Annotated in this window: 112 protein-coding genes and 1 pseudogene (2 of these 113 cut by a window edge); 49 read left to right on the forward strand and 64 right to left on the reverse strand. The window is 67.6% G+C overall.

The window, feature by feature from the left end; all coding sequences use genetic code 11:
* Nucleotides 1–443, forward strand: the 3' portion of a protein-coding gene (locus tag AC0GNO_RS15545) for a response regulator (protein WP_472904594.1). The gene continues 283 nt to the left of window position 1, outside the view; only the last 443 of its 726 coding nucleotides appear in the window; its start codon lies beyond the left edge, outside the window; its stop codon occupies nt 441–443.
* A gap of 16 nt (nt 444–459) precedes the next feature.
* Here AC0GNO_RS15545 and cobA read toward each other — a convergent pair whose 3' ends face one another.
* The 16 genes from cobA to dsrA form a co-directional block, all read right to left on the reverse strand.
* Nucleotides 460–1,311, reverse strand: coding sequence for a uroporphyrinogen-III C-methyltransferase (gene cobA, locus AC0GNO_RS15550; RefSeq protein WP_472886720.1), 852 nt, complete (start codon nt 1,309–1,311; stop codon nt 460–462).
* Nucleotides 1,308–1,700 (reverse strand): hypothetical protein, encoded by a 393-nt coding sequence (locus AC0GNO_RS15555; RefSeq protein ID WP_472886721.1) that lies wholly within the window; start codon nt 1,698–1,700, stop codon nt 1,308–1,310. Before AC0GNO_RS15555 ends, cobA begins: the two co-directional genes overlap by 4 nt.
* 14 nt (nt 1,701–1,714) lie before the next feature.
* Nucleotides 1,715–2,089 (reverse strand): TusE/DsrC/DsvC family sulfur relay protein, encoded by a 375-nt coding sequence (locus AC0GNO_RS15560; RefSeq protein ID WP_472904595.1) that lies wholly within the window; start codon nt 2,087–2,089, stop codon nt 1,715–1,717.
* Nucleotides 2,086–3,498 (reverse strand): cobyrinate a,c-diamide synthase, encoded by a 1,413-nt coding sequence (locus tag AC0GNO_RS15565; RefSeq protein WP_472904596.1) that lies wholly within the window; start codon nt 3,496–3,498, stop codon nt 2,086–2,088. Before AC0GNO_RS15565 ends, AC0GNO_RS15560 begins: the two co-directional genes overlap by 4 nt.
* Nucleotides 3,499–3,509: 11 nt before the next feature.
* Complete coding sequence (gene nrfD, locus AC0GNO_RS15570; RefSeq protein ID WP_472886724.1) at nt 3,510–4,730, reverse strand: NrfD/PsrC family molybdoenzyme membrane anchor subunit; 1,221 nt, start codon at nt 4,728–4,730, stop codon at nt 3,510–3,512.
* Nucleotides 4,731–4,745: 15 nt separating this feature from the next.
* Nucleotides 4,746–5,519, reverse strand: a complete 774-nt coding sequence (gene dsrO, locus AC0GNO_RS15575) for a sulfate reduction electron transfer complex DsrMKJOP subunit DsrO (protein ID WP_472904597.1) — start codon at nt 5,517–5,519, stop codon at nt 4,746–4,748.
* Nucleotides 5,516–6,001, reverse strand: coding sequence for a hypothetical protein (locus tag AC0GNO_RS15580; protein WP_472904598.1), 486 nt, complete (start codon nt 5,999–6,001; stop codon nt 5,516–5,518). The genes dsrO and AC0GNO_RS15580 overlap by 4 nt, the downstream gene beginning before the upstream one ends.
* Before the next feature lie 5 nt (nt 6,002–6,006).
* Nucleotides 6,007–7,959 carry an NAD(P)-binding protein gene (locus AC0GNO_RS15585; RefSeq protein ID WP_472904599.1) on the reverse strand — a complete coding sequence of 651 codons (1,953 nt, stop codon included), beginning with the start codon at nt 7,957–7,959 and terminating at the stop codon, nt 6,007–6,009.
* A gap of 35 nt (nt 7,960–7,994) precedes the next feature.
* A complete protein-coding gene (dsrK, locus tag AC0GNO_RS15590) occupies nt 7,995–9,524 on the reverse strand; it encodes a sulfate reduction electron transfer complex DsrMKJOP subunit DsrK (protein ID WP_472904600.1) in 1,530 nt (509 codons plus the stop codon).
* 18 nt (nt 9,525–9,542) lie between these two features.
* Complete coding sequence (locus AC0GNO_RS15595) at nt 9,543–10,271, reverse strand: respiratory nitrate reductase subunit gamma (RefSeq protein WP_472904601.1); 729 nt, start codon at nt 10,269–10,271, stop codon at nt 9,543–9,545.
* Nucleotides 10,272–10,347: 76 nt separating this feature from the next.
* Nucleotides 10,348–10,680 (reverse strand): TusE/DsrC/DsvC family sulfur relay protein, encoded by a 333-nt coding sequence (locus AC0GNO_RS15600; protein WP_177137169.1) that lies wholly within the window; start codon nt 10,678–10,680, stop codon nt 10,348–10,350.
* 47 nt (nt 10,681–10,727) lie between these two features.
* A complete protein-coding gene (tusB, locus tag AC0GNO_RS15605; RefSeq protein WP_472904602.1) occupies nt 10,728–11,027 on the reverse strand; it encodes a sulfurtransferase complex subunit TusB in 300 nt (99 codons plus the stop codon).
* A gap of 10 nt (nt 11,028–11,037) precedes the next feature.
* Entirely contained in the window at nt 11,038–11,394 is a 357-nt protein-coding gene (gene tusC / locus AC0GNO_RS15610; RefSeq protein ID WP_210825991.1) for a sulfurtransferase complex subunit TusC, read from the reverse strand.
* 12 nt (nt 11,395–11,406) lie between these two features.
* Nucleotides 11,407–11,766, reverse strand: coding sequence for a sulfurtransferase complex subunit TusD (tusD, locus tag AC0GNO_RS15615; protein WP_226464647.1), 360 nt, complete (start codon nt 11,764–11,766; stop codon nt 11,407–11,409).
* Between the two features lie 22 nt (nt 11,767–11,788).
* Nucleotides 11,789–12,859, reverse strand: coding sequence for a dissimilatory-type sulfite reductase subunit beta (gene dsrB, locus AC0GNO_RS15620; RefSeq protein WP_472904603.1), 1,071 nt, complete (start codon nt 12,857–12,859; stop codon nt 11,789–11,791).
* A gap of 63 nt (nt 12,860–12,922) precedes the next feature.
* Nucleotides 12,923–14,221: a dissimilatory-type sulfite reductase subunit alpha gene (gene dsrA, locus AC0GNO_RS15625; protein ID WP_472904604.1), complete on the reverse strand. Its 1,299-nt coding sequence runs from the start codon at nt 14,219–14,221 to the stop codon at nt 12,923–12,925.
* A 271-nt stretch (nt 14,222–14,492) separates the two neighbouring features.
* On the opposite strand from dsrA, the gene AC0GNO_RS15630 reads away from it, so the two are divergent.
* From AC0GNO_RS15630 to AC0GNO_RS15665, 8 genes are all read left to right on the forward strand, one after another.
* Nucleotides 14,493–14,720 (forward strand): DUF6967 family protein, encoded by a 228-nt coding sequence (locus AC0GNO_RS15630; protein WP_472886735.1) that lies wholly within the window; start codon nt 14,493–14,495, stop codon nt 14,718–14,720.
* Nucleotides 14,717–15,343 (forward strand): type I-MYXAN CRISPR-associated protein Cas6/Cmx6, encoded by a 627-nt coding sequence (gene cas6 / locus AC0GNO_RS15635; RefSeq protein ID WP_472904605.1) that lies wholly within the window; start codon nt 14,717–14,719, stop codon nt 15,341–15,343. Before AC0GNO_RS15630 ends, cas6 begins: the two co-directional genes overlap by 4 nt.
* 38 nt (nt 15,344–15,381) lie before the next feature.
* Nucleotides 15,382–15,711, forward strand: a complete 330-nt coding sequence (locus tag AC0GNO_RS15640; protein ID WP_472886737.1) for a TusE/DsrC/DsvC family sulfur relay protein — start codon at nt 15,382–15,384, stop codon at nt 15,709–15,711.
* 11 nt (nt 15,712–15,722) lie between these two features.
* Nucleotides 15,723–16,331 (forward strand): hypothetical protein, encoded by a 609-nt coding sequence (locus AC0GNO_RS15645; RefSeq protein WP_472904606.1) that lies wholly within the window; start codon nt 15,723–15,725, stop codon nt 16,329–16,331.
* Nucleotides 16,332–16,333: 2 nt separating this feature from the next.
* Nucleotides 16,334–17,287, forward strand: a complete 954-nt coding sequence (locus tag AC0GNO_RS15650) for a TauD/TfdA family dioxygenase (RefSeq protein WP_472904607.1) — start codon at nt 16,334–16,336, stop codon at nt 17,285–17,287.
* A 61-nt stretch (nt 17,288–17,348) separates the two neighbouring features.
* Nucleotides 17,349–18,848 (forward strand): 2Fe-2S iron-sulfur cluster-binding protein, encoded by a 1,500-nt coding sequence (locus AC0GNO_RS15655; RefSeq protein ID WP_472904608.1) that lies wholly within the window; start codon nt 17,349–17,351, stop codon nt 18,846–18,848.
* 17 nt (nt 18,849–18,865) lie between these two features.
* Complete coding sequence (locus AC0GNO_RS15660; RefSeq protein WP_472904609.1) at nt 18,866–19,186, forward strand: S24 family peptidase; 321 nt, start codon at nt 18,866–18,868, stop codon at nt 19,184–19,186.
* 25 nt (nt 19,187–19,211) lie between these two features.
* On the forward strand, nt 19,212–19,430 hold the full coding sequence (locus AC0GNO_RS15665; RefSeq protein ID WP_472904610.1) for a hypothetical protein: 219 nt from the start codon (nt 19,212–19,214) through the stop codon (nt 19,428–19,430).
* 33 nt (nt 19,431–19,463) lie between these two features.
* On the opposite strand, the gene AC0GNO_RS15670 is transcribed toward AC0GNO_RS15665, so the two are convergent.
* The 10 genes and pseudogenes from AC0GNO_RS15670 to AC0GNO_RS15715 form a co-directional block, all read right to left on the reverse strand.
* On the reverse strand, nt 19,464–20,567 hold the full coding sequence (locus tag AC0GNO_RS15670) for a YeeE/YedE family protein (RefSeq protein ID WP_472886744.1): 1,104 nt from the start codon (nt 20,565–20,567) through the stop codon (nt 19,464–19,466).
* 16 nt (nt 20,568–20,583) lie between these two features.
* Nucleotides 20,584–21,054, reverse strand: a complete 471-nt coding sequence (gene dsrE2, locus AC0GNO_RS15675) for a sulfur carrier protein DsrE2 (RefSeq protein WP_472886745.1) — start codon at nt 21,052–21,054, stop codon at nt 20,584–20,586.
* 39 nt (nt 21,055–21,093) lie between these two features.
* Nucleotides 21,094–21,321, reverse strand: coding sequence for a sulfurtransferase TusA family protein (locus AC0GNO_RS15680; RefSeq protein WP_305360318.1), 228 nt, complete (start codon nt 21,319–21,321; stop codon nt 21,094–21,096).
* A 163-nt stretch (nt 21,322–21,484) separates the two neighbouring features.
* On the reverse strand, nt 21,485–22,210 hold the full coding sequence (locus AC0GNO_RS15685) for an ABC transporter ATP-binding protein (RefSeq protein ID WP_472886746.1): 726 nt from the start codon (nt 22,208–22,210) through the stop codon (nt 21,485–21,487).
* Entirely contained in the window at nt 22,207–23,397 is a 1,191-nt protein-coding gene (locus tag AC0GNO_RS15690; protein ID WP_472904611.1) for an ABC transporter permease, read from the reverse strand. Before AC0GNO_RS15690 ends, AC0GNO_RS15685 begins: the two co-directional genes overlap by 4 nt.
* Nucleotides 23,394–24,590, reverse strand: a complete 1,197-nt coding sequence (locus tag AC0GNO_RS15695) for an efflux RND transporter periplasmic adaptor subunit (RefSeq protein WP_472886748.1) — start codon at nt 24,588–24,590, stop codon at nt 23,394–23,396. Before AC0GNO_RS15695 ends, AC0GNO_RS15690 begins: the two co-directional genes overlap by 4 nt.
* On the reverse strand, nt 24,587–25,213 hold the full coding sequence (locus AC0GNO_RS15700; protein WP_472904612.1) for a TetR/AcrR family transcriptional regulator: 627 nt from the start codon (nt 25,211–25,213) through the stop codon (nt 24,587–24,589). Before AC0GNO_RS15700 ends, AC0GNO_RS15695 begins: the two co-directional genes overlap by 4 nt.
* Nucleotides 25,214–25,431: 218 nt before the next feature.
* Nucleotides 25,432–25,700, reverse strand: a pseudogene (locus tag AC0GNO_RS15705) (isocitrate/isopropylmalate family dehydrogenase); the annotation flags it as partial.
* A gap of 56 nt (nt 25,701–25,756) precedes the next feature.
* Nucleotides 25,757–26,551 carry a fused MFS/spermidine synthase gene (locus AC0GNO_RS15710; protein ID WP_472904613.1) on the reverse strand — a complete coding sequence of 265 codons (795 nt, stop codon included), beginning with the start codon at nt 26,549–26,551 and terminating at the stop codon, nt 25,757–25,759.
* On the reverse strand, nt 26,541–26,990 hold the full coding sequence (locus tag AC0GNO_RS15715) for a hypothetical protein (protein ID WP_472904614.1): 450 nt from the start codon (nt 26,988–26,990) through the stop codon (nt 26,541–26,543). Before AC0GNO_RS15715 ends, AC0GNO_RS15710 begins: the two co-directional genes overlap by 11 nt.
* 175 nt (nt 26,991–27,165) lie before the next feature.
* On the opposite strand from AC0GNO_RS15715, the gene AC0GNO_RS15720 reads away from it, so the two are divergent.
* Both AC0GNO_RS15720 and AC0GNO_RS15725 read left to right on the forward strand, forming a co-directional pair.
* Nucleotides 27,166–27,510, forward strand: a complete 345-nt coding sequence (locus tag AC0GNO_RS15720; protein WP_472904615.1) for a hypothetical protein — start codon at nt 27,166–27,168, stop codon at nt 27,508–27,510.
* A 47-nt stretch (nt 27,511–27,557) separates the two neighbouring features.
* Nucleotides 27,558–27,764 (forward strand): ribbon-helix-helix protein, CopG family, encoded by a 207-nt coding sequence (locus tag AC0GNO_RS15725; RefSeq protein WP_290967901.1) that lies wholly within the window; start codon nt 27,558–27,560, stop codon nt 27,762–27,764.
* A gap of 4 nt (nt 27,765–27,768) precedes the next feature.
* On the opposite strand, the gene AC0GNO_RS15730 is transcribed toward AC0GNO_RS15725, so the two are convergent.
* On the reverse strand, nt 27,769–27,972 hold the full coding sequence (locus AC0GNO_RS15730; RefSeq protein WP_472904710.1) for a hypothetical protein: 204 nt from the start codon (nt 27,970–27,972) through the stop codon (nt 27,769–27,771).
* 106 nt (nt 27,973–28,078) lie between these two features.
* On the opposite strand from AC0GNO_RS15730, the gene AC0GNO_RS15735 reads away from it, so the two are divergent.
* The gene (locus AC0GNO_RS15735; RefSeq protein WP_472904616.1) at nt 28,079–28,951 is read left to right on the forward strand and encodes an energy transducer TonB; all 873 of its coding nucleotides are present in this window, start codon (nt 28,079–28,081) and stop codon (nt 28,949–28,951) included.
* A gap of 107 nt (nt 28,952–29,058) precedes the next feature.
* Here AC0GNO_RS15735 and AC0GNO_RS15740 read toward each other — a convergent pair whose 3' ends face one another.
* From AC0GNO_RS15740 to AC0GNO_RS15750, 3 genes are all read right to left on the reverse strand, one after another.
* On the reverse strand, nt 29,059–29,493 hold the full coding sequence (locus AC0GNO_RS15740) for a hypothetical protein (RefSeq protein WP_472904617.1): 435 nt from the start codon (nt 29,491–29,493) through the stop codon (nt 29,059–29,061).
* Nucleotides 29,490–30,812, reverse strand: a complete 1,323-nt coding sequence (locus AC0GNO_RS15745) for a hemolysin family protein (protein WP_472904618.1) — start codon at nt 30,810–30,812, stop codon at nt 29,490–29,492. The genes AC0GNO_RS15740 and AC0GNO_RS15745 overlap by 4 nt, the downstream gene beginning before the upstream one ends.
* 93 nt (nt 30,813–30,905) lie before the next feature.
* Nucleotides 30,906–31,217: a hypothetical protein gene (locus tag AC0GNO_RS15750; protein WP_472904619.1), complete on the reverse strand. Its 312-nt coding sequence runs from the start codon at nt 31,215–31,217 to the stop codon at nt 30,906–30,908.
* A 79-nt stretch (nt 31,218–31,296) separates the two neighbouring features.
* On the opposite strand from AC0GNO_RS15750, the gene AC0GNO_RS15755 reads away from it, so the two are divergent.
* From AC0GNO_RS15755 to AC0GNO_RS15770, 4 genes are all read left to right on the forward strand, one after another.
* Nucleotides 31,297–31,692 carry a hypothetical protein gene (locus AC0GNO_RS15755; RefSeq protein WP_472904620.1) on the forward strand — a complete coding sequence of 132 codons (396 nt, stop codon included), beginning with the start codon at nt 31,297–31,299 and terminating at the stop codon, nt 31,690–31,692.
* Between the two features lie 112 nt (nt 31,693–31,804).
* Nucleotides 31,805–32,593 carry a HupE/UreJ family protein gene (locus AC0GNO_RS15760; protein WP_472904621.1) on the forward strand — a complete coding sequence of 263 codons (789 nt, stop codon included), beginning with the start codon at nt 31,805–31,807 and terminating at the stop codon, nt 32,591–32,593.
* A gap of 49 nt (nt 32,594–32,642) precedes the next feature.
* Entirely contained in the window at nt 32,643–32,993 is a 351-nt protein-coding gene (locus AC0GNO_RS15765; protein WP_472904622.1) for a DUF6488 family protein, read from the forward strand.
* Entirely contained in the window at nt 32,993–34,039 is a 1,047-nt protein-coding gene (locus tag AC0GNO_RS15770) for a DMT family transporter (protein ID WP_472904623.1), read from the forward strand. The genes AC0GNO_RS15765 and AC0GNO_RS15770 overlap by 1 nt, the downstream gene beginning before the upstream one ends.
* 12 nt (nt 34,040–34,051) lie before the next feature.
* Here AC0GNO_RS15770 and AC0GNO_RS15775 read toward each other — a convergent pair whose 3' ends face one another.
* Nucleotides 34,052–35,230, reverse strand: coding sequence for an MFS transporter (locus AC0GNO_RS15775; RefSeq protein ID WP_472904624.1), 1,179 nt, complete (start codon nt 35,228–35,230; stop codon nt 34,052–34,054).
* A gap of 129 nt (nt 35,231–35,359) precedes the next feature.
* Between AC0GNO_RS15775 and AC0GNO_RS15780 the strand changes: the two genes are divergently transcribed.
* The 4 genes from AC0GNO_RS15780 (at nt 35,360) to AC0GNO_RS15795 (ending at nt 39,693) form a co-directional block, all read left to right on the forward strand.
* Nucleotides 35,360–35,845: a type IIL restriction-modification enzyme MmeI gene (locus tag AC0GNO_RS15780; protein ID WP_472904625.1), complete on the forward strand. Its 486-nt coding sequence runs from the start codon at nt 35,360–35,362 to the stop codon at nt 35,843–35,845.
* On the forward strand, nt 35,818–39,042 hold the full coding sequence (locus AC0GNO_RS15785; RefSeq protein ID WP_472904626.1) for a class I SAM-dependent DNA methyltransferase: 3,225 nt from the start codon (nt 35,818–35,820) through the stop codon (nt 39,040–39,042). The genes AC0GNO_RS15780 and AC0GNO_RS15785 overlap by 28 nt, the downstream gene beginning before the upstream one ends.
* 104 nt (nt 39,043–39,146) lie before the next feature.
* Nucleotides 39,147–39,440 (forward strand): BrnT family toxin, encoded by a 294-nt coding sequence (locus AC0GNO_RS15790; protein WP_472904627.1) that lies wholly within the window; start codon nt 39,147–39,149, stop codon nt 39,438–39,440.
* Nucleotides 39,427–39,693: a CopG family antitoxin gene (locus tag AC0GNO_RS15795; protein WP_472904628.1), complete on the forward strand. Its 267-nt coding sequence runs from the start codon at nt 39,427–39,429 to the stop codon at nt 39,691–39,693. Before AC0GNO_RS15790 ends, AC0GNO_RS15795 begins: the two co-directional genes overlap by 14 nt.
* A gap of 86 nt (nt 39,694–39,779) precedes the next feature.
* Here AC0GNO_RS15795 and AC0GNO_RS15800 read toward each other — a convergent pair whose 3' ends face one another.
* On the reverse strand, nt 39,780–40,061 hold the full coding sequence (locus tag AC0GNO_RS15800) for a hypothetical protein (RefSeq protein WP_472904629.1): 282 nt from the start codon (nt 40,059–40,061) through the stop codon (nt 39,780–39,782).
* A gap of 543 nt (nt 40,062–40,604) precedes the next feature.
* On the opposite strand from AC0GNO_RS15800, the gene AC0GNO_RS15805 reads away from it, so the two are divergent.
* Nucleotides 40,605–42,134, forward strand: coding sequence for a BCCT family transporter (locus AC0GNO_RS15805; protein WP_472904630.1), 1,530 nt, complete (start codon nt 40,605–40,607; stop codon nt 42,132–42,134).
* Nucleotides 42,135–42,149: 15 nt separating this feature from the next.
* On the forward strand, nt 42,150–42,842 hold the full coding sequence (locus tag AC0GNO_RS15810; protein WP_472886765.1) for a MarC family protein: 693 nt from the start codon (nt 42,150–42,152) through the stop codon (nt 42,840–42,842).
* A 54-nt stretch (nt 42,843–42,896) separates the two neighbouring features.
* Here AC0GNO_RS15810 and AC0GNO_RS15815 read toward each other — a convergent pair whose 3' ends face one another.
* The 3 genes from AC0GNO_RS15815 to AC0GNO_RS15825 form a co-directional block, all read right to left on the reverse strand.
* A complete protein-coding gene (locus tag AC0GNO_RS15815) occupies nt 42,897–43,769 on the reverse strand; it encodes an alpha/beta hydrolase (protein ID WP_472904631.1) in 873 nt (290 codons plus the stop codon).
* Nucleotides 43,769–45,199, reverse strand: coding sequence for a GntP family permease (locus AC0GNO_RS15820; protein WP_472904632.1), 1,431 nt, complete (start codon nt 45,197–45,199; stop codon nt 43,769–43,771). The genes AC0GNO_RS15815 and AC0GNO_RS15820 overlap by 1 nt, the downstream gene beginning before the upstream one ends.
* Before the next feature lie 61 nt (nt 45,200–45,260).
* Nucleotides 45,261–46,361, reverse strand: a complete 1,101-nt coding sequence (locus tag AC0GNO_RS15825) for a patatin-like phospholipase family protein (protein WP_472904633.1) — start codon at nt 46,359–46,361, stop codon at nt 45,261–45,263.
* Nucleotides 46,362–46,471: 110 nt separating this feature from the next.
* Between AC0GNO_RS15825 and dinG the strand changes: the two genes are divergently transcribed.
* From dinG to AC0GNO_RS15845, 4 genes are all read left to right on the forward strand, one after another.
* Nucleotides 46,472–48,814 carry an ATP-dependent DNA helicase DinG gene (gene dinG / locus AC0GNO_RS15830; RefSeq protein ID WP_472904634.1) on the forward strand — a complete coding sequence of 781 codons (2,343 nt, stop codon included), beginning with the start codon at nt 46,472–46,474 and terminating at the stop codon, nt 48,812–48,814.
* An 82-nt stretch (nt 48,815–48,896) separates the two neighbouring features.
* On the forward strand, nt 48,897–49,367 hold the full coding sequence (locus AC0GNO_RS15835; protein ID WP_291187068.1) for a CopD family protein: 471 nt from the start codon (nt 48,897–48,899) through the stop codon (nt 49,365–49,367).
* A gap of 12 nt (nt 49,368–49,379) precedes the next feature.
* Nucleotides 49,380–49,676, forward strand: coding sequence for a YciI family protein (locus AC0GNO_RS15840; protein WP_472904635.1), 297 nt, complete (start codon nt 49,380–49,382; stop codon nt 49,674–49,676).
* A gap of 104 nt (nt 49,677–49,780) precedes the next feature.
* On the forward strand, nt 49,781–50,395 hold the full coding sequence (locus AC0GNO_RS15845) for a LysE family translocator (protein WP_472904636.1): 615 nt from the start codon (nt 49,781–49,783) through the stop codon (nt 50,393–50,395).
* A gap of 12 nt (nt 50,396–50,407) precedes the next feature.
* Here AC0GNO_RS15845 and AC0GNO_RS15850 read toward each other — a convergent pair whose 3' ends face one another.
* Entirely contained in the window at nt 50,408–50,728 is a 321-nt protein-coding gene (locus tag AC0GNO_RS15850) for an EthD family reductase (RefSeq protein ID WP_472904637.1), read from the reverse strand.
* 128 nt (nt 50,729–50,856) lie between these two features.
* On the opposite strand from AC0GNO_RS15850, the gene AC0GNO_RS15855 reads away from it, so the two are divergent.
* A complete protein-coding gene (locus tag AC0GNO_RS15855; protein ID WP_472904638.1) occupies nt 50,857–51,399 on the forward strand; it encodes a cysteine hydrolase family protein in 543 nt (180 codons plus the stop codon).
* 27 nt (nt 51,400–51,426) lie between these two features.
* Here the strand turns inward: AC0GNO_RS15855 and AC0GNO_RS15860 are convergent, their stop codons facing one another.
* The 4 genes from AC0GNO_RS15860 to AC0GNO_RS15875 all read right to left on the reverse strand — a co-directional run bounded on the left by AC0GNO_RS15860 (nt 51,427) and on the right by AC0GNO_RS15875 (nt 56,479).
* Nucleotides 51,427–52,440, reverse strand: coding sequence for a metal-dependent hydrolase (locus AC0GNO_RS15860; RefSeq protein ID WP_472904639.1), 1,014 nt, complete (start codon nt 52,438–52,440; stop codon nt 51,427–51,429).
* A gap of 13 nt (nt 52,441–52,453) precedes the next feature.
* Nucleotides 52,454–53,092, reverse strand: coding sequence for a dioxygenase family protein (locus AC0GNO_RS15865; protein ID WP_472904640.1), 639 nt, complete (start codon nt 53,090–53,092; stop codon nt 52,454–52,456).
* Between the two features lie 79 nt (nt 53,093–53,171).
* Entirely contained in the window at nt 53,172–55,862 is a 2,691-nt protein-coding gene (locus AC0GNO_RS15870; protein ID WP_472904641.1) for a bifunctional acetate--CoA ligase family protein/GNAT family N-acetyltransferase, read from the reverse strand.
* Nucleotides 55,859–56,479, reverse strand: a complete 621-nt coding sequence (locus AC0GNO_RS15875) for a DUF502 domain-containing protein (RefSeq protein WP_472886775.1) — start codon at nt 56,477–56,479, stop codon at nt 55,859–55,861. The genes AC0GNO_RS15870 and AC0GNO_RS15875 overlap by 4 nt, the downstream gene beginning before the upstream one ends.
* Nucleotides 56,480–56,706: 227 nt before the next feature.
* On the opposite strand from AC0GNO_RS15875, the gene AC0GNO_RS15880 reads away from it, so the two are divergent.
* Nucleotides 56,707–57,060 (forward strand): hypothetical protein, encoded by a 354-nt coding sequence (locus AC0GNO_RS15880; RefSeq protein ID WP_472904642.1) that lies wholly within the window; start codon nt 56,707–56,709, stop codon nt 57,058–57,060.
* A 30-nt stretch (nt 57,061–57,090) separates the two neighbouring features.
* Here AC0GNO_RS15880 and rsmI read toward each other — a convergent pair whose 3' ends face one another.
* Entirely contained in the window at nt 57,091–58,026 is a 936-nt protein-coding gene (rsmI, locus tag AC0GNO_RS15885) for a 16S rRNA (cytidine(1402)-2'-O)-methyltransferase (RefSeq protein WP_472904643.1), read from the reverse strand.
* On the opposite strand from rsmI, the gene AC0GNO_RS15890 reads away from it, so the two are divergent.
* From AC0GNO_RS15890 to AC0GNO_RS15900, 3 genes are read left to right on the forward strand one after another with little or no spacing between them, the layout of a single operon-like run.
* The gene (locus AC0GNO_RS15890) at nt 58,026–58,481 is read left to right on the forward strand and encodes a YraN family protein (RefSeq protein ID WP_472904644.1); all 456 of its coding nucleotides are present in this window, start codon (nt 58,026–58,028) and stop codon (nt 58,479–58,481) included. The genes rsmI and AC0GNO_RS15890 overlap by 1 nt on opposite strands.
* 27 nt (nt 58,482–58,508) lie before the next feature.
* The gene (locus tag AC0GNO_RS15895) at nt 58,509–59,129 is read left to right on the forward strand and encodes an SIS domain-containing protein (protein ID WP_472904645.1); all 621 of its coding nucleotides are present in this window, start codon (nt 58,509–58,511) and stop codon (nt 59,127–59,129) included.
* Entirely contained in the window at nt 59,126–59,740 is a 615-nt protein-coding gene (locus tag AC0GNO_RS15900; RefSeq protein WP_472886780.1) for a BON domain-containing protein, read from the forward strand. Before AC0GNO_RS15895 ends, AC0GNO_RS15900 begins: the two co-directional genes overlap by 4 nt.
* A 236-nt stretch (nt 59,741–59,976) precedes the next feature.
* Here the strand turns inward: AC0GNO_RS15900 and AC0GNO_RS15905 are convergent, their stop codons facing one another.
* From AC0GNO_RS15905 to AC0GNO_RS15915, 3 genes are all read right to left on the reverse strand, one after another.
* Complete coding sequence (locus AC0GNO_RS15905) at nt 59,977–60,879, reverse strand: NAD(P)-dependent oxidoreductase (RefSeq protein WP_472886781.1); 903 nt, start codon at nt 60,877–60,879, stop codon at nt 59,977–59,979.
* Nucleotides 60,880–61,049: 170 nt separating this feature from the next.
* Entirely contained in the window at nt 61,050–62,186 is a 1,137-nt protein-coding gene (locus AC0GNO_RS15910) for a PilT/PilU family type 4a pilus ATPase (RefSeq protein WP_472886782.1), read from the reverse strand.
* Nucleotides 62,187–62,372: 186 nt separating this feature from the next.
* A complete protein-coding gene (locus tag AC0GNO_RS15915; protein WP_472886783.1) occupies nt 62,373–63,416 on the reverse strand; it encodes a type IV pilus twitching motility protein PilT in 1,044 nt (347 codons plus the stop codon).
* 37 nt (nt 63,417–63,453) lie between these two features.
* On the opposite strand from AC0GNO_RS15915, the gene AC0GNO_RS15920 reads away from it, so the two are divergent.
* From AC0GNO_RS15920 to AC0GNO_RS15930, 3 genes are all read left to right on the forward strand, one after another.
* A complete protein-coding gene (locus AC0GNO_RS15920; RefSeq protein WP_472904646.1) occupies nt 63,454–64,182 on the forward strand; it encodes a YggS family pyridoxal phosphate-dependent enzyme in 729 nt (242 codons plus the stop codon).
* A 110-nt stretch (nt 64,183–64,292) separates the two neighbouring features.
* Nucleotides 64,293–64,700 (forward strand): hypothetical protein, encoded by a 408-nt coding sequence (locus tag AC0GNO_RS15925; protein WP_472904647.1) that lies wholly within the window; start codon nt 64,293–64,295, stop codon nt 64,698–64,700.
* An 8-nt stretch (nt 64,701–64,708) separates the two neighbouring features.
* Nucleotides 64,709–66,256 carry a phosphatase domain-containing protein gene (locus tag AC0GNO_RS15930; RefSeq protein ID WP_472904648.1) on the forward strand — a complete coding sequence of 516 codons (1,548 nt, stop codon included), beginning with the start codon at nt 64,709–64,711 and terminating at the stop codon, nt 66,254–66,256.
* A 62-nt stretch (nt 66,257–66,318) separates the two neighbouring features.
* Here AC0GNO_RS15930 and AC0GNO_RS15935 read toward each other — a convergent pair whose 3' ends face one another.
* Together AC0GNO_RS15935 and AC0GNO_RS15940 are read right to left on the reverse strand one after the other, a co-directional pair.
* Entirely contained in the window at nt 66,319–66,876 is a 558-nt protein-coding gene (locus AC0GNO_RS15935) for a DUF3617 domain-containing protein (RefSeq protein ID WP_472904649.1), read from the reverse strand.
* Nucleotides 66,877–66,935: 59 nt separating this feature from the next.
* The gene (locus AC0GNO_RS15940; RefSeq protein WP_472904650.1) at nt 66,936–67,409 is read right to left on the reverse strand and encodes an Lrp/AsnC ligand binding domain-containing protein; all 474 of its coding nucleotides are present in this window, start codon (nt 67,407–67,409) and stop codon (nt 66,936–66,938) included.
* 105 nt (nt 67,410–67,514) lie between these two features.
* Between AC0GNO_RS15940 and AC0GNO_RS15945 the strand changes: the two genes are divergently transcribed.
* Together AC0GNO_RS15945 and AC0GNO_RS15950 are read left to right on the forward strand one after the other, a co-directional pair.
* A complete protein-coding gene (locus tag AC0GNO_RS15945; protein ID WP_472904651.1) occupies nt 67,515–70,493 on the forward strand; it encodes an L-glutamate gamma-semialdehyde dehydrogenase in 2,979 nt (992 codons plus the stop codon).
* Between the two features lie 73 nt (nt 70,494–70,566).
* Nucleotides 70,567–72,387, forward strand: a complete 1,821-nt coding sequence (locus AC0GNO_RS15950) for a carboxyl transferase domain-containing protein (protein ID WP_472904708.1) — start codon at nt 70,567–70,569, stop codon at nt 72,385–72,387.
* A 39-nt stretch (nt 72,388–72,426) separates the two neighbouring features.
* On the opposite strand, the gene AC0GNO_RS15955 is transcribed toward AC0GNO_RS15950, so the two are convergent.
* From AC0GNO_RS15955 to AC0GNO_RS15965, 3 genes are read right to left on the reverse strand one after another with little or no spacing between them, the layout of a single operon-like run.
* Entirely contained in the window at nt 72,427–72,912 is a 486-nt protein-coding gene (locus tag AC0GNO_RS15955) for a response regulator (RefSeq protein ID WP_472904652.1), read from the reverse strand.
* Entirely contained in the window at nt 72,909–76,382 is a 3,474-nt protein-coding gene (locus tag AC0GNO_RS15960) for a PAS domain S-box protein (protein WP_472904653.1), read from the reverse strand. The genes AC0GNO_RS15955 and AC0GNO_RS15960 overlap by 4 nt, the downstream gene beginning before the upstream one ends.
* A gap of 56 nt (nt 76,383–76,438) precedes the next feature.
* On the reverse strand, nt 76,439–77,941 hold the full coding sequence (locus tag AC0GNO_RS15965; RefSeq protein WP_472904654.1) for an FAD-linked oxidase C-terminal domain-containing protein: 1,503 nt from the start codon (nt 77,939–77,941) through the stop codon (nt 76,439–76,441).
* A gap of 197 nt (nt 77,942–78,138) precedes the next feature.
* On the opposite strand from AC0GNO_RS15965, the gene AC0GNO_RS15970 reads away from it, so the two are divergent.
* Nucleotides 78,139–78,567 carry an Hsp20/alpha crystallin family protein gene (locus tag AC0GNO_RS15970; RefSeq protein WP_472886792.1) on the forward strand — a complete coding sequence of 143 codons (429 nt, stop codon included), beginning with the start codon at nt 78,139–78,141 and terminating at the stop codon, nt 78,565–78,567.
* Here the strand turns inward: AC0GNO_RS15970 and AC0GNO_RS15975 are convergent, their stop codons facing one another.
* Entirely contained in the window at nt 78,568–79,437 is an 870-nt protein-coding gene (locus tag AC0GNO_RS15975; RefSeq protein ID WP_472904655.1) for a LysR substrate-binding domain-containing protein, read from the reverse strand.
* A gap of 121 nt (nt 79,438–79,558) precedes the next feature.
* A complete protein-coding gene (gene purU, locus AC0GNO_RS15980) occupies nt 79,559–80,407 on the reverse strand; it encodes a formyltetrahydrofolate deformylase (protein WP_472886794.1) in 849 nt (282 codons plus the stop codon).
* A 142-nt stretch (nt 80,408–80,549) separates the two neighbouring features.
* Between purU and aptA the strand changes: the two genes are divergently transcribed.
* Genes aptA through AC0GNO_RS15995 form a run of 3 tightly spaced genes read left to right on the forward strand, consistent with a single transcriptional unit; the run spans nt 80,550 to nt 84,116 of the window.
* The gene (gene aptA, locus AC0GNO_RS15985) at nt 80,550–81,890 is read left to right on the forward strand and encodes an omega-aminotransferase AptA (RefSeq protein ID WP_472904656.1); all 1,341 of its coding nucleotides are present in this window, start codon (nt 80,550–80,552) and stop codon (nt 81,888–81,890) included.
* A 33-nt stretch (nt 81,891–81,923) separates the two neighbouring features.
* A complete protein-coding gene (locus AC0GNO_RS15990) occupies nt 81,924–82,997 on the forward strand; it encodes an SPFH domain-containing protein (RefSeq protein WP_472904657.1) in 1,074 nt (357 codons plus the stop codon).
* 27 nt (nt 82,998–83,024) lie between these two features.
* Nucleotides 83,025–84,116 carry a zinc ribbon domain-containing protein gene (locus tag AC0GNO_RS15995; protein WP_472904658.1) on the forward strand — a complete coding sequence of 364 codons (1,092 nt, stop codon included), beginning with the start codon at nt 83,025–83,027 and terminating at the stop codon, nt 84,114–84,116.
* 8 nt (nt 84,117–84,124) lie between these two features.
* Here the strand turns inward: AC0GNO_RS15995 and AC0GNO_RS16000 are convergent, their stop codons facing one another.
* Nucleotides 84,125–84,985, reverse strand: a complete 861-nt coding sequence (locus AC0GNO_RS16000) for a ChaN family lipoprotein (protein WP_472904659.1) — start codon at nt 84,983–84,985, stop codon at nt 84,125–84,127.
* 76 nt (nt 84,986–85,061) lie between these two features.
* On the opposite strand from AC0GNO_RS16000, the gene AC0GNO_RS16005 reads away from it, so the two are divergent.
* On the forward strand, nt 85,062–86,153 hold the full coding sequence (locus tag AC0GNO_RS16005) for an AbrB family transcriptional regulator (RefSeq protein ID WP_472904660.1): 1,092 nt from the start codon (nt 85,062–85,064) through the stop codon (nt 86,151–86,153).
* Nucleotides 86,154–86,385: 232 nt separating this feature from the next.
* On the opposite strand, the gene AC0GNO_RS16010 is transcribed toward AC0GNO_RS16005, so the two are convergent.
* The 4 genes from AC0GNO_RS16010 to AC0GNO_RS16025 form a co-directional block, all read right to left on the reverse strand.
* Nucleotides 86,386–87,534 (reverse strand): ABC transporter substrate-binding protein, encoded by a 1,149-nt coding sequence (locus AC0GNO_RS16010; RefSeq protein WP_472904661.1) that lies wholly within the window; start codon nt 87,532–87,534, stop codon nt 86,386–86,388.
* A 144-nt stretch (nt 87,535–87,678) separates the two neighbouring features.
* On the reverse strand, nt 87,679–87,963 hold the full coding sequence (locus AC0GNO_RS16015; protein WP_472886801.1) for a BTH_I0359 family protein: 285 nt from the start codon (nt 87,961–87,963) through the stop codon (nt 87,679–87,681).
* A gap of 180 nt (nt 87,964–88,143) precedes the next feature.
* On the reverse strand, nt 88,144–89,364 hold the full coding sequence (locus AC0GNO_RS16020) for a DUF3108 domain-containing protein (RefSeq protein WP_472904662.1): 1,221 nt from the start codon (nt 89,362–89,364) through the stop codon (nt 88,144–88,146).
* A 6-nt stretch (nt 89,365–89,370) separates the two neighbouring features.
* A complete protein-coding gene (locus AC0GNO_RS16025) occupies nt 89,371–90,264 on the reverse strand; it encodes an IclR family transcriptional regulator (RefSeq protein ID WP_472904663.1) in 894 nt (297 codons plus the stop codon).
* A gap of 223 nt (nt 90,265–90,487) precedes the next feature.
* On the opposite strand from AC0GNO_RS16025, the gene AC0GNO_RS16030 reads away from it, so the two are divergent.
* Nucleotides 90,488–91,498 carry a fumarylacetoacetate hydrolase family protein gene (locus AC0GNO_RS16030; protein WP_472904664.1) on the forward strand — a complete coding sequence of 337 codons (1,011 nt, stop codon included), beginning with the start codon at nt 90,488–90,490 and terminating at the stop codon, nt 91,496–91,498.
* A 27-nt stretch (nt 91,499–91,525) separates the two neighbouring features.
* Here AC0GNO_RS16030 and AC0GNO_RS16035 read toward each other — a convergent pair whose 3' ends face one another.
* From AC0GNO_RS16035 to AC0GNO_RS16050, 4 genes are all read right to left on the reverse strand, one after another.
* Nucleotides 91,526–92,683, reverse strand: coding sequence for an ABC transporter substrate-binding protein (locus AC0GNO_RS16035; RefSeq protein WP_472886805.1), 1,158 nt, complete (start codon nt 92,681–92,683; stop codon nt 91,526–91,528).
* Nucleotides 92,684–92,834: 151 nt separating this feature from the next.
* Nucleotides 92,835–93,278 (reverse strand): VOC family protein, encoded by a 444-nt coding sequence (locus tag AC0GNO_RS16040; RefSeq protein ID WP_472886806.1) that lies wholly within the window; start codon nt 93,276–93,278, stop codon nt 92,835–92,837.
* Nucleotides 93,279–93,332: 54 nt separating this feature from the next.
* Entirely contained in the window at nt 93,333–93,782 is a 450-nt protein-coding gene (locus AC0GNO_RS16045; protein ID WP_472904665.1) for a hypothetical protein, read from the reverse strand.
* Nucleotides 93,783–93,836: 54 nt separating this feature from the next.
* Entirely contained in the window at nt 93,837–94,196 is a 360-nt protein-coding gene (locus tag AC0GNO_RS16050; protein WP_472904666.1) for a TraR/DksA family transcriptional regulator, read from the reverse strand.
* 251 nt (nt 94,197–94,447) lie between these two features.
* On the opposite strand from AC0GNO_RS16050, the gene AC0GNO_RS16055 reads away from it, so the two are divergent.
* The 3 genes from AC0GNO_RS16055 to AC0GNO_RS16065 are packed head-to-tail and all read left to right on the forward strand — an operon-like array spanning nt 94,448 to nt 97,857.
* On the forward strand, nt 94,448–95,287 hold the full coding sequence (locus AC0GNO_RS16055; RefSeq protein ID WP_472886809.1) for an enoyl-CoA hydratase/isomerase family protein: 840 nt from the start codon (nt 94,448–94,450) through the stop codon (nt 95,285–95,287).
* A gap of 42 nt (nt 95,288–95,329) precedes the next feature.
* A complete protein-coding gene (locus AC0GNO_RS16060) occupies nt 95,330–96,523 on the forward strand; it encodes a PhaM family polyhydroxyalkanoate granule multifunctional regulatory protein (RefSeq protein ID WP_472904667.1) in 1,194 nt (397 codons plus the stop codon).
* Nucleotides 96,524–96,564: 41 nt separating this feature from the next.
* Nucleotides 96,565–97,857, forward strand: coding sequence for an FIST signal transduction protein (locus AC0GNO_RS16065; protein WP_472904668.1), 1,293 nt, complete (start codon nt 96,565–96,567; stop codon nt 97,855–97,857).
* A gap of 10 nt (nt 97,858–97,867) precedes the next feature.
* Here AC0GNO_RS16065 and AC0GNO_RS16070 read toward each other — a convergent pair whose 3' ends face one another.
* From AC0GNO_RS16070 to AC0GNO_RS16080, 3 genes are all read right to left on the reverse strand, one after another.
* Nucleotides 97,868–99,127, reverse strand: a complete 1,260-nt coding sequence (locus tag AC0GNO_RS16070) for an MFS transporter (RefSeq protein ID WP_472904669.1) — start codon at nt 99,125–99,127, stop codon at nt 97,868–97,870.
* Entirely contained in the window at nt 99,124–99,969 is an 846-nt protein-coding gene (locus AC0GNO_RS16075) for a ProQ/FINO family protein (protein ID WP_472904670.1), read from the reverse strand. Before AC0GNO_RS16075 ends, AC0GNO_RS16070 begins: the two co-directional genes overlap by 4 nt.
* A gap of 238 nt (nt 99,970–100,207) precedes the next feature.
* Nucleotides 100,208–100,939 (reverse strand): helix-turn-helix domain-containing protein, encoded by a 732-nt coding sequence (locus AC0GNO_RS16080; RefSeq protein ID WP_226464719.1) that lies wholly within the window; start codon nt 100,937–100,939, stop codon nt 100,208–100,210.
* Between the two features lie 168 nt (nt 100,940–101,107).
* Between AC0GNO_RS16080 and AC0GNO_RS16085 the strand changes: the two genes are divergently transcribed.
* Nucleotides 101,108–101,992, forward strand: coding sequence for a hypothetical protein (locus AC0GNO_RS16085; RefSeq protein WP_472904671.1), 885 nt, complete (start codon nt 101,108–101,110; stop codon nt 101,990–101,992).
* A 26-nt stretch (nt 101,993–102,018) separates the two neighbouring features.
* On the forward strand, nt 102,019–103,992 hold the full coding sequence (locus AC0GNO_RS16090; protein WP_472904672.1) for an MFS transporter: 1,974 nt from the start codon (nt 102,019–102,021) through the stop codon (nt 103,990–103,992).
* Between the two features lie 38 nt (nt 103,993–104,030).
* On the opposite strand, the gene AC0GNO_RS16095 is transcribed toward AC0GNO_RS16090, so the two are convergent.
* On the reverse strand, nt 104,031–104,945 hold the full coding sequence (locus AC0GNO_RS16095; RefSeq protein ID WP_472904673.1) for a LysR family transcriptional regulator: 915 nt from the start codon (nt 104,943–104,945) through the stop codon (nt 104,031–104,033).
* 124 nt (nt 104,946–105,069) lie between these two features.
* Here AC0GNO_RS16095 and AC0GNO_RS16100 point away from each other — a divergent pair, with 124 nt between their 5' ends.
* Nucleotides 105,070–106,407, forward strand: coding sequence for an MFS transporter (locus AC0GNO_RS16100; protein WP_472904674.1), 1,338 nt, complete (start codon nt 105,070–105,072; stop codon nt 106,405–106,407).
* Between the two features lie 216 nt (nt 106,408–106,623).
* A protein-coding gene (locus tag AC0GNO_RS16105; RefSeq protein ID WP_472904675.1) for a YiaA/YiaB family inner membrane protein crosses the window boundary here: on the forward strand, nt 106,624–106,919 show its 5' portion. It continues 205 nt past the right edge of the window; only the first 296 of its 501 coding nucleotides appear in the window; it begins with the start codon at nt 106,624–106,626; its stop codon lies off the right edge, out of view.

Raw genomic sequence — 106,919 nt, forward strand, 5'->3', positions numbered from 1 at the left:
GCGAAGACGACCTGTCGGCGGCACTGCGTGCCGGCGTGCGGGGCTACCTGCTCAAGGACATGGACCCCGATGACGTGATCGAATCCATCGGCCGTGCCGCACGCGGCGAGCTGGTGGTGGCCCCGGCGATGGCCGCCAAGCTGGCCCAGATGTGGCAGAGCGGACAGAAAGGTTCGGTCAAGCGCGACCTGGTGGACACGCTGACCGAGCGGGAGCGACAGGTGCTGGACCATGTGGCGCGCGGCAAGAGCAACAAGGTGATCGCGCAGGCGCTGGACATCAGCCACAACACCGTCAAGCTGCACGTGCGCCACATCATGGCCAAGCTCGACCTGGGTTCGCGCGTGGAAGCGGCCGTGTTTGCGTTCGAGCACCGCACCTCGGCCGAACATTCGGTCAAGGGCGGCGAGCCGGAGAGCCCCTCGGGGCGCCGGTCTTCCTGAAAGCCTTTGCGCCACTTCAGTTGGCTGCGGCCGCGTTGAGCGCAGGCAACTGCCGTGGCACCTCGTGGTGGGCGGGCGACAGGCTGCTGTCGGCCCCGGTCTGCGGGTCGAACCAGTGCAGGGTGCCGTGCAGCTTGACCACGTCACCCACGATCAGCAGGCTGGGCGAGGTGAAGCCGCTGCCCGCCACCTTGGCCGGCAGGTCGGCCAGTGTGCCGGTGAGCACCTGCTGTGTGGCCAGGGTGCCGTGTTGCACGGCGGCAATGGGCCGTGTGGACGGGGCGCCGTGCGCCATCAGCTGGCGGCAGATGTCGGGCAGGGCGTTCAGCCCCATGTAGATCACCACGGTCTGGTTCGGGCGCACCAGCGCTTCCCAGTCCAGGTTGGCGCTGCCGTCCTTCAGGTGGCCGGTGACGAACATGGCGACCTGGGCGTGGTCGCGGTGCGTGAGCGGAATGCCTGCGTAGCTGGCCACGCCGCAGGCGGCGGTCACGCCGGGGATCACCTCGAAGTCCACGCCGTGCGCGGCCAGCTCCTGCATCTCCTCGCCACCCCGGCCGAAGACGAAGGGGTCGCCCCCCTTGAGGCGCACCACTTGCTTGCCCTCGCGCGCCAGCTGCACCAGCAGCAGATTGATCTGCTCCTGGCGCATGGTGTGTTCGTTGCGCCGCTTGCCGGCAAAGATGCGCTGCGCGCCCGGTGCCGCAAAGTCCAGCACGCCCGAGGACACCAGGTTGTCGTAGACGATGACGTCGGCCTGCTCCAGCAGGCGCACCGCCTTGAGCGTCAGCAGTTCCGGGTCGCCGGGCCCGGCGCCCACCAGGTAGACACAGCCGCGTGATCGCTGGCCAAAAGGTCGGATGTTCATAGGTATCGACTCCCCGTTCCACAACCGCCACCCGTGCCACAGCCACCGCTGCCGCAACCACCACCGCCGGTGCTGCAGCCGCTGGCGGCGGGGGGCTGGGCCACCAGTTGCTGGCTCACGAAAATGAAGTTGAACTGGCCCGGCTCCAGCTCGACGAAATCGAGCACGGTGTCTTCCAGCAGGTCGGCGTGCGCCGCGGCGATCACCACCGCCACATCCTCCAGCATCAGGCGCGTGTCGTTGTCGGCGGCATCGTCAAAGCCCATGCCGTAGCCGATGGAGCCGTCGGGCTCGCGCCGCGCGGCCACGCGCAGGGCCAGTTGCTCGGCGTCGCTCTCGCGGGCCGCCTGTCGTATCTGTTCTGCTGCGGTTGCTGTGAGTGTGAACATGCTGTGGGCCGCTTTCAGTGTTCGCCTTTGGTGCGCAACAGGCCGGCCAGCCGGTTGCCCTGTTTCTGCGGACCCCCACGGGGGAAGAGGTCGTGCAGGTGGTGGTTGCTGCCGCGTTCGGGGCCCCAGACCACCGTGAAGTGTTTGATCATGGCGCGCACCTGGGCCTGCACGCCGTGCTCGGCGTAGTACGCGCGGAGGTAGCGCACCAGCTCCCAGTGTTCATCTGTCAGCGTCAGTTCTTCTTGTGCGGCCAGCGCGCGCACGAAGTCTTCCGACCAGTCGCCCAGATGCCGCAGGTAGCCTTCGGAGTCGGTTTCGACCGGGTGACCGTGGACCATGAGGATGCGGGTGAAAGCATCGGCTGGGGGCGTGAGCGTAGCGTTCATGCGACGAGCCTTTCTGGTTGTTCCACGCGGGCGCAGAGCGAACGCCGGGCACGCACGAAGTCGACAAAATGCCGTGCCCAATCGGTGCCCGCCACGCTGCGCAGGTGGGCGTAAGTGGCCAGCAGGTTGTGCATCACGACGCCGTCGTGCCGCCCATCGATGCCGTGGCCGCGCGTGATCCGCCAGGCGTAAACCGTGTCTGCCGGCAGCCCGTCCAGGCTGGAATAGTGGAATTCGTGGGCGCGCACAGCCTCACCCTGCAGACCGGCCCAGGGCATGTGTTCGGTGGCGGCCAGGTGCACATAGCCGCGTCCCACCGGCTTCTGATGCAGCGTGGCATCGCCCGCCACCGCGCCCACCATCTCGCAGCGTTCGCCGCGCCATTGCAGCGAACGCGCCAGGTACATCAGGCCGCCACATTCGGCGTAGGTGGGCAGGCCGGCTGCTATGGCAGAGGCGATCTGCGTGCGCAGCGAAGCATTGGCCTGCAGCTCGTGCATGAACAGCTCGGGAAATCCGCCGCCGATGAACAGGCCGTCGATGGCATCGGGCAGCGCCGGGTCGCTCAGGGTGTCGAACGGCAGCAGCTCGGCGCCCGCGTCGCGCAGGGCCTGCAGGTCGTCCGGGTAGTAGAAGCCGAAGGCCCGGTCCTGCGCCAGGGCGATGCGAACGGGCTGCGCCGGACTGGCCACGGGCGCCATGGGCATGGCCGAGAGGTTCAGCGCCGGCGCGCTGGTGGCCAGCGCGCGTACCCGCGCGAGGTCGACCTGGGCGGCGATGCGTTCGCCGATCAGGCCGATCTGCCGCGCGGCGTCGGCGTGTTCGTTGCTCGGCATCAGGCCCAGGTGGCGCTCGGCCACCGCCAGGTCGGTGTCTTCGGCGATGGCCCCCAGCACCGGCACATCGGTGTAGTGTTCGATCACGGCGCGCAGCTTGGCCTCGTGCCGGCTGCCGCCCAGGCGGTTCAGGATGACGCCGCCGATGCGGATGCGGCGGTCAAAGGCCTGGTAACCGAGGATCAGCGGCGCGATGCCGCGCGTCATGCCGCGCGCGTCGATCACCAGCAGCACCGGCAGGCCCAGCAGCTGCGCCAGCGCGGCGTTGCTGTTGCTGCCGTCCAGCGCCAGTCCGTCGTACAGCCCCTTGTTGCCCTCGACGATGCTGATGTCGGCACTGCCTGCGTGGCGTGCAAACAAGGCACCGATCTGTTCCGGCGTCATGAGGTAGGGATCGAGGTTGTAGCAGGCGCGACCGCTCGCACGCGCCAGCCACATCGGGTCGATGTAGTCCGGCCCCTTCTTGAAGGGCTGCACCGCCAGCCCGCGCGCGGCGAAGGCCGCGCACAGGCCCAGGCTGACCGTGGTTTTGCCCGAAGACTTGTGTGCGGCAGAGACGAGCAGGCGGTTCATGGCAGCGGGGTTCAGTGGCTGGCAGCCAGGTCGTGCGGGCTGCTGTCGGGCGGGAACTGGTCCAGCCGCGCCGGCACAAAGCCCAGCCATTTGATCGCCAGCACGACGATGACGCCGACCAGGGCAAAGCCACCGAAACCGAGCAGCCACTCCGGCAGACTGGGGGCGTAGGCGTTGACCACGCCGTCGCTGAAGCTGCTGCTGACTTCAAAGCCCGGAAACAGTGGCAGCGGATAGGCCTGGCTGCCGATGATGGTGACGTACATCTGGGCCATGCCGCCAGCCATCACCAGCAGCGCGGCCAGGGCCACGGCTGCGTACGAGCCACGGCTGCGCGGATGCAACAGCAGGGCCAGGGGCAGGATGCTGCCCAGCGCCATCTGGCCGATCCAGAACAGGGCCGGGTAGAGCCCGCCATCGAGCAGCAGGAAGCGCTCCAGCCCGTGCTGTTTGGCGAAGTAGAGGTTGGTCAGGTGGTAGACCAGCACGAAGTAGGCGGCACAGGCGACAAAGATGGCCTGCAGGCGCACCAGACGGGCGAACATGTCCGCGGCCAGCGGCCGGTCGCTCCAGCGGCTGATCGCCAGCAGCACCAGCAGGAAGATGGCGAGCCCATAGGACAGCGAGTAGACGATGAACATCGGCCCCATCAACGCCGAACCGAAGGCCTGGCGACCGATCAGGAAACCGAAGATCGAGCCGGTACCGGTGGTCAGCAGCAGTCGCCAGACGAAGGCGGCCAGGCCGGCCCAGCTCGACCAGACGTTCATGCGACGCTCCATCATGGTCCACAGGTAGGCCACCACCAGGCCCATGAAACCGGAATACAGGATCACGTTCCAGGCAAAGATGGACTTGAAGTTGTAGTAGGTCATGGCCACGATCAGCCGGTCCGGCCGGCCGAGGTCGAGCATGAGAACGGCCAGACCACTGGCCAGCAGCGCGATGGCCAGCAGGCCCGAGAGTGGCGCCAGTGGCTTGAAGGCCGTCTTGCCGAACACCGACGCCATGGACGCCACGTTGAGTGCGCCGGAGGCTGCGACCACCAGAAACACCGCGAACACATGCGGCAGGCCCCAGACGATCTGGTTGTTCATGCCGGTGATGACGTGACCGTGGTGTTCCATGGTCCAGGCGGCAGCCAGACCGATGGCGGTGACCAGCAGCAGACCGGCCAGCAGCAGCCAGTAGGCGGGGCTCCGGCCTTCGATTTGACGCAGGGCGATCTTCATGCTGGGGCCTCGTTTTCAGATGCCGATGTAGCGCACGCCGGTGTCGAGATTCAGGTCCTCACGGATCTGGCGGGTGGCGTACCGGGCCACGCGCTGGGAAATCTCGCTCTCCGGATCGTTGAGGTTGCCGAACACGATGGCGCCATGGCCGGCGGCGCTGCAGGCCTGCACGCAGGCTGGCTGCTCGCCGCGGTCCACCTTGTGCACGCACATCGTGCAGCCTTCGACCGTGCCCATGCCGCGCGGCACGTCGGGTTTCTGACCGGTCACCGGCTCGTGGATGAAGGAGCGCGCCTTGTAGGGGCAGGCCATCACGCAGTAGCGGCAGCCGATGCAGATGTGTTTGTCCACCAGCACGATGCCGTCGGCGCGCTTGAAGGAGGCGCCGGTCGGGCAGACGTCCACGCAGGGTGGCTCGGCGCAGTGCTGGCACATGACGGGCAGCGACTGCGTCCTGCCGGTTCGTATTTCCTTGATCTCGATCTTGCGGATCCACTGCGCGTCGGTCGGTCCCGGGTTCTCGGGCAGGCCGTTCTCGCTGCGGCAGGCGGTCACGCAGTCGGTGCAACCGCTGCTGCACTTGGTGCTGTCGATCAGCATGCCCCAGCGCACCTGGGGGTCGGCACCAGCGGTGGCTGCACCCGCAGCGGGAGCTGCCTGTGCGATCTCGATCAGGCGCACGCCGGGTGCCAGCAGGATGCCGGCCAGGCCCGCAGCGGCCACGCCCAGGAAGCCGCGGCGCTCGGGCTGGGCAGCGTCCTTCGAAGGGGTTGGGGTTTCCGACTTCATGGTCGTGGGGCAGAAGGGGTTTCGGCACCCAGCGCGCGCACCAGCCGGGTGAGCTGGGCGGTGGTGCCGGAGGGATGGACCAGCGGGTGGAAGGCGGAGGTCGCTGCGGGCTGGGTGGCGTGGCACTCGAAGCAGTCGATCTTCACCGCGGCAAAGCTGTGGCAGCTGACGCAGAAGTTGGTCTTGGTGGCCGCCACGCTCTGGGTGGTCTGGCTGGCGTGGCATTCGATGCAGGTCTTCAGGCTGTACTTCGCACCGCGCAGGCCGCCGTGCACGGTCTCGTCGCGCTGGTGCCGGAGGTACTTCATGTGGTCGCGCCGCATGATGGCCGGGTCTTCCACGCACTGGCCACCGCGTGCCGACTCGATCACCGGCTGTGGCACGCGCGTACGGGCCTGCGGCGCATCGGCCGCGAGCACTGCAGCGCCGCCCAGCAGCAGGAGCGCTGCCGCAGCACGAAAAAGGTGGCGAAGCCGGCCCATCGACGTCACTCTCCCAGACCCATCTGGATGTAGCCGGTCGGGCAGACGTCCTGGCAGATGTGGCAGCCGATGCACTTGCTGTAGTCGGTGTCCACATAACGCCCGGTGGTCGATTTCGACTTGGGCACCTTGAACACCGCGGTCTGCGGGCAATAGACCACGCAGTTGTCGCACTCGAAGCACTGGCCACAGCTCATGCAGCGCTTGGCCTCGGCCTGCGCCTGGGCTTCCACCAGCGCCTGCAGGCGCTCGTCGAAGTTGCCCAGCGCCTCCTCGGCCGTGAGGCTGACGATGGTGCGCTTGCTTCGCGGCGTGTACGCGAAGTGGCCAAGGAACAGCTCCTTGTGCGAGATCACGTAGCGGTCGGAGCGGTTGTCGAAGTTGTGGATCGCCACATTGCTCTTGTCGGTGCCGTGGATCGGCTCGTGCACCTCGCTGAAGGTCAGGCCCTTCTCGATCATCTTGCGCTGGAGGTCGAAGACGTGCACGTCGATCTTGGGTCGCTTCTCCAGTGCCTCGCCCTGCAGGAAGCGGTCAATGCCCTCGGCTGCGATGGCTCCATGCCCGATGGCCGTGGTCAGCAGGTGCGGGCGGATGATGTCGCCACCGGCGAACACGCCCGGCTGCACCTGGTAGTTCTTGTCGGCCGGCACCGCGCCCTTGCCGTTGTTGAATTCCTCCAGCCCGGTGAAGTCCACCGCCTGACCGATCGCCGAGACGATCAGGTCGGCGGGAAGATCTTCTTCCGTGCCCTCAATGTTCTTGATTTCCAGCTTGCCGCCCACGATCTTCGCTTCACAGCGGATCACGCGCAGTGCGGTGGCGCGCCCGTCCGGGCCGCGCACGACGCCCACCGGTGCCAGGCCGCCGCGGATGGCGATGCCTTCGGACAAGGCGTGCTCGACCTCGTGGCGCGAGGCCTGCATCTTGTCCACCGAGAAGATGGAGGTCAGCGTCACGTCCGCGCCTTGCTTGGCCGACACCGCGGCCACGTCGTGCGCCACGTGGCCGGCGATCGCGTGCTCGGGGCGGTCGCTCTCGTGGATCTGGTCGATGTGGCCCAGGCGGCGCGCCACCGTGGCGACGTCGATCGAGGTGTCGCCACCACCGACCACCACCACGCGTTTGCCCACATGGCGCAGGCGCCCGTCGTTGAAAGCCTTGAGGAAGGAGGTCGCGGTCACGCAGTTGGGCGCATCCGCGCCCTCGACCGGCAGGCCGCGGCCGGACTGGGCCCCAAGACCGAGGAACACGGCGTCGAAATCGGCGCGGATCTGGTCCATCGTGATGTCGGTGCCGATGCGGCAGTTGGTGCGCGCCACCACACCCAGGTCCAGGATGCGCTGGATCTCGGCGTCGAGCACCTGGCGCGGTGTGCGAAAGCCCGGGATGCCGTAGCGCATCATGCCGCCGAGCTCGGCGCGTTCGTCAAACAGCGTGACGGCATGGCCACGCAGCGCGAGCTGGTAGGCCGTTGACAGGCCGGCCGGGCCACCGCCGATGACGGCCACCTTCTTGCCGCTGGAGAAATCCGGTTTCTTGAAGCCCAGGTTGTTGGCAATGGCGTACTCGCCCAGGAAGTGCTCGACCGAGTTGATGCCGACGAAGTCTTCCACCTGGTTGCGGTTGCAGCCCGACTCGCAGGGCGCCGGGCAGACCCGGCCCATCACCGAGGGGAAGGGGTTGGCTTCGGTCAGGCGGCGGAAGGCGTATTCCTGCCAGGGCATGCCGGCCGGCGGCTTCTCGATGCCACGCACGATGTTCAGGTAACCGCGGATGTCTTCCCCCGATGGGCAACTGCCCTGGCAGGGCGGCGTGCTCTGGATGTAGGTCGGGCACTTGTGCGAATGATCGGCGTTGAAGATCTGTTTCTGCCAGGGCCCCGGCTTGTGGTCGCCATCCTTGTAGCGCCGGAAGTTGAGGGGCTGGACGCTGACGGATTCGGGGTTGGCTGACATGTCTTGTCTCCTGTGATCGTTGTCGGTGCGTGTGCTTACTTGTCACCGAGCCGGATGGCCTTGCTCACGAGCTGGTGCACACCACCGACCATGCTCATGTCAAAACCGTACTGCGGCAGCACCTTGGTGAACTGCGCCTTGCAGATGGCGCAGATGGTGGCCATGAAGTTCACGCCGTGTTCGTCCACCACGTTCTTCAGCGCTTCCATGCGCGGCAAGGCGCCCTTGACGCGCAGCTCCAGCAGGTCGTCGGTCAGCAGGCCGCCGCCGCCGCCGCAGCAGAAGGTGCTTTCATGGATGGTTTCGGGCGCCATGTCGTGGAAGTGGTTGGCCACCGCCTTGATGATGTCGCGCGGGATGGTGAACTGGCCGCCCGCAAAGTCGCCCATGCGCGAGGCGCGCGCCACGTTGCACGAATCGTGGAAGGTGATGATGCGGTTGTCGTTCTTTTCCTTGTCGAACTGCAGCGCACCGCGAACGATCAGGTCGTGCGTGAACTCGCAGATGTGCATGGGCTGCTTGTAGCGGTGGTCCAGCTGGTTCTGCAGCTCGATGGCAAACGGGTCCTTGCCGCCGGCGCCGATGCCCACCAGCGTGTTCCAGAAGCTGTACGCCACGCGCCAGGCGTGGCCGCACTCACCGACCACGATGCGTTTGACGCCCAGTTCCAGCGCGGCTTCGCGGATGCGCAGCGCGATCTTGCGCAGCTGCTCGTAGTTGCCGATGAACATGCCGAAGTTGCCCGCTTCGCTGGCCATGCTGGAGAGCGTCCAGCTGACGCCAGCGGCGTGGAACACCTTCGCGTAGCCGATCAGGCTGTCCACGTGCGGCTCGCTGAAGAAGTCGGCCGACGGCGTGATCAGCAGCACCTCGGCGCCCTTGACGTCGAGCGGGAAGCGCACGTCCAGGCCGGTCTCGTCCTTGGTGTCTTCTTCCAGCCCCAGCAGGGTGTCTTCCAGTGCCGGCCCGGGGATGCCCAGGTTGTTGCCGATGCGGTGCACCTTGCCGATGATTTCGTTGGCGTACTTCTGGCCCATGCCGATCGAGTCCATGATCTCGCGCGCGGCCATGGTGACTTCGGCGGTGTCGATGCCGTAGGGGCAGAACACCGAGCAGCGTCGGCATTCGGAGCACTGGTGGTAGTAGCTGTACCAGTCGTCCAGCACCTCGCGCGTCAGGTCCTTGGCGCCGACCAGTTGGGGGAAGTGTTTGCCGGCAAAGGTGAAGTAGCGGCGGTAGACCTGTCGCATCAGGTCCTGGCGTGCCACCGGCATGTTCTTCGGGTCTTCGGTGCCGAGGAAGTAGTGGCATTTGTCGGAGCAGGCACCGCAGTGCACGCAGGCGTCCATGTAGACGCGCAGCGAGCGGTACTTGCCCAGCAGCTCGCCCATCTTGTCGATGGCTTTGGCTTGCCAGTCCTCAACCAGCTCACCCGGAAAGCCCAGGTTCTTCTGGATCGCCTCCGAGGCCACGAAGGGCTTGAGGTGCGACGTGGCACCCAGCTGCACCAGCGGGATGACCGGGTATTCCTTCAGCTTGGGGGTGGTGAATGCGGCGGTGGCCATGGCGGATGGGTGCTCCGTTTATTTGTCCAGGGCCGCAGCCCAGGTGGCCAGGTGGCGGGCTTCGCGCGGGTTGTCGGTCATGTTGCGCGTCGGGCTGAAGAACAGGCCGGGCGCGTGCAGCAGCTTGCTGATGGGGAAGATGATCATCAGCAGGGCCACCAGCGACAGGTGCACCAGCAGCACCGGGTCGGCGGGCAGCGGCTGCACGCTCAGGCGCATCAGGCCCAGCATGAACACCTTGACCGCCACGATGTCGGTGTGCGCGACGAAGCGCATGGCCAGGCCGGTGAGGCCGATGGCGATCAGCAGCGCCAGCATCAGGTGGTCCGAGGGGGTGGAGATGTAGCGCACGCGGTCCACCAGGAAGCGCCGCGCCCACAGGCCGGCCAGGCCGGCCACCATGGCAAAACCCGCGTAGGTGCCAAAGGGCTGGACCACGGCAATGGGCAGCCAGACCGGTTCCTGGAAATAGCGCACATGGCGCAGCACCACCAGCAGCAGCGCGGCGTGGAACATCCAGCCGAACAGCCAGGTCCATTTGTTGGAGCGAAACAGGCTCTCGAAAAAAACCACCTCACGCGTCAGGCGCCAGCCCACGCCGGTGGTCGTGAGCGGTGCGGGCGTGAGGGCGATCTTCAGCGGCGCGGGCGTGACCGCGTACTGCCGGATCTTCAACGCCACACCGACCACGAAAATGGCGGTGGCCAGGTAGAACAGCGCAGCGAAGAAGATCGAGAGAGCGCTCATCACATGGACCTGGGTCGGGGTGGCGAAGGGGTCAGGAAGGCAGGTCAACCCGGCAGGCCGGGCGGATGCCTCAGCTTCAGACGCAGCCGGTGGGCTTGGGCAGGCCGGCGATCTTGCAGGCCTGCTTGGCGGGGCCGTAGGGGAACAGGTCGTACAGGTACTTGCTGTTGCCCTTTTCCTCGCCGAACTGCTTGCCGATGGCCTTGGTCAGCACGCGCACGGCCGGGGCGATCTGGTACTCGTTGTAGTACTCGCGCAGGAAGTTGATGACTTCCCAGTGGTTGTCGGTCAGCGGGACCTTCTCTTCCTCGGCGATGTGCTCGGCGATCTCCTTGTTCCAGTCGGCCAGGTTGATCAGGTAGCCCTCTTCGTCGGTTTCGTAAGTGGCGCCATTGATTGCGATGCTCATGGTGATGTCCTCAGGTTGTCGGAATGAAAATGCGGCTGGCTCAAGGTTCAGAGCCAGCTGTTCGATGCGCTGTGTTCGGCCACCAGGTCCACGAAGCCGCCGTAGTCCACCAGCGTCACGCCGTCCAGGGCCCGCGAGGCCATGCCGCGCGCGTCCATGTCGGGCTTGAGTGCGTAGAACCTGACCTGTGAACCGGCCTCGCGCAGGCTGGCCTCCAGCGGGCTGCCGGCGGTGGCGGCGTAGACGCCGTCTTCGATCAGCAGCACGGCGTGGCCGGGCAGGGCCATGCGCAGGCAGCTCGCCAGCGAGCCGGTCTGGTGGGGGGATTTGTTGACGATGTGCAGCATGGGGTTCTCCTCAAAAACTCAGGACCACGTCCTGCTGCGCCATCAGCTCGGCCATCTGCGCGGTGTCCAGCACCTCGACCGGCACCAGCAGGTCGGCCTCGCTCAGGCCGCGCTGCGCCAGCGAGGCCTGGTCCACGTAGAGCTTCTCCACGTCGTAGCCTTCCAGCGCGCGGTAGCTGGGCGAGAAGTTCTTGATGCCGATGTCCTTGGTCTGCTGGCCCTTGACCAGCTCGTAGACGCCGTCGTCCATGAACACCAGGCTGACGTCCTGGTCGAGCGTGGCGGTGATCAGCACCACCTCCAGGCTCTCCAGCGCGTAGATCGTGCCGTAGGGGGCCTTGCGGTTGACGAACATGAATTTTTTCATCGTGCTTTCCGATCAATCGCCGAACGTCACGAGGCGGTCGGCCTTGATGCCGCTGTCCACCAGCTGGCCCAGACCCGAGATGCGAAAGCCCGGGGCCAGCACCTCGTCCTTGATGCCGCGCCGCAGCGCAGCGGCCACGCAGACCACCAGGTCGACGTTGTGCTCGGCCTTCAGCGACGACCAGCGGTTGACGATGTGGCGGTCGTCCTGCGGCGGCTCGGTCAGCCGCGTGGCGTTGTTGACACCGTCGTGGTAGAAAAAGACGCGCTGGATCTCATGCCCCTTCGCGATCGCGGCCATGCAGAACTGGTAGGCGCTGTCGGAGGCCTGGTGGGTGTAGGGCCCCTCGCTGACGAGTAGTCCGAATTTCATGGGCTGGGTCCGCCGGCGTTGATCAGAAACGGATGTGGGTCGATGCGTTCAGGCTGGAACGCGAACCGCGCCAGTCGTCGATCAGGTACTTGGTGAAGGGCAGCTCGCACTTCTCGAAGAAGTTCGGCCAGCCGATGCGCTCCACCCAGTCCGACAGGCGCTCCCAGGGGCGGGCGTCGGCCTTGTAGGTGTAGAGGATCTTCTTGACGATCTCCGACACCTCGGGCCAGCGCGGCGGGTTGTTCGGAATGCCCGAGGCGACCATCTTCATGAAGGTCGGTTTGCCACGCGCGTTGGAGTTTTTGCCACCGACCCAGATGGCGAACTTGGAGTGCTCCGGGTCGTTGATCTGCATCGGCGGGCAGGGCGGGAAGCAGGCGCCGCAGCAGATGCATTTCTTCTCGTCCACCTCCAGCGACGGTTTGCCGTTGACCAGCGCCGGGCGGATCGCGGCCACCGGGCAGCGTGCCACGACGGCCGGGCGTTCACAGGCGTTGGCCACCAGGTCGTGGTTGATCTTGGGCGGCTTGGTGTGCTGGATCACGATCGCGATGTCGGCCTGGCCGCCGCAGTTGATCTCGCAGCAGCTGGTGGACAGGTGCACGCGGTTGGGCATGTCCTCGCGGATGAACTCGGTGTAGAGCTCGTCCATCAGGGCCTTCACGGCGCCCGAGGCGTCGGTGCCCGGAATGTCGCAATGCAGCCAGCCCTGGGTGTGCGCGATCATCGACACCGAGTTGCCGGTGCCGCCCACGGGGAAGCCGCTCTCGGTCAAGGCCGAGATCAGCGGTGCCACCTTGTTCGGGTCGGCCACCATGAACTCGATGTTCGAGCGGATGGTGAAGCGCACATGCCCTTCGGCGTAGGTGTCGGCGATGTCGCAGAGCTTGCGGATCGTGTGCACGTCCATCTGGCGCTGGGTGCCGGCACGCACCGACCAGACCTCGTCGCCACTGTGCGAGACGTGGTGCAGCACGCCGGGCCGCGGCCGGTCGTGGTAGCGCCAGTTGCCGTAGTTTTTCAGCAGGGTCGGATGCAGGAACTGCTTGTTGTCCGGCACGCCGCTCTCAATGGGGGATCGCATTTGGGCCATGGGTTGCCTTCCCGGGTTGGACGGTGGAGAAGAAATCGGAGGAGGAGAAGAGCGCTGCGCCGGTCAGGCGGCAGCCTGCTTGCGCGCCATGTACTTGGCGGCTTCTTCGTCCCAGTCGTCGGTGCGCACGTAGGGGTTGGTGCGCGGGGTGGACACCATGTTGGGGTCCACCTCCAGCTCGATGCCTTCGAGGAAATTGACCAGGCCGATGCGCTCGATCATCTCGCCGGTGCGCTCGTGTTCCAGCGCGTTCTCGGCGAAGAAATCGATGATCTTCTGCCCCAGCTTGACCAGGCCCTTGTAGTCCTCGTCGGTCTTGAGCGGCATGAAGGGCACCACCACCGTGCCCATCAGGTCGCCGATCTTGAGCGTGCGTTTTCCGCCGACCAGGATCGTGGCGCCGGTGTCGGTGCCGTGGGCCAGCGCGCCGGTCATGACGTTGATGCAGTGCATGCAGCGCACGCAGTTGCTGTTGTCGATCTCCAGGCACTGCGTGTCGTTGATCTTCACGCTGGAAATCTTCGGACCCTGGGCCACGTCCTTGACCTCCTTGAGCAGGATGGTCTTGGTCGGGCAGCGGTTGATGACGTCGTTCACCAGCTCGTTCATGCCGTGTTTGTCGAACCACTTGCGCGCCAGGGTTTCGTCGGTGCGCATGTTGTCGCGCCAAGTGCCGATGACGGCCATGTCAGAGCGCTGGATCGAGTTCATGCAGTCGTTGGAGCAACCCGAGAACTTGAACTTGAACTTGTAGGGCAGGGCCGGGCGGTGGATGTCGTCCAGGAAGGTGTTGATCACCTGGCGGTGGGCGCGCGCTTCGTCAAAACACGACTGCTCGCAGCGCGCAGCGCCGACGCAGCTCATCGAGGTGCGCACCGCGGGGCCGGCCCCGCCGAGGTCAAAGCCGAGTTCGTTGAGCGCGTCAAAGGCGTCCTGCACCTTGTCGGTCTTGGCGCCCTGGAACATGATGTCGCCCGACTGGCCGTGGAAGGCGATCAGTCCGGAGCCGTGCTCCTCCCAGATGTCGCACATCTTGCGCAGCACATCGGTGTTGTAGTGCATGCCGGCCGGCGGCTGCACGCGCAGCGTGTGGAACTCGGCGGCGTCGGGGAACTGGGGCTTGCCGTCGGCGTCCTTGAGTTCGGTGAAGCGCGGGATCACGCCACCGCCGTAACCGAACACACCCACCGTGCCGCCCTTCCAGTAGCCCTTGCGGGTCCGGTACGAGGTCTCCAGCTGACCCATCAGGTCCACCATGTAGTCCTTCTCGCTGGCCAGCCGCTTGAGGCCGGTCACGAAGCTGGGCCACGGGCCGCTCTCGAGCTCGTCGAGCATCGGGGTCTCGTGCATCTTTTTGGCCATGTCTTGTCTCCTGTCGGGGTACCGTTTTCGACAACGGCGGTCTCGCATCGTGGGCATTGCGGGGGCTCTGTCGGCCCGTGTTCCGGTGTGGGGTGCATCGTAGGAGCCGGGGCGGTCTTCTTGCTATCCCCCTCGTTGGCTAGGCGGGACTACCCAGATGGGTTATGCGGTCCCACCCGTCCCGGCTATAGACTGCCGGCCCCGGAATTGCGCCAATAGCGCAGATGAACAAAGCCCGCCAGCTTGTGCAGGCCAACAGAGTGACGGAGACATGAGCCAGATCACCCCGCTAGACCGATTCCGGGTGCCCCTCGGTGGGCAGGAGATCGAGCTGCAGCAGCACGACCACGACGCCGGTGGCATGAGTCTGCTGCGCACGCGCATCCGTGAAGGGAGCCGCTTCACGATCTTCGACATCGATCCCCAGACCGCCGAGCACTGGGGCCAGGCGCTGCTGCGCTGGGCGCAGGAACAGCCCACACGGACCGATCCCCCATGAGCGGAGCCTTCGACGACACCCGGCCCACCGCGCTGGTTGACATGGTCTTTCCGTTGAACGGCCACAGCCTGCCGCGCGATTCGGCGCCGGCCCTGCGGGCGGCGCTGCAGCGCGAGATGCCCTGGATCGATCAGGAGCCGCTGGCCGGCATCCACCCCCTCAAGCTGGTGCCGGGCAATGAAGCCGAGGCCCTGCTGTCACAGCGCACACGCCTGCTGCTGCGCCTGCCACGCGAGCGCCTGGCGGCCGCCATCGAACTCGCCGGCCGGTCCTTGCAGGTGGGCGAGCAGACCGCCACCCTGGGCCTGCCGCACCCGCGCGAACTGCTGCCGCACCACACCTTGTACGCCTATGCCGTGGCCGCGGAGGCCGATGACGAGATCGCGTTCATGCAGGCGATGAACGACGAGTTGCAGACGTTGCAGGTGCGCTCGCAGCTGGTCTGCGGCAAGCGCCAGCAGCGCGACTGGCCCGGTGGCGCGCAGACCACGTTCAGCCTGATGCTGCACGGACTCAGCCAGGCGGATTCGCTGCTGCTGCAGGAACACGGACTGGGCCGTCACCGCTTGCTGGGCTGCGGCATCTTCGTGCCGCACAAGTCGGCCGCGGCGGTCGGTGAATAGCTTCGATTTTCTCAACCCCCCAACACGGAGACACCAGCATGGGCTACCAGATCAATGGCGTTGAACTCGAAACCGATGCCGAAGGCTACCTGCTCGAACCCGACTACAGCGAAGAGGCGGTGCAGGTGATCGCAGCGGCCGATGGCCTGGTCCTGTCGGATGCGCACTGGGAAGTCATCCGCTACATGCGCGACCAGTACCGCGAGCACGGCCACACGCCCAACTTTCGCAACATGCTCAAGGGCTACAGCGAGATCCGCCAGGGGGTGGACAGCAAGTACCTGTACGACCTGTTTCCGCTCGGGCCGGCCAAGCAGGCGGCGAAGGTGGCCGGGCTTCCCCAGCCGCTGGGCAAGGGCGGATACTGACCGTTTGCACCATGGCCCTGCGCATCAAGAACCAGTGGTTTGACAACGGGCGACCGAAGTCCGCGAAGGAGACCGCCAGTGTGCTGGCCTTCATCGTCTGGCGCGTGACGCAGAACATGGTCAAGCAGATGCGCGAGGCCCGGTTCGACATCGACGTCGGGCCGCAATATTTCGCCTTCATGCGGGAAATCCTGGGCTTCCTGATCCAGGTGGTGGACCGCATGGCGTTCGAGCGCATGGGCGCGGAACAACGCGGCGAGTTCACCGCTGCACTGGTGCGCCGCGTGGCCGAGATCCTGGAGGAAAGCGAGCAGGAATGGCTGGGGCTGCCACCCGAGGGTGCGGACAGCTGGCGCAACCAGTTCATCGATTTCTGCAATCAACTCGGCGAGGCCTATGCCGACTTCGGGCATGGCCCCGAGGGGCCGGACTTCGGTTTCGTGCGCTACCTGGGCAGCCGCATCGAGGGCGTCATGCCGGCCAAGGACCAGCACTGGGTCAAAGACCAGCTGATGGCCGTCGAGGTGCCGGAGGCGCTGGAGATGGTGCGCCGGGGCATGCACGGCGCACTGTCCACCGAGCCGCGACCGAAACGCCGCGCCTCCATGAGCGGAGACTAGACATGACAGCCACCTCCCCCAGCCCGTTCGACCTCGACCAACCGCAGGCGTACGCGCAGTGGCGGGCCACCAAGCTGGCCACCCAGCCGGTGCGTGCGGAAGACCTGATCGTGGACGTGGCCGATCCGCGGCACCTGAGCGCCGACGAACGCGCCGCCCTGCTGCACACCTGCGCGCGCGCCAACATGGTGGTCTACCGCAGCCCGGTCGTCGAAGAAGACAAGGCGGTGCCGCGCCTGCTCGGGGCACAGCTGGGCCTGCAGCGGCTCGACGCCAACTGGCTGGCCGACGAAGACGGCATCTCGCCGATAGCAGTGTCGACGCAGCGGCCTGGCGCCCGCGCCGACTTCATCCCCTACACCGACAAACCCATCCGCTGGCACACCGACGGCTACTACCACCCGCAGTCGCGCCGCATCGAGGGCATGGTCCTGCACTGCGTGCGCGCGGCGGGCGAGGGCGGTGTCAGCGGGCTGGTCGACCATCACCGGGTCTACATCGCGCTGCGCGACGCCAACCCCGCGTGGGTGCGCGCACTCATGGCGCCCGACGCCATGACCATTCCCGAGCGGGCGGACGACAACGGTGTGGCCCGCCCCGCCCAGAGCGGCCCGGTGTTCAGCGTGTTGACGGGCCTTGACGGTGAGCACGCGCTGCACATGCGCTACACCGCGCGCACGCGCAGCATCGCCTGGAAGGACGACCCCGACACGCGTGCGGCGGTCGCTTTTCTGGAGCAGCTGCTGTCCAGCGACGTGCCCTGGATTTTTCACGTACAACTGCAGCCCGGCATGGGCGTCGTCTGCAACAACGTGCCGCACGATCGCAGTGCCTTCACCGACGACCCGCAGCGGCCGCGCCTGCTGTACCGGGCGCGTTACCTCGACCGTGTCGGCGCACCGCCAGCGCCGCATCGCCACGCGCTGCAGGCGGCCCAGCCGGAGCTGCAGTTGTGAGCGCAGCGCCGGGCCGCTCCCACGCCAGCGCGCACCGTGGCCCGTTGGGCGAGGTGTTCCGATGAGCCACTGGCTGACGATCTGGCGCGCCGCCCAGCTGGTCGGCGTGCCCCGTGGCGTGCTGCAGCAGCAGGTGCGCAACGGCGCGCTGGTGCTCAACGACGGGCTGGTCACCACCGACGAGCTGCTGCGGCTGTACCCCGGCGTGCAGTTCGAAGAAACCGGCCTGCTGGAGCGGGTGGCCCACATCCGCGACGAGGCCTTCGGCAAGCGCCTGCGCGAGCGGCTGCTGCCCAGCCAGGAGGTGCTCGCGCAGCGGCTCTTCCACCAGACGCAGGAGCTGGCCGATGTGCGGCGTTTGCTGCAGCGTTACCACGCGCTGGTGATTGCGCTGCAGACGCGCATCCATGCCCTGCAAGACAACGGCGCCACGCCGCTGGCGCTGTCCGAACTGCAGGATTTTGTCGACCAGGGTCTGACGCAGGCGCTCGCGACCGAACAGGCCGACCTGCTCACGGTGATGGACGACATGCTCAAAGTCATGACAGCCCAGGTGACGGTGCGCCCCAGCGGACACCAGTTCTGTGTCGAGGGGCACGACACCCTGTTGCAGGCCGGCCTGCGCGCCGGACTCAAGCTCAACTACGGTTGCGGAAACGGCACCTGCGGCATGTGCAAGGTGCGCGTGATTTCGGGCGAGGTGGTACGCACCCAGCCCTGCGACTACCCGCTGTCCGAGGCTGAGCGGGCCCAGGGCTACACGCTGGCGTGCGCGCACACCGCGGCCAGCAGCGAGCTGACGCTGGAACTGCTGGAGGCCCGTGGCCCGCAGGACATTCCGCAGCAGCAGATCGTGACCACCGTTCGCGCCGTCACGCAACTCGCGCCGGGCACGCGGCTGCTGCACCTGCAGACGCCGCGCAGCCACCGCCTGCGCTTCCTGGCCGGTCAGTCGGTCACGCTGGGCCTGAACCGCCCCGACGGCAGCGACGTGCACGCCCTGTACCCCATCGCCAGCTGCCCGTGCGACGACCGCAACCTGCACTTCTTCGTCGAGCGCCATGCGCGGGACCCTTTTGCCCGCCAGCTGTTTTCCGATGGCATCCAGGCCGGCGACAACGTCACGGTGTGGGGGCCTGTGGGTGACTTCGTGCTGGCCGACAGCGCCCGGCCGCTGGTCTTCGCCGCCTGCGACACCGGTTTTGCCCCGGTCAAGAGCCTGATCGAACATGCCTTGTCGCTCGACAGCGCACCTTCGCTCTCGCTCTTCTGGCTCGCCACCCGGCCGGACGGCCACTTCCTCGCCAACCAGTGCCGGGCCTGGTCGGAGGCGCTGGACCTGTTCGAGTACGAACTGCTGGCCGATCCCGACGTGACCTTTGGCGCGCTGCAGCTCGCGCGTGCCATGCGCGCCGACCTGTTCGAAATCGACTGCGATTTCTACCTCGCCGGACCGGCGGCTTTCGTGGAGGCGCTCGACGCCGAACTGCGGGCCGCGGGTGTGCCGGCGGCGCAGATCCACACCCTGATGCTGACCGAGCCGGTGGGGGAAATGGCGTGACGGTCCAACTCGATGCCATGCCTGGTGAGTCCGCCTGCAGCGGAAGTGAAGCCTTTGCCCTGCGCGTGCTTGGCACCAGCATGGAGCCCGAGTTCCTGGAGGGCGAGATCATCCTCATCGAACCCGAGGGCCTGGTGCGCGACGGCAGCTTCGTGCTGGCCCAGCACGCCGGTGAATGGATCTTCCGCCAGCTCTGCCAGCAGGCGAACGGCTGGACGCTGCACGCGCTGAACCCGGCCTTCGCCGACCGGCCGCTCGCCGATCTGTCGGCCGTGCGGGGCGTGGTCATCCAGAAGGCGCTGCCCGGGCGGCGCCAGGCCAGCAAACGCTACATCTGAAAACCACCCATCCCGAGGAACCTCCGTGCCGTACTACATCTACCGCGTCAAACCCTTTGGTCAGCTCGACAAGCTGGAGGAACACGGGGCGTTTGCCGCAGCGTCCAGCCAGGCCAAGACGCTGCGTGCCGCGCTGCCACCGGGCAGCACCGACAAGGTGAAAGTGATCTTTGCCGAGAACGAACTGCAGGCCGAAGACCTGCTGTGCCAGGTGCGCGAAGCCGGCCCGACGGGCGAAGAATAGGGCTTCAGCAAGGGCGGAGGACGGGACCGGGTGTCAGCGCTGTTGCCACTTCATCGTGGCCACCGCCCCGCCCACAATGCCCGTCAGGGCGATGAAGGAGCCGATCGCCAGGGTGGACACGCCCGACAGGCCCTGGCCGATCGTGCAGCCCATCGCTGTGACCCCGCCAAAGCCCATCAGCACCGCGCCGATGAGCTGGGTGCGCAGATCCTCCATCGAGGCAAAGCCTTCCCAGCGGAACTGCCGCGTGCTGATGGCGTAGGCGAAGGAGCCGAGCACCACGCCGATGGCCGACGCGATGCCGAAGGTCATGCGCAGCGACTTGTCGGTCCACATCATGAGCATTTCCAGGTTGTAGGCCACTGGTGCGACGAAGCTCATGGATTCCAGCGTGCGGGTGTTGGTGGCGAAGTACACCGTTTCGAGCGTCTCGGGATCTTCGCCGTAGCCGAGATGGCCGGTCAGGTACCAGGCGGCCACGACCACCAGACCCAGCACCACCGAGCCGAACACGTGGGACAGGTTGGCGCGGAAGCGCTTGTCCTTGAACACGAACGCCAGCAGGCCCAGCCCCACCACGCTCAGCGTGATCAGCAGCACCGTCTTGTCCGGCAGGCCGGTCAGCCTGGCCAGCACCTGCGGCAGGCCCTGGGCGCTGAAGCCCCACTGCGACAGGTCCACCGAGACCGGGTCCAGGTAGCTGGCGCGCCACTGGCCAAACAGGCCCTTGAGTGTCATGTAGGCCGAGATCGCCAGAACCGTCAGCACCACCACCGATCGCAGGCTGCCACCGCCCACGCGCACCAGGTTCTTGTTGGTGCAGCCGGCGGCGATGGTCATGCCCACGCCGAACAGGGTGCCGCCCAGCAGCAACGACAACCAGGGCAGCACCGGCCGCTGGTAAACCGACCTGGACAGGTCGATCAGGCCGAAGTAATAGAGCAGGTTGGCCCCGATCACCGCCACGGCGATGGTCAGCAGCCACATGCGCATGCGGCCCCAGTGCTCCATGTTGACCACGTCCGAGATCGCGCCCATGGTGCAGAAGTTGGTCTTGTTGGCCACGGCGCCGAAGATGAAGGCCAGGACAAAACCACCCCAGACCACAAGCATCGACGGGTTCATTCCTTCGCTCATGTGCAGGGCTCCGGGGTCAGATGAACAGGCAGACGTCCGATTCGCCGGCGAACTTCATGAAGGTCGCGGCGCCGCCGTATTCGACGTCCTTGATGAATTCGCTGGTCTCGAACTCGAACAGGTCCACGGTCATCTGGCAGGCGACGAACTTGACCTCCAGTTCCAGGCAGACGTCGCGCAGTTCCTGCAGCGAGGCCACGCCCTTGGACTTCATCTTCTTCTTCATCATCATCGTGGCCATCGCTTCCATGCCCGGCAGCATCTGCACCATCACCGGCATGGGCACGGGCATCGGCATGGCCGGGTTCGCCAGCGGGCTGATCTGCACGCCGTCGAGGCTCTTGCGCAGCAGCTGCAGGCCGTAGAAGGTGAAGAAGATCTGGACATCCCAGCCCAGCGAGGCCGCGGTGGACGCCAGGATGAACGGCGGGTAGGCCATGTCCAGCGTGCCCTTGGTGGCGATCAACGCCATTTTTTTGCTTGCCACGTTGCGTGTCTCCTGCGAGGGGAAAAGGCGAGAGGGGCTTCAGGCCTTCTTCAGGTAGAACACGAACTTGCTGTTCTCGCTGCTCTGTTCCAGCAGGGCGTTGCCCGTCGCCTCGGCAAACGCGGCCATGTCGCACACCGAGCCGGGGTCGGTCGCCACCACGCGCAGGATCTGTCCGCTGGCCATGTCGGCCAGCGCCTTCTTGGTCTTGACGATCGGCATGGGGCAGGCCAGGCCCGAGGCGTCAAATTCCTTGTTGAATTCCATCGTTGTCTCCAGTGTTTTTTGATGGCGCTCACGCACCGCATGGAGGTTGATTCTTCAAGAGGACGCACGGCCCGTCTATCACCGCAAAGGGTGATGACGGGTAGCCCATATGGGTGATGTGGTTTTCCCCTGAGCCCGCAGGGGGTGGAACGACCGTGAAGCCTTACAGGCTGAGCCCTTCACCGGCTTCTTCCACCGTCTGACCGTCGCGGATGTGGTAGATCCGCTTGAAGGTCGGGATGATCTTCTCGTCGTGCGTCACCACGATGATCGCGGTCTGCGCGTGTTGCGCCATCTGGTTCAGGATGCGCATCACGCCCAGCGCGCGCTCGCTGTCCAGCGGCGCGGTGGGCTCGTCGGCCAGGATCACCGGCGGCTTGTTGGCCAGCGCGCGCGCGATCGACACGCGCTGCTGCTCGCCGCCCGAGAGCTGCGAAGGCTCGGCCCTGGCGCGGTGCGACACGTCCAGCGCGGTGAGCAGCTCCAGCGCGCGTTCCCGTGCCTTCGCATTGGGCATGCCCGCCAGCATGGGCAGCAAGGCCACGTTGTCGGTCACGTCCAGGAAGGGAATCAGGTAGGGCGCCTGGAACACGAAGCCGATGCGGTCGCGCCGCAGCGCGCGCAGGTCCTTCACCTTCCAGCCGTTGTCGTAGATCACATCCTTGCCCAGCGTCATGCGCCCCGAGGTGGGCTCGATGATCGCGCCCAGGCATTTCAGCAGCGTGCTCTTGCCCGAGCCCGAGGGACCGACCAGGCCGACCACCTCGCCGGGGCTCACCTGCATGTTGACGTGTTTGAGCGCTTCCACGGCCGTGTCGCCGTGGCCGTAGACCTTGCGCAGGCCTTCGATGAGGATGCCGCCGGGTTGGGGTGTGTTCATGGGGTTCATCCGATCGCCTCGCCCGGATCCACCTTGAGCGCGACGCGGATCGCCAGCGTGCTCGCCAGCGCGCAGATCACCAGCGTCACCACCAGGCCGGTGACCGCGTCGCCGGGCAGCAGCAGCACATATTTCGGGAACGCCGGCCCCCACACCGTGGCCGCCACCTTGCCCACGGCAAAGCCGATCAGCCCCAGGCCCAGCGCCTGCTGCAGGATCATGACGGCGATGGTGCGGTCGCGCGTGCCGATGAGCTTGAGCACCGCGATCTCGCGCAGCTTGCCCATGGTCATGGTGTAGATGATGAAAGCCACGATGGCCGCGCTGACGATGGCGAGGATGACCAGAAACATGCCGATCTGTTTCGCCGAGTTGGCGATCAGCTTCACCACCAGGATGTCTTCCATGCCGTCGCGTGTGTACACGCTCAGGTGCTTCCAGCGCCGTATCGGCTCGGCCACCTGCTCGGGCGTGAAGCCCGGCGCGATCTGCACCAGCACCGCGTTCACGCTGCGGCTGCTGGTCTGCAGGTTCTGCACCGCCTCCAGCAGGCCGGGGCTGCCCGGCCGGTTGAAGGCCGGGTTGGCCGCGGTGCGCGCGCGGTCGTTGACGATGGCGTCGTTGTCTTTCAGGAACTGGGTTTCCTGCGCGTCCTTCAGCGGCACGAACAGCATCGGGTCGCCTCCCGACGACACCATGCGCCGCGTCAGCCCCACCACCGCGTAGTCGTGGCGGCGGATGCGCACCGTCTCGCCCAGCTGGAAGCCGGTCTTCACGTCGGCCACCGCCTCGTAGTGGCTGCGCGTGGGGTGGCGTCCGGCCACCAGGTAGCCGGGTGCACCCGGCATGCCGGGCTCCATGCCCACCACCATCACCCGGTTGTCCTGTCCGTCTTTCTGCACCTGCATGGTGAGGTAGGCCACGTTGGCCGCGGCCGCCACGCCGGGCATGCCGCGCACGCTGCGCACCACGTCGTCCTTGATGCTCGACGACTCGGCGTACGGCCCCTGCGTGTCCTTCTGCACCACCCACAGGTCGGCGCGGCTGTTGCTCAGCAGCGCGTGCGCGTCGTCCACCATGCCGCGGTACACGCCCGCCATCGTCAGCGTCACGCCGATCAGCAGCCCCAGGCCCAGCCCGGTCAGCACGTACTTGCTCCAGCCGTGCAGGATGTCGCGCCCGGCCAGGCTGATCACTTCGCGCCTCCCGCCGGCACCAGCTGCTCCACCACCGCGATGCGCGCGTCGGGTTTGAGCGCGCTCTGGCTGTACAGCACCACGGTGTCGCCTTCACTCAATCCTTCCAGCGCCTGCACCGTTCCGTCCAGCCCCTGCACGCCCAGCGTCACCGGAGCAAACTCCAGCCCGCCGTCCTTCAGGCGCCAGACGCCGGTTGTCCCTTCGTGCTGCACCACCGCCGCGTTCGGCAGCAACAGACGCTCGGCCGTAGCCGGTAACTGCAAGGTCACTTCCGCCATCTCCCCCACAGAAACGCCGCTGGGCAGTGCGTCAAACGCCACCATCGCCAGCCGTTCTTCGGTCACGCTGTCGGCCAGCGCTTCCACGCGCGCCACCTTGCCGGCCAGCGTTTCGCCCGGGCGCGAACGCAGGGCGATGCGCGCCACCAGCCCCGGCGCCAGCCCGGCCGATCGGCCCTGGTCCACCCGCAGCTTCACCCACAGGCTGGCCGGGTCCATCAGCCGCAGCACCGCCTGGCCCGCCACCACCGTGGTGCCGGCCTCGGCGTCGCGCGCGGTCACCACCGCCGCGGCAGGCGCCACCAGTTTCAGGTTGCCACGCTGCTGCGCCAGCGCCGCGCGTTCGGCGCGCAGCCGCGCGATGTCCATCGCGCTGCCGCCCAGGTTGGCCTGCGCCGCCGCCACACCCGCGTTGGCCGAGGCCACCTCCTGTGCCCGCGCCTCCAGCGCGCCCGCACTGATGAAGTTCTGGTTCGCCAGGTCCTGGTTGCGTTTCAGGTTCGCCGCTGCGAGCGCGCGCCGCGCCTGTGCGTCATTCACCTGCGCGCCCGCCGCCTGCTGCGTGCTCTGTGCCCGGGCCAGCGAGGCGTCCAGCGCCGCCAGCCGCTGGTCCAGGTCCACCGGGTCCATCTCGGCGAGTGCCTGGCCGGGTTGCACCGCCTCGCCCACGTCCACCTGCACGCCCAGCACGCGCCCGGCCACCGTCGGCCCCACCATCCAGCTGCGCCGCGCCTCCACCTGGCCGATGCCAAAAATGGCCGGGCTCACGCTGCCCTTCTTCACCTCGGCCACCTGCACCTTCACCGGCGCCAGCGGCCCGGTGCGCAGCGCCACATAGGCCAGCGCGGCCACCAGCGCCAGCGCCATCCCGCCCAGCAGCAGGCGGCGCGAGTTTTGGGGGTTCATCTTCATGCGGGGGTCTCCTGGGTGCGCCGGGCCTTTGCGGTCGGCGCGGCAATCGCTTGTTGAAAAAGGTCAAACACGGCGGGCGCCAGCGCGCGCATCGCGCCCACCTGGCCGCTCAGCAGCGACTGCATCACCAGCCCCTGCACCGAGCCGATGAACAGCACCGCCGCCGCCTGCAGGTCGGTGCCCGGCGCCAGCAGCCGCGCCGCCTGTGCCCGTTGCAGCAGGCCGGTGAGCAGCGTGCGGTAGGCCTGCATCAGCCCGCGCACGCGCGCCTTCAGCGGCGTGTCCTCGGGGTGCTGCAGCTCCTGAAAAATCACCCGCGGCACGCCCGGCTGCTCCACCACGAAATCCACGTGCGCCATGAACACCGCGCGCAGCGCCGCCAGCGGCTGCCCGGCCGCCGCCGCGTGCAGGCGGGCCAGCAGCTCCTGGTGGGCGAAGTCGATCACCGCCAGCCAGATCGCTTCCTTGCTCTCGAAATGGCGGAACACCGCGCCCTGCGTGATACCCACCGCCTGCGCCAGCGCGCCGGTGGTCACCTCGGCCGGGCTGCGCTCGGCGGCCAGCGCCAGCGCCGCGGCCACCAGCTCGGCCTGGCGGGTTTGCGTGGGTTGTTTGGTGGACATGGGTCATTAATGTAATTGAGTAATTACTTATATTCAAGCGAAGAATCCGACGATGCCCGGCGTCTACCATCCGGGCCATGCCGCACCACCACGGCACGCTGCAGCACAGCCACCCGCACGCGCCCGACGTGCACCACCGACATGGGCACTGAGAGGTGGCCTCTGGCTGCTATCCGGCCCATGTGCCCCTCTGGGCAACGGCTGAACACCTCACTGGCTCAGCCGTTCGCGATGCGGCTGACCAAAGCCTTGGTGAATTCCGCCGTGCTGGCCTTGCCACCCAGATCGCCTGTCTGGATGGTGTCGACGTTCAGCGTCGCACCGAGCGCCTGACGCCGGTGCGTGGCCTGTTCCGTGAGTTTGACCTGGTCTCCAGCACCATCGCGGCTGCCAGCGGCAGGGCTGTGGGGTTGGCGATCCCCTGGCCAGCGATGTCGGGCGCTGAACCGTGGGCCGCTTCGAAGATGGCAGCGTCTGCACCGATGTTGGGCAGCAGGCGACCTTTGCCAAACTGCCCTGAGCGCTTGGCTTCAAGGATGGTGATCAAAAGGCCTCCAGCGGGTTTTTCGTCTCCCGCAACACGTCGTGCACTTCGGCCTCGATGCCGGCCCAGGCCTGCTCCGACATGCCCGACGGACATCGCAGGTGCTTGGGCATGCGGGCGGAGAGGGCCATGCCCTTGCGCGCAAACGCGATGCTGTTGCCGCCCTCGCGCGCTGCCACCGCCACTGTTTCTCCGTTGAAGCTCAAGGTTATGCGCTCCAGGTAGGCGCCGAAATACAGATCGAGTTCATGCAGGTTGCAGACCAGGACGCCCCCGGTGGTGAGCAGCCGCGCGCAATGGCCGTAGAAGTTCTGGGTGCCCAGAGACGGGGACATGTCATCGGCATTGAACCCGTCGACCATGATGACGTCGTAGCTCGCGTCGTCCATTGCAGCAACGAAGTCCGCACCATCGGCCTGCACCACCCGGAAGTCTTGCTGATCTGGCGGCACCTCGAACTGGTCGCGCAGCGCCATCACCCGCGGATCGATCTCGACCACCGTGATGTCGGTGCCGGGAAAGTGCCGGTGGCAGAACTTGGGCAGCGATCCCCCACCCAGCCCGATCATCAGCATGTGGCGTGCACGGGGCTGAAACAGCACGAACCCCATCATCAGGCGCGTGTAGTTCAGCACCAGGCGGTCGGGGGCGCGCAGGTCCATCGCGCTTTGCACATCGGTTGCACCGAAGCGCAGTGCGCGTTCAAAGCGTTCGTGTTCGATCCGGACATGTCGCAAAGTCAGGCCTGCTTTGACAGCAGCCTGCCGGAACGTGGTTTCGTGCTCAAAGGTCATGCGATCTTTCTGGCCTGAGCAGGGCTTCTTCAAGGCGCGTCGCGTCCTCGCAGATCAGGCCGTATTCCGGGTTGGTCTCACAGGCGCGCTGGACCGATTCGAGATCGGCCGCACCGAAACACACGGCGTCCAGCCAGTTCATGGCGCGCATGAACGCGGGCAGGGTGCAGGCGCAGTCGCCAAACCGGCGTTCAAAAGCCCGCATGTCAGCGTGTTCATGGCTCTCGTCCAGACAGGGCGACGACCAGCGCACAAAGCCGTCCTCCAGCCAGGCCGTCACCACCCACCAGGCCCTGGCCTCTCCCATCGGCCGGAAGCTGATGCCCAGATCGGTGACCACGCCCGTCTGGTGGGCGGTGTGGCGCGGGATCGCCAGCAAGCCGCCCAACTGGCGGTTCGCTCGTCGGGTGCGCACCTTGTGCGTGAGGTGTTGAATCATGGTGATAGCCGGTCAATGTGCTTTTGACACATCTATGATGTGACCATAGTACGTTTTCAATGTGCATATTATTATCATATGATGATCATAGTATCCCGTGTGCAGCGTTCGACGCACGAGCGGCACACGCCAGAACGTCCCCGTCCCCACCGTGTGTGAAGAGAGGTCCACCACCATGTCGCTGTCCGCCCTGGAACGAAGCCTGCGCGCCACGCACCCGCGCTGTGTCCGCGTCAACCTGCGCCTCTGGTATGCGCTGAAGTCCGCCAACCTCATTGCCCAGCGCGAGGTATCGCCCGCCGCTTCGTCGCTCGCCGGGGTGCTCTTTCCTCACTTTGGTGAGGTGCTGCTGGTGCTCGATCCCGAACTTGAGGGGCGTTCGTTCATGGTCGGACAAGCCGCTCAAGAGACCGTCCCGGTGGCTGTACAACCGGGCAACACGGCGCCCAAGGCAGCGGCCCCGCCGCAAGAAGCCCTGCCCGAATCACCGTTCGACCGCCGCTGGATGGGGCGCTACTGATGGCGGCCCCCGGATACATGCACATCCAATTTACATAGAATGCACACATGGAGCTCAAAACCGCCCGCCTCACCGTCCTGATCGACCCCGCCAAGAAGAAAGCCTTCGAAAGCCTGTGTGCGCGTCAGGACGTGACCCCGTCGCAGGTCGTGCGGCGACTGATCCGCGACTACCTCGCCAGCCACGGCGAGGGATTCATCCCCAGCGGCGCCGCGCCGCAAGCCGCCGAAGAAGACAGCGAAACCCCGGTCTGACCGTTCAGCGCCGCCGCAGCGCCGGCCCCTCGATCAGACCCACCACCAGGGCGCTCGCGCCCAGTGTGCCCACCATGAACAGCGGCAGCAGGCTGTGCACCATCTCGGACGAAATGTCCATCAGCAAGCTCACGAAGCCCAGATGGCGGTGGGCATCTCCGGTCGGGTGGGGCGAAGCCGCTGCACCCGCCGCCGCGATCCAGCGCACCGCCCCACCGGGTTCGAAGCCATGATGGAAGCGCTCGCCGACAATGATCGCTATCGCCAGGCGGCGGCCCGCCTCGCTGACCCATCGCGCGCGGTCGAGGTGCGTCTTGACCCGCTCTGAAGGCCCTCCCGCCCACCCGCACAAGCACCGCCGCTGGGCCGTGGGCCTGTCGGTGGCGTTGCACCTCGCCGCCGTGGGGCTGATCATCCAGGCCTCCAACCAGACCGTGCGGGATCGCGCGCCGCCCAAGGAAGCGGTCGTTTTCCTGGCAGACATCCAGCCCGCCGAGCCGCCCCCTGCGCCGCCGGTCAGCACCCCGCCCCCGGCGCCCCTCCTCAAGCCCGACCGGCCCACGCCCCGCGAGCCCGAGCCCGAGTCCGCCACGCCCCCGCCCGCCCGGGCCTTCATGGACGCGCCGCCGGCCCCCACGGCCGAGGAATGGGCCCTGGCCGCCACCTACACCCTCAAGAACAGCAAGCGCTACCGCCACAACTGGGGGCAACAGGTCCGCAGCCAGATGGGCACCGCCCACGAGGGCCCCGAGCAAGGCATCGTGCGCTTCCGCATCGAGATCGCACCCAGCGGAACCCTGGCCCGGCTGGACACCCTGTGGACCACCTCCGCAGAGATCGAACAACGCGCCCGCACCGCCATCGGGCAGATGCCGCCGCTGCCGCCCACGCCCAATGGCAAGCCCCTGATTTTTGAAAAGACCATCGTCTTCAACGCCTGGACCGCCGAGTCGCCGCCGCTCTACAAGAACGACTGCCTGCCCGACCCGCCGCCGCGCGGCAACCGCTTCGTGTGGGACGGCCGCTCGCCGCAAGGCCCGCCAGCGGAAGAAACCGAGCCTGAAAAGCTGGACCCCCAGGCCCTGGCCGACTGCCTCAAGCAGCTGCCCCAGGACAGCATCGAAGCCGAAGCCGCCGACGACCAGCGCCAGCAGGAGCAATGGGGGTCGCACAAACTGGGGCGCTGAGGGCGCCTCCAAGTCTTGGGCCGCGTGCGGCAAGAGGACGGCGCCAGCCGATGCGGCCGCGCCAGCGCTGCGTGACAAAGCTGCTCAATGGGCTGGCCGCTGGGTGGTCAGCAGAAGCGCCGCACGTAGTCGAGCAGCCATTTCATCTGGGTGGCCTCGGCCCAGGGTGCGCTCCTGAGTACGGTGTGATCGGGGCTGCCGGGTGTGGCGCTGTTCAGCTTCACGCTGTAGGTTTCGCCGCCAGGGGGCTTCTCCAGAGCGGCTTCGGTGCCCGGCAGCAGGATGGCCCGGGAGTCCTTGCCATCGAACTGGCCTTGAGCGTGCACTTCCAGCATGCAACCGTCCAGCAGCGCGAAGCGGGCATGGGCTTCCAGATACTTGCCGCGTCCGATCTGGTTCATGGCTTCCAGAGTGGCCTGCTGGCTCATGCCGTATTCCAGGTGCAGCGTGTCGCCTTTGCCGAAATAGCCGTCGGAGCAGGCGCTCAGGGTGAGCCACGCAGCCGCCGCGGCGGCGAGCGCGAAGGGTCGTCGCGTGGTCATGGGGTGGTCACCTCGTCGGTGCTTTCAGGCGCGTTCGGGTCCAGGTGGGTGGCGAGCACCTTGTCGATGGTGCGGCCGTCCATGTCCACGATTTCGAAGCGCCACTCTTCCCATTCGACTTTGTCGCCTTCCTTGGGCAGGCGACCGGTCAGCAGCATCATGAGTCCGCTGAGCGTGTGGTAGCGGCCACGCTCTTCGTCGGGCACCGAGTCCAGCGCCAGGCGGTCCTTGAGTTCGGGCACGGGGATGTGGCCGTCGAGCAGCCAGGAGCCGTCGTCGCGCTGCATCGCCCAGGAGGTTTCCGGGTCGCGCGGGCTGAATTCGCCGGTGATGGCCTCGATCAGGTCTTGCAGCGTCACGATGCCCTGGACTTCGCCATATTCGTCGATGACGAACGCCATCTGCCCGCCCGACTGACGGAAGTTGCCGAGCAGCTCCATGCCGGTGATGGTTTCGGGTACATACAGCGGCTCTTCCATGGGCTGGGTGGCCAGTTCGCGATCACTGCCGCGCAGCGCCTGCGAGAGCCACTTGCGGGCGTTGACCACCCCCGCCACGTTGTTGAGTCCGCCGTGGACCACAGGAAAGCGCGCATGGTCGGAGGCTTCGACGCGTGCCATGTTGACCTCAAAGCTCTGCTCCAGGTCGAGCGCGACGACATCGCTGCGCGGCACCATGAGGGATCCGATCTGCCGGTCGTCGAGCCGGAACACGTTGCGCACCATGGTGTGTTCGTGCGACTCGATCACGCCCGCGCTCGTGCCCTCTGCGAGCATGGCGTGGATCTCTTCCTCGGTCACGGCGTTGGCGTTGCCCTGCTGGATGCCGAGCACGCGCAACAGACCTTTGGTGGAGAGCGAGAGCAGCACCACGAAGGGTTTGGTCGCCATGGCCAGCCAGTTGATGGGGCGCGCCACGAGGCGTGCGAGCAGCTCGGGGTTGGACTGGCCGATGCGCTTGGGCACGAGTTCACCCACCACGATGGAGAAGTAGGTGATGAGCACCACGACCAGGCCGGTGGCGGCGAGCTGGCTGTATTGCCCGGGCACGCCCACAGTCACCATCCAGACGGCCAGCGGCGCGGCCAGCGCGGCCTCGCCCACGATGCCGTTGAGCACGCCGATGGAGGTGATGCCGATCTGGATGGTGGAGAGGAATCGCGTGGGATCTTCGCCCAGCTTGACGGCGGCGGCTGCAGAGCGGTCGCCTTCGTCGATGAGTTTTTGCAGGCGCACTTTGCGGGCGGTGACCAGCGCGATCTCGGACATGGCGAACAGGCCATTGAGCAAGATGAGCGCGAACAGTAAGGCGATTTCCATGGTGGGAACGGGGTCCAAAGGGAGGCGCCCGCACAGAAGCGGGCCGGGAGGCAAAGGGGATGGCAGGCAGGCGGGCGGGCGCCGCGCCTGAGGTCAGGCGCGCGTGGTGCGCTGGGGAGGTCGGTCCAGACCCACGGGGAGTGGGTCGTCCCGGGTCCTGAAAACCCAGGGTGTCGCCGGCAGCGGCGCGAGGGACAGCCTGATGACCGGCATGACACGCGCCGGGCCGTCGGGCACGTCGGGGGCGTCGTCGGTCAGGCCGTGCTGGATGCTGGAGTTCAGCCCGTCCGCGTCGGCCGTCAGCGCGGACTCGGTGAGCGCCGGCGAGGGCATGTGAAGCGTAAAACCGCCCAGGCTCAGCAGGAAATGCAGAGCAAACAAGGCGATGAGGAGCCGGCGCAACATGGGGCGATTATAGAAATGGGTTGGTTTTGATCGCCTTGCCGGGCGCCAGATCGGGTATGCGTCGATAGAATCCGCCCTTGTGAAATCCGTCCTCACCACCTGGGTCCTGTTGTTCGGTCTGCTGCTGCAGTCCGTGGTGTGGGCGCTGCCCGCCCAGCGGGCCGGCCAGGCCGAGCGGCTGGCGCACGAGGTGGCCCATGCGATTGACCATGGTCACCACCAGCACCTCGACCCACACGGGGCGCTGGGCCACGACCTCGACCCCACGCTGATGATGGACGACGCGCCCAGCGGCGACGACCACGGTCCCCACCACTCGCACGCCAGCGAGGGCGTGCAGTTCCAGGGCCTGCCCGTGGCGGCGGCGCTGCCTGTGCCAACGCTGCCGCGCAGCGCTCCCCGGGCATGGACGCCGGTCCAGCCACCCTCGGCCGATCCCGACAGCTGGCTGCGGCCTCCCAGGTCCCTCGTCTGATGTTTCCCGGGCGCCTGCGTGGCGCCCAGCCGCGCGCGGCGCTGCTTGCGCGAGGTGGCCCGTTCCGCAGGCACTGCGGCCGGCTTCTCCATCAGACCCACAGGATTTTTCCATGCATGTTTCCCGCTTGCGAAGCGCGGCCATCTGGCTGTCGCTCGCCCTCGCGCCGCTGGCCGCCCTGGCCCACGGCATTTCAGACGCCGACCGACAGCGCATGCTCGACGGCGGTTACCTCCAGTACGTGGGCCTGGGCGCCAGCCACATGCTCACCGGCTACGACCACCTGCTGTTCCTTTTCGGTGTGGTGTTCTTCCTGGCCTCGTTCAAAGACGTGGTCAAGTTCGTCTCGATCTTCACACTGGGGCATTGCATCACCCTGATCTTTGCCACCTACTTCAAGATCACCTGGAACTACTACCTCATCGACGCCATCATCGCCGTCAGCGTCATGTACAAGGCTTTCGACAACAACGGCGGCTTCCAGAAGCACTTCCAGATGGCCTCGCCCAACCTGCTGTGGATGGTGTTCGGCTTCGGTCTGCTGCACGGCTTTGGCCTGTCCACCCGGTTGCAGCAGCTGCCGCTGGGCGACGACCCGATGGCCATGCTCGGGCGCATCCTCAGCTTCAACGTGGGCGTTGAGCTGGGCCAGATCGCCGCGCTGGTGGTGATGGTGGGCGCGCTCTCGCTGTGGCGGCACCGTCCGTCGTTCAAGCGCTTTGCCTACATGGCCAACCTGGGGCTGCTCTACGCTGGTGTCTACCTGTTGTTCATGCAGCTGCACGGCTACCAGCACGACGTGGCGCCCGACAGCTTCCGTTTCCCCGCCGCCGAACACCGCCACGCCCACGAAGACCTCGATGTTGAAAACACACAAGACACCAGCCGTGACGGACTCTGATCTTTCCCATTCTCATGCCCTCTCTATCCAACCCCCGAAAGGACTCCCCATGAAATCCCTCGCCATCGCCGCCGCCCTGGTCTCCACCCTCATCGCCGCCCCCGCTGCGCTGGCCGCCGAAGGCAGCAGCTGCCATTTCCACGGCACCAAGCCCGCCACCGAAGCCGTGGTCACCGACTGCGCATCGCAGCGCAAGGCCTCGCTGGTCAAGGCTGGCAAGCTCGACGCCTCCTGGCAAGCCGTCAAGCAAGACAAGGCCGAGTTGGTGGACGGCAAGAAAGGCAAAGAGTGGAAGGTGTCGTTCAAGAACCCTGCCGTAGCCGACGCGGCCAAGCAGACGCTCTATATCTTCTTCTCGCAGCCCGGTAACTTCATCGCCGCCAACCACACCGGGCAGTGATGCAAAACGCGTCGCCCGTCTTGCGCGGCGGCGCGCTGGCCCTGCTGGCCGCCGCCCTGTTTGGCCTGAGCACGCCGCTGGTGCAGCGTTTCGGTCAGGGCCTCGGCCCGTTCAGCACCGCCGCGCTGCTCTACGCCGGCGCCGCGCTGGTGGCCCTGTTCCAGCGCCGGGGCGCGGGGGTCGAAGCGCCGCTGCGCCGCAGCGATGCACCGCGCCTGCTGGCCATGGTGGCGGCGGGAGCTGTCATCGGCCCGGTGGCGCTGGCCTGGGGCCTGCAGCGCACCAGTGGCGCCAGCGCCTCGCTGCTGCTCACGCTCGAAGCCGTGTTCACGGCGGTGCTGGCCTGGCGCTGGTACGGCGAGGTGCTGGACGGCCGCGTCAAGACCGCCGTGGCACTGCTGCTGGCCGGCGGCGCGCTGCTGGTGATCGACCAGGGCCTGACCGGCCAGGTCGAACTGATGGGCCTGCTCGCCGTGGCCGTGGCCACCGTGGCCTGGGGGGTGGACAACACGCTCTCGCGCGGCGTGGCCGAGCGCGACCCGGGGCAGGTGGTGCTGGTCAAAGCCGCGCTGGGCGCCAGCGTCACCACCGCGCTCGCGCTGGTTTGGGGCGAGCCGCTGCCGCCGCTGCCCGCTGCGCTGGCCCTGATCGCCGTGGGCGCCACCGGCTACGGCCTGAGCCTGCGCTTCTATTTGCTGGCGCAGCGCAGCTTTGGCGCCGCGCGCACCGGTTCGGTGTTTGCGTTCGCGCCCTTCATCGGCGCCCTGGGTGCGTTCGCGCTGGGCGAGCGCGCGGCCAGCGGGCTGCTGCTCGCGGGCGGCGGGCTCATGGTGGCCGGGGTGCTGATCCACCTGGCAGAAGACCACGGCCACGACCACGATCACGAGGCCATGGATCACGAACATGCCCACACCCACGACGATGGCCACCACCTGCACAGCCACAGCCCCATGCCCGTCGGCCCGCACAGCCACCCGCACCACCACGGCACGCTGCACCACAGCCACCCGCACGCGCCCGACGTGCACCACCGGCACCCCCACTGAGCGGGGCGCTGTTCAGCGCCGTCGCAATGCCAGCCCCAGCAAGGCCAGGCCGCTGAACGCTGCCCCGGCGTAGAAGGTGAATGAGGCGCCCAGCTGGTCCCACAGCAGGCCGGCGATGGCGCTGGACAGCAGCAGGGCCACACCGCTGACCAGATTGAAGAAGCCGAAAGCCGTGCCGCGCAGATCGGCCGGTGCCGTGTCGGCCACCATGGTCGCCAGCAGGCCCTGCGTCATGCCCATGTGCAGACCCCACAACGCCACGCCGGCCAGCAGCGTGGTCCAGTGCGCGTTGACCGCCAGCACCAGGTCGGCCACGATCAGCACCGCCAGGCCCAGCGCCAGCAGCGTCCGGTGGTCCATGCGGTCGGACAGGCGGCCAAAGGGGTAGGCCGACGCCGCGTAGACCAGGTTCATCGCCACCATCACCAGCGGGACCAGGGCCACCGGCACACCACTCTGCGCGGCGCGCAGCACCAGAAAGGCCTCGCTGAAGCGCGCCAGCGTGAACACCGCGCCCAGGCCCACCACCCACCAGTAGGCGCTGCCCAGGCGGCGCAGGTTCTCGCGCCGGATCGGGTTGCTGCGCCGCAGGCCAGCCGGTCGGTCGGGCTCGCGCACGCCCAGCATCAGCAGCGCCACCGCCAGCACCCCCGGCACCACCGCCACCCAGAACACCGCCCGGAAGTCGTTGGCCCACAGCAGCATCAGGCCCACCGCCAGCAGCGGGCCGAGGAAGGCGCCCACCGTGTCGAGCGACTGACGCAGGCCGAAGGCTGCGCCGCGCATGTCGGGCGGCGCGATGTCGGCCACCAGCGCGTCGCGCGGTGCGCCGCGCACGCCCTTGCCCACGCGGTCGAGCAGGCGCGCCGTCAGCACGGTGCCGATGCCCGGCGCCAGCGCAAACAGCGGCTTGGTCAGCGCGCCCAGGGCGTAGCCGAACACCGCGAGCCACTTGCGTTTCCCCCACCAGTCGCTCAGCACGCCCGAGAACACCTTGACGATCAGTGCGGTCGCCTCGGCCAGCCCCTCGATCAGCCCGACCACCAGGGCGCTCGCGCCCAGCGTGCCCACCATGAACAGCGGCAGCAGGCTGTGCACCATCTCGGATGAAATGTCCATCAGCAGGCTCACGAAGCCCAGCACCCAGATGGCGGTGGGCAGCCGTGGTTTGGAAGGGCCTGACTTGTTCATGACGCGTGTGAGTGGTCGGTTTGTTTCAGCGTGGCAGCAACACCAGACATGGCGATGCCCACATCCTATCCATCGACGGAAAACCGAGCCAGCCAGGCCAGCCCCCGCCCGGCTTCTATCATCCGGGCCATGCCGCACAAAAACACCCCAGGGAACCCCGCCACCGCCGACACTGGCACCGACAGCGCCGCCCAGGCCTTCATCCACCGGTGGAAGGGCGTCACCGCTTCCGAGCTGTCCACTTCGCAGAGCTTCGTCATCCAGCTCTGTGAGCTGCTGGGCGTCGAAGCGCCGCACCCCACGCCCGAACAGAGCTACATGTTCGAGCGCCCCATCACCTTCCAGCACGGCGACGGCTCCACCAGCGCCGGCCGGGTGGACTGCTACAAACGCGGCCATTTCGTCTGGGAGAGCAAGAAGCTCAAGCTTGGCAAGACGGCCGGCGTGCAGGCGCAGCAGACCCCCGACACCCCGCCCGTCACCACCAAAGCCTTCGACGACGCCCTGCTGCGCGCCCGCACCCAGGCCGAAAACTACGCCCGCGCGCTGCCCGCGCGCTGCCCGCCGCAGAAGGCCGCCCGCCCTTCGTGGTGGTGGTCGATGTCGGCCACGTGATCGAGCTCTACGCCGAGTTCACCCGCTCCGGCGCCACCTACACGCCCTTCCCCGATCCGCGCAGCCACCGCATCCGCCTGGAGCAGCTGGCGCAGCCGGCGGTGCGCGCGCGGCTCAAGGCGCTGTGGACCGACCCGCTCAGCCTCGACCCTTCGCGCATCAGCGCCAAGGTCACGCGCGCCGTGGCCGCCGAGCTGGCCGAGCTGGCCAGGAGCCTGGAGGCCGCCGGCCACGCGCCCCAGCCCGTGGCCGCCTTCCTCACCCGCTGCCTCTTCAGCATGTTTGCCGAAGACGTGGGCCTGCTGCCCGCCCACGCCGACGGCAGCGGCAGCTTCGTGCACCTGCTCAAGGCATACCGCGAACAGCCCGCCACCCTGGTGCAGATGCTCAAGGTGTTCTGGCAGGGCATGGACGTGGGCGGCTTCAACGCCGCCATCGCGCGCGACGTGCTGCGCTTCAACGGCAAGCTCTTCAAGGGCGCGGGGGTGGACGGCTACGTGCTCCCGCTCAGCACCGCGCAGATCGACGGCCTGCTGCGCGCCGCCCGGGCCAACTGGCAGGAGGTGGAGCCCGCCATCTTCGGCACCCTGCTGGAGCGCGCGCTCGACCCCACCGAGCGCCACGCCCTCGGCGCCCACTACACGCCGCGCGCCTACGTGGAGCGCCTGGTGTTGCCCACCGTGGTGGAGCCGCTGCGCGCCGACTGGGCCAACGCCCAGGCCGCCGCCGTGGTGCTGGCGCGCGAGGCCGACCAGCTCGACGGCAAGAAGCGCGAAGCCAAACTGGAAGAAGCCCGCGCCGAACTGCGCCGTTTCCACCACCAGCTCTGCACCACCCGCGTGCTCGACCCGGCCTGCGGCAGCGGCAACTTTCTGTACGTGACGCTGGAACACCTGAAGCGCCTCGAAGGCGAGGTGATGAACCAGCTCGAAGCGCTCGGTGAAACTCAGGACCGCCTCGGCCTCGAAGGCGAAACCGTCACCCTGCAGCAGCTGCGCGGCATCGAACTCAACCAGCGCGCCGCCGCCCTGGCCGAGCTCGTGTTGTGGATCGGCTGGCTGCAATGGCATGTGCGCACCCGCGGCCTCGCCAGCGTGGCCGAGCCCGTGGTGCACGACTACGGCAACATCGAAAACCGCGACGCCGTGCTCGCCTACGACCGGGCCGAGCCCGCGCTCGACGCCGAAGGTAAAACGATCACCCGCTGGGACGGCGTGAGCTTCAAGCCGCACCCGGTGACGGGCGAACCCGTGCCCGACGAAGCCGCGCAGGTGCCGCAGTGGGCTTACGTGAACCCGCGCCCCGCCGAATGGCCGGCGGCCGAATTCATCGTGGGGAACCCGCCGTTTATTGGCAAGCTCAAGCTGCGCGAGGCGCTGGGTGATGGCTATGTGGAAGCCCTGCGCAACACCTGGAAGGACGTGCCGGACAGCGCCGACTTCGTCATGTACTGGTGGGATCACGCCGCATCGCTCGTGCGTGCCGGAGCAACGCGGCGTTTCGGCTTCATCACCACCAACAGTCTGCGCCAGACCTTCAACCGCCGCGTGCTCGAGTCACACCTTGGCGCCAACAAGAACCCGCTCACACTCGCCTTCGCCGTGCCCGACCACCCGTGGGTGGACAGCGCGCAGGGTGCTGCGGTGCGCATCGCCATGAGTGTGGGCACCGCAGCCGAAGAAGAAGGGCGGTTGCTTTCCGTGAGTGAAGAGCGCGAAACAGAAAGTGAGGAGGTCGAGGTGCTGCTTGAAGAGCGACGCGGCCTGCTCCATGCCGACCTGCGTGTCGGTGCCAATGTGGCGGGCGCAAAAGTTCTTCAAGCCATGCGGGGCATCACCAGCATGGGCGCCATGTTGGCTGGATCGGGTTTCATCGTCGAACCCGACACCGCCGAGCGCCTGCGTGCGGGTCTGGACGCTGCGACGGCACAGCGTCTTGTCCGCGATTACCGAAACGGCCGCGATCTCACCAGCTCCCCCCGTGGTGTCTATGTGATCGACACCAACGGCTGGAGCGCTGACGAACTTCGCGACCGGGCGCCCGCTGTGTACCAGCACTTGGTGGACAACGTGAAGCCCGAAAGGGATGCCAACCGAGACCAAGGTTTTCGCGAACGGTGGTGGTTGCATGGGCGAGCCCGTGCAGACATGCGCGTTGCGCAAGCGGGTCTTCACCGCTACATCGCCACCGTCGAAACCGCCAAGCACCGCACGTTTCAATTTCTGGATGCGTCGGTGCTGCCTGATCACAAGCTCATCGCCATCGCCACGGACGATGCGGTAAATCTCGGCGTTCTCTCAAGTCAAGTGCATGTTGAATGGTCGCTGGCTGCCGGTGGCCGAATGGGCGTGGGTAACGATCCCGTTTACAACAAGTCGCGCTGCTTCGAAACCTTCCCCTTCCCCAGCGACGACACCGGCCTCACTCCCGAGCTGGCCGAGCGCATCCGCCAGATCGCCGAACAGCTGGACGCGCACCGCAAGGCGCGGCAGGCGGCGTTTGAGAGCGTCACGCTCACGGGGCTCTACAACGTGCTCGACAAACTGCGCCGCGGCGAAGCGCTCACGGCCAAAGACAAGGCGCTGCACGAGCAGGGCCTGGTGAGCGTGCTGCAGAGCCTGCACGACGAGCTGGACGCCGCCGTGCTGCAGGCCTACGGCTGGAGCGACCTGGGCGCCGTGCCGTGGAGCGACGAAGCGGCCCGCGCTGCGTGGACGGAAACCCTGCTGGAACGGCTGGTGGCGCTGAACGCGAAACGCGCCGCCGAAGAAGCGGCGGGCACCGTGCGCTGGCTGCGCCCCGAGTTCCAGGACCCGGCGCGGCGCGCGGCCGCCGTTGCGGCCCTGGCGCCGCAGCCCGGGCAAGCCGGCATCGCCGGTGTGGAGACCCAAGCCGAGGCCGAAGCCCGCGCCGACGAAGCCGAGACCGTGGAGGCGGATGCCGGCGCAGGCTCAGGCGGGGAAGCCGCACCCAGGACTGTTGCCACAGCCACCACCCAGCCCTGGCCGTCCACCCTGCCCGAGCAGGTGCGCGCCGTGGCACAGCTGCTGGGCGCCAGCCCCGCGCCGCTGCCGCTGCCGGCCATTGAAGCCAGCTTCAAAGGCAAAGGCCCCTGGAAGAAGGGCCTGCCCCGCATCCTCGACACCCTCGAAGCCCTGGGCCGCGCGCGGCAAGAGGGCGGCGGCTGGCGGGGGTGAGCCCGTCGCGAGGTGGTCACAGTGTGTGACCACACAGGCATCTGGTGCTTGGACAGTGAATTCGATTGGTGACAAAAGGCACACACTGTTTTAGACTCGTGGCCATGAAACCATTTCGCTGGGGACCGGAGAAAAACGAGCAGCTGCAGCACGAACGGGGCATCTCGTTTGAACAGATGGTGGTGGCGGTGGAGGCTGGTGGCCTGCTCGACATACTGGCCCACCCGAACCCGGCGAAATACCCGAACCAGCGGGTGCTGGTGGTGGCGTCTGAGGGGTACGCGTATCTGGTGCCGTTTGTGGAACAAGCCGATCACTATTTCCTCAAAACCGTCATTCCCAGCCGCAAGGCCACCCGCGACTATTTGAAACAGGATGATCCCCATGCCCAAGACTGATGCTTACGAAACCGAGCTGCTGGCCGCTTTCGATAAGGGCGCGCTGAAGTCGGTGGCCACCAAGGCCGAACTGGCGAAGTTCAAGGCGGCGGCACGCGCCACCGCCTTGAAAGACAAGCGGGTGAACATCCGCCTGTCGTCCGGCGACTTGCAGGACATTCAGGTGAAGGCGCTGGAGCAGGGCATGCCCTACCAGACGCTCATTGCCAGCGTGCTGCACAAGTACGTGACGGGGCGGCTGGCCGAGCGCTGAGCCGCGCTCTCCCATGACCCGCCTCACCCTCAACGCCGCCAGGTGTTCACCGAACTGGCCATTGTTCTGCGAACCAGCTGGCTGGCTCAGACCGCAATGAAGAGAATCAGCCAGAACACGCTCACGCCAAGCACCACCGCGGGCCGCCGCAGTGCGTGCCAGAGGGCGGACACGATGAGCAGGTTGTAGGGCAGCGGCAGCAGGTGCGCGAGCAACACCCAGTGAATGGGAACGTCTTGCGAGAGCAGCGCCAGGGCCACGCCGGTCATGAGCAGGTTCAGCCCGGTGCCGATGAGCAGCAGGTCGCGCCAGAACAGGGTGCGCCAGCCGATGCGGCCGTGCCAGCGCTGTGTGATGAAGGATTTCAAGGGTGTGCTGCGCGGCGGGTGCGCGCCGCAGCAGCAGAAAAGCTGGCTCACACCCTGCGCCTGACAACGTCCAGAACGCAACCGGTGCAAACCTCCGGGGCCCATGCGGTGTGAGACGGATTCGGTGTGGTGGTGCGGCGAATGGCCAGGGGCCTGTGACCGCATGGAGAAGCGCATTTCCGCGCCCGCCACTTGGGTATGTGAGCACAGGCTCACGCGGTGGGGCGCATCCGGGCACAATGTCGCCTTCGTTCATGACGGCATGGCCGGCGCACCCACTTGCGCTGGTGGTGCCGGTCCTTGCTGACAGCCCCGGCTCAGCGCGCTTGTCTGGCGCCGCTGCCACCGCTCCAAAGCGCCCTGCATGGGCCTGGCGGGCCGGGCGACACTGACACATCGGACCGGACCGCCGCCGTCTTCTGGCTTGTCTCTTCGGTTGCACCGGTATCCACTGCACGCTTGGGCGATTCGCCTGTGCGCCAGCATGGCGCCGGTTGCCTTGTCCGTGGCCTGCGACAGCCTTTTTCCTGGAGGAGGACTCTCATGCAACTCATCGTGTCGGCCGGTTTGATCCTGGCCATTGTTCTGTGGGGCGTGATCGCCCCGGCGTCGCTGGGCGGGGTGTTCGACACCGCGCTGGCGGCCATCACGCGCAACTTCGGCTGGTTCTACCTGTGGGTGGTGCTGGGCCTGGTCGTGCTGGCGCTGGTCCTCGCGTTCAGCCGCTACGGCGACCTCAAGCTCGGCGGCGAGGACGACGAGCCGGAGTTTTCCATCGGCGCCTGGTTCGCCATGCTGTTTGCCGCAGGCATGGGTATCGGCCTGGTGTTCTGGGGCGTTGCCGAGCCGATTTCCCACTACGGCGCGCCGCCACCGGGTATTGCGGTCAACACACCGGAGGCGGCCAACGCCGCCATGCGCTACAGCTTCTTCCACTGGGGGCTGCACCCCTGGGCGGTGTACAGCATCGTGGCGCTGGCGATTGCGTTTTTCCAGTTCCGGCGGGGCGGCTCGGCGCTGGTGAGCACGGCCGTGGAAGCGCTGCCCTGGGCGCTGATGAAACCGATCGGCCCGCTGGTGAATGTGCTGGCGGTGATTGCCACGGCGTTTGGCGTGGCGGCTTCGCTGGGCATGGGCGCGTTGCAGATCAACAGTGGCCTGGCCGCGGTGATGGGGCTGCCGGTGAGCGGTGCATCGCAGGTGGGCATCATCGTGGTGACGACGGTCCTCTTCCTGACTTCGGCGGTGACCGGTGTGACCCGGGGCATCAAGTGGTTGTCCACCTTCAACCTGATCGTCGCCGGCCTGCTGGCGCTGACGGTGTTTGTGGTGGGTCCGACGGTGGCGATCATCGACACCTTCACCAACACCCTGGGCAGCTACCTGAGCGAGTTCGTGCGCATGAGCCTGCGCATGACGCCCTTCCGCGACAGCGGCTGGGTGGGTGGCTGGACGGTTTTCTATTGGGCCTGGTGGGTGAGCTGGTCGCCTTTTGTGGGCCTGTTCATCGCGCGCGTCTCGCGTGGACGGACCATCCGTGAGTTCATCCTGGGCACGGTGCTGGCGCCCACGCTGGCGGCGTTCGTGTGGTTCTCGGTGTTCGGCGGCACGGCGCTGCACCTGCAGATCATGCAGGGCCTGCCGATCAGCGAGGCGGTGAACGCCGATGTGTCCACCGCGCTGTTTGCCATGTTCGACCAGCTGCCGCTGGGCGGGCTGATGACGGGCGTGGCCACCGTGCTGGTGCTGGTGTTCTTCGTGACCTCCGGGGACTCGGCCACGCTGGTGCTGGGCATGATGAGCACCGGCGGCGACGAAAACCCGGGGCCCCGGGTGAAGATCGTCTGGGGCCTGCTGGTTTCGGGCATCGCCATCAGCCTGCTGCTGGCCGGCGGCGTGAAGGCGGTGCAGACGGCAACCATCGTGTTCGCGCTGCCGTTCACGCTGGTGATCCTGCTCATGGCGCTGGCGCTCTGGCGCGGCGTGCGCGAAGACTGGAACGAGGAGCAGCGGCGCGACCGCGCGTTGCGCCGGCGCATCCGCGACATGGTGGAACGTCCGCCTGCCGCCTGAACGCGCCCTGATCCCATGACCATCGAACTGCTGCTCGCGCTGGGCAAGAGTTTCCTGTTCGTCTTTGCGGCGCTGCTGCCGATCCTGAACCCGGCGGCCACGGCACCGATTTTCCTCGGCTTGACCGAGGGCGCTTCGGACGGCACGCGGGCGCTGCTGGCGCGGCGCATTGCGCGCAACATGTTCGGGCTGATGCTGGGCTCGATGCTGATCGGTTCGTTCGTGCTGGAGTTTTTCGGCATCTCGCTGCCCATCGTGCGGGTGGGGGGTGGTCTGATCCTGGCGGCCACGGCCTGGCGACTGCTCACCGCCACGCACGCCACGGTGGACAGCCGCACCGAGCTGGCCGAGTCGTTCACGCCCGAAATGGCGCGGCGGCAGGCCTTTTATCCGCTCACGTTCCCGATCAGTTGCGGGCCGGGTTCCATTGCAGCGGCCATCACCGTGGGTGTGTCGCTGCACGACCAGCGGCTGCTGCTGTCGCTCGCGCGCATGGGCGGCGGCGTGCTGGCGCTGCTGGCGGTGGGGGTTTTGCTGTACCTGGCGTTTCGCTACGCGCAGCGCCTGCTGCGGCCCTTGGGCGAGGCGGGTACGGTGATCTTCCTGCGCCTGTCGGCGTTCATCCTGCTCTGCCTGGGCGTGCAGATCGTGTGGGACGGGGCGAGCGAGCTGGCGCTGGGCCTGTTGCGGGAGGCGGCGGCCGGCTGATGCGGGTTCGCCATCCCGGCGACGGCTGCGCAGCCGCACCGGGCGGTGAGCGGGTCAGGTCGCGCCACGCTGCGCCAGAAACGCCAGCACGGCCTGTGTCGCGGTGGACGGATCGGCAAAACCTTCGTGGGTGCCATGCAGCGCCAGCAGCGTGGCGCGTGCGCTGCCTTTGTGCTGGATGAGCTGCTGCGCATCGGTGAGCGGCACGGTGGTGTCTTCAGTGCCGTGCAGCAGCAACACCGGGCACAGGGCCTGGCCCAGCGTGGCCAGCGGGGCGATGCGATCAAAACGCGCACCGATCACCGACTCTACGTAGCGATTGACCAGCCAGCCCAGCGGCCAGTAGGGCACGCGGCGCAGCGCGAGCCAGCGGCGCATGACCCATTCGGGGTGCGCAAAGGCGCTCACGCTCACCGCCGCGGCCAGCCCCGGGCGGCGCGAGGCCACCAGCAGCACGGCGGCGGCGCCCACCGAGTGGCCGAGCGCGGCGATGCGCTGCGGGTCCACGCCGGGCTGGGTGGCGAGCCAGTCGAGCGCGGCCTCCAGGTCTTCGGCGAAGCGGGGCAGGGAGCTGTGGCCGGTGCGGCTGCTGCGACCGTGGTTGCGCGATTCGGGCAGCAGCACGGCGAAGCCTGCCGCGTGCAGCGCCTGCGCGGCGGGCAGCAGGGTGCTGGCGTTGCCGCCCCAGCCGTGCAGCAGCACCACGGCGGGCGCGGGGTGCGGGGCCGATGCGGGCGCGGGCAGGTACCAGGCAAACAGATGCTGGCCGGCGGCGCCGGGAATCTGCACCTCGTGCGCGCGCAGGCCCAGCTCGGCCGGGGTCGGGCCATCGGTGCTGGCTTCGGGCGCCAGGCTGCGGTGCAGCACGTGGCGGGCACCGAACAAGGCGGCACCGAGCAGGCCGAGACCGATCAGCAGGGGCACCATCAGAAGGATCCGAAGGCCGTGCCCAGCAGCACCACGACCACCAGCGAGAGCACGGGAATGGCCACCGCGACCACGAAGATGTCGGCATAGGCCTGGCGGTGGCTGAGGCCGCAGATGCCCAGCAGGGTGATGACGGCGCCGTTGTGCGGCAGGGCGTCGAGCCCCCCGGTGGCGATGGCGGTGACGCGGTGCAGCAGATCGGGCGCGATGCCGGCGGCCTGGCCCATGGCGAGCCAGGTCTCGCCCAGGGTCTGCAGCGCGATGCTCATGCCGCCCGAGGCGGAGCCGGTGATGCCGGCCAGGATGTTGACGGCGATGGACATGCTCACCAGCGGGTTGCCGGGCGCGATGCCGAGCACGGCGTCGCGGATCAGCGCGAACCCGGCGAGCGAGGCGATGACCGCGCCAAAACCCACCTGCGAGGCGGTGTTGAGCAGCGGCAGCACCGAGCTGGTGGCGCCGGTCTCCAGCGTCTGGCCCAGAGCGGGCAGGCGCGCGCGTTGCAGCAGCACCAGCAGCACGATGGCCGCTGCCAGCGCGGTGGTCACGGCCCAGATGCCGCGCAGGTTCTCGATGCGGGTGCTGCCGTAGCGCGGCTCGGCGAGGTAGGCGGTGTTGAGCGCGGGCAGCAGCCAGGTGGCGAGCAGGTAGTTGAGCGCGATCACCAGCACCACCGGGGCGATGGCGCGGGCGAAGGCGCTGCCGCTCAGGGCATCGGGCGGCGGGTGGCCTGCGGTGCTGGCGCGTGCGGTCGTGGCGTTGGCCGGGTCCTTCAAGGCCGAGGACTCGCCAAAGCCTTCGCCGCGCGCCTTGGCGCTGGCCGCGCGGCGCATGAGCCACAGCGTGCCCAGCACCAGCATCACCGCGCCGCCGATCAGGCCCAGGCCGGGCGCGGCGAAGGGCGTGGTGCCGAAGAAGGGCATGGGGATGGCGTTCTGGATCGCGGGCGTGCCGGGCAGCGCGGTCATGGTGAAGGTGAAGGCGCCGAGCGCGATGGTGCCGGGAATGAGGCGCTGCGGCACGTCGGCGCGGCGGAACAGCGCGGCCGCGATCGGGTACACGGCAAAGGCGACCACGAAGAGCGAGACGCCGCCGTAGGTGAGCACCGCGCAGGCGAGCACGATGGCCAGGATGGCGCGCTGCACGCCCAGTGTTTTCACGATGGCCTGCGCGATCACGGTGGCGGCGCCCGAGTCTTCCATCAGCTTGCCGAACACGGCGCCGAGCAGGAACAGCGGGAAGAAGGCGATCACGAAGCCGCCCAGCGCGGGCATGAAGACCTGCGTGTAGCTGGCGAGCAGCGGTGCATCGGGGCTGAACAGCGCCGCGAGCAGGGCCATGAGCGGTGCAAGGAGGAGCACGCTCACGCCGCGGTAGGCCAGCGCCATGAGCAGCACGAGCGCGAGCAGGATGCCGAGGATGCTGGTCATTCGAAAACCTCCGTCCTTCGGACGGCGATGCGAGAGCGCTTCGGGCGGTCGTGCGCGGGGCTCATGGGTTCAGCGCCTGAAAGATGTCGTGGCTGCTGCGCTGGCCGATGTCTGATCGGTGCGCCGTGAGCCACTGGTCGGCGGCGGCATGGCCCAGGTCGTGCAGGCGGTTCAGGAACGCCAGCGAGGTCTGGGTCTTGCTGCCCGCGCCCAGGGTGCTGAGCGAGGCGCCGCCATCGATCAGGTGCAGGCGCAGCGCCTCGGCGCGCTGGAACAGCGGGTTGCGGTATTGGTGGCCGGGTCGGCCTTCTTCTTCAATCAGGCGTTTGAGCAGCGCGATGGAGCGCAGTTCTTTCAGCAGGCTGGCGTTGAAGGTCACTTCGTCGATGCGGTCCAGGATGTCGCTGGTGCGGGTGGGCGGTTCGGGGCGTTCGCGCGGGTTGATCTGAACCAGCAGGAGGTCGTCGGCCGGGCTGTCGGTGATCAGGGGCATGAGCGAGGGGTTGCCGGCGTAGCCGCCGTCCCAGTAGGCCTCGCCGTCGATCTCCACCGCCTGGAACAGCCGCGGCAGGCAGGCCGAGGCGAGCACCATGTCGGGGGTGAGTTGAGCCTGGTCAAACACGCGCAGCGCGCCGGTGCGCACCTGTGTGGCGGCGATGTACAGGCGGGTTTTGTGGCAGGCGCAGACGCGTTCGAAGTCCACCGTCTCCACCAGGATGTCGCGCAGCGGGTTGAGGTTCAGCGGGTTGAGCTGGTAGGGCGAATACGGGCTGACCGCCAGCTGCGCCGCCTGTTGCCAGGGCGCCAGCAGCGCCTGCATCCAGGGCGTGTGGCTGCCCAGCAGGGCGTTGAAGGGGTTGTTTTCCAGGTGGTGGAAGGGCGAGGCTTCGGCCACGCGTTGCCAGAAGCGCCGCAACACGCGCTGCGCGCCCTCGCGCCCGCCTTCCATCAGGCCCGCGGCCAGGGCCACGGCATTCATGGCGCCGGCGCTGGTGCCGCTGATGGCGGCGATCTCCAGCGACGCGTCGTCCAGCAGGCGGTCCAGCACGCCCCAGGTGAAGGCGCCGTGGGAGCCGCCGCCTTGCAGGGCGAGGTCGATCAGCTGGTGGTCGCCGGAAGGGCGGGCGGGACGGCGGGTGGCGGGCTTGCGTCGGGTGGCCATGGAATGCTCTTGGATGTCGTTGTGGTGCATTGTGCAGTGCACAAGTTGCGCGCCCTGCCACCACCCGCACGAGACCGTCTGGGACAATCGCCTTTTGACCCCGGCCCCGCATGACCACTCCCTCCGATACCCCCGACGTTCCCGCCGTTGAAGCCGAGGCCCTGCCGTCGGGCCCGCTGGCGCGCGAGGCGCTGGCCCTGGCCGCCTTCGACCACGTAGTCTCGCACGCGCCCGGCTTTCGCGCACGCCCCGGCCAGCGCGAAATGGCGGCGCTGATCGCGCACACACTGAGCGGCGTGAGCCTGGGCGACGGCTCGGTGAGCGGTGAAGCCGGTTTGCCCGAGCGCGGCATCGCGGTGGTGCAGGCCGGCACGGGCGTGGGCAAATCGGCGGCGTACGTGTCCACCGTGATCCCGCTCGCGCTGGCGCAGCAGAAGCGCGTGGTCATTTCCACCGCCACGGTGGCGCTGCAGGAGCAGTTGATTGCCAAGGACCTGCCGGCGCTGGCCGCGGCGCTGCCCGAGCCTTTCACCTATTCGCTCGCCAAGGGGCGTGGCCGCTACGTCTGCCGCCTGAAGCTGGATCAGCTGAGCGGCGGCGACGCGGCCAGCGCCGACCTGTTCGAGAGCGACGACGCCAGCGAAACCACCGACGCCTCGGCGGCCGGCATCGCGGCGCACACCGTGGCCTCGGCCGCGGCCAGCGCGCGCGCCGCCGAACGCTGGGGTGAACGCGCCAAGGTCTATGCGAAATGGACCGGGCAACTGGACGGCGGCACCTGGGACGGTGACCGCGACCGGCTCGACGAGCCGCCCGAAGGCGAACTCTGGAGCCCGGTGGCCGCCGAGCGCCACAGCTGCACCGCGCGCCACTGCCCGAGCTACAACAGCTGCAGCTACTACCAGGCGCGCGCCAAGCTGGCGCAGTCGCAGGTGATCGTGGTGAACCACGATTTGCTCTTGTCCACGCTGGGCCTGCACGCGCTGCCCGCGCCCGAAGACTGCTACCTCGTGTTCGACGAAGCGCACCACCTGGGCGCTGTGGCTCAGGGCCAGTTCAGCGAGAGCATGGACCTGATGCGCAGCCAGTGGCTGGACCGCCTGCCGCGCGCGGTGGATGAGGTGGCCGGCGCGATGCAGCACACGCCGGGTGTGGACGTGGCCACGCTGGCGCGCGAGATGAAAAGCGCGCAGGGTGAGCTGGCGCGGCTGGCGATGGCGCGCATCGGCGCGCTGCCGGCGTGGGCCGCGCTCACCGGGCGCGCGCCCAGCCGCACGCCGGCGCGTGGCGGTTTCGACGCCGCCGGCGCGCCGGTGGTGGAGCGTTTCGAAGGCGGCGCGCTGCCGCCGGAGTGGATGGAAACCGTGTCGCAATTGCACAGCCGCGCCAGCGCGCTGCTCAAGGTGATGGAGACGCTGGCCACCCAGCTCAAGGCCAACGCGCGCGACAACCCCGGCGACGCCGCGCGCTGCGCCCGGCTCTACAGTCGCCTGGGCGTGCTCGCGCCGCGCCTGCAGCACGCGCAGGCCACGGCTGAACTCTGGCTGCAGGACCCGACCTCGGGCCAGCCGCCGCTGGCCAAGTGGCTCGAAGCCGGCATCCAGCACGGCCTGGTGACGCTCACCGCCCACGCCTGCCCGCTGCAGCCCGGCAGCCTGCTGCGCCACCAGCTCTGGAGCAAGGTGCGCGCGGCGGTGGTCACCTCGGCCTCGCTCGTCACCTGTGGCGGCTTTGATCACTTTCTGCACGAGTCCGGCCTGGCCTACGACGACGCGGTGGTCGCGCGCGAGGTGCAGAGCCCGTTCGACCACGCGCGCCAGGGCCGCCTGGTGGTGGTGCAGACGCAGGCCGATCCGAAAGACGTGGAGGCCTACAGCCGCGAGATGCTGGACGCGCTGATGGACGATCTGGCCAGCGTGCAGCGCGGTGCTCTGGTGCTGTTCACTTCCAAGGCGCTGATGCGGCGCGCGCAGGAGCTGCTGGAGCGTGGCCTGCACCGCGATCTGCGCGACAAGGTGCTGGCGCAGGGCGAGGCCTCGCGCACGCAGTTGCTGAAGAAGCACGCCGAGCGCGTGGAAGCCGGCGGCGCGTCCATCCTGTTCGGCCTGCAGTCCTTTGGCGAGGGGCTCGACCTGCCGGGCGAGCTGTGTGAATGGGTGTTCATCACCAAGCTGCCGTTCGCCTCGCCCAGCGACCCGGTGGGCCAGGCGCGCGCCGACTGGCTCAAGGCGCAAGGCCGCGACCCGTTCAGCGAACTGGTGGTGCCCGCCACCGGCGCGCGCCTGCTGCAGTGGACCGGCAGGGCCTTGCGCAGCGAAACCGACGAAGCGGTGGTGGTTTGTTACGATGCGCGGCTGCTGCGCCAGTCGTACGGGCGGCGCATGCTCAAGGGCCTGCCGCCGTACAAGCTGCAGCGGCGCGTGGGCGGTGTGCTCAGCGACGTGAGTGCCTGAATCCGGTGAATGTTCAGCCCACCTTTCTGGGCTGAGCCTGTCGAAGCCTTCGTTCTCTCCATCATCAGACCGAGACCCGCCCATGATCTACGCCATCCTCAAGCTGCTCCACATCCTTGCCATCGTCGTGTGGATCGGCGGCATGGTCTTCGCCCACTTCTTCCTGCGCCCGGCCGCCTTGCAGCTGCCGCCGCCGCAACGCGTGCCGCTCATGCACGGCACGCTGCAGCGCTTCTTTGCCGCCGTGCTGGTGTCCATCGCCACCGTGCTCGTGTCGGGGCTGTGGATGATCGGCCGCCTGGCCAAGGAAACCGTGCAGGCCGGCCTGGCCTTCAACATGCCGCTGGACTGGACCATCATGGCCACGCTCGGCATCGTGATGATGGCGATCTTTGGCCACATCCGCTTTGCGCTGTACAAGCGGCTGAGCAAGGCCGTGGCGGCCAGCGACTGGCCGGCCGGCGGCGCGGCGCTGGCGTCGATCCGCACCTGGGTGGGCATCAATCTCGCCATCGGGGTGGTGATCATCGTGCTGACGCTGCTGATGGTCTGAAGGCGGTAAGTCATGGCACGTTGGGTGGTCTTCTTCGATGACGAACCCGGGATGTTGGACATCCGGCGCGAGCGCGAATCCCTGCATCTGGCCTACCTGGAGCGAAATGCCCAGGAAATCCCGATGGCGGGTGGCTTGCGCGAAGCCCCCGGCGAGGCCTTCGTCGGTGGTCTGTGGGTGCTGGAAGTGGCGTCGCGCGAGCGTGCTGTCGAACTGATCGAAAACGATCCGTACTACGTGCCCAGCCTGCGCCGCTACCGGATCCTGACCTGGGGCAAGGCCTTTCCGGACCGGCTGGTGACGCTGTAAGCGGTGACAGGGACAGGGCAGGCGCTCGGCGCTGCGGTGGCGGAAGTGGGGCATCATGTGGCGCTGTCACACCGCCAAGCACAACACCTGAGAAAGGCCGCGCCATGCTCTCCCTCGAATTTCTCATCACCTCGCTCATCGTGGTGCTCATCCCCGGCACCGGGGTGATCTTCACCGTGTCCACCGCGCTGCTGCAGGGCCGAAAGGCCGCTGTGCTGGCCTCGGTGGGCTGCACGCTGGGCATCGTGCCGCACCTGCTGGCGACGATATTCGGCCTGGCGGCGGTGATGCACACCAGCGCGCTCGCGTTCGAGGTGTTGCGTTACGCGGGCGTGGCCTACCTGTTCTACGTGGCCTGGGCGACCTGGAAGGACCGCAGTGCGTTTGCGGTGGACAGCCAGGCCGCGCAGCGCTCGGGCCGCAGCATCGTGGTCAAGGCGTTGCTGCTGAACATCCTCAACCCCAAGCTGACGATCTTTTTCCTGGCCTTCCTGCCGCAGTTCGTGGACCCGGCCGCTGCATCGCCGCTGGGACAGCTGTTGCTGCTGAGCGCCGTGTTCATGGCCATGACGTTCGCGGTGTTCGTGGTCTATGGCCTGCTGGCCCACGCCTTCCGCAAGGCGGTGATCGAATCGGCCCGCGTGCAGGCCTGGCTGCGCCGGGGCTTTGCCGCGGCTTTCGCCGGGCTGGGGGCCCAGCTGGCGCTGCAGGAGCGCTGAGCGTTCAGGCGCTCAGGGTTTGCCGACCACCACTTCGCTGATCTGGATCAGCGGCGCGATGTCGGTGTAGTTCGGAATGTCGCCCATGATCTCTGTCGTGTGCGGCCCGAACGAGGTCTGGAAGTCTTCAACGCTGTCGAAGAACAGGTGGCCGCTGGCGGCGTAGGCGGGTGCCGAGCCGGGAGCGCCACCGGCCAGTCCTTTGTCGACGGTGTAGTACTTGAGCGGCGCACCGAGCCGGGCCTTCACCAGCGGCATGTGTTTGTCGCGGTAGTAGTCGTGGTTGAAGTGCGTGCCGGGGGTGTTGGGGTACATCACGCTGACCTTGATCATGGTTTGTCTCCTGCTGGGGTGGGGGGAACGCGCAAGTCCGCCATCGTGCGCTTTTGTGCCGTTTCCGGCAACACCTCCGGGGCGTGGTGGGGGCCCGGGTTACGCTCGCATTTTTTCGGGAGTTTTCCATGGGCCAACAGGCTTTGCTGGTGATCGATGTGCAGCGCGGGTTGTGTGAAGGCCCGGATGCGGCGTTTGCGTCCGGGCGGGTGATCGACCACATCAACCAGCTGTCCCGGCGGGCACGCGAGCACGGCGTGCCGGTGGTGTTTGTGCAGCACGAGGGCCGCGACGGCTACCTGGAGCACGGCAGCGCCGACTGGCAACTGCCCGACGAGCTGGTGTGTCTGGAGAGCGATCTGCGGGTGCGCAAGACCACGCCGGATGCGTTCCACGGGACCCCGCTCGCGGCGCTGTTGCAGGCACGGGGCGTGACGGCACTCGTGGTCTGCGGCATGCACACCGAGTTCTGCGTCGACACCACGACGCGCCGGGCGATGGCCCTGGGTTTTCCGGTGACGCTGGTGTCGGACGCGCACACCACCGCAGGCAATGCACATCTGACGCCACAGCAGGTGATCGACCACCACAACGCCACGCTGAGCAACATCAGCAGCTTCGGCCCGCGCACCACGGCCGTGGCAACGGCGGATGTGCGATGGGATGAATGAAGAAGGCGGGCCGGCGGTGGGTCGCCGCTACGGGGTGGCCGCGCCGAGCGTCGCGAGCGTTTTTCCCTGGAGGCGCTGCCACAGCCAGGGCAGCGCGCGCCCCAGGTCCGGTCGCATGCTCAGCTGGGTCACAGGTACCTTGCCGACGGCCGCCGGTGAGCCGACGTCGAAGCGGAAGGTGTAGGTGGGTTCAAGGCCCATGCGCAGATCGGTCAGCAGCAGGCGGTCCCCGCCGTTGTGCAGGCTGAAGAAGCCGTGGCTGAACGCAGCGATGCGCGACACCGGTTCTGCGTGACCGTGCCGCGCGATGAGATCGCCACCGCGCGGGTACGCGGTCCAGCGCACCTTGGCCTGGTCGTCCAGCAGCGAGTAGTAGCCCTCGTGGTACTGCGTGGGTGTGGTCGCCACTAGGCGCCAGAGCACGGTGTTGAAGGGCGCGGGCGTGACGAGCAGGCCTTGCGCTTCGATGCCGGCCTGCTGCAACGAAGCGCGGGCGATGCGGTCCACATGCTGTTGCGCGCCGAAGCTCCAGGCGAGGTAGAGCGTGCTGAGCACCAGGCCGGCGGCGTTCCAGCGCTGGCCGTGCGGGTTGTTCAGCCGCAGCGCCGCGACCACGCCCACGATCAGCGGCACGGTGTAGGCGAGGTCGATGATGAAGATGCTGCCCACGCCGTAGGGGTGGTCGGTGAAGGGCTGCAGCAGCTGCGTGCCGTAGACCGTCATGGCGTCGAGCAGCGGGTGGGTGACGAGCACCAGCCAGAGCGCGAGCCACCAGCGTTTGAACAGAGCGGCTTCGCCGTGCAGGCGCGAGACGATCCAGGCGAGCAGCGGTGCGGCCAGCGTCAGGAAAAACAGCGCGTGACTTTCGGCGCGGTGCCGCGTCATGTTGAGGATGGGGTCGCCGTGGTCGATGAAGGCGTCGAGGTCGGGCAGGGTGCCGGCGACAGCGCCCCACATCGCGGCTTTCCACACGGCAGTGCGCCGGCCCATCACGGCCACGCCGACGGCGGAGCCGAGCGCGATCTGGGTCAAAGAATCCATGCGGGGCGTTGCGTCATGCTTGGACGATGATGGGGAATTCGGCGCGCAAGCCGTCGGTGCCCGCAGCAAATGGACGGGTGAGCGCGGCCTGCCCTTGCTCCCCCAGCCGCCGCCACAAAAAGTCGCGCTGATTGCCGGGATCGCCCGCCACGTACATCTGTGTGGTCAGCAGCTCCTGGCGGTCGAGCTTGACCTTCACGTGGATGTGCGGCGTGCGGCCGCTGTAGGGCGCGGGCTTGAGGGTGCGGAAACGGTAGCGGCCGTCGCGGCCCACGGTGACCTGCCCGAAACCCTGGAAGGCCGGGTCGGCCTGGCCGCCGTCGCCCGGGTGGTGGTAGTGGCCGGCCTGGTCGCATTGCCAGATTTCGACCACGGCGCCCGCCACCGGCACGCCGCGCGTGTCGGTCACCACACCTTCGACCCAGGCCGGCTGGCCCTTGCCGTAGGCCACGCTGCCGCTGCGCAGCAAGTCGAAGTCGGTGTCGGCCGGCAGGGCCACCGGGTAGAACGGGCCCTCGGTCTGGCTGGGCGTGGGGCGCAGGGCCGTTTGCGCGAGGGCGGGTGTGAGCCAGGCCGGGGCGGCGGTGGCGGCGAGCAGGCCGGCGCCGCGGGTGAGTAGGGCGCGGCGCGAGGGTGGGCGGTTCGACGGCATGGCGGGCTCCTGGAACGGGGGGATGGTTTCCGTTCGGGCTGGGCCGGTGGTTGCCGCTGGCGCCAGGGCCATCACCGGCTCAGCCCGGACGGGCGTCGGGGCTGGGCTGCAGATTGAGCGACACGAAACGGATGCTGTGGTCGTCCGGGTCGCCGGGGTTGTCCGTTTCTTGGAAGCCCAGATGGGTCGCAAGTTCCAGCATGCCGCGGTTGATGCGCAGCACCGTGCCCACCAGCCGCTGCGTGCCGCGCGCGCGCAGGTGCTCAATCATCTTGTCCATGAGCCGGTGGCCCAGGCCCGAGCCTTTGAGGTCGGAGCGCACGATGACGCCGAACTCGGCGGTGTTGTTGTCCGGGTCGACGGTGGCGCGCACGGTGCCCAGGGTTTCTTCGCCATCGCCTTCAATGTGGCGCGTGGCGATGAAGGCCATTTCACGCGCGTAGTCGATCTGCGTGAGCCGCGCGAGCTCGCTGTGTTCGATGCTGCGCCGGCTGTAGAACACGCGCAGGCGGATGTCTTCCGGGTCGAGCTGTTCCAGGAAACTGCGGTGTTGCCCTTCGTCTTCCGGGCGGATCGGGCGCAGCGTGACCGGCTGGCCCCGCCAGGTCCAGCTTTCCTCCAGATGCTGCGGGTAAGGCTGGATGGCGAAGTTCGCCGCGCCGGCTGGCTTCTTCGCCGACACGCGCAGGCGCGCATCGAGCGCCACCGCGCCCTCGTGGTTGGCGAGCAGGGGGTTGATGTCGAGCTCGGCGAGCTCGGGCACGTCGGCCAGCAGTTGCGACACGCTCACCAGCACCTGGGCGATGGCGTCGATGTCGGCGGCGGGTTCGTCGCGGTAGCCTTGCAGCAGCTTCGCGATGCGCGTGCGCTGGATCTGCGCCAGCGCCAGCGGCGTGTTGAGCGGCGGCAGCGACAGCGCGCGGTCGGCCAGCACCTCCACCGCGGTACCGCCAGCACCGAACAGGATGACCGGGCCGAACACCGGGTCGACGCTGGCGCCGATGATGAGTTCGTGCGCGTGTTGCTTGCGCACCATGGGCTGCACGGTGAAGCCCTGCACGTCGGCGTCGGGCCGCAGCTCGCGCACGCGCGCCAGCATCGAAGTGCAGACCTCGCGCAGCTCGCTGGCGTTGCCGATGTTCAGGCGCACGCCGCCCACGTCGCTCTTGTGGCTGATGGCGTGCGACAGGATCTTGACCACCACCGGGTAGCCCAGGGCGTCGGCCGCGGCCTGCGCTGCGTCCGCGCTGGCACCGACCACGCGCGTGGGCACCACCGGCAGGCCGGCGGCGGCGAGCAAAGCCTTGGCCTCGGGCTCGGTGAGCAGTTCGCGGCCATCGGCGAGCACGGCGCCCACGATGGCGCGGATGGCGGGCAGGTCGGGCGAATGCGCGGCACTGCGCGCGGGCGGTGTCTGCAGCAGTTCGACCTGGTGCATGCGGTAGGTGCGCAGGAACGAGAACGCGCGCACCGCGTCTTCGGGTGTGTTGTAGTCGGGCACGCCCGCATCGCGGAAGGTCTGGCGCGCCTGGGCCACGGCACCGTCACCGAGCCAGCAGCCCAGGACGCGCCGGGGCTCGGTCGTCACCTGCGGCAGCATGGTTTGTGCGATCTGGGCGCTGGGCACGATGGCGGTCGGCGCGTGGATGAAGAGCACGGCGTTTTCCGTGTCGTTCGAGAGCGCTTCGAGCGCGGCGACATAACGTTCGGCGGGCGCGTCGCCAATGATGTCCACCGGGTTGCCGTGCGACCAGTTGGCGGGCAGCACGGCGTCGAGCCGCGCCAGCATGGCGTCGTCCAGCTGGGCCAGCGGCACGCCCAGCGTCGAAGCCTCGTCGGCCGCCAGCACGCCGGCGCCACCACCGTTGGTGAGCACGGTGAGCGCACCCGATGGTCCGTCGCGAAAGCGCGACAGCGTCTCGGCGGCGAGGAACAGGTCGGGCAGGGTGAGCACGCGCAACATGCCCGAGCGGGCAATGGCCGCGTCGAACACGGCGTCGGAGCCGGCCAGTGCGCCGGTGTGTGAGGCGGCGGCGGCCTGGCCCGCCGATGAGCGCCCGGCCTTGACCACGATGACCGGCTTGTTGCGCGCGGCGGCGCGTGCGGCCGACATGAACTTGTGGCTTTCGTCCACGCTTTCTATGTAGAGCAGGATGGCGCGCGTTGCCGGGTCGCTGCCGAGAAAATCGAGCATGTCGCCGAAGTCCACGTCGGCGCGTTCGCCGAGCGAGACGAAGTGCGAGAAGCCGATGCCGCGCGAGGCAGCCCAGTCCAGCATGGCGGTGACCAGCGCGCCCGACTGCGACACAAAAGCCAGATCCCCCGGCAACGCGCCGATGTGCGCAAAGCTCGCGTTCAGCCCCAGGTGCGGCACCAGCAGGCCGATGCAGTTGGGGCCGAGGACGCGCAGCGTGTGCACCCTGGCGGCGTCCAGCATGGCCTGCCTGGTGGCTTTGTCGAGACCGGCGGTGACGACGATGACCGCACGGGTGCCGCGCGCGCCCAGCTCGGTGATCAGCGGGACCACGGTGTGTGCCGGGGTGCAGATCACGGCCAGGTCGGGGGCTTCGGGCAGGGCGGCCACGTTGCGGTAGACCTCCACGCCGCCGAGCGTGGTGTGTTTGAGGTTGACCGGGTACAGCGTTCCCTTGAACCCCCCGGCGAGCAGGTTGCGCCACACCGTGCCGCCGACGCTGGCCGAGCGTTCGGATGCACCGAAAACGGCCACCGAGGCGGGATGGAAAAGGGTGTCGAGGTGTCGGATGCTCATGGCTTTTTGCTCGATGACATGAAGGCGATGAGGGCCGATCGCATGGCTTCTTCCACGCTCATGTCGATGGGCGAGGTCCACTCGCGCGGCACGAACACGGTGTAGCCGCCGATCATGTAGCCCATGGGCAGGTAGACGGCCACCTGACCCTCCAGCTCGCCGATGCCATTGGGCAGGCCCGCCAGGCTCTGGCGCGTGACCAGGCCGACGATGCCCAGCTCATGGCCGGGCATTTTCAGCAGCACGACCTGCTGCGCGTCCTGCTCGTGCGGAGAGAAGTAGTCGGCGAAGTTCTTCAGCGACGAGTAGATGCTCTTGATGACCGGCAGGTTGGTGAAGGGCAGTTCGATGTACGAGAGCAGCCTGCTGGCGGTACCCAGCGACATGAAAAAGCCCAGCGCGATGATCAACCCCGCCCCCAGCGCAATGCCCAGCCCGGGCAGGTAAAAGTCACCGATGAAGGGGCTCAGCAGCCACATGGCGGTGCTTTCGGTCCAGGTGACGAACAGCACCAGCACATACACCGTGATGGCGAGGGGCAGAAAGGTGATCAGGCCGCGAAAGAAGTACTGCGAGAGGCGCTTCAGGGTGGGCTCGGGTGGTGTCGGTGGCGTCATGTTTCCAGCATAGCAGCCGGCGTGCGGAACGGTGTGACGCCAGGCGTCTGCGCCCGGCGATGCGCCCGGGCGTCACCGGGGAGGGGCGTGGCTTGCAAAACCGGAAAGCAGCCCCACTTGCCATTTTCTTGTGCCAAGCTGTTTCATGGCCACCGCCATGGCGTGACCCGCGCACCGAAGCGCTTCATACTCCCGGAACTCCCAACCGCCCGATGGCTCTTTCCCTCATGAATGGATTTTCTGACTTTCTGGAGCGCGTGCTGCGTGGGCTCCTCAAGCTCGTGCTGGTGCTCGCCGCCCTGGTGTTTGTGGTGAGCTTCCTGCTGGCGGCCCTCGTGGTGGTGGCGGGCGTGTCGCTGTGGTCGCTGATCACCGGGCGCAAGCCGGCCCCGGTGGTGATGTTCAGCCGCATGCGCGAGCAGTCGCAACGCTACACCCGCGGCGTCTGGCCCGGTCAGGCGGGCGCGCCGGCGGGCGATGTGGTCGATGTGCAGGCCACCGAGGTGCCCGAGGCAGCGGCCGGCGGATCACCAGACCCAGGCGATGTGGCATCGCCGGGACCGGATCGCGTTCTGCGCTGAACGGTCGGCGGCAATGCGCCGCGGCCGGGATCAGTCGGCTTCGGGAGCGGTTTTGCGCCGGGCCAGGGCCGCATCGTAGAGCGCGTTGCGCGGCTGACCGGTGATCTCGGCGCACAGACGCACGGCGGTTTTCACCGGCAGCTCGGCCATCAGCAGGTCGAGCGTGCGCAAGGCCTCGGCATCCAGGGCCGTTTCTTCGCCGCTGGAAGCGGCTTGCGGGTGCACCATCAGCACGAATTCGCCGCGTGTGCGGTGCGCACCGGCCTGCAACCAGGCCGGGAACTCGCAGGCGGGCAGCTGCGCCACTTCTTCGAATTGTTTGGTCAGCTCGCGACCCACGGTGAGCGCGCGTTCGCCGAGAACGGCCAGGTCCCTGGCCAGGGCTTCGATGCGGTGCGGCGCTTCCAGCAGCACGCAGGCGCGGGCATCGGCGCCGATCTGCTGCACCTCGCGCTGGCGCTCGGCCGCCTTGGGCGAGAGAAAACCGGCGAACACGAAGCGACCGTTCCAGCCGCCGGCCTGGTGGGTGAAACCCGCTACGCTGAGCAGCGCCGTGATGCTGCTGGCGCCGGGGATCGGCACGCAGCGAAGCCCGGCCGCGGTCACGGCGGCGGCCAGCCGCGCACCGGGATCGCTCACGCCCGGCGTGCCGGCATCGCTCACGTAGGCCACGCGCTGGCCTTCCTGCAGGCGCTGCAACACGGTCTGCGCCGCCTCGGACTCGTTGTGCTCGTGCAGCGCCAGCAGCGGTTTGTGCAGGCCATAGCCCTGCAGCAGGGCGGCTGTGTGGCGTTTGTCCTCGCAGGCCACGGTATCGACCAGCGACAGCACCTGCAGCGCGCGCAGGCCGATGTCGGCCAGGTTGCCGATCGGCGTGGCGACCATGTAGAGCGCGCCCTGCGGATAATGCTGGTGAGCGGCCGCTTCACGCGCGGCGGCCAACAGGGATGGAGTGCTTGCAGACAATGTGGTTTTCCAGAAAACAGGGCCCATCGGGTCCGGCCGACAGCGGCCCGCCCGTCACCACCAAACAGCGCGGCGATGCCGCCGAAGATGCTGCACTGGAGCATCTGCAGCGCCACGGCCTGCGCCTGGTGCAGCGCAACTTCAGGACACCCGGGCGCGGCGGTGGCGAGGTCGATTTGATTATGCGCGACCGCGACGGCACGCTGGTGTTCGTCGAGGTGCGCCAGCGTGCCAGCGCCTCCCGTGGCGGGGCTGGCGGCAGCATCACGGCGCTCAAGCAGCGCCGCATCGTTTTCGCGGCGCGGCACTTTTTGCTGCGGCTTGGCTCAGAACCCCCATGCCGCTTCGATGTGGTGCTGATCCAGGGGCGCAAGGGTGCCCCGGAAGGCGACGGCGCCGCATCGGCGCACCTCGAATGGCATCGCGCGGCATTTGATGCGAGCGCAACCTTTTGATACTTCACCCACCGCTATGATCCCCTCATGCTCTTGCAACGGATACAACAACAGTTCATCGACAGCGCCGACCTGAAATACCAGTGCGCGCAGTCGCTCGCACCGGTGGTGGAAGCGGCCATTGGCGCGGTGCTGGCCTGCGTGACCGGCGGGGGCAAGGTGTTGAGCTGCGGCAACGGGCCCTCGGCCGCGGCTGCCCAGCACTTTGCGGCCAGCTTTGTGGGTCGTTACGACCGCGAGCGCCCCGAGCTGGCGGCGTTTTCGCTGTCGGCCGATGCGGCGGTGCTGACCGGTATCGCTAACGATTTTGACGCCCGCGCGATCTTTGCCCGTCAGGTGCGGGCCCTGGGTCAGGCGGGGGATGTGCTGCTGGCACTGTCCACCACCGGCAATTCGGCCAACATGATCGCGGCCATTGAAGCGGCTCACGAACGCGACATGTCGGTGGTGGCGCTCACGGGCGCGCGCGGCGGGCGCCTGGCGCAGCTGTTGCGCGATACCGATGTGCACGTGTGCGTGCCGCATGAGCTGCCGGCCCGGATTCTGGAAGTGCAGCACCTGGTGTTGCACTGCATCTGTGACGGCGTGGACGCCCAGTTGCTGGGCCTGCCTGACACCTTGATCAACGAACAGGAGAACCTCGCATGAAACGTTTCCCGTCGACCGGCCGTCTGGCGGCCAGCATCCTGGGTGTGGCCGCGCTGGCGGCCACCGTGTCCGCCTGCGCGCCATTGATGGTGGGTGGGGCCTTGACCGGTGCCGTCGTGGCCACCGACCGGCGCAGCTCCGGGGCCCAACTGGACGATCAGGGCATTGAACTGCGCGCCGCCAGCCACCTGCGCGAGCAGATGGGCAGCCGCGCCCGCATCAGTGTGACCAGCTACAACCGCCGCGTGCTGTTGACCGGCGAGGTCGCCAACGAGCGCGACAAGGCCCTGGCGAGCGAGACTGTCAGCAAGACGGACAATGTGGCGTCGGTGTTCAACGAGCTGGAGATCACCAACAGTCCCACGTTCAGGGAAAAGGCCGAAGACACGCTGCTGACGGGGCGTGTGAAGGCCGGTCTGGTGGATGCCAAGAACCTCTCGACCAACTCCTTCAAGGTGGTGAGCGAACGTGGTTCGGTGTTCCTGATGGGCCGTGTGACCCAGCGCGAAGCCGATCAGGCCACCGAAGTGGCGCGCACGACCAAGGGCGCGCAACGCGTGGTCCGTTTGTTCGAAATCATCAGCGAAGAAGAACTGGCCCGGATGAAGTGACCCCCCCCGCGCCGGCTTCGCCGTCACCCCCCGAGGGGCGATGCGAGTGGCCCGGCAAAGCCGGTTCCACCGCATCCTGGGCGAAGGCACGCGTGCCGGTGAAGCATGAGGTGGCGCGAGGGGAAGTTGATCCCAGGGCACCGCGGAACCGGCTTTGCCGGGCCGCCAGTGCCGCCCCCTTGAGGGGGTCGCGCGCAGCGCGGCAGGGGTGAGCCCCATCTTCCGGCGCGGGGGGGTTACCTCAAGCGCTTGATCAGGCTGGACGTGTCCAGGCGGTTGCCGCCCATGGCCTGCACGTCGGCGTAGAACTGGTCCACCAGGGCGGTCACCGGCAGGCGCGCGCCGTTGCGCCGGGCCTCATCCAGCACCAGTCCCAGGTCCTTGCGCATCCAGTCCACGGCGAAACCGAAGTCGAACTGGTCGGCGACCATGGTTTTTCCGCGGTTGTCGAGCTGCCAGCTTTGCGCGGCCCCCTTGCCGATCACGTCGAGCACCTGGGGCATGTTCAGGCCGGCCTTCTGGCCGAAGGCGATGGCTTCGGCCAGGCCTTGCACCAGGCCCGCGATGCAGATCTGGTTGACCATCTTGGCGAGCTGGCCGGCACCGCTGGCGCCCAGGAGCGTGAAGGCGCGGGAGAATGCCATGGCCACGGGCTGGACCTTCTCGAACTCGGCGGCATCACCGCCGCACATCACCGTCAGCAGGCCGTTCTGGGCGCCCGCCTGGCCACCGGAAACAGGCGCGTCCACAAACGCGAGCCCCAGGTTCTTCGCGGCGCCATACAGCTCGCGCGCCACATCGGCCGAGGCGGTCGTGTGGTCCACCAACACCGCGCCCGGCGCCATGCCGGCAAAAGCGCCGTCGGCCCCCAGCGTCACCGCGCGCAGATCATCGTCGTTGCCCACACAGGAAAACACGATGTCGGCACCCATCGCCGCTTCGCGCGGCGTCGCCTTGGCCGAGCCGCCGAACTCGGCCATCCAGGCCTGCGCCTTGGCCGGGGAGCGGTTGTAGACCGTCACCGGGTGACCGGCACGGGCCAGATGCCCTGCCATGGGGAAACCCATGACGCCGAGGCCGAGAAAAGCGACCTTCTTGGGCGCAACAGATTCGTATGTTTTTGAGGCGATGGAACTCATGAGGGGATGCCTTTACAGAGGTGCCGGGAAATCGGTTCAGCCGGAGCGAGATGACCCACCCAGAACGCGGCGGAACCGGTTCCGCCGGGCCGCATCGCGTTGCCCTTGAGGGGATGACGCGCCCTTGGACGCAGCGCGGGGGTGAGCCATGCCAGCGCGGGGGTGTTTCTCTACACAATCATCATGTGCTCGGTGCCCGCGGCCAGGTCCACCGTCTTGGCGCGCTGGCTGTTGAGCTTGATCTGCAGCCGCAGGTCGTTGAGCGAGTCGGCGTTGCGCAGGGCGTCTTCGAGTGTGATGAGGTTGGCCTCGAAAGCGTTGAACAGGGCCTGATCGAAGGTCTGCATGCCCATCTGGTTGCTTTTCTTCATGATCTCCTTGATCTCGGCGACATCGCCCTTGAAGATCAGGTCGGAGATCAGCGGTGAATTGAGCAGAACCTCCACCGCGGCAAAACGGCCCTTGTTGTCCTGGCGCGGCACCAGGCGCTGCGAGATCATGGCGCGCAGGTTGAGCGACAGGTCCATCAGCAGCTGCGGGCGACGCTCTTCGGGGAAAAAGTTGATGATCCGGTCCAGCGCCTGGTTGGCGCTGCTGGCGTGCAGGGTGGCCATGCACAGGTGACCGGTTTCCGAGAACTGGATCGCGTGTTCCATGGTCTCGCGCGTGCGGATCTCACCCATGAGGATCACGTCGGGGGCCTGGCGCAGGGTGTTCTTGAGGGCGGCGTCCCAGCTGTCGGTGTCCAGCCCCACTTCGCGCTGCGTGACCACGCAGTTCTTGTGCGGGTGTACGAACTCGATCGGGTCTTCGATGGTGATGATGTGGCCGAAGGTGTTCTCGTTGCGCCAGTCCACCATGGCGGCCAGCGAGGTGGACTTGCCCGAACCCGTGGAGCCGACGAGGATGCACAGGCCGCGCTTGGACAGGCTGACGTCCTTCATCACCTGGGGCAGACCGAGCTTGTCGATGGTGGGCAGCACCGCCGGGATGGTCCGCATCACCATGCCCACCTTGCCCTGCTGGATGAAGGCGCTGACCCGGAAACGACCGATGGCGGGTGGCGAGATGGCGAAGTTGCATTCCTTGGTGCGCTCGAACTCGGCCGCCTGCTTGTCGTTCATGATGGCGCGTGCCAGCGACAGTGTGTGCACCGCGTTGAGCGGCTGCGGCGACACCTTCACGACCTTGCCGTCCACCTTGATCGCGGGCGGAAAGTCGGCCGTGATGAACAGGTCGCTGCCAGACCGGCTCAGCATGAGCTTGAGCAGGTCGTTGATGAACTTGGATGCCTGGTCGCGTTCCATGAGGTCCTACCTTTTTGTGTCTCGATGGTTCAAATCTGTCACCCCGGCGAAGCGCTGAACCGAGAACACGGCGGAACCGGCTTTGCCGGGCCGCTCGTGTTGCCCCCTGGGGGGTATGCGGCTGAGCGGAATGCCGCTTGAGGCGGCAATCCGGGGCGCAGCGAGCAAGCAACGGGGGGAGTTCATCTACCCTGGGAAATTTTCCGGGATCTTGGCCTTGCTTCGCGCTTCGGCCGCGCTGATGACGTTGCGCTTGACCAGTTCGGACAGGTTCTGGTCCAGTGTCTGCATGCCCACGCCGCTGCCGGTCTGGATGGCGGAATACATCTGGGCCACCTTGGCTTCGCGGATCAGGTTGCGGATGGCGCTGGTGCCGATCATGATTTCGTGGGCCGCCACGCGGCCGCTGCCGTCCTTGAGCTTGCACAGCGTCTGTGAAATCACCGCCACCAGCGATTCGGACAGCATGGCGCGCACCATGTCTTTTTCTTCCGCCGGAAACACGTCGATGATGCGGTCGATGGTCTTGGCCGCGCTGGAGGTGTGCAGGGTGCCAAACACCAGGTGGCCGGTTTCCGCCGCGGTCATGGCCAGGCGGATGGTTTCCAGGTCGCGCATTTCGCCCACCAGGATGGCGTCCGGGTCTTCGCGCAGGGCCGAACGCAGGGCGTTGGCGAAGCTCAGGGTGTGGGGACCCACCTCACGCTGGTTGATCAGGCATTTCTTGGACTCGTGCACGAATTCGACCGGGTCTTCCACCGTCAGGATGTGGCCGTACTCGGTTTCGTTGAGGTGGTTGACCATGCCCGCGAGCGTGGTGGACTTGCCCGAGCCGGTGGGGCCGGTCACCAGGACCAGGCCGCGCGGGCGCAAGGCCAGGTCGCCAAAGATCTTGGGTGCGTTGAGCTGTTCCAGCGTCAGGATCTTGCTGGGAATGGTCCGGAACACCGCACCCGCACCGCGGTTGTGGTTGAACGCGTTGACGCGAAAACGCGACAGACCTTCGATCTCGAACGAGAAGTCGCACTCCAGGAACTCCTCGTACTGCTTGCGCTGGCTGTCGTTCATGATGTCGTACACCATGGTGTGGACCATCTTGTGATCCAGCGGCTCGACGTTGATGCGCCGCACGTCACCGTGCACCCGTATCATGGGTGGGAGACCGGCCGAGAGGTGAAGATCGGATGCCTTGTTCTTGACGCTGAAAGCGAGCAGTTGGGTGATGTCCATCCCGGGTCCCGTGCAGTGTTGGTGTTACAGACTGATTATGACGACGATTGAAGACAATCTCCAACAGGTACGAGGCCACATCGCCACAGCGTGTGCCCGGGCCGACCGGGATGTGACCGCCGTCACGCTGCTGGCGGTGTCCAAGACCTTTGGGCCGGATGCGGTGAGCCAGGCCTGGCTCGCGGGTCAGCGTGCCTTTGGCGAGAACTACGTCCAGGAAGGGGTGGAGAAGATCCTCGCCTTGCAGGACTTGCTTCCCGGGGCCGGCATCGAATGGCACTGCATCGGGCCGCTGCAAAGCAACAAGACCCGGCAGGTGGCCACTCACTTCGACTGGGTGCAGTCGGTGGACCGGCTCAAGATCGCGCAGCGACTGAGTGAGCAGCGGCCGGTGGATCGGGCACCGTTGCAGGTGTGCCTGCAGGTGAATGTGGATGGCGGCGCCAACAAGTCGGGCGTCACGCCAGCCGAGTTGTCCGGCCTGGCCATCGCCGTGGCGCAATTGCCGCGCCTGCGGTTGCGTGGGCTGATGTGCATTCCCGAGCCGGCCGACAGTTTTGAAGCCCAGCGCGCCGTGTTTCTTCAGGCCCGAGCACTGTTTGACGAACTGAATGCGCGCGGTCTGGGGCTGGACACGCTGTCCATGGGCATGAGCGACGATCTCGACGCCGCCATTGCCGCCGGCTCGACGATGGTGCGCGTGGGGCGGGCGGTGTTCGGCAGCCGCGCCGCGCCGCCAGAACGGCCGGACCGTTCATCCATTTAGTTATACCTTATATCGGTTTTGGGGGGTTCCCCGAAATAGTGCACAACCCGTGCCTGGGTGAGCAGATACCCTGCCGGGCTCTGTTTATTTGTATGCAAGGGATTTCTTTCATGTCGACATTGGATCAACAACTGGCCACCGCATCCGGCGGCATCCCCGAGTGCGTCGCGGCGGGTTACGTCGACATTCAGTCCGGCATGCTGCTGGCGATCAAGACGGTGGACTCCCATCCGAGCGAGGTGATCGACCTCGTGGCCGCCGCCACCGGCGACCTGTTCGCGGGCAGCAACGTGACGGCCATCGAACAGATGTTCAACAAGTCCCGTGGCCTGGCCGCCAGCGACCACCACTACTTCCAGGAAATCATCGTCAACAGCGACAACCTGATCCACGTGTTCCTGCGCGGCAAGCGCTATTCGAACTATGTGGCGGTGTTCGTGTGCCGCAAGTCCGCCAACCTGGGCATGGTGCTGACCAAGGCGCGCATGGCCATGCCCGAGCTGGAGTCCAAGGTCTGAGCCGGCACATGGCGTCGGACTCACCGGAGCAGCCACTGCACAACACCAGCCTGTGCCTGCAGGGTTTTGGCCTCGCCTTCGGTTCCCGGGTCATCCTGGCCGAGTGCGATCTGGCGCTGGCGCCCACGGGCATTGATGTGCTGATGGGGCCGGTCAAGACCGGCAAGTCCAGCCTGCTGCGCAGCCTGGCGGGGCAGTTCGACGGCCACGCCGTGCACCGCAGCTGGGGCCACGGCTGGCTCCGGGGGCGTGCGTTGCAACCGGGATACCGACCCCAGCTGGTCGCCCAGCACGTTCGCAGCCCGGCACGCACCTTGTTCGAGGTGCTGCGGGAAGCGCAGCCCGCAGACGGGCATCGCAGCGGCGTTCAGTGGCGTGCCTGGGCACAGGAGTGCCTGGAACGGTTCCAGGCGGTGGAGCTGGCGGGGTTGCTGGACCAGCCCATGATGGACTTGCCCTCGTCGCAGCAGCGGCGTGTGCGCGTGCTCGCTCTGGCGGCGGCCGGCCCGGAGATGCTCCTGGTGGACGAACCCACCTACGGGCTGGACCCTCGCGAAAGTGCCAGTCTGCTGGACTGGTTGCGCCAGGTGGGCACGGAGCTGAAGCTGCTGGTGACCTTGCACAACCAGCAGCAGGCACGCCTGCTGGCCGACTCGGTGGCCCTGCTCGGTGGCGGGCGGATCCTGGCGCACCAGCCCACAGAGCGGTTTTTCGATCATCCGGCCAACGAATGGGTTGAACAGTTCCTTCGCAGCGGCAGCCTGGACCTGCCCTCGCCCGACGCGCGAGCGGAAGATCTGGACGCCGACGCGGTGGCCCCGGCCCCGCTGCCCCCTGCGGCTCTGGCCGCTGTGGCGGCTTCGCAGGAAGAGGCCACCCGGCGGCCCGAACCGGCGACCGTGGTCGTGGCCCGTGCCTCCCAGGCGGGCCTGTCAGAGGCGATGGCGCAACCCGTTGTCACGAAGCGCGCCATGGTCAACCCGCCTGCAGAGCCGGTGCGTCGTCTCGCTGCGCTGCCGCCGACCTTGCCCACGGGGGTGGAACTGGCCTCGATGGTGGGGCAGGCGGTCCTCAGTGGGGGGCAGGGACCCCGGCGCTTTCGCTGGATCGTGCCGGGTGTGCTGGCGGGTTGTCCGCAGCCCGGCGTGGTGGCGCCGATCGAATACGACCTCGACCTGCTGGGGGCGGTGGGCGTCACCCACCTGATCACCCTGACCGAGCGGGATCTGCCACAGGATCTGCTGCGCATACACGGCCTGGCCAACACGCACCTGCCGATCTTTGACCGGGAAGCCCCGTCCACCGGGCAGATGCAGATGCTGCTGGTGCGCATGCAGCGCCTGCTGCAGGCGGGTGAAGTGCTGGCGGTGCATTGCCTGGCCGGACTGGGACGCACCGGTCTGGTGCTGGCGGCCTGGCTGGTGCGCGACGGTGGCCTGAGTGCGGCCACCGCCATCGAACGCCTGCGCCGCATCGACCCGGCCTACGTGCAGACCGAGGCGCAGGAGGCTTTCCTGCAGCAGTTCGAAGACGATCTGATGCGACGGCTGCTCTGAGCGGCTGAGCGTTGCCCGGGCACGCCCGAAGAGCGCTCAGCCTCTGACCCCGCAGAAGGGGTTCAGCGCTTGGGCGGCGCCATCGGCTTGACAGTGCCGCAGTCCGCCGACAGCCATTTTCCCTGGCCTTCCATGGTCATGGACGCGGGCTGGCCCTGGCGGGTTGTTTTCATGACCATCTTCATGGTGTAGGCGGTGTCACCGCTGAAGGTGTAGGTGCCTTCGCCGGACGACGGCGGGTTCTTGCAGACGTAACTCATCTTCAGCGTGCTGGCGCTGCGCGAGTGGATGGTGGTGGTGCAGTCGCCCTCGGTCTGGCTGGGCATCTCCTGGCGCGCGGCCATTTCCGGGGTGATGCAGATCTTCAGGGCCATGCCGCCCTTCGAGCCGGGTGCCATGCTCACGCCCTGCTGGCCCATCATGGCCTCCATCTGCTTGCGCTGCGCCGGTGGCATGGCCGCGAGCTGCTTCTGCATCTCGGCCATCGCCCGGTCGATTTCCGGGTCGCCCCCCATCTTGTGCTGGATGTCCCACAGGCCGGGGCGGGTGGTCTGGGCCAGTGCAGCACCCGAACCCAGGAGCAGGGTGGCGGAAAGAACGGTGACGAGGGGTTTCAACATGGGCAGGCTCCATTTAATGAGGGGTTCATTGTCCTTGCGGGCGGGGCTTTGTCAAAGCCTCACAGCGGCAGCCGGCTGCTGTTCTTGACCTCTTCCATCACCGCATACGTGCGCGTCTCGCGCACGCCGGGCAGCTGCCACAGGACGCTGCCCGCGAAGTCGCGGTAGGCGGCCATGTCGGCCATGCGGGTCTTGAGCAGGTAGTCGAAGCCGCCGGCCACCATGTGGCATTCCATGATGGTGTCGTGCACCTGCACCGCGGCCTTGAACTCGTCAAACACGTTGTGGGTGGTGCGGTCCAGCAGCACTTCCACGAACACCATCATCCCGCGGTCGAGCTTGAGCGGGTTCAGCCGCGCCTCATAACCCAGGATGTAGCCGTCGCGCTGCAGGCGCTGGGTGCGCGCCAGCACCGCGGTGGGCGAGAGCGCCACCGCCTCGGCCAGCTTCAGGTTGGCGATGCGGCCGTCTTCCTGCAGCACCTTCAGGATGCGCAGGTCGATGCGGTCGAGTGCGTGGGTGGTTTCTGTCATGGGTGGTGAATTATCCGGTGAAAGACTAAAAAACAATCAAAAATTCACCTTGTGGATGGGCATCATCTCGATATTCACCACATCAGGTGATTTCCGGAGACTTCCATGCCGCGCACCACCGACCGCCTGCCTTTCCCCTACCGGCCTGAGACCGCCATCGTCGCCCAGCGCCTGGCCGCGCTGCAGGGCGCGCTGGACTGGGCCGCCGCCGCCACCGTGGCCGCGCCCTGGGTGCGCGCTGTGCGCGAGAACCCGCCGCCGTTCTGGGCGATGGAAAGCCTGCTCAAGGAATACCCGATCTCCAGCGCCGAGGGCCTGGCCCTGATGCGCCTGGCCGAGGCGCTGCTGCGCGTGCCCGATGCCGAGACCGCGATTGCACTCACGGCGGACCAGCTGGGCCGGGCCGATTTCGACGGTGCCGCCGACTCGACGCTGGCACGCCTGTCGTCCACGGCGATCGCCATGTCCAAACACTTCCTGCCGGGCGCAGGCCAGGAGCCCGGCTTGATGGCCAAGCTCGGCGCCAAAACCGTGGTGGCCGCCACGCTGCGCGCGGTGCAGTTGCTGGGCCGCCAGTTCGTGCTGGGTCAGACGATCGAAGAGGGCATGAAGGAAGCGGCCTCGGCGCGCAAGAAGCTGGACCAGCTGCGCTTCAGCTTCGACATGCTGGGCGAGGGCGCGCGCACCGACGCCGATGCGCTGCGCTACCTGGCGAGTTACGAAAACGCCATCGCCGCGATCGCGCGCACCGCTGACCCGAAACGCTCGCCCGCGCACAACGATGGCATCTCCATCAAGCTCAGCGCCCTGCACCCGCGTTACGAAGACGTGCAACATGAGCGCGTGATGGAGGAACTGGTGCCCCGCGTGTGGACGCTCTGCCGCGCGGCGGCGGCGGCCAACCTCAACCTGACCATCGACGCCGAAGAGGTGGACCGCCTCGAACTTTCGCTCGACGTGTTCGAGGCGCTGGCGCAGCTGGTGGCCGAGCACTGCCCGCAATGGGCCGGCCTGGGCCTGGCGATGCAGGCCTACCAGACCCGCGCGGTCGAGCTGATCGAGCATGTGGCCGCGCTGGCCCGCCAATACAAGATCCGGTTCATGTGCCGCCTGGTCAAGGGCGCTTACTGGGACGCCGAGATCAAGCGCGCACAGGAGCAGGGCCTGCCCACCTACCCGGTGTTCACCCACAAGCACCACACCGACGTGAGCTACCTCGCCTGCGCACGCGCGCTGCTTGACGCGCCCGACGCGATCTACCCGCAGTTCGCCACCCACAACGCGGGCACCATCGCGGCGATCCTGCAGATGTCAGCCCGTCAAGGCGTGCCTTTCGAACTTCAACGACTGCACGGCATGGGCGAGGGCATCTACCGCGAGGTGCTGAAAAACCCGCTGGTGGTCTGCCGCGTGTATGCCCCGGTGGGCGCGCACCGCGACCTGCTGGCCTATCTGGTGCGCCGCCTGCTGGAGAACGGCGCCAACTCGTCCTTCGTGCACCAGCTGGCCGACGAGTCGGTGGGGATGGATGAGCTGCTCATCTCGCCGCTGCGCCTGGAGCCGCAACCTTCGTTGCCGCTGCCGGCCGACCTGTACGGCGCGAAGCGCGCCAACAGCCAGGGCCTGGACCTGGCCGTGGCCTCGATGCGCGAGCCCCTGCTGGCCGCGCTCGCCAGCACCCCGGTGCCCACGATTCCCGAGGCCAGTACGGCCGAGACCGAGACCGCATGCGCGAAAGCCGTGGCCGCCTTCGCCGGCTGGAACCACACGCCGGTGGCCGAGCGCGCGGCCACCTTGCGCCGCGCCGCAGATGCGCTGCAACAGCAACTGCCACGCTTCTGCGCGCTGCTGGTGAAAGAGGCGCACAAGACCTGGGGCGACGCCGTGTCCGAGGTGCGCGAGGCGGTGGACTTCCTGCGCTTCTACGCCAACGACGCGGAGCGCGTGATGGCGCCGCAGACGCTGCCCGGCCCGACCGGCGAGAGCAACACCCTGCGGCTCGAAGGCCGTGGCGCCTGGGTCTGCATCAGCCCCTGGAACTTCCCGCTCGCCATCTTCATGGGCCAGGTGGCCGCCGCGCTGGCCACCGGCAACACGGTGCTGGCCAAGCCCGCCGAACAGACGCCGGCGGTGGCGCTGGAAGCGGTCAAGCTGCTGCACGCCGCCGGTGTGCCGGCCAACGCTTTGCAGCTGCTGCACGGCCCGGGCGAAACCGTGGGCGCCTCGCTGGTGGCACAAGCCGGCATCGCCGGCGTGGTGTTCACCGGTTCCACGCAGGTGGCCAAGATCATCCAGCGCGCGCTGGCCGCGAAAGACGGCGCCATCGTGCCGCTGATCGCCGAAACCGGCGGCATCAACGCCATGCTGGTCGACAGCACGGCCCTGCCCGAGCAGGTGGCCGACGCGGTGGTGCAGAGCGCCTTCCGCAGCGCCGGTCAGCGTTGCTCGGCCCTGCGCCTGCTGTGCCTGCACGAAGGCATTGCCGACCACGTGATCGAAATGATCCAGGGCGCGGCGAAAGAACTGGTGGTGGGCAAACCCGCCGAGCTGGCGACCGACCTCGGCCCGGTGATCGACGCCGAAGCGTTTGAAGGCATCACCCGCCACCTCCAGCGCTTGCACGCACAGGCCAGGCCGCTGCTGCCCGCCGCCGCGCCGGCCGCCACCACGCTGCCCAACCTGATCCCGCCGCAGATGTTCGAGGTGAAGGCCATCGCCGATGTGAAGGCCGAAATCTTCGGCCCGGTGCTGCAGGTGGTGCGCTGGGGCGGCGACCCGATGGACGTGGTCCGCCAGATCAACGCGCTGGGCTACGGCCTCACGCTGGGCATCCAGACCCGCATCGACAGCCGCGCCCAGGCGCTGGCCACGGCCGCGCGCGTGGGCAACGTCTACGTGAACCGCAACATGATCGGCGCCGTGGTGGGCGTGCAGCCTTTCGGCGGCGAGGGCCTGAGCGGCACCGGCCCGAAAGCGGGCGGACCCAACTACCTGCAACGTTTCTGCGCCGAGCAGACGCTGACCATCAACACCACCGCCGCGGGTGGCAACGTGGCCTTGTTTGCGGGACCGGCTCTCCACTGACCTTGATCCGACCGGGTGTCGCCCGCATGACCGCGGGCGACCTCTCGATAGCCACAATGCGCGCATGACCACCGTGCGCTCTCCCCTGCAGGCCCAGCTCGTGCAATGGCTCGTCGACCCCGGCGACACGGTGCGTGCCGGGGATCCGCTGGTGGTCCTGGAAGCCATGAAGATGGAGCACGAGCTGCGCGCCGAAGCGGCCGGGCGGGTGGTCGAACGTTTCTTCAGCGAAGGCGAGACGGTGGACGAGGGCGCCGGTCTGCTGCGCCTGGAGCCGATGGTGCAGGCGCTACCCGGCGCTGATGCGATCGCTCCCGAACCGGAGAATGCGCCGCAAGCCGCCAGCCAGCGGACCGATCTGCAGCGGTTCGCCCAACGCACGGCGCAGACCCTTGACGCGGCCCGCCCCGAAGCCGTGGCCAGACGCCACGCGCTGGGCCTGCGCACGGCGCGCGAAAACATCGCCGACCTGTGCGACGACGGCAGTTTCATCGAATACGGTGCGCTCGCGGTGGCCGCGCAGCGCAGCCGCCGTTCGGAAGAAGACCTGATCGCGAACACGCCGGCCGACGGCATGGTGACCGGCATCGGTTCGGTCAACGGCCTGATCTTCGGCGCCGAGCCGTCGCGCACCGTGGTCATGGCCTACGACGCCACGGTGCTGGCCGGCACGCAGGGCATGCGCAACCACGCCAAGACCGACCGCCTGCTGGGCATCGCGTTGGCCCAGAAGCTGCCCGTGGTGCTGTTCGCCGAGGGTGGCGGCGGGCGGCCGGGCGACACCGACATGCCCATCGTGGCCGGCCTTCACGTCGGCACCTTCGCGGCCTTTGCGCGCCTGTCGGGCCAGGTACCGGTGGTGGGCATCGCGGCGGGCCGCTGTTTCGCGGGCAACGCGGCCCTGCTGGGTTGCAGCGACGTCATCATCGCCACCCGCCAGAGCAACATCGGCATGGGTGGCCCGGCCATGGTGGAAGGCGGTGGCCTCGGCGTGTTCCGGCCGAAGGACATCGGTCCGTCGGACGTGCAACACGCCAACGGCGTGATCGACCTGCTGGTGGACGACGAGGCGCAGGCGGTGGCCGCGGCGCGCCACTATTTGTCGTTCTTCCAGGGGCGGGTAAAGGACTGGATCGCCCCCGAGGCCCACGCTCTGCGCGACCTCGTGCCGGAAAACCGGCTGCGCGTCTACGACACCCGTTCGGTGATGGCCGGGCTGGTGGATCAGGGCAGCCTGCTGGTGCTGCGCGAGGGTTTCGGTGTCGGCATCCACACCGCGCTGGCTCGCATCGAGGGCCGGCCGGTGGGGCTGATGGCCAACAACCCGATGCACCTGGGCGGCGCCATCGATGCCGATGCGGCCGACAAGGCGGCGCGCTTCCTGCAGCTGTGCAATGCGCACAGCCTGCCCATCGTCAGCCTGGTGGACACGCCGGGTTTCATGGTCGGCCCCGCCATGGAAGCCCGTGCCCAGGTGCGGCACGTGAGCCGCCTGTTCGTGACCGCGGCCAGCCTGCGGGTGCCGTTCTTCAGCGTGGTGCTGCGCAAGGGCTACGGCCTGGGCGCCATGGGCATGACGGCCGGGGGCTTTCATGCGCCGGTGTTCACGGTGGCCTGGCCCACCGGTGAATTCGGGGCCATGGGGCTGGAGGGTGCTGTGCGACTGGGTTACCGCAAGGAGCTGGAGGCCCTGCCGGAGGGGCCGCAGCGGCAGGCGCTTTTTGATGAATTGCTGGCGCGTCAGGTGGCCAATGGTTCAGCGATCGAAATGGCCACCACGCTGGAGATCGACGCCGTGATCGACCCGGCAGCCACCCGCCACTGGCTGGCCAGCGGACTCGACAGCGCCCGGGCTGCACCAGACGCGCCCGTGCGTTTCATCGATACCTGGTGAGGGCGCAACTGCCCGCTGCGGGGCAGGCGAGGGAGTTGTTCAGGCGAGTTCGCCGAACGAGGTGTTGCGCATGCCAGCGCCAGCGCTCTGGGGCGCGGGCTGGTTGATGTTGATCCAGAATTCGCACACGTGTTTCATGGCGCCGAGGAACTGCGCGAACTCGGTGGGCTTGGCGATGTAGGCGTTGGTGCCGGCATCGTAGGCGCGCTGCAGGTCGCTTGGCTCGGTGGATGAGGTCAGCACCACCACCGGAATTTTGCGCAGGTGCTCGGAACTCTTGATTTCCTTGAGCACGCCGATGCCATCCAGCAGGGGCATCTTCAGGTCGAGCAGGACCAGAATCGGGTTGCCACCCGAACGATCGCTGAAACCGTTGCGGCGGTAGAGATAGTCCAGCGCCTGCATGCCGTCGGAGACATGGGTGACACGTCCGTCCAGTCCATGACGCGCCAGCGCCAGCTTGGTCAGCTCGGCATCGTCCGGATTGTCTTCGACGAGAAGAATGGCTTCGGCGTTCTTGTTCATGGTTCCAGGGCGGAAGGGATGGAGTCTCGCACGAGGTCTGGGGGACCGATCCCTTCAAACGGTAGCGAGAAGTGGAACACGCTGCCTTCCCCCACTTGACTCTCCGCCCAGATGCTACCACCGTGGCGCTCCAGGATGCGGCGCGTGAGCGCCAGACCGATGCCGGTGCCTTCAAACTCGGAAGCGCGGTGCAGACGCTGGAAAACGCCAAACAGCTTCTGGGCGTATTGGGTATCAAAACCCACGCCGTTGTCATGCACGTCAAAGGTGTAGCCCACGGCGGGATCGACGCTCCAGCGGATCTCGATGCGGGCCCGTTCACGCGGGCGGGTGTACTTGAATGCGTTGCCCAGGAGGTTGGCCCAGACTTCGCGCAGCAACAGGGCATCGCCCTGGACCACCGGCAGATCCGGCGGAATGACCCAGTCGACCATGCGTCCGTCGGTGTCGTGTGCGAGCTGGTTGACCACGGCGTCCACGAGCACGGCGAAGTCCACCGCGGTGAGTTTGACCGCCGAGCGCCCGAGATGCGAAAACGCCAGCAGCCCATCGATGAGCTGGCTCATGTGGCGCGCCGAATTGCCGATGGTGTTCAGATAGCGTTGTGTGGTGTGGTCGCTGACTTCGCTCAGGTGTTCTTCCAGCAGGCTGACAAAACTGGAAATGTGGCGCAGCGGGGAGCGCAGGTCGTGTGACACCGAGTACGAGAACGACTCCAGGTCCTTGTTCGCGGCCAGCAGCTGCTCGGTGCGTTCGGCGACCCGGTTTTCCAGCTCGTCGTTGATGTTGCGCATCAGGTCGTCCAGCCGCTTGGCGTCGGTCATGTCGCGGTTGATCTTGGCAAAACCGCGCAGCTCGCCGCCGTCATCGCGCAGGGCGATCAGAAGCGAATGCGACCAGTACTTCGAGCCATCCTTGCGCACGTTCCAGCTGTGCCGTTCGTGCTGCCCGCGCGAGGCGGCCAGGCGCAGCATGAGCTTGGCGCTCGCCAGGGCCGCGTCGGCATCGGGGTCGCGGAACAGCACGGCGTAGTGCCGTCCCAGCATCTCGGACGGTGAGTAGCCCTCCAGGCGCTGTGCACTGTCGGTCCAGTCGGTGATGTGGCCTTGTGCATCCAGGAAAAAGATGCAGTATTCACGCAGGTTGTCCACCATCAGGCGGAAGCGCTGCTCGCTCTCGAGCAATTCCAGGGAGCGTTCGCGGATGCGCAGCTCCAGTTCGTCATTGAGCTGGCTGACGCGCTGTTCGATGCGCTTGTGGTCCGTGATGTCGATGGTCTGTACAAACACCCCCTGTACCTGGCCTTCGTGGATGTCGGGCAGGCAGGTGGTACTGACAACGATAGGGTCGCCATGGACCGTCTTGCGCCTGGACTCGAAGGTCTGGGTCTGCCCGTCCAGGGCGGCCTGCAGGCGGGGGCCGATCTCGACCCATTCGGCCGGGGGCAGGCACTCGCTGATGTGCAGACCGAGGATCTTGTCGGGGTCGAGGCCGAACACGCGCTGGTGCTCGGCGTTGACAAAACGCAGGCACAGCATCGCGTCCAGGTAGGCGATCAGGCCGGGCACGTGGTCGGTGATGGTCTGCAGGAAGCGCTGGCTTTCGAGCAGGGCGATTTCGGCGGCCTTGCGCGGGGTGATGTCCACCACCGTGGTGTTGCTGCGCAGAAACTGGCCGCGGGCATCGCGCACGGCCGAGGACGAGAGCAGCGCGTGGAAGACCGTGCCATCACGGCGGCGCATTTCGTATTCCACGCCTTCCAGCACGCCGTCCTGGATCAGGCGTTGCAGGCGGTCTTCCAGGAGCTCGATCCGGCTGGGCAGGATGAAGTCGCGGAAACTCTTGATGCCAACCACTTCTTCGCGCTCATAGCCCAGCCACTTCAACTCCGTGTCGTTGATCGAGACATAGATGCCGTTGATGTCCAGCGAGTGGTAGCCGCAGGGTGCGTGGTTGTACAGGTCTTGCGACCGTTCCAGCGCCTCCTGAAGCTGCAGGTTGGCACGCTTCACCTGGTCTTCGCCGGCTTTGCGCTCGGTGATGTCGATCAGGGTGCTGTTGGTGCGCACAAATCGGCCCTGTTCGTCCGTCACGACGGTGCTGGAGGCCAGACCGACGAAGGGGCGACCGTCTGACAGTCGCAGTGTCACTTCTTCAGGTTCGAGATGGCCGCTTGCTTCCAGCTGCAGCCGACGCATGTTCTGCTTGGCCAGTTGCGAGGGATCGACCAGATCGCGGAAGTTCAGGTGGCCGACCACGTCAGCGCGCTTGCGGCCCAGCCAGTTCAGGGCGGTCTGGTTGATCATCTGGATGGTGCCATCCCGGTCCAGCGAGTAGTAGCCACAGGGCGCCTGGTTGTAGAGCGCCTGGGCTTCCTGGAGCGTCTGCCGCAGCCGTGCGTTGGCCTGGGCCAGTTCGTCCGTGCGTTCGCGCACACGGCTTTCCAGCTGGGCGTTGAGCTGGCGGATTTCTTCCTGCTGCTGGTGCTGCTCGGTGATGTCGCGCGAGACCACCAGCAGCATCACGGGCTGGCCACGCTCGTCGTTGATCGGCGAGACCATGGTGTCCCACCACTTGGGGGTCTGCTTGAAGGTCAGGCCGAAGGCCATGAACCGCGAGTTTTCGCCCCGGGCAGCGCTGGTCACGGCCTGGCGGGCCAGCACGGCGCTCTCGCTGGTCCACCATTGCGTCCAGTCGCTGCCACGCACCTGCTCGAAGTCATCCACTTCGACCAGCCGGCAACCCTGGGCGGTCATCTGCACCACGCGGCCGTCGAGATCCAGCACCTTGGTGCAGTCCGGGCTGCTCGCGATGATCTGCCGGTTGAATTCGGCCTGGATCCGCGCGTCGGCCTGCAGTTCGCGCAGCGGCGTGATGTCCTGCACGAAGCCGAGCTGTCCCGTGATCCGCCCACCGTCGTCGAACATCGGTGTGTTGCGAACCAGCACGTGCACGAGTCCCGCTCCGGGGCGCAGGAGACGCAGCTCCACGCTGCGGGCTTCGCCGTGCAGCACGCTGGTCATCCAGTCGTTCCGGACCCTTTCCAGGTCATCCGGGTGCACGCGTTCGAGCCAGCCGAAGTTGGGAAAGTCCTGCGCTTGCAGACCAAAGATCTGTTGCAGGGATTCGTCCACATGGGTGAGGACGCCGGTGGCGTCGGTGCGGAAGATGCCGATCGGGAACGCACTGGCCAGGGCGGCGAACAAGGCTTCGTATTCCAGCTGGGCCGTGCGGGGCCCGTCCGATCCGCGCAGGGTGTGTCCTTGGGGATGCAGCGGCAGTGGCAGGCCGGGCTGCCCGTCGGGCGGATCCTGGGGCGTGCTGAGGTGCCGTGCATAAAACTGGCGCAGATGCTGGTTTTCGCTGCGCAGTGCCTCCATCTCCAGGAGCAACTCGAGCTCGCGTGCCGACCGCGGCCCGCGGCCGGTCTCGGCCACGGCGCCGTTGCCGGAATCGGGGGGGGGGTGCACTCATCGCACGCTACTGTACCCGAGGCGTCCGGGACGCAGACGGTGAGATTGGACCGTCAGAACCGGGGCAGTTCGGGAAACGAAAGCCGGCCACCGCGCACCAGCATCTTGCCGTACTCGGCACAGCGTTGCAGCGTGGGAATGACCTTGCCCGGGTTCAGCAGCTCTTTGGCATCAAAGGCCCTCTTGACGCCGAACATGAGCGCGTTCTCCTCTGGCGAGAACTGCACGCACATGCTGTTGAGCTTTTCCACGCCCACGCCGTGTTCCCCGGTCACCGTTCCTCCCATGGCAACGCTGGTCTCCAGGATGTCGGCGCCAAACAGTTCGCAGCGGTGCAACTGGTCGGGGTCGTTGGCGTCAAACAGGATCAGCGGGTGCAGGTTGCCGTCGCCGGCGTGGAACACGTTGGCGCAGCGCAGGTCGTATTTCCGTTCCATCTCGCCGATGGCGATCAGGATGTCGGCCAGGCGCTTGCGCGGGATGGTCGAGTCCATGCACATGTAGTCGGGGCTGATGCGACCCGAAGCCGGGAAGGCGTTCTTGCGCCCGCTCCAGAAGCGCAGGCGCTCGTCCTCGTCCTTGCTGACAGCGATGGCGGTGGCGCCGCAGCGCCGCAGCACGGCGCTCATGCGGCCGATTTCTTCTTCCACTTCTTCCGGCGTGCCGTCGCTCTCGCAGAGCAGGATGGCGGCGGCATTCAGGTCGTAACCGGCGTGCACGAAGTCTTCCACCGCGGCGGTCATGGGTTTGTCCATCATCTCCAGCCCGGCCGGGATGATGCCGGCCGCGATGACCGAGGCCACAGCGTCGCCGGCCTTCTGGATGTCGTCGAAGCTGGCCATGATGCAGCGCGCCAGCAGCGGTTTGGGCACCAGCTTCACCGTGACCTCGGTGGTGACGGCCAGCATGCCTTCGCTGCCGATGATCAGTGACAGCAGGTCCAGACCCGGGGTGTCGAGTGCCTCGCCGCCGAAGCTGACGGGTTCACCTTCGATGGTGAAGCCGCGCACCTGCAGCACGTTGTGCACCGTCAGGCCGTATTTCAGGCAGTGCACGCCACCCGAGTTTTCGGCCACGTTGCCGCCGATGGTGCAGGCGATCTGGCTGCTCGGGTCGGGTGCGTAGTACAGGCCGTGGGGCGCAGCCGCTTCGGAAATGGCCAGGTTGCGCACGCCAGACTGAACCACGGCGGTGCGCGAGCGCGGGTCGATCGACAGGATCTTGTTGAACTTGGCCAGGGACAGCGTGACGCCCAGCGCGTGGGGCATGGCCCCGCCCGAGAGGCCGGTACCGGCGCCGCGCGCGACCACCGGAACGTTCAGTGCGTGGCAGGCCTTGAGCACGGCCGCCACCTGGGCCTCGGTTTCCGGCAGCGCGACCACCAGCGGGCGTTCCCGGTAGGCGGTCAGGCCGTCGCATTCGTAAGGCACGGTGTCTTCGGCCTGCCAGAGCAGGGCGTGCGCCGGCAGCGACGCCTGCAGGGTGCGCACCACCTCGGCCTGGCGGGCGGCGCGTTGGGCACGGGTGACTTCGGCGGGGGTGGTGGGTGCGTTCATGCGCGTCAGTTTAGGACAGCGTGCCTCACCGTGGGTTGAAGAAACTTGCAAGAACCTGTGAGCCCGCGGTTTGACGCAGCTCAAACGCCGGGGTCTTGAAACCGCCGGGGTGTGCCGCTATGTTCCCGCCATGGGCGGCGCCGTGACCGTCCAGTCCGGGTCCATCGACCCAGTCCATTGTCAAAGGAGCACATGCCATGAACCATCTGATCGCCCGTTCCGGACTGTTTGACGATTTCTTCAAGGACGTCGCACCGGGTTTTTACGTCCGCCCCCTGCATGGCGATTCCTTGCCGTCACCGTCCCAGATCAAGATCGACGTGAAGGAAACGCCGTCGGCTTACACCGTGGTGGCCGAGGTGCCCGGCGTGGCCAAGGAAGACATTCACGTCACCGTGGAAGGCGGTGTGGTGACCCTGCGCGCCGAGATCAAGCAGGAAGACAGCCAGAGCCAGGACGAGAAGGTGCTGCGCACAGAGCGTTATTACGGTTCGGTGTCCCGCAGCCTCCAGCTGGCGACCGACATCGACAACCAGAATGCCCGGGCCCGGTACGAAAACGGGGTGCTGACGCTGACCCTGCCCAAGAAGGTGGCGCTCGCAGGCCAGCGCTTGAATATCGAGTGATCAGCTCAGGCTCTTCTTGAGCCACTCGGCAAACGCCACGCACTCCCAGCGGTCCATGGTGCCGGTGCGCCAGCACAGGTAGTGCGCGTGCGGGCTGGGCACGTGGCGTTCGTACAGCGGTACCAGCGTGCCGTGCTCCAGCCAGGGCGCGGCCAGCTTGATGCGCACCAGTGCCACGCCCATGCCGGCGGCGGCGCCGTCGCACATGAGGCCGATGTCGTTGAACTGCGACCCGTCCACCGGTTCGGGCCAGTCCAGATCGTGCGCGGCGAACCAGGTGCGCCAGGGCTCCAGCGGGCTGCGCAACAGGGGCACACCTTCCAGGTCCTCGGGGGCGTCGAACGGACCGTGCTCGCGCGCAAACGCCGGTGAGGCCAGCGGCGTGACGTCGTCCTTCATCAGGCAGACGTGTTCCACATCGGCGTAGCGGCCGGTGCCGAAACGGATCATCAGGTCGGCGTCTTCGGCCACCACGTCCAGCAACGGGATGCTGACCTGCAAGGTGAGGTCAATCTCCGGGTAGGCCTCGCTGAACTGCTTCAGGCGCGGCAGCAGGATGGAGCGCGCGAACGTGGGCGTGACCGCCAGCCGCAGCTTGCGCCGCCCGGGCGTGACGGTGTTGCTGGGAAATTTCTGCAGGATCGCCAGACCTTCCCGCACATGGGCCAGGTATTCGCTGCCTTCGGTTGTCAGTGAAAAATCGGCCCGGCCAAACAGCTTGGTGCCGAGGACCTGCTCCAGTTGCTTGATACGGTGACTGACGGCGCTGGGCGTGACGCACAGCTCCTCGCTGGTCTGCGTCACGCTGCGCAGGCGTGCCAAGGCCTCGAAGGTCAGCAGGCACTGGATCGGCGGGATGCGGATCGTCATGTGGCATGACCCCCACGTTCGCCCACTTCGTGTGGCTCTCTGCCCCCCGAGGGGGCTGGCCTGCCTTGGGGCGGCCCGGCGGCAGGCCGACCTTCCCCGCGCGCAGTCGTTGTGCAGGAGGTCATCTAAACACCACGGTCTTGTGCCCGTTCAGCAGCACGCGGTGTTCGCTGTGCCACTTCACCGCGCGGGCCAGCACCTGGCTTTCGGTGTCGCGGCCCCGCGCGGTGAGGTCTTCCACATCGTCGGTGTGGTCCACGCGGGCCACGTCCTGTTCGATGATCGGGCCTTCGTCCAAGTCGGCCGTCACGTAGTGGGCGGTGGCGCCGATCAGCTTCACGCCGCGGTCGTGTGCCTGGTAGTAGGGCTTGGCGCCCTTGAAGCTGGGCAGGAAGCTGTGGTGGATGTTGATCGCCTTGCCCGAGAGTTCGCGGCACAGGTCGTTGCTCAGGATCTGCATGTAGCGCGCCAGCACCACCAGCTCGGCGCCCTCGCTGCGGATCACTTCGAGTTGCTTTGCCTCGGCCTGCGCCTTGGTGGCACCCGTCACCGGGATGTGGTGGAAGGGCACGTTGTAGCCGGCAGCGAGCTGGTAGAAGTCGCGGTGGTTGCTCACGATGGCGCGGATGTCCAGCCGCAGCAAACCGCTCTTCCAGCGGAACATCAGGTCGTTCAGGCAATGCCCTTCCTTGCTGACGAAGATCACGGTCTTCATGGGTTCGGCCAGCGGGTGCAGGCTCCAGCGCATGGCAAAGGGCTCGGCAAACAGCTTCAGGTGCGTGCGCAGGTCGTCCTGCGTGAGCTGGCTGCAGGTGAACTGCACCCGCATGAAAAACAGGCCGGTGCCGTGGTCGTTGTACTGGGCGGCTTCTTCGATGTTGCCGCCGCGCTCCAGCAGGAAGCCCGAGACGGCGTGCACGATGCCAGGGCGATCCTGGCAGGACAGGGTGAGGACGTAGGTGTGGTTCATGGCGCCCGCATTGTCGCAGGCCGCCCGGGGTGGGCCCGACCATGACCGCGGCAGTGGAACCTCCAGCCTGGGCATTCCGGTGCCAGAATCCTGCCACTTGACCACCGACCGCGCCCATCCCGCGCGCCCCAGGAGACCCCGCATGGCCTACACCGAATTCCGCATGGACAACCAGTGGTTGCCCTTCACGCCCAACCGCAGCTTCCAGAAAGACCCGCGCATCTTCGTCGCCGCGGACGGCATGCACTTCACCACGCACGATGGCAAGCAGGTCATCGACGGCATCTCCAGCCTGTGGTGCGTGGGCGCGGGCCACAACCGGAAACCGATCAACGAAGCGATCAAGAAACAGCTCGACACGCTGGACTACGCCACCGCCTTCAGCGTCAGCAACGACAAGGCCTTCCGCGCCGCCGAGATGATCGCCGCCATGGCGCCGGGCGACCTGAACAAGGTGCTGTTCTGCAACTCGGGCAGTGAAGCGGCTGACACCTCGCTCAAGGTGGCGCTGGCCTACCACCGCGCGCGTGGCGAAGGCCATCGCAACCTCTTCATCGGCCGCGAGCGCGGCTACCACGGCGTCAACTTCGGCGGCATGAGCGTGGGCGGCATCCCGGCCAACCGCAAGATGTACGGCTCGGCCCTGCTGCCGCGCGTGGACCACCTGCGTTTCATCCACGACCCGGTGAACCACGCCTACATCCACAACCACGAACCGGTCTGGAACGAAGACATCCTGCTGGAGCTGGAAAACCGCCTTCTGCCGCTGCACGATGCCAGCAACGTGGCGGCGGTGATCGTCGAACCCATCGCCGGCAGCGCAGGCTGGTACATCCCGCCGCAGGGTTACCTGAAGCGCCTGCGCGAGATCTGCGACAAGCACGGCATCCTGCTGATCTTCGATGAGGTCATCACCGGCTTCGGCCGCCTGGGCACGGCCTTCGCGTCCGGCTACTACGGCGTGATGCCCGATATGCTGAACTTCGCCAAGGCCGTCACCAACGGCGTGATCCCGATGGGCGGTGTGGTCTGCACCGACCGCATTTACGACGCCATGATGGGTGCGCACGGCAGCGCGCCGGACCACGCCATCGAGTTCTTCCACGGCTACACCTACTCGGGCCACCCGGTGGCCTGCGCCGCGGCCATCGCCACGCTGGACCTGTTCCGCGAAGAGCAGCTGTTTCAGCGCGCGGGCGAGATGGCGCCGGTGCTGGGCGACGCGATGCACAGCGCCTTGAAGGGCCTGCCCAACGTGATCAGCATCCGCAGCCTGGGGCTGGCGGCCGCGGTGGAGCTGTCGTCCATCCCCGGCCTGCCGGGCAAGCGGGCCTTCGACATCTTCATGGACTGCTACAAACACGGCGTGCTGGTGCGCAACGCGGGCGAAAACCTGGTGTTCGCGCCGCCGTATATTGTGGAAAAGTCGCACATCGATACCATGGTCAACGTGCTGGCCGACGCGATCAAGCGCCACGCCTGACGCCTTCTTTTCCACCACCCAAGGGAGCCCCGCATGGCCATCATGGATTTCCTGAATCGCCAGTTCATCGACGTCATCGAGTGGGTGGACGACTCGCGCGACACGCTGTCGTTCCGCTTTCCGGACGACGACAAACAAATCAAGAACGAGGCCCAGCTCATCGTGCGCGAGAGCCAGGTGGCGCAGTTCGTCTACGTCGGCCAGTTCGCCGACACGCTGGGTCCGGGCAAGCACACCCTCAAGACCGAGAACATCCCCATCCTGGGCGACCTGCTGGGCTGGAAATACAAGTTCCAGACGCCGTTCAAGGCCGATGTCTATTACGTTACCACGCGCGTTTTCGCCGGCAACAAGTGGGGCACGGCCAACCCGGTGATGATGCGCGACGCCGACTTCGGCGTGGTGCGCATGCGCGCCTTCGGCACCTACGATTTCAAGATCGTCGATCCAGTGCTGTTCCTCAAGGAAGTCGCCGGCACCGACCACCAGTTCCGGCTCGACGAGTTCACCGACGTGATGCGCTCGCGCATCGTCAGCGTGTTCAGCGAAACCCTGGCCGCGGCCAGGGTGCCGGCGCTGGACGTGGCCACGCGCTACGGTGAGCTTGGTGCGGCCCTGCTGGAACCGCTCAACGCCGCGATGCGCAGCAAGTACGGTCTGGAGATGACGTCGTTCGTGGTCGAGAACGTGTCGGTGCCGCCCGAGCTGGAGCAGGCCATCGACAAGCGCGGCGCGATGACCGCGATCGGCAACCTCAACGACTACGTCAAATACAACATGGGCAATGCGCTGGCCGAGGGCAAGGCCGGCACGGCCGGCATCGGCGCCGAACTGGCGGCCGGCCTGGCCATGGGGCAGTCCATGATGCAGGGCGGCATGGGCGCGGCAGCCGCGCCGTCCATGCCCGGCTTCGTGCCCGGGGCTGCGCCGGCCGCCTCGGCCGCCGCCGTGCCCGAACTGCTCACACCCGAGCAGGTGGCGCAGGCGCTGTCGGTGTCGGTCGCCGACGTGTTGCAGGAGCTCGAAGCCGGCAACCTCAAAGGCCGCAAGATCGGCAGCCAGTGGCGCATCGGCCGCCCGGCGCTGGACACGTTCATGCAGGGCTGAGCGTTCCGACACCGCGCGATCCCGCCTGTGACCGGTCTTCCCGATACCCTCGCCGCAGCGCCCGAGGCCGAGCGCCGCGCGCAACAGAAATTCGTCTGCCCGGCCTGTGGCGGCGAGGCCCAGTGGCACCCGGGCAAGCAGGCGCTGCTCTGCGCCTATTGCGGCACCGAGTCGCCCTACCAGATTGAAGACGCCGGCGAGATACTGGAACACGATCTCGTGGCCGCCCTCAAGGCCGTGCCGCAGAGCGCGCGCGGCCTGCAGCAGGCGCGCCGCCAGGTGCGTTGCCAGCACTGCCAGGCCATCAGCTTCTTCAGCGCCGAGCAGCAGGGGCGGCGCTGCGACTTCTGCGGCTCCACGGCCCTGTTGCCGTTCGACGAGGGGCTGGACGTGATCCGGCCGCAGAGCCTGCTGCCCTTCAAGGTGGCCGAGCCCGACGCGCGCAACCGCCTGCGCCAGTGGTACGGCAGCCGCTTCTGGGCGCCGAACGCGCTGAAGCACCGCGCGCTGACCGACACCCTGCAAGGCGTCTACCTGCCTTACTGGACCTTCGATGCGCACGGTGCGGCGCACTACACCGCCGAGGCCGGCACCTACTACCGCGACAGCCAGAACAAGCAGCAGGTGCGCTGGCGCCCGGTCAGCGGCCAGGTGGCCCACCGTTTCGACGACACCCTGGTCTGCGGTTCGCGCGGCGTGCACCCGGCGCTGATGCGCGCCATCGAACCCTTTCCCACCACCAGCGAGCTGCAGGCCTACGACGCCAGCTACCTCAGCGGCTGGACCGTCGAGCGCTATGCCCTCGACCTATCGGGCGCCGCGCAGCAGGGGCGGGAGCGCATGCTGCAGGGCCTGCGCCAGCTCTGCGCGCAGGACATCGCCGCCGACACCCACCGCAACCTGCAACTGGACGCCCGCTTTGACGAACAGACCTTCAAGCACGTGCTGCTGCCGGTCTGGCTGGTGAGCTACCAGTACGGCGCGAAGACTTTCCAGGCGGTGGTCAACGGCTACTCGGGCCAGGTGGCCGGCGAGTACCCCAAGAGCTGGGTCAAGATCGCGCTGGCGGTCCTGCTGGGGCTGGTGCTGCTGGCGGTGTTTGTTTCGCTGGAACAGTAGTCGGGGCTTCAGCGTCCCATGCTGCGTTTCATGTCGGCGCAGTAATCCCGCGGCGCGCGTGGCGGGCTGCGCCAGACCACGTCGGCGCCGGGCAGCGTCTGCCCCGCCGCTTCCTGGGCATCGGCCGCAGGCCGGGCCAGCGCCACCACGACCCGGTGCGCCAGGTCCGGCGGCAGGTGCACGGGCACGCCCAGGTCGCGCTGCACATGGCCGTTGCCGGCCACCAGCAACACGGTTTGCCCGGGCCGTACCGCGGCGGTGGCGGTGCGGGCCATGGCCTGGTCGCGGGCGATCTGGATGCGGGTCATGGGCGCGATCTGTGGGGCGGGCAACAGATCGCAGTGGCCCTCGCGGATCGCCACGAGCTGGCGCTCCAGCGCTTCGGTGGGCAGCAGCCGGTCCAGTGACTCGTTGCCCATGGCCGCGCGCATGTCGGCGCGGGGCAGGTTGCCACCGAGCACGGGAACCCCGGCGCGCACCGCCGCCATCACCACCGGCGCGTAGATCGGCCAGGGCCAGCCGCCCTGATCGCCGCTCCAGCGCAAAGCCTCGCGCACCTGGGTTTCGCTGGCCTGGCTGGGCAGATCGGTGGTGTGTGTGCCCGCTTCCGACATCTCCAGCACCAGCGCGCTGAGCAGCTGGCGAGCCGCCAGCTGCTGCACCAGCTCGCGCTGCAGCGCCTGGTGTTCCGGGGCGTCGTGCTGTTCGCCCACCAGCAGCAGCGGTGTGGGCATCAGGCGGGTCAACAAGGCGCCGGCCTGCTGGCCGGGGTCCTCCGCCTCGGACACCGCGGTCGGTGTGGGCTGCGGCGGGGCCACTGCCTCGCCCGCCAGCACGGCGCACCACAGGCCCAGACCGGCCCCGAACATGACAGCGCTTCGACAGTTCATGCATGGATACTACGGCCCCGGCCCGCCTGGGTCCGCGTCTTTTCTGGATACCCGAGTGATTTCCCCTTCCCGTTCCCGCCAGGCGTCCGCCTGGCTGCGCCCGATCCTGACCCTGCTGCTGGCCTACGGCGCAGCGCGTCTGTGCGTGTGGTGGCAAACCCCCATTCCCTGGATGATCGGGCCCCTGGTGGTGACGTCCCTGGTCTCGGTGCTGGGCGCGCCCACCGCGAGCTGGACGCCCCTTCGCAACGCCGGGCAGTGGGTGATCGGGGCGGCGCTGGGGTTGTACTTCACGCCGGAGGTCGGGGCGCTGGTGGCCGGGCTGTGGTGGGCGATCGCGCTCGGCATCGTCTGGGCCCTGGCCCTGGGTCTGGGCTTTGGCGTCTGGCTGCGGCGCGTGCATGCGCAGCACCTGCCGGGCCTGAGCGCTGCGCAGCTGTTTGGCACCACCTACTTCGCGGGCGCCATAGGCGGCGCATCGGAAATGACCCTGATCGCCGAACGGCACGGCGCCCGCACCGACCTCGTGGCAGCCGCCCACAGCCTGCGCGTGCTGCTGGTGACGCTCAGCATCCCGTTTGCCATGCAGGCCTGGGGCGTCAGCGGGCTGGATCTGGCCACGCCCGGCGCTCGCGAGGTGCATGTGCCGGGGCTGGGCGGGCTCGCACTGCTCAGCCTGGCGGGGGCCCTGGGCATGCGAAAGTTCGGGCGCGCCAACCCGTGGTTCATGGGCGCGTTGCTGGTGACCATGGCGCTGACGCTGTCGGGGGTGGTGCTGTCGGCGCTGCCGGGCTGGCTCACGGCCGCGGCCCAGCTCGTGATCGGGGTCAGTCTGGGCGTGCGTTTTACACCGGCTTTTGTGCACACCGCGCCGCGCTGGCTGGCCTCGGTGGCGCTGGCCAGCGGGGTCATGATGCTCTTGTGCGCTGCGTTCGCCTGGCTGCTGGCGCGGTTCACCGGGCTGCACCCGGCGACCCTCGTGCTGGGCACCTCGCCCGGTGGCATCGCCGAAATGGCGATCACGGCCAAGGTGCTGCAGCTCGGGGTGCCGGTGGTGACCGCGTTCCAGGTCTGCCGCCTGGTGGCGGTGCTGGTGCTGGCCGAGCCGGTGTATCGCTGGTGGTCCGCCCAGAGGAGGGCGCGCTGAATGGCGTTGGTTTTTCACGGCACCGGAGCGCCATTCGCAACGCATGAAACTGCGCCTCCCAGGGGCACCGCCGGGCTGGCTTTGCCAGACGGCCAGTGCCGCCCCCCTTGAGGGGGGCTGAGGACCGCGGCTCCAAGCCTGCCTGTGCAGGCTTGGACGGGACGAAGAGGCATCGGCTCCGACGATGCCGCGGCCTGCAAGGCACGCGAAGCGGCGCGGGGGGTGCTTCTTCTCAGTGGCGGAACTGCCCCTGGCGCGTGACGATGGCCAGGTCCACCAGCGACAGGCCGGTGTGGGCGCCATCGCGGTAGCTCACCTTCAGGCCTTCGACCTGCAGGTCGGCGTTTTTCAGGCCGGCCACGAAGCTGGCACGGGTGGGGTTGGGGCCGGCACGCTGCAGCGCTTCGACCAGGGCCCGGGCCGTCATGTAGCCCTCCAGGCTGCCGTAAGAGGGAGCCTTGCCCGGTTTGTGGGCCTTGAAGGCATCCTGGTAAGCCCGGGTGAGCGCAGATTTGCGTTCCCACGGGCTGGGCATCACCTGGGCGAAGATCATGCCGTGCCCCAGCTCACCCAGCTGCCCGGCCAGTTGGGTGGAGCCGGAGTTGACGCCGTAGAACTGCAGGCTCAGGTTCCGGGACTCCGCTTTGCGGATGAGTTTTTCGTAGATACCGATGCCACCGTGGTTGAACACGACCTGCGCGCGGCTGGTGCCGAGCTGTTTCACCAGTGCGTCGATGCCGGCGTCGTCGATGTCCGACTTGAAGGCCAGGTCGGCCACCACCTCCAGCCCCAGGGGCTGGCTGAGCAGGCGCACGTTGTCCAGGTGCTGCTGGCCGGTTTCCGAGTCCGAGCGCAGGAAGGCCACGCGCTGCATGCCCAGGCTCTTGGCGTGCTGCAGCAAGGCGCGGAATTCTTCCTTGTGTTCGGCGCGCACGGGGAACACCAGCGGCTGGTGGGGCGTGCGCAGGGTGGGCGAACCCGCCATGGGGCCGAAAAACGGCACCTTGAGTTCGGTGGTGGCCTTCATCACCGCGGTGGACGGGCCGCCTTCGATGGAGCCGAACACGAGAAAGACCTTGTCCTGGGTGATCAGCTGCCGCGCATTGGCTTCGGCCTGGGCCGATTTGTTGTCGTCGTCCAGCACCTTCACCACCACCTTGCGGCCGGCTATACCCCCCTGCTTGTTGACCAGCGAGAGGTAGGTTTCGACGCCGTCCAGCACCGCGGTGCCGTAGTCGTTCTTGCCGCCCTGCAGGGTGATGCTCTGTCCGATCAGCAGTTGCTGCGGACCCACGCCATCTTCCGCCTGGGCACCTGGCCAGGCCATCAGAGCCATCAGACCGAAGGCGGGGATCCAGCGGGCGCCAGCTTGGTTCTTCATGGGGGATGCCTCCTGTGTTTCAGTTTACGCGGGTGGTCGAGCCGATGGCAGGTGTTGCCGGACGCACGCTCCCAGGAATCGGGCCCGGTCGTGAAAAAGCCGACACAAGTGTCGGCTTTCACGGGGAGGCAAGTCAGGCACTGTTCAGTGCATGACCACCGGCATCTGGGCCAGTTCGGCGTAACCTTCCAGCGTGTCTTCCACCTCTTCTTGCGAGGGGGTGTTCTGCTGCCAGGCGGTGATCTGGATCTGGAACATTTCTGCCCAGGAGCCGTCGAGGTAAACCTCTTTGCCCGAACGTTTGTCCACGATTTCAAAACCGTGGCGCGGGATCTGTGGACCGTCCAGCGACGCAACCTCGCCTTCTTCCATGGCATTGGCCAGGATATGGACCACGGCAAAGGCATCCGAGTCGTAGAGCATGTGCATGACTGAAAAGTCCTTCTAAAAGTGAAACCGTTGTTCCTGTGAACCTTATATCGGCAATTGGCAGGCCAACTGCAGGCTGCTTAGGGTGTTAGATGGGCACGGGTCCTGAAAATTCAATAAGCGTGTGTTTTTCGGCACAGTTCCGCCTTTTGGCCGGGCAGGAACCGGAACAGGCTGGAATCACTGGGCCTGAACGGTGGGCGGCGCCTGCACCTGCGCAGCGGGCAACGAATCCAGCAGCTGGTCCACGAAATCTCCGTTGTGTTCCGTGATGCGCAAGCGCACCGGCAGGTAGCCCAGGGCCGGTGCGAGCCACACCTGCAGCGTCTTGTCGAACTCGCGCCGGGGCGAGCGGGTGAGCAGGCGCGCCTTCAGGGTGCCGGCCGGCAGTTCCAGATCGGTCAGCGGGCCGATCTGGAACTTCCAGTCTTCGGTGTAGCTGGCGTTGCTCACCGGCAGACTCAACGCCTGGCCTTCGGTGTAGGCCGAAGGCTGGGCATGGAACAGCAGGGACAGCTGCAGGCTGACCGACAGCTGGTCCTGGGTACCGGGCACGAGAGCGGCATCGGGCGAGTTCCGGCTGTAGCGGATGCGCTTCGCCTCGTAGTCGAAATGGGCCGCCTTTTCACTGCGGCTGCGGTCACCAAAGCGCTCGGGTGCCAGGCCTTGCGGCGTGATGTGACCGACGCTGGTGTGGACCCGGCTGCCCAGCAGAAAGGCCTTGACGGTCATCTGCGCTTCGTAGCGCTCGCCCTCGATGCGCCAGGTCAACTGGCCATCGGCGTTGTAGTTCAGGCCTTTGTACTGGCCCTTCACCTGGTAGTCCAGCTGGCCGTCGGTGGGCAGGTGCAGGGGGGCTGGCGGGGGACCGGACGCCACTGGCGCGTGCTGAACCGGCTCGGATGCGACGGGTTGTCCGGCCTCTGGCTCGATGGGCTGTGGGGGCGGTGGGGGCGGTGGTTCGGCCAGGATCTCCATCTCGGGGGCTTCCGGAACCAGGTCGATGTCTTCGGGCGTGACCTCCGCGACCGGCACCTCGGGCAGCGGCTCCGGTTCGATCACGGCTTCGGGCACCGGTGGCGGTGGTGGACTCGATTTCTTCGGGGCGGGAGGGGGCGGAGGCGGAGGGGGTGGCGGCTTGGGCACGATCCAGCGCACCGTGCTGGTGGTCACGGGCAGCACCGCGTCGGGGAGCTGTGTCATTGCAGCCACTTCGGTCGAGGCCTCGGGCGGGGAGGAAAGGCCCGGCGTGGTGGGCTGTGGCGCGGCCTTGTTGCTCCACCAGATCGGCAACCCGTCGGTGAGCAGCAGCAGGTGCAGGGCCAGCACCAGACCGGTCAGGGCCAGCAGAACGGACCAACGTGGTGCGGCTTCTGCGGGGCGCATGGCGGGTCGGGCCATCGGGGTTCAGGCGGGAGCGCGGTGGCCGAGGTCCGCACTGAGCTGCTGTGCACACCACAGGAGCGCAGAGGCCGGTGCGCTGTCCCAGCGGGTGTCCAGCGTGGCCACCGAGCCCAGCACCACCAGACCCATGGCGAGGCGTCCCTGGGCGTCGAACACCGGGGCGCAGAAACCGCCCACACCGGGCAGCAGGCTGTGGACCACGCGGCCCAGGCCGTGCTGGCGGGTTTCGGCCAGCACGGCCTGCACGTCGTGCTGGTTCTGCGGCACGTCCACCAGCGGCAGGCCGGTGGGCGGCAGTTTTTTCATGCGCGCGAGTTCGTCGCGGATCATGGGCGCGATGCGCTGGCCATCGCGCCCCTCATGACCGGTGAAGGCGGCAAAACAGCGACCGGTGGCGGAGGTCAGCAGCGGCATCACGTCGCCCAGGCGCAGCGTCACCGGCACGGTTTGCGGCGCTTCCAGCCAGTGCACCATGGTCGGCCCCTGGTTGCCCCACACGGCGATCGCCAGCGTGTGGCCGGTTTCGGCCAGCAGCTGGGGCAGGCGCTCGCGCGCCAGTTTCACGGCATCGATGCGCGAGAGGCTGGCCAGACCCAGCCGCAGCGCGGCGGGGCCGAGGTCGTAACGCGTGCTCACCGGGTCCTGCATCACCAGGCCCATGCGCTGGAAACTCACGAGGTAGCGGTGCGCCTTGGCGGCGCTCATGCCGGCGGCGGCGGCCAGGTCGCGCAACATCAGCGCACCGGGCGCATCGGACAAGGCGCTGAGCAACTCGAAACCCACTTCCACCGACTGGATGCCCGCCCGGGGGTCGCCGTTTTCAGCGTGGTCGGCATCGGGCACGGTCGACGGGCTGGCGGGGCTGGTTTGCTTGATCGGGTTTTTCGCGGCGGGCATGGTGTGGGTGCAGCGGGATCGGGTGGCGGTCAGCCGGCGGCCTGTGGGTCTTTTTGAGGCGGTCCAGCACCGGGATCGGGGCTTTGGTCTAGAATCCGATTTTTTACGGATAGGTTAACTGATTTCACTATTCGTAATTTTAGATGCTTCAACCGGGTGCGCCTCAGGCGCCGAACCGGGTAAAACCGAACCCTTCAACGCCCAGCGACAGCAGGAGACTTGCATGAAACTCGCCACTTACAAAGACGGCTCGCGCGACGGACAACTGGTGGTGGTCTCGCGCGACCTCTCGACCGCCCATTATGCGACGGGCATCGCCCACAAGCTGCAGCAGGCACTGGACGACTGGAACTTCCATGCGCCCCAGCTGCACGACCTCTACGTCACCCTCAACCAGGGCAAGGCGCGGCATGCTTTTCCGTTTGATCCGGCCCTGTGCATGGCGCCGTTGCCGCGTGCCTACCAGTGGGCCGACGGCTCGGCTTACCTCAACCACGTCGAGCTGGTGCGCGCCGCCCGCAACAGCGAAGTGCCGTCCACCTTTTACAGCGACCCGCTGATGTACCAGGGCGGTAGCGACGATTTCATCGGCCCCTGCGACGACGTGGTCGTGCCCAGCGAAGACTTCGGCATCGACTTCGAGGCCGAGATCGCCGTGGTCACGGGCGACGTGCCCATGGGCTGCACGCCCGAGCAGGCGCTCGACGGCGTGCGCCTGCTGATGCTGGTGAACGACGTGTCGCTGCGCAACCTGATTCCGAACGAACTCGCCAAGGGCTTCGGCTTCTTCCAGAGCAAGCCCGCCAGCGCCTTCAGCCCCGTGGCCGTGACGCCCGATGAGCTGGGCGACGCCTGGCAGGGTGGCCGTGTCAACCTGACGCTGCAGAGCACCTGGAACGGCCGCAAGGTCGGCATGTGCGACGCCGGCCCGGAAATGACCTTCCATTTCGGCCAGCTCATCGCTCACATCGGCAAGACCCGCAACGTGCGCGCCGGCTCCATCGTGGGCAGCGGCACCGTCAGCAACAAGGGCATCGAAGTCGACGGCAAGAAGGACTGGCCCAAGGGCTACAGCTGCATCGCCGAAAAGCGCTGCATCGAGACCATCCTGGATGGGAAGCCGAGCACCGAATTCATGAAGTTCGGCGACAGCATCCGCATCGAGATGAAGGGCAAGGACGGCCAGAGCATCTTTGGCGCCATCGACCAGAAGATCGCCCCCCTGGAGGCCTGATACCGTTCGGCGCGGCGGCTCAGCTTCTCAAGTCCGCACGCGCCCGTCGCCGGTGAGCATGGACAGCTCGACGTACTTAGAGGCCACGTGGTTGCTGCCGCTGAAGGACACGTCGAAGCCGCCCATGGCGTAGTTGCGGATGCTCTCCAGCCCGCTGATCAGACCGTCGCGGGTCGGTCGGCCGCCGCTCGCGCGGCGCATGCCTTCGGCAAACAGCTTGGCGGCCATGAACCCTTCCATGCTGGAGAAGTTGGGTTGCACCTTGTTGCCACCCTGCGCGATCAGCGCCAGGAACTCGCGCGTCACGGCGCTCGAAGCCTTGTAGGGCGAAGGCACCACCTGCGAAACCACCACGCCGGCGCCTTCCTTGCCCAGCTCGTCGGCCAGTGCCTGCGTGCCCACGAACGACACGTTGAAGAAGGTGCCTCCAAAGCCCGCCTTGCGCGCCGCCCTGATGTAGGCCGCGCACGAGGTGTAGGCGCTGATCTGTACCACCGCATCGGGCTGGGCAGCGTTGATGGTCTTCACCGCTTCGGCCACGTCGACCGTGTTGCGTTCCACCGTGGCCGTGGCCACCGGCTTGAGACCCAGCGCACCCAGGGCCAGTGTCACGCCGTCCAGACCGGCCTTGCCGTAGGCGTCGTTCTGGTGGAACACGGCGATCTTCTTCAGGCCCAGGTTGGTGAGCTGGCGCACGATCAATGCCGTCTCGTCGTTGTACGAGGCGCGCATGTGAAAGGCCATGCGGTTGAACGGCTGGCGCAGTCCCATGGCGCCGGTGAAAGGGGCAAAGAACGGTGTCTGCGCCTGGGTGGCGAGGGGCAGCGCCACCAGGCTGGTGGGCGTGCCGATGTAGCCAAAGAGGGCAAACACCTCATCGTCCAGCAGCTTGCGGGTGTTCTCCACGCAGCGAGCGGGTTCGTAGCCGTCGTCGAGCTGGCGCAGCTCGATCTGAGTCTGGTTCACGCCGCCCTTCGCATTGAGCTGGTCGAAAAACAGCTTGGCGCCGGCATGGAACTGGATGCCCAGCTGGGCGGCGGCGCCCGTGAACGCAGCCGACTGACCCAGCACGACCCGGTTGCCCGACTGGGCTCTCAGGGCGGGGGTGCCCAGTGCGGCGGCGCCAGCGAGGAGGCCGCTGAAAGCGCGTCGCGATAGACCGGGGGATGTTGCGGTGGAGGTCATGTCGCTGTCCGTCAAGGTGAAGGTTGGGAAGGGCCGATGCGGCGGCGTGGTACCGCCAAGTTCCCGATGCTAGCGTCTGAGGGTGCCCGCTGCGCATCGCCTGGGTCCTGAAAAGTGCCGCTCGTCGATTGCAGCGACGGTTGGCGGCCGGTCAGCCGGCGAAGATCGCGTCCAGCGATGCATATCCCTTGACTTCGATCGGGTTGCCAAACGGGTCGCAGAAGAACATGGTCCATTGTTCGCCGGGCTGGCCTTCGAAGCGCAACTGGGGTTTGAGCACGAAGTCCATGCCCGCTGTTTCCAGGCGGCTGGCGAGCGCCTGCCATGCGGGCAACAGCAGCACCAGGCCGAAGTGCGGCATGGGCACCAGATGTTCACCCACACGGCCGGTGCGCGTGGTCTTGAACGGTTCGCCCAGGTGCAGCGAGATCTGGTGGCTGAAGAAATCAAAATCCACCCAGGTCTCGGTGCTGCGCCCTTCGGCGCAGCCGAGCACACCGCCATAGAAGCGGCGGGCTTCGTCCAGGTCGGTGACGTGGAACGCGAGGTGGAACAGGCTGCGCGCGGGAAGGGTCTGGTGGCTGTGGGTCGGCATCCCGGCAGGATAACAAACCCCTGCGAATTTGCCGTGCAGACGCTGGCGTTGGGCTCAGCGCTGCGTGGGGTCGCCGGCGTTCTGGTCGTGCTTCAGGAAATACTGGCGCGCCATGGCCACCAACTGGCGGTCAGAGGGGTGGTCAGCGGAAACCACATCGACGATGGCGCTGGCGATGTCCTTGTCGTGGCGTTGGCAATGCGCGCGGAACTCGTCCTTGGCCTGTGCAGGGCCGGCGACCAGAATTTCGCGCACGCCCTGGAGCGCCTGTGCGACCTCGTGGTAGAAGTTTTCGTCGGCCGAGTCGTGCCCGCCTTCGGGGGAGTGGCTGCCACCGGCCGCGGGGCCGCGACCGTGCATCAGCTGGTGCGAACCCACATGGCCACCGGTGGCTTTGTGGTGCGAGCGGGACTTGATGTTCTCGGACTCGACATGTTCACGATCGAACATCAGCACATGGGCCTCGCGGCGATCCATCCAGACGACAGCGTGAAAAGTGGGCATGGGAAAACCTCCGAAAAAATAAGTGAAAGGGGCGCGGGGTCGGTGCGGTGGGTGTCAGACCTGCTCGGCCTTCTCCTGGCAGGCGACGCATCGCAATGCGGTCGGGTTGGCGTGCAGCCGCGCGGCGGCGATGGCAACGCCGCAGTCGATGCACAGGCCGTAGCTGCCGTCGGCGATGCGTTTGAGGGCCTCATCAATCGCCACCAGCTCGGCGGACTCACGCTCTTCCAGTGCAAAGGCCAGGTCGCGCTCGGTCTCGGCAGTGGCCCTGTCATCGCTCGCGGACTCGCGCGCTTCGGCGGCCGATTCGGCACGGCCGACCTTACCGCCCCGCTGGGCGCGCAACTGGGCCAGCACCTCGGTGCGCATCTGCTGCAGTTGGCTGGCATAGGTGTCGGAAATGTTCTGGCTCATGCTGACTCCTCTGGATTTTTGAGAGGGGGTTTCCGGAAGAATCTCCCAACCCCACGGACCCATCTTGCGCCTGCTCGCCGGGACGGGTGTTGACACACGTCAAGCGACCTTGGCCGCAAGAGGGCGAGCCGGGCAATCCCCCGGGTAAACACGGCGCAATCGATGGCGGTTTGGTGGGGCAAACGGAGCAGAATCGACGGGACCCTGGCCCGGATTTTGGGCGGGCACGCCCGATTTCAACGGAGAGACCCATGAACACTGTCGACTACAGCCGCTACCAGACGCTCGCCATTGCCCGCCGTGGCCCTCCCGTGGACGGCGTGCCCTCGGTGCTTGACATCCAGATGCGCGCCGACGGACCTGGCGGCAATGGCAAGCTGCCCACCGCCGGCCACGAAGGCCACTGGGAACTGAGCGAGATCTGGCGCGACGTGGGGCGCGACGACAGCGTGCGCTGCGCCGTGCTGCGCGGCAGCGGCCTGGGTTTTTCGGGCGGCGGTGATCTGGCGCTGGTGCAGGACATGGCGACCGACTTCGATGTGCGCACGCGCGTCTGGAAAGAAGCGCGCGACCTGGTCTACAACGTCATCAACTGCGACAAGCCCATCGTCTCCGCCATGCACGGCCCGGCCGTGGGCGCGGGCCTGGTCGCCGGCCTGCTGGCAGACATTTCCATCGCCGCGAAGTCCGCGAAGATCGTCGATGGCCACACCCGCCTGGGTGTGGCGGCGGGCGACCACGCGGCCATCGTCTGGCCGCTGCTCTGCGGGCTGGCCAAGGCCAAGTACTACCTGATGCTGTGCGAGCCCATCAGCGGCGAAGAGGCCGAGCGCATCGGTCTGGTGTCGCTCGCGGTGGACGACGACGCGTTGCTCGACAAGGCCTACGAGGTGGCCGACCGGCTGGCCTCGGGCAGCCAGACCGCGATCCGCTGGACCAAGTATTCGCTGAACAACTGGCTGCGCCAGGCCGGCCCGGCGTTCGACACCTCGCTGGCCCTCGAATTCATGGGTTTTGCCGGACCCGATGTGCGCGAAGGTGTGGCATCCTTGCGTGAGCGCCGCGCCCCACGCTACGGCGTGGACAGCTGAACCGGCGTGCACGCCACCCAGAGACACCCACAGGAGACTCCCATGAGCGACACATCGGGCAGCGGTTTTGGCAAATTCGTTCCGGGTTTCGAGTTCCTGCAGAACCTCGCGGGGCAGGCCGCCGGTGGTGTGGCGCAGGGCCTCGGCAACAGCCTCCCCCAGATGCCCAACCTGAGCCACTGGGTGGCGCCCACCTTCAACGTGGAAGACCTCGAAAAACGCATCGAGGAGCTCAAGGCGGTGCACTTCTGGCTTGACCAGAACAGCAAGGCGCTCGCCGCCACCATCCAGGCGCTGGAAGTCCAGAAGATGACGCTGGCCACCTTGAAGAACATGAATTTCAGCCTGGGTGACGTCGCCAACGCGCTCAAGATCAAGGCCGCCGACACCGTGGCCAGTTTCACGGGCGGCGCCCCGCCAGTGGCCCCGGTGCATACCCAGTTCGCCGGCCTGGAAATACCGCCCCGAACCTATGGCACGCCGACACCGCCGGCGGCTTCTGACGATGACGCCGAGGCGGAAGAGGACGAAGAAGAGATCGACGAGGACATCGAAGACGAGGAAGACGAAGAACCCGCGCCGCCGCCGGTGTCCCGGTCGCGCAAGACCCGAACGCAGCCCGTTCCCGCTCAACCGGCCGCGCCCGCCGGCGGCGTGATCGACCCGATGCAATGGTGGGGCGCGCTCTCGCAGCAGTTCCAGCACATCGCCACCAACGCCATGAAGGATGTGGCGAAGCAGACGGCGCTGGACAGCACCCGCCAGGTGGCCAGTGGCCTGACCGAGCAGGCCGTGAAAACCGCTACCGGTGTGGCCGGCAAAGTCACGCGGGGCCTGACCGAAACCGTGGCGCGCAACGTGGGCACCGCGGCCGGCATGGGCAAGGCCGCCGCACGCGCCGTCTCCGGTCGCCAGGCGCCCGCCCGACCCGCCGCCAAAAAGGCCGCCCCGAAACCCGCCGCCAAAAAGGCGCCGGCGCGCGTGCGCGCCGCCCAGCCGGCGCCCACCGCTGCGCCCCGCGCCAACCTGGCCCAGCCGCTGTCCACCGGCAACTGGCCCATGCCGACCGCCTTTTTCCCCTTGACCGGGCTCCAGCAGCCCGCCGCAGTGCCCAGAGCTGCAGCTGCACCCAAAGCTGCAGCAACACCCAAGGCCAAAGCCAAGGCACCGGCCCGCAAGGCGGGCACGCGCAAACCCGCTGCCGGCAAGTCGGCGCGCAGCACCGGCCGGCGCTGACGCTGCGCTGAACCCTCCGGCCGTGCCGAGGTCGTATCACCATGAAACCCTTTCCCTACGCCCACGCCACCCATCCCCAGTGGCGCATGGCCGCCGCGCTGGTGCTCGCCCAGTTGCGTGCGCAGCTCGCCTTGCCGGGCGCCGCGCGGGCGCCTTCGCTGGCACTGCTCTACATCACCGACCACTACGCCAGCGAGGCCGAAGCCATCCTCGAACACCTCAGCGCCGAACTGCCCGAAGTGACCGACTGGGCCGGCACGGTGGGGGTGGGCATCGCGGCCAACAACGTCGAGTACTTTGACGAGCCGGCGCTGGCCGTCATGTTGTGCGACCTCAGTCCCGACCAGTACCGCGTGTTCAGCGGCGTGGCGCCGCTGGCGGCCAGCGGGCGCGCGGCCGGGGTGGATGGTTTCGAGGCCCACACCGCGCTGGTGCACGCCGACGGCCACACCCCCGATCTCGCCGAGCTGATCACCGAGATGGCCGACCGCACCACCAGCGGCTACCTGTTTGGTGGTCTGGTGGGCAGCCGCAGCGACAGCGTGCAGTTCGCGTTCAGCAGCGCGGGCAACCTGCAAGGTCACGGCGCTTCCAGCGGCGTGTTTCATGGTGGCCTGAGCGGCGTGGCCTTCGGCCCGGGCGTGGACCTGATCTCGCGCGTCACGCAGGGGGCCCAGCCAGTAGACCGTGAACGCACGGTGACGGCCGCCGATGGCAACCTGGTGCTCTCGCTGGACCACGAGCCGGCGCTGGACGTGCTGCTGCGCGAACTCGGCATTTCGCTCGAACAGCCTGAAACAGCCATGCCGCGCCTGCGCGCCACGCTTGTGGGCCTCACGCCGCCGATCGCCGAGGCCGGTGTGCGATCACCGCAGCGGCGCGGCCAGTTCGGCCCCGAAGTCACGGTGCGCCACATCATCGGCCTGGACCCGGGGCGGCGCGGGGTGGCGATTGCCGACGTGGCGCCCGTGGGCAGCCGGCTGGCGTTTTGCGAGCGCAACGTGCAGGCGGCGCGCGCAGACCTGATCCGGGTGTGCGCCGAGGTGCGCGAGGAGCTGGAGCCCGAAGAACTCAGCCTGCCCCTGGCCACGGCGCTGGACAGCCCGGAGGCCGATGCCGCGCCACAATCCGCGCGCCGCATCGCGGGCGCGGTGTACGTGAGCTGCGCCGGCCGTGGCGGTCCGCACTTCGGCAGCCCGAGCGCCGAACTGCAGATCGTGCGGCGCGCGCTGGGCGACGTGCCCCTGGTCGGTTTTTTCGCCGGCGGCGAGATCGCCCACCACCGGCTCTACGGCTACACCGGCGTGCTGACCGTATTCACCATGCCGACCTGAAGCAAGGGCGTCAGGCGGGCACGGCCCGTGCGTGGCCGGCACCGGGGCCGCGCGCCCGCTTGAGCAGAAACAGCACGATGCCGATGTTGAGCAGGTTGAAGCCGATGCCGTTGATGAACGCCGCCTGGTAGGAACCGGTCAGGTCGAAGATGGCGCCCGACATCCAGCCGCCCAGTGCCATGCCGAACAGCGTGGCCATCAGCACCGTGCCCACGCGCGCGCCGGCCTGGGCGGGCGAGAAGTGTTCGCGCACGATCAGCGCGTAGCTCGGCACGATGCCACCCTGGAACAGGCCGAACAGGCCCGAGATCAGGTACAGCGGCACCAGGCCGTCGAAGGGCAGGAACAGCAGCAGCGCCACGCCCTGCAGCACCGAGCCCAGCAGCAGGGTGCGCAGGCCGCCGATGTGGTCCGAGATCCAGCCCGAGATCAGTCGGCTGGCGATGCCCATGCCGAGCATCACCGACAGCATCTCCGCACCCCGCGCCGCGCCAAAACCCAGGTCGGTGCAGTAGGCGACGATGTGCACCTGCGGCATCGACATCGCCACGCAGCACGAGACCCCGGCCACGCACAGCAGGGCCTGCAGCGTGCCGGGCGAAAGTCCGAGCGGTCGTTCTTCGTGCTGGGGTGCGCCGGACTGTGCGGCGGCGACCGGTTGCGGTGCGGGCATGTCCGGTGGGCGGCGCCGCAGCACCAGCGCCAGCGGCAGCATCACCAGCAGGCAGAACACGCCGATGCCGGTGTAGGCCTGGCGCCAGCCGCCGTTGTCGATGAAGTGCTGGATCACCGGCGGCCAGACGGCGCCGGCCAGGTAGTTGCCGCTCATGCAGATCGCCAGCGCGATGCCGCGACGGCGGGTGAACCAGCGTGAGGTGTCGGCCACCAGCGGTGCAAACGTGGCCGAGGTGCCCAGCAGGCCGATCAGGATGCCCTGCGCCAGGCTGAACTGCCACAGGCTCTGGGCCGATCCCGCGGCAATGAAACCCAGGCCAAGCCCCACCGCGCCGCCCAGCACCGGCACCATCACACCGAAACGGTCCGAAAGACGACCCATGAGGATGCCGCCCAGGCCGAAGCCCACCATGGTCAGCGTGTAGGGCAGCGAGGCGTCGCCACGCGCGACGTCAAAGTCGGCCTGGATGCGTGGCAGCACCACCGTGACCGAATACATGCCCGCGCCGCCCAGCGTCATCAACGCCAGCGAAACCACCAGCCGGAACCACGCATAGGGTGATTCGGTGGCGGCGGCGGGCGGGGCCGGGTTCATGGGGCGGGGGAGGGGGCGCCGGGTTCGGCTGCGGGTTCGGTGGCGGGCGCGTCGACCGTGGGCTCGGGGCTAGTCGGGGCCGCCGGGGTGGCCGGGCGGCTCAGCCGGGCCCGTGCGCGCTCCAGCGTGCGGTTGGCGTCGAGCACGTGCAGGCCATACATGTCGGCGAACTCGTTGAGCGTCTTGCCGCTGGCGTCGAAGGCGCGCAGCAGGGCTTCTTCGCGCGCTTCGCGCGTCGCGGCCACGGTCAGCGCGTCGTGGGTGAGCTGGTTCACTTCATCGTCACGCCCGCGCACACGCTCGGCGTATGCGTCGCGCGGCAGGCCGGAGGCTTCATAGGCCTGCAGGATGCGCTGGCGCAGCTTGGGACGCAGGTCTTCGCGGCTGCGCGCACCGCGGCGGCGGAACACCTCAATCAGCGCGTGGTGCACCTGTTCGGGCGTGAGGTCTTCCACCGGCTCACCGGCCAGGTTGTGGCGCTGCAGACCCGAGGCCACCACCGTCAGGTAGCGCGTGGAGCGGGTGTGCAGCGCGAGCGCCGCTTTCAGGCCGTCCTTGTCGAGGGTGTCGGGCTGTGCGGCCAGCAGGTCCTGGTAGATGCCGCGCTTGAGCGGCAGCAGCGTCTCGCCAAACAGCGCGGGGTAGAGCGTGGCCAACTGGTCCAGCACCGGGTGCTGGCGCGCGGGCGCCGGGCCCGCGAGGCGCTCGGCGGCCGGGCGTTGCGGGCGGCGGCCGCGGTTCGGACGCTGGCCGCGTGGTGCGGCGCCGGAGGGGTCGGAGGCGCTGGCTTCAGCGGGTGCCGCAGCGGTGTGGTCGGGCGTGTCGTTGGCGGGTGCGTTCATGGGGGCGTGCGGAGCAGGAAAAAAAGTGAGCCCACGTTCGGGCAAGGCCCGACATCATGCCAGCGCTGGCGGCCGCGCGTCTGTGGGGAAACCCATCCCAGGCCTGTGACGCAAACAAGACGGTAGCTCCAGGGCGCTGCACCAGAGGGGGAGCAGAACCCAGGGCACCGCGGAACCGGCTCCGCCGGGCCGCCAGTGCCGCCCCCTTGGGGGGGTGACGCGAAGCGGCGCGGGGGGGTTACCTTCTCAACTTGCCGAAAGCCTCGAACTCCCAGCCCCGCATCGCCAGCACCAGCGTGTAGCCCCCGCGGTCTTTCTCGGCCAGCTTCTGGTCGGTCTGGTGTTGCTGGGCAAAGTCCTGCGCCACGCGCTGCAGCCGCTCCACAAAGATGGGCGCGAGCGCGCGGCTGATCGAGCCGTGCACCAGCAGCAGGCCCTCGCCGGAGCCGTCGAAGCCGCCGGCGAAATAGTCGAGCAGGGCGTGGTCGCGAAAGTAGTTCATCACCGGGCCGTGCGGCCGCCAGCGGAAGGTCTTGGCGAGCTTGAGGCGGTAGCGGTTGAGTGGGCGCAGCTCGATGATGCCGATGCGGTCGAGCTGGGCCAGGCAGCTCACGCACTCGGCCTCGCTGAGCCGGTAGGCCGCCGTGATCTGCTCCAGCGTCCACTGGCTGAGCACGCAGATCGCCACCAGCAGCAGCTTCTTGTCGGCCACCACGGCGCGCTCCTGTTCGGCCGTCATCTCGCGCAGCAGCGGCTGGGCGTCGGCCACGCGGCGCGCGAGATCGGCGAAGTCCAGCTTGAGCGCGCGGCAGATCTCGTCCACGCGCGAGAGCGACATGTCGCCCTTGGCCAGCATGCGCTTCACGCTCGACTCCGCCATGCCCATGGCCCGTGCCAGGTCGGCGTAGGTCATCTGCGCGGTCTTGAGTTCCTTCTTCAGGGCGGTGACCAGGTCCTGGGTGGTGCTCATGGGAGTGCCTTCGTGCGGATTAGGTATCGAATACAGATACCTTGGGTTGGATGTTGGAGCACTGTATCGAAATTTGACCCGTTTTGGCGCCCACCGGTCGGACACTGCGCCCCGGTCTCGCCCTTTGTCCCTGTGTTTCACCGGCCCATGCGCCACCGGAGTGCCGATATGTCCTTGTCCGCCCGATCTGTCACCCGCCGACCCACCACCCTGTGTGTGCTGCGAGCCATGCCCCTGTCACCGATCGGGCAGCGGCTGGTGACCCGGGGCACCGCGCTGCTGGTGCTCTGGCTGCTGGCCGTGATCGCCGGGCCGACCTGGCTGGCGCACAGCGGACTGGCGCTCAGCGCCCATGGACACGCCGCGCTGCATGCCCACGGCCATCCTTTCGTGGACACCCGAAGCCTCTGGGGCGTACCCAATTTCATGGACGTCTGGACCAACGGGGCGATGGGGGTCGCGGGTCTGCTGGGCGGATGGGCGCTGCTGCGCGTTGGCCCCTGGGCGCCGGGTACCCGGCTGGCGCTGGCCGTGTTCTTCGGCGGTCTGCTGGCCACGTGTTTCGGCTCCGCCTGGTACCACTGGGCCCCCCATGCCCACGGCCTGGTGCTTGACCGCATGGGCATGGCGGTCACCTTCGCCGGTGCGCTGGCGCTGGTGGTGGCCGAGCGCGTGGGGCAGAAACCCGCGGCGTGTGTGATGCGCCTGACGCTGGTGGTGGCGCTGCTCTCGGCCGCGATGCCGCTCACCCACGGCAATGTGTTGCCCTGGGCCGTGGTGCAGTTCGGCGGCATGGCGCTCATGGCCTGGCTCGCCCTGCACAAACCCAGGGCCGGCGCTCTGGGGGTGCGCCTCGGCGTGCTGATCGGCCTGTATGCGCTGGCCAAGCTGCTGGAGCTGGGCGACGAAGCCGTTTTTCACGCCACCGGCGACGGGGTGTCGGGCCACAGCCTCAAGCACCTGGTGGCCGGTCTGGCCGCCTGGCCGGTGCTGCGGGCGATGCGGCAGAATGCGCGGGCAACGGGCCGCGGCGCGGCGCCCTCGGAACCATGATCACAAGAATTCTGGAGGAGATCCGCATGAGCAGCCCAGCCACCACGTCCGCCGGGGTCCCCACGGCCCCCACCGGCCATGCCAGTCCCGGCGCCCATGAGGGCGGCCAGTTTTCACTGCTGGGCCAGCGCCGCTTCGCCCCCTTCTTCTGGACGCAGTTTCTCGGCGCGGCCAACGACAACCTGTTCAAGTTCGCCTTCACCGTGCTGGTGACCTACCAGCTGCAGGTGCAGTGGCTGCCGGCCGACCTGGCCGGGCTGGTGATCGGGGCGCTGTTCATCCTGCCCTTTCTGCTCTTCTCCGCCACCAGTGGCCAACTGGCCGACAAGCTCGACCGCCGCTGGCTGTTCATCTGGCTCAAGCGCATCGAGATGGGCATCATGGCCATCGCCGCCTGGGGCTTCTTTGTGCAGAACATCCCGGTGCTGCTGGCCTGCATCTTCCTCATGGGCTTGCAGTCCACCGTGTTCGGCCCGGTCAAGTTCGCCTACCTGCCGCAGCACCTGAGCGAACGCGAGCTCACCGGTGGCAACGGCATGGTCGAAATGGGCACCTTCGTCGCCATCCTGCTCGGCAACGTGGCGGGTGGCCTGATCATCGCCGTGCCCGAGATCGGCGCGCACCACGTGGGCTTCACCTGCGTGGCGCTGGCCGTGCTGGGCCGTGTGGCGGCGCACCACATCCCCGCGTCACCGGCCATGGACCCGGGGCTGGTCATCAACTGGAACCTCCTCACCGAAACCTGGCGCAACCTGCAACTGGCCCGCCAGACCACGGTGGTGTTCCGCTCGGTGCTCGGCATCAGCTGGATGTGGTTCTTTGGCGCCGTGTTTCTCAGCCTCTTTCCCGCGTTCGCCAAAGACGTGCTGCACGGCGACGAACAGGTGGCTTCGCTGCTGCTGGTGGTGTTCTCCATCGGCATCGGCACCGGCTCGCTGCTGTGTGAAGTGCTCAGCCGCCGCCATGTGGAGATCGGCCTCGTGCCGCTCGGCGCCATCGGCATGACCGTGTTCTCGGTCGACCTGTATTTCGCCACCCGCGGACTGCCGCCCGCCAGCGGCCTGGGTCTGGGCGCCTTCATGGCCGACGCGGCGCACTGGCGCGTGCTCGCCGACCTGGCCCTGCTCAGCCTGTTCGCCGGGCTCTACAGCGTGCCCATGTACGCGCTGATCCAGATGCGCAGCCAGCCCACGCACCGCGCCCGCATCATCGCCGCCAACAACATCCTCAACGCGCTGTTCATGATCGCCAGCGCGCTGATCGCTGGAGCCCTGCTGCAGGCCGGTTTCACCATTCCGCAGATGTTCCTCTTCGTCGGCCTGGCCAACGCCGTGGTGGCGTTCTACATCTTCCTGCTGGTGCCCGAGTACCTGCTGCGCTTCGTGGCCTGGATCGCTTCGCGCTTCGTTTACCGCTTCAAGGTGGCGGGCGACGCCCACATCCCCACCCAGGGCGCCGCCGTGCTGGCCTGTAACCACGTGAGCTTTGTCGACGCGGTGCTGTTGATGGCCGCCAGCCCCCGGCCCATCCGCTTCCTGATGGACCACCGCATCTTCAGGGTGCCGGTGCTCGGCTGGCTGTTCAGGCTGGCCAAGGCCATCCCCGTGGCGCCGCAGAAAGAAGACCCCGCCGCCTACGAAGCCGCGTTCGCTGCCGCCGCCCAGGTGCTGCGCGAAGGCGATCTGCTCGGCATCTTTCCCGAGGGCGGCATCACCCGCGACGGCACCCTGCAACCTTTCAAAGGCGGCATCGCCAAGATCCTCGCGCAGGCCCAGGCCGACGGTGTGCCGGTCAGCGTCATCCCCATGGCGCTCACCAACTTGTGGGGCTCGTACTTCAGCCGCGTTGAGCTGGCGGGCGGCGAACCCACCGCCATGGTCAAACCGTTCCGGCGCGGCGTGTTCAGCCGCGTGGGGCTGAATGTGGGCGAACCGGTGAAAGCTGGAGCGGTGACGCCAGAGGCCTTGAGGGATCGGGTGGCGGGCCTTCTCGGCAACTGAGCTGCCTTGGCCGGCGGCCTGCACAGCGGGCGCCCGATTCAACCGGGCGTTGGGGGGTGATCGGCGCCACAGGTCTCCAGAACCACCCGGCGCAACCACATGTGTGCCGGGTCCGCCTGTTGCCGCGGGTGCCAGAACAGGGAGATGGAGAACGCCGGCACAGGAAATGGCAGCGCGAAGCTGTGCAGATCGCCGCGAAGGTTCTCGGTGTGGCGTTCGGGCACGCAGGCGATCAGGTCGGTGCCGCGTGCGAGCGCCAAGGCTGCGACGAAGCCGCTGGTGATGGTGGTCACGTTGCGCTGCCATCCGAGGGGTGTCAGCGCATCGTCGACCGGGCCACCGACCACGCCGCGGCGGGACACGGCGATGTGGCGACCCTGGGCGAATTGTTCTGTCGTGATGCGCGCTTCGTGTTGCAGCGGATGCCCGTGGCGCACCACGCCGATCCAGCGGTCGCGGAACAGGGCCTGCGCGCGGATTTCCGGTCCCATCGTGGAGCCCACCACCCCGGTCTCCAGATCAACCGCCCCATCCCGCAGCGCCGTGCTGCTCTTGTCGGGCTTCTGGACAAAACACAGGCGCACATTCGGCGCCTCTTCGGCCACCCGCTGGATCAGCGCTGCGCCGAAGTTTTCGACAAACCCCTCACTGCTGCGCAGCGTGAACGTCCTGGCCAGTTCACCCAGGTTGAGGGCGTTCAGGGGGCGCATGACCGCCTCGATCTCCTGCACCAGGGGGCCGATGCGCTCACGCAGTTCCAGCGCGCGGGGCGTGGGCACCAGGCCGCGCCCGGCCCTGACCAGCAGCGGGTCCCCTGTGGTTTCGCGCAGGCGGGCCAACGCGCGGCTCATCGCCGAGGGGCTCAGCTTCAGCCGTTGGGCGGCGCGGGCGACGTTCTGTTCGGACAGCAGCACGTCCAGGGTCAACAGCAGGTTGAAGTCGAGCGGGGTCATGCCGGAAACATAGCACGCGCGCCCCACACATGGCGTTGGCTGCATGGGTTGATTGCGCGGCACGCGCCTTCCGCCAGCACGACCCGCTCCCTAGCATCGGGGGATCCTTTTTCCGGAGCCCGACATGTCTCTTCCTACCTCCCTCGAAGCGGCCCCCGCCACCGCCGCCACCTCCTCGGCACCGGCCCTGAAGCGCGTGCTGTTCAGCCTGTCCTTGTCGATGCTGCTGTCTTCACTGGGCACCAGCATTGCCAACGTGGCCCTGCCCACCCTGACGCAGGTGTTTTCCGCGTCGTTTCAGGCGGTGCAATGGGTGGTGCTGGCCTATCTGCTGACCATCACGGTGGTGATCGTGACGGTGGGCCGCCTGGGCGACCTCGTGGGCCGGCGCCGGCTCATGCTGTGGGGCCTGGTGGTGTTCACCCTGGCGTCGCTCGCGGGCGGTGCGTCAACCACCCTGTGGCAGTTGATTGCTGCCAGAGTGGTTCAGGGCCTGGGTGCCGCCACCATGATGGCGCTGAGCATGGCCCTGGTCAGCGAGCGGGTGCCCAAGCACCAAATGGGCAGCGCCATGGGCCTGCTGGGGACCGTGTCTGCGGTGGGCACCGCGCTGGGCCCCACCCTGGGCGGCCTGTTGATCGGTGTCTGCGGCTGGAACGCGGTGTTCTGGGTCCATGTGCCGCTGGGGCTCCTGGCGCTGGTGATGGCCTACCGCCACCTGCCACCCGACCAGGCCTCTAACGCCGCGAAGCCCGTGCGTTTCGACCCCGTCGGCACGGTGCTGCTGGCCCTCAGCCTCGCGGCCTACTCGCTGGCCATGACGCTCGGGCGCGGCGCGTTCGGCCCTGTCAACGCGGGTCTGTTGCTCCTGGCCTTGCTCGGCCTGGGCGCCTTTGTTTTCGCCGAGACCCGGGTGGCAGCGCCTTTGGTGCGGCTGTCGACGTTCCGCCACCCGGTGATGGCCACGGGCTTTGCGGCGAGCGCGCTGGTCACCACCGTGGTGATGGCCACCCTTGTGGTGGGACCGTTCTACCTGGTGGGCGCGCTCCAGCTGGACGCGACACACATGGGGCTGGTGATGTCGGTCGGCCCGGCCGTGGCCGCCGTGTTCGGCGCGCCGGCCGGCCGCCTGGTGGACCGGGTGGGCTCGCAGCCGGTGGGCGCGGCGGGGCTGGTCACCATGTTCCTGGGCGCCGCCACGCTGCCGATCGCGGCCACCACCTGGGGCGCAGCCGGCTACGCGGGCGCACTCGGTTTCATCACGGCGGGCTACGCCAGCTTCCAGTCGGCGAACAACACCGCGGTGATGGCCAGCGCCACGGCGGGCGCGCAACAACTGACGGCGGGCCTGCGCCTCACGTTTCTCGTGGCGGCGGCATTGGTGGCATTGGGTGGTTTGCTCACGTGGCTGGGCGCCACCGCTTCGCGTCGCATCACACCGCGTGCAGAGGCCCAGGCTTGAACCGTGGACCGGGCGGTCGCCCGCCGGCCAACGGGCGACCGATCCAGGTCGAGGGCGAACGATGCCTTTGACGGGCGGTTCAGACGCAGTGGGTCAAAAAGTATCGGATGTCGATCCTGAAAGTTCGATTTTTTGATTCCAGTAGTCAAATCTGACATCGGATACCTGCGCCCATCCCACCATCGCGCCATGTTCAACAACCTCACGAGGTTTCACATGGCAAGCACCCGTTCCCCCCTCATCGTGATGCGCGACACCCGCGCCTGGCAGCTCCAGGTCTGGGTGTCGTTCGGCCTTGCGGTGTTTCTCTGCGCCACCGGCCTGGCCTACCTGCCGGGGCAGGCGCTGGACCGAGCGTTCATGGTGATGGGCTATGTGTTCTGCCTGTCCACGGTTTTCGTGTTGTCCAAGGCGGTGCGCGACACGCAGAAGGCGCAACAGTCCGGCGAGGCCGAGACGCCGATGTGGCGCCTGGTGGTCTGGGGCGGTTTCGGTGTGGCGATGGGGCTCAC

The organism is Hydrogenophaga sp. L310, from assembly GCF_055703065.1.

Bases quoted from the DNA above. Each gene is read 5' to 3' on its own strand.
- AC0GNO_RS15925 (WP_472904647.1), top strand. From the start codon at position 64,293: ATGTCGACATTGGATCAACAACTGGCCACCGCATCCGGCGGCATCCCC.
- AC0GNO_RS15555 (WP_472886721.1), bottom strand. From the start codon at position 1,700: ATGTTCACACTCACAGCAACCGCAGCAGAACAGATACGACAGGCGGCC.
- AC0GNO_RS15850 (WP_472904637.1), bottom strand. From the start codon at position 50,728: ATGATCAAGGTCAGCGTGATGTACCCCAACACCCCCGGCACGCACTTC.
- AC0GNO_RS16060 (WP_472904667.1), top strand. From the start codon at position 95,330: ATGAGCGACACATCGGGCAGCGGTTTTGGCAAATTCGTTCCGGGTTTC.
- AC0GNO_RS15595 (WP_472904601.1), bottom strand. From the start codon at position 10,271: ATGAGCGCTCTCTCGATCTTCTTCGCTGCGCTGTTCTACCTGGCCACC.
- AC0GNO_RS15990 (WP_472904657.1), top strand. From the start codon at position 81,924: ATGGCCATCATGGATTTCCTGAATCGCCAGTTCATCGACGTCATCGAG.
- AC0GNO_RS15875 (WP_472886775.1), bottom strand. From the start codon at position 56,479: ATGACGCCACCGACACCACCCGAGCCCACCCTGAAGCGCCTCTCGCAG.
- dsrB (WP_472904603.1), bottom strand. From the start codon at position 12,859: ATGGCCCAAATGCGATCCCCCATTGAGAGCGGCGTGCCGGACAACAAG.
- AC0GNO_RS15710 (WP_472904613.1), bottom strand. From the start codon at position 26,551: ATGACCTTTGAGCACGAAACCACGTTCCGGCAGGCTGCTGTCAAAGCA.
- AC0GNO_RS15660 (WP_472904609.1), top strand. From the start codon at position 18,866: ATGCCTGGTGAGTCCGCCTGCAGCGGAAGTGAAGCCTTTGCCCTGCGC.
- AC0GNO_RS15645 (WP_472904606.1), top strand. From the start codon at position 15,723: ATGGCCCTGCGCATCAAGAACCAGTGGTTTGACAACGGGCGACCGAAG.
- AC0GNO_RS16020 (WP_472904662.1), bottom strand. From the start codon at position 89,364: ATGGCCCGACCCGCCATGCGCCCCGCAGAAGCCGCACCACGTTGGTCC.
- AC0GNO_RS15890 (WP_472904644.1), top strand. From the start codon at position 58,026: ATGTGGTTTTCCAGAAAACAGGGCCCATCGGGTCCGGCCGACAGCGGC.
- AC0GNO_RS15650 (WP_472904607.1), top strand. From the start codon at position 16,334: ATGACAGCCACCTCCCCCAGCCCGTTCGACCTCGACCAACCGCAGGCG.
- AC0GNO_RS15700 (WP_472904612.1), bottom strand. From the start codon at position 25,213: ATGTCCACCAAACAACCCACGCAAACCCGCCAGGCCGAGCTGGTGGCC.
- AC0GNO_RS15880 (WP_472904642.1), top strand. From the start codon at position 56,707: ATGAATGGATTTTCTGACTTTCTGGAGCGCGTGCTGCGTGGGCTCCTC.
- AC0GNO_RS16070 (WP_472904669.1), bottom strand. From the start codon at position 99,127: ATGAACCCGGCCCCGCCCGCCGCCGCCACCGAATCACCCTATGCGTGG.
- AC0GNO_RS15810 (WP_472886765.1), top strand. From the start codon at position 42,150: ATGACCATCGAACTGCTGCTCGCGCTGGGCAAGAGTTTCCTGTTCGTC.
- AC0GNO_RS15765 (WP_472904622.1), top strand. From the start codon at position 32,643: ATGAAATCCCTCGCCATCGCCGCCGCCCTGGTCTCCACCCTCATCGCC.
- AC0GNO_RS16000 (WP_472904659.1), bottom strand. From the start codon at position 84,985: ATGTTCGGGGCCGGTCTGGGCCTGTGGTGCGCCGTGCTGGCGGGCGAG.
- AC0GNO_RS15940 (WP_472904650.1), bottom strand. From the start codon at position 67,409: ATGACAGAAACCACCCACGCACTCGACCGCATCGACCTGCGCATCCTG.
- AC0GNO_RS15560 (WP_472904595.1), bottom strand. From the start codon at position 2,089: ATGAACGCTACGCTCACGCCCCCAGCCGATGCTTTCACCCGCATCCTC.
- AC0GNO_RS15795 (WP_472904628.1), top strand. From the start codon at position 39,427: ATGCCCAAGACTGATGCTTACGAAACCGAGCTGCTGGCCGCTTTCGAT.
- AC0GNO_RS16050 (WP_472904666.1), bottom strand. From the start codon at position 94,196: ATGAGCCAGAACATTTCCGACACCTATGCCAGCCAACTGCAGCAGATG.
- AC0GNO_RS15815 (WP_472904631.1), bottom strand. From the start codon at position 43,769: ATGGTGCCCCTGCTGATCGGTCTCGGCCTGCTCGGTGCCGCCTTGTTC.
- AC0GNO_RS15630 (WP_472886735.1), top strand. From the start codon at position 14,493: ATGAGCCAGATCACCCCGCTAGACCGATTCCGGGTGCCCCTCGGTGGG.
- tusD (WP_226464647.1), bottom strand. From the start codon at position 11,766: ATGAAATTCGGACTACTCGTCAGCGAGGGGCCCTACACCCACCAGGCC.
- dinG (WP_472904634.1), top strand. From the start codon at position 46,472: ATGACCACTCCCTCCGATACCCCCGACGTTCCCGCCGTTGAAGCCGAG.
- AC0GNO_RS15640 (WP_472886737.1), top strand. From the start codon at position 15,382: ATGGGCTACCAGATCAATGGCGTTGAACTCGAAACCGATGCCGAAGGC.
- dsrO (WP_472904597.1), bottom strand. From the start codon at position 5,519: ATGAAGTCGGAAACCCCAACCCCTTCGAAGGACGCTGCCCAGCCCGAG.
- aptA (WP_472904656.1), top strand. From the start codon at position 80,550: ATGGCCTACACCGAATTCCGCATGGACAACCAGTGGTTGCCCTTCACG.
- cobA (WP_472886720.1), bottom strand. From the start codon at position 1,311: ATGAACATCCGACCTTTTGGCCAGCGATCACGCGGCTGTGTCTACCTG.
- AC0GNO_RS16010 (WP_472904661.1), bottom strand. From the start codon at position 87,534: ATGAAGAACCAAGCTGGCGCCCGCTGGATCCCCGCCTTCGGTCTGATG.
- AC0GNO_RS16065 (WP_472904668.1), top strand. From the start codon at position 96,565: ATGAAACCCTTTCCCTACGCCCACGCCACCCATCCCCAGTGGCGCATG.
- AC0GNO_RS16040 (WP_472886806.1), bottom strand. From the start codon at position 93,278: ATGCCGACCCACAGCCACCAGACCCTTCCCGCGCGCAGCCTGTTCCAC.
- AC0GNO_RS16085 (WP_472904671.1), top strand. From the start codon at position 101,108: ATGTCCTTGTCCGCCCGATCTGTCACCCGCCGACCCACCACCCTGTGT.
- AC0GNO_RS15895 (WP_472904645.1), top strand. From the start codon at position 58,509: ATGCTCTTGCAACGGATACAACAACAGTTCATCGACAGCGCCGACCTG.
- AC0GNO_RS15855 (WP_472904638.1), top strand. From the start codon at position 50,857: ATGGGCCAACAGGCTTTGCTGGTGATCGATGTGCAGCGCGGGTTGTGT.
- AC0GNO_RS15920 (WP_472904646.1), top strand. From the start codon at position 63,454: ATGACGACGATTGAAGACAATCTCCAACAGGTACGAGGCCACATCGCC.
- AC0GNO_RS15945 (WP_472904651.1), top strand. From the start codon at position 67,515: ATGCCGCGCACCACCGACCGCCTGCCTTTCCCCTACCGGCCTGAGACC.
- tusC (WP_210825991.1), bottom strand. From the start codon at position 11,394: ATGAAAAAATTCATGTTCGTCAACCGCAAGGCCCCCTACGGCACGATC.
- AC0GNO_RS15935 (WP_472904649.1), bottom strand. From the start codon at position 66,876: ATGTTGAAACCCCTCGTCACCGTTCTTTCCGCCACCCTGCTCCTGGGT.
- AC0GNO_RS16035 (WP_472886805.1), bottom strand. From the start codon at position 92,683: ATGACCTCCACCGCAACATCCCCCGGTCTATCGCGACGCGCTTTCAGC.
- AC0GNO_RS15840 (WP_472904635.1), top strand. From the start codon at position 49,380: ATGGCACGTTGGGTGGTCTTCTTCGATGACGAACCCGGGATGTTGGAC.
- AC0GNO_RS15900 (WP_472886780.1), top strand. From the start codon at position 59,126: ATGAAACGTTTCCCGTCGACCGGCCGTCTGGCGGCCAGCATCCTGGGT.
- AC0GNO_RS15760 (WP_472904621.1), top strand. From the start codon at position 31,805: ATGCATGTTTCCCGCTTGCGAAGCGCGGCCATCTGGCTGTCGCTCGCC.
- AC0GNO_RS15915 (WP_472886783.1), bottom strand. From the start codon at position 63,416: ATGGACATCACCCAACTGCTCGCTTTCAGCGTCAAGAACAAGGCATCC.
- AC0GNO_RS16075 (WP_472904670.1), bottom strand. From the start codon at position 99,969: ATGAACGCACCCGCCAACGACACGCCCGACCACACCGCTGCGGCACCC.
- AC0GNO_RS16055 (WP_472886809.1), top strand. From the start codon at position 94,448: ATGAACACTGTCGACTACAGCCGCTACCAGACGCTCGCCATTGCCCGC.
- AC0GNO_RS15750 (WP_472904619.1), bottom strand. From the start codon at position 31,217: ATGTTGCGCCGGCTCCTCATCGCCTTGTTTGCTCTGCATTTCCTGCTG.
- AC0GNO_RS15655 (WP_472904608.1), top strand. From the start codon at position 17,349: ATGAGCCACTGGCTGACGATCTGGCGCGCCGCCCAGCTGGTCGGCGTG.
- AC0GNO_RS15565 (WP_472904596.1), bottom strand. From the start codon at position 3,498: ATGAACCGCCTGCTCGTCTCTGCCGCACACAAGTCTTCGGGCAAAACC.
- AC0GNO_RS15975 (WP_472904655.1), bottom strand. From the start codon at position 79,437: ATGACGATCCGCATCCCGCCGATCCAGTGCCTGCTGACCTTCGAGGCC.
- AC0GNO_RS15720 (WP_472904615.1), top strand. From the start codon at position 27,166: ATGTCGCTGTCCGCCCTGGAACGAAGCCTGCGCGCCACGCACCCGCGC.
- AC0GNO_RS15870 (WP_472904641.1), bottom strand. From the start codon at position 55,862: ATGAGCATCCGACACCTCGACACCCTTTTCCATCCCGCCTCGGTGGCC.
- dsrK (WP_472904600.1), bottom strand. From the start codon at position 9,524: ATGGCCACCGCCGCATTCACCACCCCCAAGCTGAAGGAATACCCGGTC.
- nrfD (WP_472886724.1), bottom strand. From the start codon at position 4,730: ATGAAGATCGCCCTGCGTCAAATCGAAGGCCGGAGCCCCGCCTACTGG.
- AC0GNO_RS16095 (WP_472904673.1), bottom strand. From the start codon at position 104,945: ATGACCCCGCTCGACTTCAACCTGCTGTTGACCCTGGACGTGCTGCTG.
- AC0GNO_RS16045 (WP_472904665.1), bottom strand. From the start codon at position 93,782: ATGCCCACTTTTCACGCTGTCGTCTGGATGGATCGCCGCGAGGCCCAT.
- AC0GNO_RS16015 (WP_472886801.1), bottom strand. From the start codon at position 87,963: ATGCACATGCTCTACGACTCGGATGCCTTTGCCGTGGTCCATATCCTG.
- AC0GNO_RS15860 (WP_472904639.1), bottom strand. From the start codon at position 52,440: ATGGATTCTTTGACCCAGATCGCGCTCGGCTCCGCCGTCGGCGTGGCC.
- AC0GNO_RS15790 (WP_472904627.1), top strand. From the start codon at position 39,147: ATGAAACCATTTCGCTGGGGACCGGAGAAAAACGAGCAGCTGCAGCAC.
- purU (WP_472886794.1), bottom strand. From the start codon at position 80,407: ATGAACCACACCTACGTCCTCACCCTGTCCTGCCAGGATCGCCCTGGC.
- AC0GNO_RS15910 (WP_472886782.1), bottom strand. From the start codon at position 62,186: ATGGAACGCGACCAGGCATCCAAGTTCATCAACGACCTGCTCAAGCTC.
- AC0GNO_RS15585 (WP_472904599.1), bottom strand. From the start codon at position 7,959: ATGTCAGCCAACCCCGAATCCGTCAGCGTCCAGCCCCTCAACTTCCGG.
- AC0GNO_RS15580 (WP_472904598.1), bottom strand. From the start codon at position 6,001: ATGGGCCGGCTTCGCCACCTTTTTCGTGCTGCGGCAGCGCTCCTGCTG.
- AC0GNO_RS15835 (WP_291187068.1), top strand. From the start codon at position 48,897: ATGATCTACGCCATCCTCAAGCTGCTCCACATCCTTGCCATCGTCGTG.
- AC0GNO_RS16090 (WP_472904672.1), top strand. From the start codon at position 102,019: ATGAGCAGCCCAGCCACCACGTCCGCCGGGGTCCCCACGGCCCCCACC.
- AC0GNO_RS15805 (WP_472904630.1), top strand. From the start codon at position 40,605: ATGCAACTCATCGTGTCGGCCGGTTTGATCCTGGCCATTGTTCTGTGG.
- AC0GNO_RS15865 (WP_472904640.1), bottom strand. From the start codon at position 53,092: ATGCCGTCGAACCGCCCACCCTCGCGCCGCGCCCTACTCACCCGCGGC.
- AC0GNO_RS15695 (WP_472886748.1), bottom strand. From the start codon at position 24,590: ATGAAGATGAACCCCCAAAACTCGCGCCGCCTGCTGCTGGGCGGGATG.
- AC0GNO_RS15930 (WP_472904648.1), top strand. From the start codon at position 64,709: ATGGCGTCGGACTCACCGGAGCAGCCACTGCACAACACCAGCCTGTGC.
- AC0GNO_RS16030 (WP_472904664.1), top strand. From the start codon at position 90,488: ATGAAACTCGCCACTTACAAAGACGGCTCGCGCGACGGACAACTGGTG.
- AC0GNO_RS15905 (WP_472886781.1), bottom strand. From the start codon at position 60,879: ATGAGTTCCATCGCCTCAAAAACATACGAATCTGTTGCGCCCAAGAAG.
- AC0GNO_RS15780 (WP_472904625.1), top strand. From the start codon at position 35,360: ATGCCGCACAAAAACACCCCAGGGAACCCCGCCACCGCCGACACTGGC.
- AC0GNO_RS15670 (WP_472886744.1), bottom strand. From the start codon at position 20,567: ATGAGCGAAGGAATGAACCCGTCGATGCTTGTGGTCTGGGGTGGTTTT.
- AC0GNO_RS15845 (WP_472904636.1), top strand. From the start codon at position 49,781: ATGCTCTCCCTCGAATTTCTCATCACCTCGCTCATCGTGGTGCTCATC.
- AC0GNO_RS15965 (WP_472904654.1), bottom strand. From the start codon at position 77,941: ATGAACGCACCCACCACCCCCGCCGAAGTCACCCGTGCCCAACGCGCC.
- AC0GNO_RS15770 (WP_472904623.1), top strand. From the start codon at position 32,993: ATGCAAAACGCGTCGCCCGTCTTGCGCGGCGGCGCGCTGGCCCTGCTG.
- AC0GNO_RS15745 (WP_472904618.1), bottom strand. From the start codon at position 30,812: ATGGAAATCGCCTTACTGTTCGCGCTCATCTTGCTCAATGGCCTGTTC.
- AC0GNO_RS15740 (WP_472904617.1), bottom strand. From the start codon at position 29,493: ATGACCACGCGACGACCCTTCGCGCTCGCCGCCGCGGCGGCTGCGTGG.
- cas6 (WP_472904605.1), top strand. From the start codon at position 14,717: ATGAGCGGAGCCTTCGACGACACCCGGCCCACCGCGCTGGTTGACATG.
- AC0GNO_RS15825 (WP_472904633.1), bottom strand. From the start codon at position 46,361: ATGGCCACCCGACGCAAGCCCGCCACCCGCCGTCCCGCCCGCCCTTCC.
- AC0GNO_RS15600 (WP_177137169.1), bottom strand. From the start codon at position 10,680: ATGAGCATCGCAATCAATGGCGCCACTTACGAAACCGACGAAGAGGGC.
- tusB (WP_472904602.1), bottom strand. From the start codon at position 11,027: ATGCTGCACATCGTCAACAAATCCCCCCACCAGACCGGCTCGCTGGCG.
- AC0GNO_RS15820 (WP_472904632.1), bottom strand. From the start codon at position 45,199: ATGACCAGCATCCTCGGCATCCTGCTCGCGCTCGTGCTGCTCATGGCG.
- AC0GNO_RS16025 (WP_472904663.1), bottom strand. From the start codon at position 90,264: ATGCCCGCCGCGAAAAACCCGATCAAGCAAACCAGCCCCGCCAGCCCG.
- dsrA (WP_472904604.1), bottom strand. From the start codon at position 14,221: ATGGCCAAAAAGATGCACGAGACCCCGATGCTCGACGAGCTCGAGAGC.
- AC0GNO_RS16100 (WP_472904674.1), top strand. From the start codon at position 105,070: ATGTCTCTTCCTACCTCCCTCGAAGCGGCCCCCGCCACCGCCGCCACC.
- AC0GNO_RS15680 (WP_305360318.1), bottom strand. From the start codon at position 21,321: ATGGAATTCAACAAGGAATTTGACGCCTCGGGCCTGGCCTGCCCCATG.
- AC0GNO_RS15715 (WP_472904614.1), bottom strand. From the start codon at position 26,990: ATGATTCAACACCTCACGCACAAGGTGCGCACCCGACGAGCGAACCGC.
- AC0GNO_RS16080 (WP_226464719.1), bottom strand. From the start codon at position 100,939: ATGAGCACCACCCAGGACCTGGTCACCGCCCTGAAGAAGGAACTCAAG.
- AC0GNO_RS15970 (WP_472886792.1), top strand. From the start codon at position 78,139: ATGAACCATCTGATCGCCCGTTCCGGACTGTTTGACGATTTCTTCAAG.
- AC0GNO_RS15775 (WP_472904624.1), bottom strand. From the start codon at position 35,230: ATGAACAAGTCAGGCCCTTCCAAACCACGGCTGCCCACCGCCATCTGG.
- AC0GNO_RS15685 (WP_472886746.1), bottom strand. From the start codon at position 22,210: ATGAACCCCATGAACACACCCCAACCCGGCGGCATCCTCATCGAAGGC.
- AC0GNO_RS15955 (WP_472904652.1), bottom strand. From the start codon at position 72,912: ATGAACAAGAACGCCGAAGCCATTCTTCTCGTCGAAGACAATCCGGAC.
- AC0GNO_RS15725 (WP_290967901.1), top strand. From the start codon at position 27,558: ATGGAGCTCAAAACCGCCCGCCTCACCGTCCTGATCGACCCCGCCAAG.